The following is a 115,343-nucleotide window of genomic DNA, read 5'->3' as shown; positions in this document are numbered from 1 at the left end:
TGGCAGGTCGCCGCACTATCTTATTCGTGGATGAGGTGCATCGCTTTAACAAATCGCAGCAAGATGCGTTTTTACCGCATATTGAAGACGGTACGGTTACGTTTATCGGTGCGACCACAGAGAACCCTTCGTTTGAGTTAAACAACGCATTACTCTCGCGTGCTCGCGTTTATAAGTTGACTTCTCTTGGCCAGAGCGAAATATCGCTGGCGCTTGATCAAGCGATTAACGACAAAGATCGCGGCTTGGGGAATATACCAGCACATTTCGCCGATAACGTACTAGATCGCCTAGCAGAGCTAGTTAACGGTGATGCTCGCATGTCTCTCAACTACCTTGAGCTGCTATACGATATGGCAGAAGACAATGCGCAGGGTGAAAAAGAAATCACGCTTAAGTTGCTTGCGGAAGTGGCGGGAGAAAAGGTCTCTCGCTTTGATAACAAAGGTGATATCTGGTACGACTTAATCTCTGCGGTTCACAAATCCATTCGTGGTTCAAATCCAGACGCCGCTTTGTATTGGGCTGCACGTATGATCGCTGCAGGTTGTGATCCGCTCTACATCGCTCGCCGATTACTTGCGATAGCATCGGAAGATGTCGGCAATGCGGACCCTAGAGCCATGCAAGTTGCACTCTCCGCGTGGGACTGTTTTACACGCGTTGGTCCAGCAGAAGGTGAACGCGCGATTGCGCAGGCGATCGTTTACTTAGCGTGCGCGCCAAAAAGTAATGCGGTGTACGTGGCATGGAAACAAGCGCTCACAGATGCTCATAACTTACCTGAATATGAAGTGCCTCATCACCTTCGAAATGCACCTACCAGTTTGATGAAAGACATGGGTTATGGAGCAGAGTATCGTTATGCTCACGATGAGCCGGGTGCCTATGCAGCCGGTGAGCAATATTTGCCACCAGAAATGGCGGATCGTAAGTATTATCAGCCAACAAATCGCGGTCTAGAAACCAAAATCGGCGAAAAGTTAGATTACTTGGCTAAATTAGACGCAAATAGCCAACAAAAGCGCTATGAAAAGTAGGCGTTTTTGGATACATTTGTTCAGTAAATTTTTTTAACGCGTACGCTTGGAAAGTGCGCGTGATTTCACAACAAAAAGCATAGGATTAACAATGCTGGATTCTAAATTACTTCGTACAGAGCTGGATGAAACAGCTGCTAAACTGGCGCGTCGTGGCTTTAAGCTAGACGTAGAGACTATTCGTAAACTTGAAGAACAACGTAAGTCCATTCAAGTAGAAGTAGAAAATTTACAATCCACGCGTAACTCCATCTCCAAGCAAATCGGCCAAAAAATGGCAGCAGGCGACAAAGAAGGCGCAGAAGAGATCAAGAAACAAATCGGTACTCTAGGTAGCGATCTTGATGCGAAGAAAGTTGAACTTGAGCAAGTAATGGCTCAACTAGACGAATTCACGCTTTCTGTACCAAACATCCCTGCTGATGAAGTGCCAGATGGTAAAGATGAAAACGACAACGTCGAAATCTCTCGTTGGGGTGAGCCTAAGACTTACGACTTCGAACTAAAAGACCATGTTGACCTAGGTGAAATGGGTGGCGGTCTAGACTTCGCAAGTGCAGTTAAGATCACTGGCGCACGTTTCATCGTGATGAAAGGCCAATTTGCTCGTCTACACCGTGCAATCGCTCAGTTCATGCTAGATCTTCACACAGAAGAACATGGCTACACTGAAATGTACGTACCTTACCTAGTAAACTCTGACAGCCTATTCGGTACTGGCCAGCTTCCTAAGTTCGGTAAAGACCTTTTCCACACAGAGCCTCTAGCGGAAAAAGTAAACGACGAAGAGCCACGTAAACTGTCGCTAATTCCTACGGCAGAAGTACCAGTAACGAACCTAGTTCGTGACACGATTTCTGACGAAGCGGATCTACCAATTAAGATGACAGCTCACACGCCGTGTTTCCGTTCAGAAGCGGGTTCATACGGTCGTGATACTCGTGGTCTGATTCGTATGCACCAGTTCGACAAAGTTGAGCTAGTACAAATCACTAAGCCAGAAGATTCAATGAATGCGCTAGAAGAGCTAACAGGTCACGCTGAGAAAGTTCTACAACTTCTAGAACTTCCTTACCGTAAAGTGGTTCTTTGTACAGGTGACATGGGCTTCGGCGCTCGTAAAACTTACGACCTAGAAGTTTGGGTTCCTGCTCAAGAAACTTACCGTGAAATCTCTTCATGTTCTAACATGTGGGACTTCCAAGCTCGTCGTATGCAAGCGCGTTTCCGTCGTAAAGGCGAGAAGAAACCTGAGCTTGTACACACGCTAAACGGTTCTGGTCTAGCAGTTGGTCGTACCATGGTTGCTATCCTAGAAAACAACCAAGAAGCAGACGGTCGCATTGCAATCCCTGCAGTACTTCAGAAGTACATGGGCGGCGCAACGCACATCGGTTAATGCATTAGCCACTAGAACACCAAAACCCAGCCATAGTGCTGGGTTTTTTGTTATTTGCGTCGAGTGAAAATACGTTGTTATGTAATTAGCACACGCAATAGTGAAGAGCTCGCCCAGAATCTAGCAGTACGAGACAAATGATATTTTTCTAAACGGTTTTTCACGTGACAAGCTAATGGCATCATTTGCCCTTGTTGTTAAACGTTATGCCAGTAAATCATCTTTCATTGCTTGTTATTTTTGCGCTTACTTTGCTCGTTAGTAAGAGTGTTATCGCAAGTGAACTTATTCAGCCTCAATACTTAGATAGTGAGCGAACCGATCGCTTTTTCGCGCGCGAAATAGCGCAACCTTCCAAAGAAAATATGCAACTTCGTAACTCACTCGATTGGGGCTATGAACTTGAATTGAAACGTGCATCTGATGAAGAAAAACTAGTATCTAATTGCCAAGACTTAGCTACGGCATACTCTACGGGCTTTACTGCGGCAAAAGCCTATGAATACGGCGCGTTTAAAGCATATTTAACTCAGTGCCAAACATGGAGTGAGATGGCAAAGTTAGCTGCCTCTAAGCGCTCATTTATATCAGACTTTAAGTTAGACGATACCTTTCCTAATTTCGCTCCAAGTGCACTTGCTTTTGTTATTTCTGACGAAAGTGCAGAGAAAGCAAAGACACTATCAACGTGGGATGAAGCAGACCATATCCAAAGAACTCAGGTCATCAGTGAAGTCAGAGCAGAGTATTACGATTCGACTGATGGCTTTCAGGTTATTACCGTTACCGCAAAAGGTGATTACAACGCTGACGGCATCGAGGATATCGTTATTGAGAAAGAGAATAGTGTACTCAGTGGCTCGTATTCATCTTCACACGGATATGTATTAACCCGTATGTCTGAACAAGCGCTATTTACAGTGTTGGCTGAATGGTAATGAAACGATTGGCGGTCACTTTGGGTTTAAGTGTTGCGATGATGAGCACGTTTGCTGTTGCTAACACCTCGCCCAGAAAAGTCTTTGAATGCTCAGTGAACCAAACTATGAACTTTAGTATTTTTATAGAGCAAGGCAAAGGTGGGATTATCTTTGATGAGTCCATTGAGAATCAAAGCTCTGTTTTACAGCGGATAAAACCTCAAGATTATCGTGTTGAACATTATCATCGAGCGTTGGTAGATGAGAAGTCACTGGAATTTAGTATTGGTGAGCGCGTCATATTAGTCAGTGAGTACTTTAGCGAGGAGTTAGGTGAGGTAGAGAAGATACTCAGTGTTACTTTGAGAGAGCCTGAGCAAACGCAGTACTTTGAATGTGAGGAAGGGAGTATGAGTAACCTTGCATTGCTTTTCCATGAGAGTGCCGAATAATCGATTGCAGAGTAATTATTACCAAAGCGTAATAGTGTTTTCGAATTTACCCTAATTATCTTGTTATTTGTAATCGATATAATTATCCACCTTATCACGGTAAGTAGATTTTCTCATTCAAGTAACGAGGAGGGCTTATGGCCGTAGGGTGGGCAAACGACGATAGCGTCAGCCAACAAATTCAAAACACAATAGACGACGAAATTTCCCGTGTTCGTGGCAGTATCACAAAGGGTTAGAGCGCCCATTACTGCGATGAATGTGGTGATGAGATTCCGGAAGCTCGTCGTCTTGCAATGAAAGGCGTTCGTTTGTGTATCGCATGTCAGTCAACTATCGAATTGGTCTCTCAACGCCAAGTATTATTTAATCGACGAGCGAGTAAAGACAGTCAACTTCGATAGCTTTACTGCTCTAATAAATAACGAGACGGTTTGAGTCTCATACTCAACCGTTTTCATTTTGAATTGAACTATGAAGCGAAGCAGTCTTTGCGTTGTAACGCAGCATCAATCGCATTCACTAACTTTTCAATATCTTCCGGCTTGCTGATGAACGGCGGCATCATATAAATCAGTTTGCCAAATGGGCGAATCCAAACTCCGTGTTCAACAAACAAGGCTTGGATGGTTTCCATATTTACAGGGCGATGCGTCTCCACTACGCCAATAGCACCCAACCAACGGGTGTTTTTCACCAAGTCGTATTCTTCAAGTTTTGGTAGTAACTCAGAAAACAGCGTTTCAATTTGTTGGGTTTGTTGCTTCCAATCACCTTGCTCGATCAATTCCAAACTTGCAGTAGCTACAGCACAAGCGAGTGGATTCCCCATAAAGGTTGGACCGTGCATAAAACAACCAGCATCACCACCACAAACAGTGTCTGCTACGTGTTTGCTCGCGAGGGTCGCAGAGAGGGTCATGTAGCCGCCAGTGAGTGCTTTCCCGACACACAGAATGTCTGGTTGAATATCTGCATGTTCGCAGGCAAACAATTTGCCTGTGCGTCCAAAACCGGTAGCGATCTCATCTGCAATCAATAACAAACCGTATTTGTCGCAAAGTCTACGCACGCCTTTGAGAAATTCGGGATGGTAGATACGCATGCCACCTGCGCCTTGAACGATAGGCTCAAGGATCACCGCAGCAAGTTCTTGATGGTGCGTTTCAATCTTGTGCTCGAAGTCGGTAAGGTCTTCTGGCTTCCATTTATCCCAATAACCACAAGTTGGTGACTCCGCAAAGATATGCTCAGGCAAAAAGCCTTTGTAGAGAGAGTGCATTGAGTTGTCAGGATCGGTAACCGACATCGCCGCAAACGTATCGCCGTGATAACCGTGTCGCAAAGTAAGAAACTTCGGTCGGCGTTCGCCTTTTGCATGCCAATATTGCAGTGCCATTTTTAAGCTGACTTCTACGGCAACGGAACCTGAATCGGCAAGGAATACATGTTCAAGATTACTTGGGGCTAGGGGTAGCAACTTCTTACACAAACTGATTGCTGGCTGGTGGGTAATCCCGCCAAACATCACGTGAGAGACCTGATCGATTTGCTGGTGAGCCGCTTGATTTAAGTGCGGATGGTTATAGCCGTGGATCGTCGACCACCAAGAAGACATGCCGTCGACCAGTTCAGTACCGTCTTCCAATTTAATGTGAACACCATTTGCCGATGCCACTGGGTAGCAGGTCAGAGGTGTCAATGTCGAAGTGTAAGGATGCCAGATATGCTGGCGGTCGAAGGCGAGATCCATGTGCGATTCCAATAACAATTAAGATTAAAAAATAAACAGGTGTAAACTTTGTTATTTTGTGTTGTGTTGACAGTTTATCGAGACTCAGTAGACTGTCAACACAACAACAAAAGTGACTAAAGGAATACACGTGGAAGTTCGTCATAACTGGACGCATGCTGAAGTGCGCGATCTCATGGAAAAACCATTCATGGATCTCCTATTCGAAGCGCAGCTTGTACATCGTCAATATCAACAAACCAACCATGTTCAAGTAAGCACGCTTCTGTCGATTAAGACAGGTGCTTGTCCAGAAGATTGTAAGTACTGTCCTCAGAGTGCTCGTTACACCACAGACATCGAGAAAGAGCGTTTGATGGAAGTAGAACGCGTACTCGATGCTGCGCAAAAAGCCAAAAATGCTGGTTCTACTCGATTCTGTATGGGTGCAGCATGGAAAAACCCGAAAGAGCGTGACATGCCGCATTTGACCGACATGATCAAAGGCGTGAAGGGCATGGGTTTAGAAACGTGTATGACATTAGGCATGCTGACGCCAGATCAAGCAAAGCAATTGGCAACTGCTGGTCTGGATTACTACAACCACAACCTAGATACCTCACCTGAGTTTTACGGCAACATCATTACCACACGTACTTACCAAGACCGTTTAGACACTTTGTCTCACGTTCGTGATGCTGGCATGAAGATCTGTTCCGGTGGCATCATCGGCATGGGTGAAAGTGCTAACGACCGAGCAGGTTTGTTGGTTGAACTGGCTAATTTGCCAGTACATCCTGAAAGTGTGCCAATCAACATGCTGGTTAAGGTGAAGGGTACACCATTGGAAGAAGTGGACGACGTTGAGCCGTTCGACTTTATTCGTCTGATTGCAATAGCACGAATTATGATGCCCCAATCCGCAGTCCGTTTATCGGCTGGTCGTGAAAACATGAACGAACAAATGCAAGCGCTGTGTTTTATGGCGGGTGCAAACTCCGTCTTCTATGGTTGCAAACTTCTGACCACGCCAAACCCTTCTGAAGACAAAGACATGATGCTGTTCGACAAGCTCGGCATTAACAGCCAAGAGGTGTCTCAAAAACCTGATGAAATCGAAGAAAACGAGTTGCTGGATCGCGTCGTAGAGCGCGTTGCTGCTCGTCCGACAAAAGACGACCTTTTCTACGATGCCAGCGTTTAAATCTCGTATCGAGTCCGCCCTTGCTGAGCGTAAGACGCAAGGGTTGAATCGTTCTATGAATGTGGTGTTTGCCGGTAACCAGTCCGTTTTGGAACACGAAGGCAGACGCTACATCAACTTCTCAAGTAATGATTATTTAGGCTTGGCTAATGACCAAGCGCTTGTTCGTGCTTGGCAGCAAGGTTTAAGCGTATATGGTAGTGGCAGTGGAGCATCACCGATGGTGACTGGTTTTAGTGACGCGCACAGCAATTTAGAAGCCGCACTGACCGAATGGCTGGGTTACGACAGAGCAATTCTGTTTGGTTCTGGATTCAGTGCTAATCAAGCCTTGTTGTTCACCTTGTTAGAAAAATCAGACGTACTCATCCAAGACCGTTTGAACCATGCCTCGTTGATCGAAGCGGGGGCGCTGTCACCAGCTAAGATGAAGCGCTTCAAGCACAATGACATCGAACACCTGAAGTCGCTGATTAATAGCGAAGACAACCATCTAGTTGTGACTGAAGGGGTATTCAGCATGGACGGTGATTGTGCCCCACTTGCTGATATAGCTGAAGTCGTTAGCAGTCATGATGCTTGGTTCGCCGTCGATGATGCACACGGTATCGGCGTTCTTGGCCAATCTGGTGGTGGTTCTTGCGAGTTGGCAGCGGTTAAACCCGAGATACTGATCGTGACTTTCGGCAAAGCGTTTGGTATGTCTGGCGCGGCTATTTTATGTGACCACACAACGGGGGACTTTTTAACTCAGTTTGCTCGTCACCATGTGTATTCCACGGCGATGCCTCCGGCACAAGCCTATGCGCTCACGCATGCTGTCTCGATGGTTCAAGAGCAGTCTTGGCGACGTGAAAAGCTCACAGAGTTAAGTGAAGTGTATCGAGATAGCCTCAACGACGTTGAGGGCTTTGTTGAGACTCAAACTTCGATTAAGCCGTTTGTGATTGGTGAATCTGATTTGGCTTTGCGAGTAGCAGGTGCTTGTCGCCAAAACGGTATTTGGGTTACTGCTATTCGTCCTCCAACAGTTCCGAAAGGGACGTCTCGTCTGCGAATCACACTCACTGCTAATCACACTAACGAACAAGTTAAAACGCTTTCAATGGCATTGAAGCAAGCATTAGGAACGCAGTAATGGATAATGCAGAGCAAATGAAGTTGGATTGCTTACTGCCTAATAAACAAGCGATCGCCGCTTCCTTTAGTAAAGCAGCTAACACGTACGACAAACATGCTGCTTTCCAGCGTGATGTCGGCCATCGCTTACTAGACAAACTTCCGAATGACTTAACTCATAAACGTGTTTTGGATTTAGGATGTGGTACTGGCTATTTTTCTCAACTTCTTCAAGAGCGTGGCGCTGAGGTGTTTTGTGTGGACATCTCTCAAGAGATGTTAAGCAAAGCTATGGTGCGCTGTGGCCATGAACGAATGAATTATGTGCTAGCCGACGCAGAAAACTTGCCTTTCGACGATACAAGCTTCGACTACGTATTCTCTAGCTTGGCTTTGCAATGGTGTGCCGATTTAAGTTATCCCCTGAGAGAAGTTCGTCGTGTACTAAAAGCTAATGGGAAGGCGGCTTTTTCTACCCTAGCTGAAGGGTCACTGTGCGAGTTGCGAGCATCATGGAAAAAAATTGATGCATATCAACACGTCAATAACTTTCTATCGCTCAATCAGGTAAAAATTGCGTTAGCGCAATCTCGATGTGACAACCATCAACTAGACTTGACCACCATCACAGTTTGGTACGACTCAGCATTTTCAGTTATGCGTGACCTCAAAGGTATAGGTGCAAATCACGTAAGCGGGCGCTCACATGGTTTAACCAGTCGAGAGACTTTGTTGCAAGTTGAGCATGAGTACCAAGCGTTTAAAAATGATCAAGGTCTTCTACCTGCAAGTTATCAGGTTTGTTTTGGAGTAATACATCTATGATTGATGCTTTTTTTATTGCTGGTACGGATACTGATGTAGGAAAAACGGTAGCGTCTAAAGCCATTTTGCAAGCGTTGGCAGCAAAAGGACTAAACACTATTGGTTATAAACCAGTGGCAGCAGGGAGTGATAAGACTGAAGCTGGATGGCGTAACTCTGACGCGTTACATTTACAAGCGGCCGCGACACTCGATGTCGCTTATGATGATGTGAATCCATACGCTTTAGAATTGCCTGCTTCTCCTCACATCGCGGCAAAACATGAACATGTCGAAATAAAATACGAACTCCTCAGTGAAAAGCTGGCTCAACACAAGCAGCAAGCTGATGTCGTTCTCGTTGAGGGCGCTGGTGGTTGGCGTGTGCCTGTGTCAGATACCGACTGTTTATCTACTTGGGTACAAGCAGAGCAGTTACCCGTGGTCTTGGTGGTTGGTATTAAATTAGGTTGTTTGAGCCATGCTTTACTCACGGCAGAAAGTATTAAAGCAGATGGCCTGAATCTTGTTGGTTGGGTGGCAAACCGAGTGAACCCTGGCACCGAGCACTATGCTGATATTATCGAGATGCTTGAAGCGCGTATTGGTGCGCCTAAGCTTGGCGAAATCCCATACATTCCAAGTGCTAAGCGCAAAGAGCTAGGCAAGTACATTAATGTCGAGCCTTTGCTAAATACTGACTGATTGTGTTTAAAATACTAAAAACCAAAGGGCTGCGTAATGCAGCCCTTTTTTTATTGGTGTAATCTATAACATCAGATTACTTATCTTGGCTAAGCCCCATCAATGCTTGCTGAGTTTCTGCAACACGCTGAGACATATGATGATCGGTTGAAATACCAAGTTGTTGCTTCGCCTCATCCTCTGAGATGCCTAGATGACAACGTAGTAAATCAATAGCCATTTGATAGTCGTTAGTTTCTACCATGGTTTTTCCCTCAATACATGGAAGTTTTGAGCTTACCTAATGTACCTTTTTAATGTACTTAGAGTGGCTCTGTTTTGTTCATCTCATTTGAATCTAGCATGTCCATGTCGCCGCACAATAAGACCAAAGTCTATAGCGGGGCTAACATACTGTTTTTGGTCTAGTAAAATATTTCTAGCTAAGTTGCCTAGAGGTGATAGATTTAACATCAAGGTCATCCATTGATAGATGAGGTGCAATTCAAAGTACTTTTCATTACGGAAAGGAATGAATATGAATGGAGTAATGGCTTTTATCAGAACGTGCCTAGAAATCGCTTGAACATAATCTTTCAGTCTCGAAAACAAATGTTGCAATTTATTGCTTAACCTTGTTTTTATCGCGGATAGACTATATCTATAACGCACGGAGCATGAAACTTAGCGGAATTGGCTTTTACAGCGATTACCACCTGTTCCTTATAACAATCCGTTTTAAAAAAACGATAAGCTTCCTCGGAGAAAAGTAATGAAGCGAATTATGTTATTCCTAGCAACTAACCTAGCTGTCGTGCTAGTGCTTAGTGTTGTTCTGAATATTGTTTACGCTACCACTGGAATGCAACCTGGCAGTCTTTCTGGTTTGCTAGTTATGGCCGCCATATTTGGTTTTGGTGGTGCACTTATTTCGTTGATGATGTCAAAGGGCATGGCACTGCGCTCGGTTGGCGGTATGGTCATTGAAAGTCCGCGTAACGAAACTGAGCATTGGTTAGTCGAAACTGTGGGTCGTCAAGCTCAGCAAGCGGGTATTGGTATGCCAACGGTGGCTGTTTATGACTCACCAGATATCAATGCATTCGCGACGGGGGCAAAGCGAGATGACTCTCTTGTCGCGGTTTCCACTGGCCTTTTACACAATATGACTCGTGATGAAGCAGAAGCGGTACTGGCCCACGAAGTGAGCCATATTGCAAATGGTGACATGGTCACGATGACATTGATGCAAGGCGTTGTGAACACGTTTGTTATCTTCCTATCCCGTTTTATCGCCAATATTGTGGCATCGAACGATGATGAAGAAGGTCAAGGTACAAACATGATGGTTTACTTCGGTGTATCTATGGTGCTTGAGCTAGTGTTTGGTTTCTTGGCAAGCTTTATTACCATGTGGTACAGCCGTCATCGCGAATTCCATGCCGACGCAGGTGCTGCTCACTTAGTTGGTAAAGAGAAAATGATCGCGGCATTGGAACGTTTGAAGATGAGTCACGAATCTCAACTTGATGGAACAATGATGGCATTCGGTATCAATGGCAAGCAGTCATTGACTGAGCTACTGATGAGCCATCCTCCGCTAGATAAACGTATTGCAGCGTTACGTAGTCAGCAATACTAGTTGTAAAAACTGACAGCGCACACGAAAGTAATCGTTAATTTCCTGAAAAGGCTTGGTTTTGACCAAGCCTTTTTTTTGATCGATTGATCGCTTGCGAGATCCATCACGTATCTACCTACAGAAACAAAGTTATACAAAATAATTTTTGTACAACTTTTAAGGAATGAACTATCTTGTACATATAATAATTTTGTACAACTTGATGGGCATGTAGGAGTAAACACATGGACATACAGTCTGTTGGCAATATCTATCAAAAGCTGAATAAAGCGAACTTACATCTGCTTAAAGACGTATATCACCAAGATGTCGTATTTGAAGATGCTGCTCATCGTTTAGAGGGGTGGCCTGCACTTTCAGATTACTTCACATCATTATATGCCAACGTCATAAGCTGTGACTTTGTTATCCACGAACATCAACAAGTCGGAGATACTGGCTTCCTAACGTGGACCATGGATCTTCAGCATCCCAAACTTCAAAAAGGTGCACCTATTCTCGTTAATGGTGTGTCGCATCTTAAATTCAGCGAAGGCCAAGTTATTTATCACCGAGATTACTTTGATCTCGGAGAAATGCTTTACGAAAACTTACCTTTACTTGGCTCCGTCGTAAAAACCATCAAGCAGAGGTTAGGACAATGAACAATACTATCTTAATCACTGGCGCTACCTCCGGAATAGGGAAGCAACTGGCTTTAGATTACGCGAACTCTGATTGGAGCGTTATTGCTTGTGGGCGAAACAAAGACGTTCTTGCTGAATTGGGGGCTGCTTCTTCTAATATCCATACATTGCAGTTTGACGTGACAAACCATGAACAAACTCAGCAGGCGCTGTCCAGTATGCCTTTCACGCCGAGTACCTGGGTTTTTAATGCAGGGGATTGTGAGTATATGGACAACGGTGTGGTTGACGCGAAACTCATGGCGCGTGTGATGAATGTAAACGTCGTTGGTGTTGCCAACTGCGTAGAAGGTTGCCAACCACACTTAGATAAAGGGCATCGCATCGTTATCGTGGGTTCTATTGCTTCAGAAGTCGCGTTACCAAGGGCTGAAGCCTACGGCGCTTCTAAGGCCGCTGTGAGCTACTTTGCTCGCACATTAGCTGTTGATTTGAAGAAGAAGGGCATTCAAGTGGTGACCGTGTTCCCAGGCTTTGTGGAAACCCCGTTAACTGACAAAAATGACTTCGAAATGCCGATGATTATTTCTACGCGGCAAGCCTCGAACTCTATCAGAAAACAGTTGGCTGCCAACAAGACTCACATCTATTTCCCCGCGAGGTTTACCAGTATCTTACGTTTTATCTCGTTACTTCCATACAGTTGGCAAGCTCGCCTAACTGCTAAACTCGTGTCATAAGAAGGAATAAAAATGAAAACAGCAGGAAGAAAGAAGATAGCGATTGTGGGGACCGGAATTTCTGGCCTTACGTGTGGTTACTATCTACATAAAGAGCACGATGTCACCGTATTTGAAGCTAACGATTACATTGGCGGGCACACCGCGACGGTGGATGTAAAACTCGATGGTAAAGAATATGCGATTGATACGGGATTTATCGTTTACAACGATCGCACTTATCCTAATTTCATCAAAATGATGAACGAGATTGGTGTCGAAGGATTGCCAACCCAGATGAGCTTCAGCGTAAGAAACGACGGCAATGGCTTGGAATATAATGGTCACACCGTGTCGACATTATTTGCTCAAAAGCGCAATTGGGTAAATCCTAAGTACTATCGTTTTATCTTTGAGATCCTTCGTTTCAACAAACTTGCCAAAAGCGTCGCTAGCAAACAATCGAGTCATTCTCAGACGCTAGGTGAGTTTCTTGATGAGCACAACTTCAGTACTTTCTTTTCAGATAACTACATTTTGCCGATGGGCGCTGCAATTTGGTCTTCGACTTTAGCGGATATGCGCGCATTTCCGCTGATGTTTTTCCTTCGCTTTTTCTTAAATCACGGATTGCTTGATGTCACTAACAGGCCGCAATGGTATGTAATTAAAGGTGGCTCTCGTGAGTACATTCCACCTTTGACTCAAGGTTTTATCGATAAAATTCGACTCAATAGTCCGGTAGAAAAAGTTCTCCGTAGTGAGAATGGTGTGGGTTTAAAAGTTAACGGTGAAATGCACTGGTTTGATGATGCCATCTTTGCTTGTCACAGTGATCAAGCGATGAACATGTTAGGTGACATTAGCCCAGTCGAGCAAGAGGTGCTGGGTAATATGGCTTATCAAGCGAATGAAGTGGTGCTTCACACTGATACGAGTTTACTTCCAAAGCGTAAAGCAGCGTGGGCTTCGTGGAACTACCTACTGGAGGGCAGTGAAGACGAACAGCAACGTCTCCCTTCGCTTACTTACAACATGAATATTCTCCAACATGTTCAATCTGAGCACACATTCTGTGTCACGCTAAATAGCACTGAGCAGATCGAACCGAGCAAAGTATTACGGACGTTTACCTATCACCATCCAGTGTTCTCCACCGACTCTATCGCTGCACAGCAACGTAAAGAAGAGGTGCAAGGGCTGAACAATACTTGGTTCTGCGGCGCTTATTGGTACAACGGTTTCCACGAGGATGGCGTTCGCAGCGCATTGGACGTAGTGAAAGGGCTTGAAGAGAAATATCGCGTTCAAACTGCTGTCAACTTAGAAAAAGGTGCAGCGTGATATGGATAGCCAAATGAACAGCCAGTTGTTTGTTGGCAACGTTCGACATCGCAGGTTCACGCCGATAAAACATGAATTGAACTACTCATTGTTTATGCCAGCTATTGACGTCGATGAGCTAAAAAAACTAGAGGAAAAAGTTTGGGGTTTTGGCTCTCGTTGGTGGCATTGGGCACGCTTTAAACGCAGTGACTATGTTGGTGAGGGCTGCTTAAAGGTGGCCGTGCACGACAAAATTGAAGAGTTAACAGGTGTTCGTTGTACCGGCAAAGTCATCGCTGTTTGTCATTTGCGCTATTTAGGACTTTATTTTAGTCCGGTGAATTTCTACTACGTTTATAACAAAGAAGGGGAATGGAAATACCTCTTAGCTGAAGTCAGCAATACACCTTGGAACGAGCGTCATTACTACGCAGTCGCTGCTGAGCAAAACGATGAAAACTTTGGATGGGAACAAGAGAAAGCCTTTCATGTTTCTCCGTTTAATCCAATTGACCAACAGTATCACTGGAAGATTAAACCACTGACGGACAAGTTAAGGATTCATCTTGAATGCCACAAAAGCGAAAAGCACTTTGATGCGACGATGACAATGAAAGCTCAAGTGTTTTCGAGCAAAAGCTTATCGAAGTGTTTGATCGTTACGCCAATACAGACGGTAAAAGTAATGGTTGGTATTTATTGGCACGCATTAAAACTTTGGGTGAAAGGCGCGCCTTTTTATTCTCATCCTAAATATTCAACACACGACGAAATAGAAGCCGACACTAAAAAAACAGACAAAAAAAATAAAAAGCACAAGGAGAATTCTGCATGTTAAATACCAGTTCTATGACATTGCCGCGCAAATTGACGACAACACAAAAGGCGGCTCGCGGAGTTATTTTTCAATGTCTGCAAAAAATGGAAATCGGCTGCTTAACTGTTATTGAAAGCTTTAAGACGGAAACGAAAGAAAGAAGCGAGCGCTTTAATGCGCCCAACGGTGAATACAGCGGTCAGCCTGTTGTGGCGACGATTGAGGTAAAGCATCCTGGCTTTTACTCGCGAATCTTGCAAGGTGGCAGCATTGCGGCGGGTGAGGCTTATATGGATGGTTGGTGGGACAGCCCGGATCTAACCTCGTTAATGAAACTTATGGCTCTCAATATGCGAGCGCTAGATAAACTTGAAGAGAAAGGAAGTTGGCTGACTAAAATACTGTACAAGTTCAGTCATTGGACCAATCGCAATTCTCAAGAGAACTCTCGTAAAAACATTCATGCGCATTACGACTTGGGCAACAATTTGTACGAGTCATTTTTAGACGACAACATGCTGTACTCATCGGCCTTATATGTGCAAGACAACGATACTTTGGAACAAGCGCAAATCAACAAAATGGATCGTTTGTGCCAGCAACTTGAGCTTCAACCATCCGATCGAGTGATTGAGATCGGTACAGGGTGGGGGGCTATGGCCATTTACATGGCAGAGCAATATGGTTGTCATGTAACGACAACGACGATTTCTGAAGAGCAGCATGCTTACGCTGAACAAAAAATTAGAGAGCGAAATTTGGGCGACAAGATCACTCTATTAAAACAAGACTATCGAGACCTTTCGGGTCACTACGATAAGTTAGTCTCGATAGAAATGATCGAAGCGGTTGGAAAACAATTTTTGCCTTCCTACATCAAGCAATGCCAATCATTACTCAAGCCGGGTGGTTTAATGGCAATTCAAGCCATCACTATCGCTGACCAGCGTTATGATTACTACAGTAACAACGTTGACTTTATCCAGAAATACATCTTTCCAGGTGGGTTCTTACCTTCGGTTACATCTTTAACTCAAGCTGCGACCAAATACAGTGACTTGGTGGTGAGAGACTTATTTGATATTGGTCTGGACTATGCGAAAACCTTGAGCGAGTGGCACTCTAGATTTAATCAAGCTGAAGATCACGTACGCTCTCTCGGTTATGACGACCGCTTTGTCCGCATGTGGCGCTACTACCTTAGTTATTGTGAAGGTGGGTTTTTAGCTCGAAGTATCAGTGCCGTTCACATGACATTCCAGCGACCTTAAACCGTTATGAAGTTGCTGATTGCCTCTACATGGTTCCAGCTCTGTTGGTTCTCTGCAGTGCTTGGGACCTATCAATGGCAGTGGCTAACACTGATCTTAACATTTCTTACTCTTGTCTATTGTTGGAGGACGGACGCTTCTGCCTTGAAGCACATCGCGAGTATCGTTTTGGCGGGTGTAGTGCTCGATACGCTCAATCAACAGTTTTCTGTTTTTGTCTTTCCAACACAATGGTTACCCATTTGGTTGTTGTGCCTTTGGGTTTTGTTCTCTTGGTATGCCTATCAGCTCAAGCCTGTTTTGTACCGTTTCCCAAAAATCTACGTATCAATTGTAGGTGGCGTTGGAGGAACCGTCAGTTACTACGCCGGTTACAAGCTCCAAGTCGTTGAATATGGATTTAATACCAGCGTCACGTTGGTCATTCTATTTGCTGAATGGTTTGCCATGACACTTTTGATACTCAAGGTATACGGATATGAAAAGCTTGAAGAGAGATTTAACCCAGAGGCTGATTAAGGTAGTTGCTTCTCTAGTAGTTATGGGCTCCTTTGCTCTACAAGCTCAGCCAGTTGGAAACAGTGAAAACGCAGATAAGATGTCGAATTGGAAGGGGTGGAAAACCGTCGGTGAGGCACAACTCACATGGTTCATCTTCGATATATATCAGTCTCGACTAAGCGCACCTGATGGAAAGTTCATTGTAAATGGCGATGTATCACCACACCCTCTGGCATTGGAGATTAACTATCAAAGAGACATCAGCAAGCAGCAGTTGCTTGATGTAACTGATGAGCAATGGGCAAAGCTTGGTTTTACTGAATCATATCGAAAACGTTGGATCAGTGAACTAAACCGTATGTTCCCTGATATAAAAAAAGGGGATGAGCTTACTTACTTAACCGATGGTAAAACTGGTCAGCTTCTTTACCGACAAGCTGGCATTGCACAAATTAAGACAGTCGGCTTCGTTCAAGATGAGCGAATGAACGATGCGTTTTTGTCTATATGGTTGTCACCTAATACAGAGTTCCCAAAACTTCGAAAACAATTAATAGGGCAGGTTAGATAGTGCTTAAACGAATTTTAAAATCAGTCGCCTTGGCTGCTGCGGCCTTACTTTCAGCATGCTCAGCAGATATCGATAATTATCAATCATCTACACCGACTTTTGATTTATTCGGCTATTTTGAAGGCGAAACAAAGGCGTGGGGGATGGTCCAAGATTACACTGAACAACAAACTCGTCGTTTTGAAGTCGACATCGTGGGTACTGTGGAAGGTAACACGTTGACGCTGGTGGAAGACTTTGTGTTTGATGATGGAGAGGTTGACCAGCGAATTTGGGTTATTACCAAATTAGAAGATGGACGCTATGAAGGTAAAGCAGAGGATATTATTGGTGTAGCCACAGGGGCTGAGCAAGGCAATGCGTTGCAGTGGCGGTATGACTTTGAGTTGCAAATGGATGACTCAACAGTAACGGTCGCTTTTGATGATTGGCTTTATCGTCAGGACGAGAAGCATGTTTTCAACCTCACCAAAATTAAAAAGTTTGGTATAGAGGTCGGGACAATAACCTTATTCTTCCAAAAACAGCCATAATAGTTGAGGGGTTTATCCTCTTGCATTACTACCAAATAACCGAAATTATTTCTTCCTAACTAAAAAGGTTGACGCTTTCACGTCAACCTTTTCAATTGCAGATCATCAAGGTGTGATTACAGCTTATCTGTCAGCTCAACCGCTTGACCAATGTAGTTCGCTGGCGTCATCTCTTTCAGACGTGCTTTCTCGTGCTCAGGGAGCTCAAGACCGTCGATGAAGTTGCGCATTGCTTCGCCGTCTACACGCTTACCACGAGTTAGCTCTTTTAGCTTCTCATATGGCTTCTCGATGCCGTAACGACGCATAACTGTTTGTACTGGCTCTGCTAGTACTTCCCAGTTTTTATCTAGTTCAGCAAGAAGCGCTTCACGGTTTACTTCTAGCTTGCTGATGCCTTTAAGCGTAGAAGTGTAAGCGATAATAGCGTAGCCAACACCAACACCAAGGTTACGTAGAACCGTTGAGTCAGTTAGGTCACGTTGCCAACGAGAGATAGGCAGCTTTTGTGCTAGGTGGCCGAATACTGCGTTCGCAAGACCTAGGTTACCTTCAGAGTTTTCAAAGTCGATTGGGTTAACTTTGTGCGGCATTGTTGAAGAACCGATCTCACCAGCAATGGTTTTTTGCTTAAAGTGGCCTAATGCAATGTAACCCCAAACGTCACGATCGAAGTCAATCAGGATAGTGTTGAAACGAGCGATAGCGTCGAACAGCTCAGCGATGTAATCATGCGGCTCGATTTGTGTTGTGTAAGGGTTCCAAGTTACGCCTAGAGACTCTGTAATGAATTCTTCAGAGAACTTGTGCCAATCTAGCTCAGGGTAAGCAGAAAGGTGTGCGTTGTAGTTACCTACTGCACCGTTGATTTTCGCTAGGATCTCAACGTTTTCGATTTGCTTGAATTGACGCTCCATACGGTACGCCACGTTTGCCATTTCTTTACCCATTGTAGATGGAGAAGCAGGCTGGCCGTGTGTACGAGATAGAAGAGGAATGTCGCGGTATTCAACTGCGAGTGCTTTGATAGCGTCAATTAGGTTACGGATTTCTGGAAGAATCACTTGCTCACGTGCTTCTTTTAGCATTAACGCATGAGAGGTGTTATTGATGTCTTCAGAAGTACATGCGAAGTGGAAGAACTCGTTTACTGCGTGCAGTTCAGGAACGTCTGCTACTTTCTCTTTTAGGAAGTACTCAACCGCTTTTACGTCGTGGTTAGTTGTACGCTCGATCTCTTTGATACGGCGTGCATCTTCTTCAGAGAAGTTTGCAGCAAGGTCGTCTAGGAATTGGTTTGCTTCTGCGCTAAACGCTGGCACTTCTGCAATTTCAGCAGTAGCAGCAAGCTTTTGTAGCCAGCGGATTTCAACGATAGTACGGTACTTTAGTAGACCGTATTCACTGAAAATTTCGCGTAACGCAATTGTCTTGCTTCCGTAACGGCCGTCTACTGGTGAAACAGCAGTCAATGCTGACAGTTCCATGATGTTCTCCTGAATTGGGTTTCTAAATTTCGTGAGCGTTATACCAATAACTGTGGCAATTGTCACGAATATTGCGCAAACGTTTGCGCGGGATTTGTTTTATTCGAAAAAAAGTAGCTCGCGATAAACGCGAGCTAGCAGAGTATTCTACATTCTGGCTAACAGGATTTGAGCCTGTTCGACCATTTTCTTTCGGCCAAAAATTAGATGACGACGTTTACCGCCTACTTGGCGCCACAGAACAGCACTACGAATGCCAGATAGCAGTAGAGCACGGACTTTGTGTTGGCTGGCCGTTTGTTGCAGTACAGAAGGCGTGCCTGTTACTTGAATGCGTGGTCCTATAGGGCTAACAACATCCAAGTAGATGCTTGCTAAATTGCTGATCATTTGATCATCTAGCAGTTCAAAATGCTCTGACTGGCGCTTGGCCATCTGGATACGGTCACCAAGCTGGGACATGGCATCGTTGCGAGCGCTTAACTTACGCTCTAGCGCCATTAAGCTAATGATGTAACGAGTGATCTCACTGCCTGATGGGGTGCTATCAATCCCTTTAACCAGACACTCCAGACCGAGCTTTAGATCGGCTTCGCGACCGAATACGCCAACGGTGTTAGCAGGGTTTGTGTTCAAAATAGCGTTGATTGATGTTTCAAAAGCATCTTGATCACAATGCCCGTTTCTCGCAACTTGTTGAACCAAAGCGACAGCTTGGCAAATACCAGCGAAAGCGATAGTACGGTCATAAAGTGTATTCGCCACGTAACGACTCCTAAGCTTGAGAATATTTAATGCGTTGCTCGATGATGCCGCCACCTAGACATACGTCATCTTTATAAAACACTGCTGATTGACCAGGCGTCACTGCAATTTGTGGTTCATCAAAGATCACTTTAATGTTTTCATCATCGATCGGGATGATTGTACAAGGAATATCTTCCTGACGGTAACGAGTTTTCACTGTGCACTTCATAACATCGCGAATTGGCTCACGATCTACCCAGTGAAGTTGTGACGCAAGTAGACCTTCTGATTTTAGCATCGGGTGGTCTTTACCTTGGACTGCGATTAGCACGTTACGCTCTAGGTCTTTTTCACCGACAAACCACGGCTCTTCGTTACCACCGCCGCCTTTACGGCCACCGATGTGTAGACCTTTACGCTGACCTAGTGTGTGGTACATCAAACCTTGGTGTTGACCGATCACTTCGCCTTCTGGCGTTTCGATATTACCAGGCTGAGCAGGAAGGTAACGACCTAGAAAGTCGGTAAATTTACGCTCACCGATGAAACAAATACCTGTCGAGTCTTTCTTCTTCGCTGTTACTAAACCTTGCTCTTCCGCAATACGGCGTACTTCAGGTTTCTCTAAATCACCAACAGGGAAGAGGCTACGGCCAATTTGTTCGTGGCTTAGTGTATATAGAAAGTAGCTCTGGTCTTTGTTGCCATCTAGGCCACGCAACATCGCTGGTTTCTCACCGTTATCTGGGAAAGAGCGACGTACGTAGTGACCCATTGCAATGTAGTCAGCATCAAGCACTTCATCAGCGAATTCTAGGAATGCTTTGAACTTGATTTCTTTGTTACAAAGAATGTCAGGGTTCGGTGTACGACCCGCTTTGTATTCAGCAAGGAAGTACTCAAATACGTTATCCCAGTATTCGGCAGCAAAGTTGATGGTGTGTAGATGAATGCCTAGCTTGTCACATACTGCCTGAGCATCAGCAAGATCTTCTGCTGCTGTACAATATTCTTCGTTGTCATCTTCTTCCCAGTTCTTCATGAACAGGCCTTCTACTTGGTAGCCTTGTTGCTTGAGAAGATACGCAGAAACAGATGAATCAACGCCGCCGGACATACCGACGATGACTTTCTTTTGGCTGTTATCAGACATTACTAAACACCACTTAAATAAACGGGATGCAGATTCTATCAGAATCCACAGACCGGTGACAGATCCGAGATCGAAATCACAATTCGTTTCGCTGCATTTTTCTTCAACAGAAATTCGAACGGGCAATTTCGCAAGTATAGAAGAGGTATATATGGCATAGTTGGCAAAAATCCAAGAGGAAAGTCCAAATGACCGAAGAAAACCAGTTTATGCAAGAAGCCGAGTTGATTGAAATTGTTGAAAACCAACTTGAGGACGGCAATCCATTAAAAGTTAAAGAGACGCTAATGCGCTTAATGATGACAGGGACACCTAGAGAAGAAGCGGTTGCAATGATGGCATGTGCCATGTCGATTGAAATTTTCGATGTGATGAAAAATGAAGGTGAGTTCAACCTAAAGCGTTACTGCGAGCACCTTGAGCAACTGCCAGATCTAAGTTTTATGGAAGGTGAATAAGGAGTCTAGAAGAAAAAAGTGGCTAGCAAACGTTTGCTATAATTGCTTTTATTGCCGCTTTATTATTAGCGGTATAGAATCCGTTCTCCTTTTCATCCCCTTACTCAGACTGACAATATGAAATTTCCTGGACAACGCAAATCGAAGCACTATTTTCCTGTTCATGCTCGTGACCCGCTGGTGAGCCAAGCACAAGAAAGCAAGAAGATGACGCGCACTCACATCATTGGTATTGACCAAACTTTGGTTGATATTGAAGCTAAAGTTACAACGGATGTGATTGAAAAGTACGGTCTGAGTAAAGGTCACTCTTTGGTTATTGATGACGAAAGAGCAGAAGAGTTGTACCAGCAACTTAAAGAAGAGAACTTAATTACCAATGAGTATGCGGGTGGCACAATTGGTAACACGCTACACAACTACTCTGTGCTAGCAGATGATCGCTCTACGCTGCTTGGAGTGATGAGTCAGGATATCAAAATTGGTAGCTATGGCTACCGTTACCTTTGTAATACATCAAGCCGCATGGACTTGAACTATCTACAAGGTGTTGATGGCGCTATCGGTCGTTGTTTCGCTCTTATTACAGAAGATGGTGAACGTACTTTTGCGATCAGTGAAGGGCAAATGAACCAACTGCATCCTGATAGCATTCCAGAAAAAATCTTTAAAAATGCATCGGCGCTTGTACTAACGTCATATTTAGTACGTTGTAAAGAAGGCGACCCAATGCCTGAAGCAACAATGAAAGCGATTGAGTACGCGAAAAAGAATGATGTACCTGTTGTTCTGACTCTTGGGACGAAGTTCGTTATTCAAGATGACCCGAAATATTGGCAAGAATTCATTCGAGATAACGTTTCAGTCGTTGCGATGAATGAAGATGAAGCAGAAGCTCTGACGGGTGAGTCAGACCCACTTGCTGCATCTGATAAAACACTGGAGTGGGCAGATCTAGTATTGTGCACCGCGGGGCCTGTAGGCCTATTTATGGCGGGTTATACGGAAGATAGCGCGAAGCGCGAAACTTCTTTGCCATTACTTCCGGGGTCAATCGCTGAATTTAATCGCTATGAATTTAGTCGTCCGGCGAAAAAAGATACATGTGAAACACCAATAAAAGTGTACTCACATATCTCGCCATATATGGGTGGTCCAGAAAAAATCAAGAATACCAATGGTGCAGGTGATGCTGCGTTATCTGCTGTTCTTCATGATATGGCGGCAAACAAATACCATAAAGAAAATGTGCCTAATTCAAGCAAGCACAGTAACGAATATTTAACTTACTCTTCTTTTTCTCAAGTATGTAAATACGCAAACCGTGCGAGCTACGAAGTTCTCGTGCAACATTCTCCACGTTTGTCACGTGGGCTTCCTGAGCGAGAAGATAGCCTAGAAGAAGCATACTGGGAACGTTAATACACAGTAGTTTAATTAACCATTCTATAACTAAAGTAAAAGGCGCATTAAAAAATGCGCCTTTTTTATTTGGATCATTACAAATAAAAAAGGCTCCCAATAGGAGCCTTTTAAAAAATAGCGCGAATTTAGATCAGGAAATCATCCAGAGATTTACCTGCATCAAGTTGCTCTTGAATTGCAGAAGGTGTACGACCTTGGCCTGTCCAAGTCTTCTCATTACCGTTTGAGTCTGTGTATTTGTATTTAGCTGGACGAGGTGCACGCTTCGCTTTGCCTTTAGTCTTAGTTTCGCCAGATAGCGCAGTAATAAGCGCTTCTACGTCAATACCATCTTGAGCAATTTTCTCTGCGATCTCTGCTAGCTTAGCTTCTTGCTCAGCTTGTGCTGCACGTTCTGCTTCTTCTGCTTCACGACGCTCTTCTACGACAGTAGTTAGTTTATCTAGAGCTTCTTCCAATTGTTCTAGAGTCAGCTCACGAGAAAATGCACGAAGGCTACGGATATTTAGAAGGGTTTTAGTCAGCTCTGACATAACGATTCCTATTAAAAGGTTAATGTGTTGGGCACTTTTTATCGTTACGATTAAATAATGCCAATCTATAAATAAACAAAGAGTCCTTATATTTAACTTTATCTTTTCCTTATGTGCAAATACTAAATCAAGATTTTGTTTAAATTTAGCTATTTTTTTAAAGCAATAAATATTATTACACTCGAAATAAATCTTATTAGATGAGAATTGAAATCAACACTCGTTATTGTATAGAGATAGAGCCAGCTTGGTTTTTATAAAAAAAGTTGAGTTATTACTTAAAAATATGAAGCGTCCATCTTTGATGGAGTGTCATATATCCTTAATTTATTGATACAAGATAAACCATGATATTTTTAAGGTAGTAATAATGTTTCATAAATAACAAAATTGATGTGATTTCAGTTGCACAAAACTAACTTGAAGTAGACAAGGTTTATAAATTATCTCAGTCATTATTTATTTGTTTAATTTAGTTTGATGTGTTGCATTGACTCTCATCATAAGTACAATGGCTGCTACCTGATGCAATATTGCAGACAATTTGTTGTTAATTTGTACAGTTAGTGGTTAATTGTTTGTTGTTGCCGTAGAGGCGCGGTCTCGAAGAGTAGCTATTATTGGGGTGATGCCAATGAATAATAGTGGAAGGCGAAGATTGCCGAAGTAAGTAACTCATCAAAGTTACTTGCTGGGGTTGTATCTGAAAGGAACAACACTGCCATAGTATATATTCACATTAAACTATGGAGCGCTACTGTAGGGTTGGGTGGAGTGTTCGCTTCCCTGTCGCTAAGTTCAACATGAGCACGTATCGTATGCTACGTGACTTGTCTGCAGTAGATCTCTAGCCAAACTTTGGTTTTTGAAGATCATGAATTTAATAGATTTTTCTAGTTCTCCTGTTTCATTATTGCCACCTATTGTCGCTTTGACTTTGGCGATTCTGACTCGACGTGTATTAGTTTCCTTAGGTGTAGGTATCGTGCTGGGTGCGGTTCTACTTAATAGCTGGTCTATCGGTGATACCGTTAGTTACGTGAGTTCTCAAGTTTCTTCTGTCTTTATTGAAGATGGCGGAATTAACACTTGGAACATGAGCATTGTTGGTTTCCTAATCTTATTAGGTATGACAACTGCATTATTAACGCTATCTGGTGGTACTCGTGCATTTGCCGAATGGGCACAATCTCGAGTGAAGAGTAAACGCGGCTCCAAACTTCTTGCTGCCTTTTTAGGCGTATTCATTTTTGTCGACGATTACTTTAACAGTCTTGCTGTTGGTGCCATTTCTCGTCCAGTAACCGACCGTTTTTATGTGTCTCGCGCGAAGCTTGCGTACATTCTAGACTCAACTGCTGCACCAATGTGTGTGATCATGCCTGCTTCTAGCTGGGGTGCTTACATTATTACGATTATCGGCGGTATCTTAGTCTCACATGGGATCACTGAGTATTCGGCTCTTGGCGCGTACGTTCGTCTTATTCCAATGAACTTCTACGCAGTTTTTGCACTGCTTATGGTGTTTGCTGTGGCGTGGTTTGGCCTCGATATCGGTAAGATGCGTGAGCATGAAATCTCTGCATCTCAAGGCCGCGGCTTTGATAAAGACAAAGAAAACGACTCGCAAGAAGCGCATGATCTAAACGAAGAGCTAGATATCCGTGAAAGCGAAAAGGGTAAAGTGTCAGACTTGGTACTTCCTATCGTGACGCTGATTATTGCGACTATCGCTTCTATGCTTTACACGGGTGGCCAAGCATTGGCTGCTGACGGCAAAGAGTTTGCGCTTCTAGGTGCGTTTGAAAATACAGATGTAGGCACATCACTAATCTACGGTAGCTTGCTTGGCTTAGCTGTCGCATTATTTACTGTTGTGAAGCAAGGTCTTCCAATGGGTGAAATTGCACGCACACTATGGATTGGTGCTAAGTCTATGTTTGGCGCGATTCTAATCCTAGTATTTGCCTGGACTATCGGTTCGGTTATCGGTGATATGAAGACGGGTTCTTACCTTTCTACAATGGCTCAGGGCAATATCAATCCACATTGGCTACCGGTTATCCTATTCTTGTTGTCTGGTCTAATGGCATTTTCAACAGGTACTTCTTGGGGTACGTTCGGCATTATGCTTCCAATCGCGGGTGATATGGCTGGTGCAACCGATCTTGCGCTAATGCTCCCAATGCTAAGTGCAGTTTTAGCCGGTGCCGTTTTTGGTGACCATTGTTCACCTATCTCCGATACCACTATTCTGTCGTCGACTGGTGCACGTTGTAATCATATTGATCATGTATCGACCCAGTTGCCTTATGCATTGTCCGTGGCGCTAGTTTCCTGTGTTGGCTTCATTACTTTGGGGATGACTGCGTCAATTGCATTCTCATTCATCGCTGCATCAATCACATTTATTATTGTATGTGGAGCACTTTCTTGGTTGTCGAAGTCTAAAATGGCATCGTGCCAAAATGTCTAGTACAGCTCAGTGTTTTTAATAAAGAGGAAGCTCCGCTAAATTTAGCGGAGCTTTTTTTTAACGCGATTTAGGTGAGGGGGGCAATCGCGTTTTTGGGGATAATCGTTTCGTGTTAAAAGCGAGCTATTTGTGTTCTGAGCACTCCTTTCTGTGCTGTGATAGAAAATCTATCAACCGACTTCTTCTTAGCTCTAAGCAAAGACTATGCCTGGTTTAACTTGTTGATTTTAAAGACGGTAATGTCAAGAGGTTTATGATGAGGGGCTAAGTAAATGATATATGATGATTTGTCTGTTACACAGTGTCACGTTACACCTGTACAGCAACTAAACATTTAAGTTGTATTTCTTTATTAGACGATAAAGCGTTGTTCTTGAAATACCAAGATGACGTGCAGCCGCACTCATGTTGTGCTTATTTTCTTCGATAGCTTGCAGTAGGTAGTCGAGATCAATTTGGTCCACTGAAGGGAGTAATTGCCTTTCATTATTATCAAGGCCCAAGTCGGCGACGAGAAGCGTGTGATCTTCACACATGACAATCGCTCGTTGGATTACATTTCGCAGTTCTCTTACGTTACCTGGCCAACGATGTTTGAGGAGCTTGGCTTTGACTTTATCCGACATTTTTTGTACCTGACCATGAGACAAATCTGTTAAGAAGTGTTCTGATAACATAAGGATATCTTTCCCACGCTTTCTCAGTGGAGGAATGGTTAATGGCAAGATATTAAGCCGATAGAATAAATCTTCACGGAATCCACCTTGTACAACCTCATTTTTCAAATCCACGTGGCTCGCAGCAATGACTCTACAGTCCACGTCAATGAATTTATCAGCGCCGACTTTATGGATTTGCTTACTCTCTAAAAAGTGCAGAAGGTGGATTTGTAGATCCGGCGGCATATCACCAATCTCATCTAGGAATAGGGTACCTTTATGCGCTTTTTGAATAAAACCGATACGATCTGAAATCGCTCCTGTAAATGCTCCTTTTTCGTGACCGAAAAGTTCGGACGCAATAAGACCACTTGGAATTGCGCCGCAGTTAACTTCAACAAAAGGTGCCGAGTGTCTGTTCGACAACTGATGAATAAGACGAGCACAGAGACCTTTGCCCACCCCTGTTTCACCCTGAATGAGTACTTCAGCATCACATTGAGCGTACTTTTGGATTGCCGTGCGAAGTTCTTGGATACATGCACTATGGCCGATTAATGGGTATAGTGTTGTATCGCTGAAATCCACAGCTTGTTTGTTACTACCGTTACGCAGTTTCATGGTTAATCACTATTTTTTGCCCCACTAAAATAATAGTTTTGAATGAGTCGTCTCAAACGTGAGTGGATGTCTCTTTATTGAGAATGATGTCAATTACTAAGGGCGGTGAGATCTAAATAGTTGTTTTGATGAAAATTCATACTATTCTTCTTTTTCTTTAAGAATAGGGTTGAATAGAAACCTAATTTCTACCCATATACTCAACTGAAATTAAATTTAAACCCTTTAAAATCAAGTAATTATAAAAAATAGTTAGAAAATGCTAAATTCAGTATTGAAAAATATAGAATCCTTGGTTAGTGTGGTTACTAACGAAGCAACTCAATAGAGCCTTAAATAAGTATGCGTAATTTTGTAATGAACATTCATCACCATCATCACCCAATCTAGTCTTTCGGGCGATGTACGCATACCCGGGAGGCAGGAAACTCCCGGAGGTGAAATCAAAGTAAAAGCAGATTTTAAACCCTCGGGAGACTCCAATCTCTCGAGGGTTTTTTAGTTTTATTAATTCAAAAATTACTTAGATATCAAAATCTTGCACAGGGAAAAAGCAATGCAAACACAACGCTTAAGAATCGCAATTCAGAAAAAAGGTCGCCTTAGCAAAGAGAGCCAAGCTCTGCTAAAACAGTGCGGCGTAAAATTTAATGTAATGGGTGAGCGTTTAGTGGTTCACTCGGAGAACATGCCAATTGATTTGCTTTTGGTTCGTGACGATGACATCCCTGGCTTGATCATGGATGGCGTGGTTGACCTTGGTTTCATCGGAGAAAACGAACTAGAAGAAGTTCGTCTTGATCGCAAAGCTTTGGGTGAGCCATGTGAGTTTGTTCAACTTCGTCGACTGGATTTTGGCGGTTGTCGCTTGTCTATCGCTATCGACAAGGATGAAGAGTACAACGGTCCACAAGACTTAGCTGGTAAGCGTATTGCCACAACTTACCCTCAACTCCTAAAAGCTTACATGGATGAAGCAGGCGTTCCATTCTCCACATGTATGCTAACTGGCTCTGTAGAAGTTGCACCTCGCGCAGGTCTAGCTGACGCTATTGCTGATTTGGTATCGACTGGCGCAACGTTAGAAGCGAATGGCTTAAAAGAAGCGGAAGTGATCTTTAAATCTAAAGCGACGCTGATTCAACGTATCGGTGAGTTTGATGCAGACAAAACAGCACTGATTGAAAAACTACTGACTCGCATGCAAGGCGTACAACAAGCGAAAGAGTCTAAGTACATCATGCTTCACGCACCAGCTGAAAAGCTCGATCAAATCAAAGCACTACTTCCTGGTGCTGAGGATCCTACGGTTCTTCCTCTTTCTGCAGATAAGCAGAAAATGGCTGTTCACTTAGTGAGTTCTGAAAACCTGTTCTGGGAAACCATGGAACAGCTAAAAGAGTTAGGCGCTAGCTCAATCCTAGTGCTACCAATTGAAAAAATGATGGAGTAAACATCATGAGAACAGTCGTTTGGCAATCTTTAAGTGAAGAGCAGCAAGATTCGATCTTAGAACGTCCTGCTATTGCAGAAGGTGCAAATATCACTGCAGCAGTGTCTGAGGTTATCGCTAAAGTTCGAAATGAAGGCGACTCTGCTCTCAACGAGCTGACAGAAAAGTTTGATCGCGTTAAACCTGAGTCCATTCGTGTTTCTTCTCAGGAAATTAAAGCCGCTTCAGAGCGCTTGTCTGAATCAATGAAAAACGCATTAGAGCAAGCTTATGCCAATATTTCTAAATTCCACAAAGCGCAAAAGCCACAGCCAATTAAAGTCGAAACTCAACCGGGTGTGCTTTGTGAACAGGTAACACGTCCAATTCAAAAAGTGGGTTTGTACATTCCTGGTGGTAGCGCGCCATTGCCATCGACGGTTTTGATGCTTGGCGTGCCTGCGAAAATTGCTGGCTGTCGTAAAGTTGTGCTTTGCTCTCCGCCTCCAATCGCTGACGAGATCCTTTACGTAGCAAAATTGTGTGGCATTGATGAAGTGTACAACGTCGGTGGTGGTCAAGCTGTTGCTGCAATGGCATATGGTACAGAGACCGTATCAAAAGTTGATAAGATTTTTGGCCCGGGTAACGCTTACGTGACGGAAGCAAAGCGTCAGGTGAGCAATGATTTCCGTGGCGCAGCGATTGATATGCCAGCGGGTCCTTCGGAAGTTCTTGTGATTGCGGATGAAACAGCGGACCCAGATTTTATTGCGGCGGACCTTCTAAGTCAGGCAGAGCATGGACCTGACTCTCAAGTTGTACTTGTGACTCCATCAGCCATTATTGCAGATCAGGTGACAGATGCCGTTCGTCGTCAATTGAAAGAGTTGTCTCGTTCAGAGATTGCAGAAAAAGCGCTCGCATCGAGTTTAATCATTATTGCTGAATCGATCACCCAAGCGATCTCTATTTCTAATTATTATGGTCCTGAGCACTTAATTGTTCAGACTAAGAACCCACGCGAGCTTCTGCCTCTATTAGACAACGCAGGTTCGATCTTCCTTGGGGATTGGTCGCCTGAATCTGCAGGTGATTACGCATCGGGCACTAACCACGTTCTTCCTACTTACGGTTACACACGGACATATTCAAGCTTAGGTTTGGCTGATTTTTCTAAACGAATGACGGTTCAAGAGCTTTCAGCTGACGGTCTTAAAAATCTTGCGCCAACGGTTGTCACCATGGCTGAAGCAGAAGGTCTGGACGCCCACAAACGTGCTGTTACTATCCGTGTAGAAAAATTAGCAAGTAAGTAAGAATAAGAGAGTAAAGAGATGGAAAAGCTAGCGCGTAAACAAGTCCAACAACTAACACCTTATCTTTCGGCTCGCCGAATTGGTGGAACAGGTGACGTATGGCTGAACGCCAACGAATCGCCATTCAACAATGAATACAAAACAGACTTTGCTCGTCTTAATCGTTACAGCGAATGCCAGCCGAAAGAACTGATTTCTGCTTACGCCGCGTATGCTGGAGTGAAGCCAGAACAAACGCTGACTTCTCGCGGTGCAGATGAAGGTATTGAGTTATTGATTCGTGCTTTCTGTGAACCGGGTGAAGACGCGATTTTATACTGCCCACCGACTTACGGTATGTACGCCATCAGTGCAGAAACCATCGGTGTAGAGCGCAAAACGGTGCCGCTAACGTCAGATTGGCAACTAGACCTCGCAGGTATCGAAGCGAATCTAGATAACGTGAAACTGGTTTTCGTATGCTCGCCAAACAACCCAACGGGTAACTTAGTTAAGCGTGACGATATTGTCTCTCTGCTTGAGATGACAAAAGACCGCGCAATCGTGGTCATGGACGAAGCGTACATCGATTTTTGTCCAGAAGCGTCAACAGTAGATTTATTGGCAGAATATCCAAATCTAGCGATTCTGCGTACTCTGTCGAAAGCTTTCGCGCTTGCTGGTCTTCGTTGTGGATTTACGCTAGCAAACGAAGAACTGATTAACGTCCTTCTTAAAGTGATCGCACCATATCCAGTACCGGTTCCAGTTGCTGAAATTGCTACTCAAGCGCTCTCTGAAGCAGGCCTAGCGCGAGCGAAGTTCCAAGTTCTCGATTTGAACGCGAACCGAGCTTACTTACAAGTTGGTTTGTCGATGATTCCGGGTCTGGAGGTTTTTGAAGGGTGGGGTAACTACTTATTGGTGAAATTCCCAGATGGCGATGCTCTTTTCAAAGCCGCTTGGGATACGGGCATTATCCTGCGTAACTCGCCAATTGAGAACTGCGTGCGTATCAGTGTTGGTAACCGCGACGAGTGTGAAAAGACACTGGGTTTCATTAGAAACTACTATTCATAAATAGAATTCTCAACGTTCTCGGTTTATGCCGAGAACGAAACAAGATTAGTAATAAGGAAGTTCGAGTGAGCAAGCAACAAAAAATCCTATTTATCGACCGAGATGGCACGCTGATTGTTGAGCCACCGATTGATTTCCAAGTTGACCGCTTGGATAAGTTAAAACTAGAGCCATTTGTTATCCCAAGCCTGTTGTCGTTGCAGGATGCTGGATACCGTCTAGTGATGGTCACTAACCAAGATGGTTTGGGTACTGACAGCTACCCACAAGCTGATTTTGATGCACCGCACAACATGATGATGGAGATCTTCGAGTCTCAAGGTGTGAAGTTCGATGACGTGTTGATTTGTCCTCACTTTGAAGAAGATAACTGCTCTTGCCGTAAGCCTAAGCTAGGCATGGTGAAAGAGTACCTTCAAGGTGGCAAAGTTGATTTCCAAAACTCTGTCGTGATTGGCGATCGTCAAACCGATCTTCAACTTGCAGAAAACATGGCAATTCGTGGTATTCAATACAACCCAGAAACCATGGGTTGGAAACAGATCCTGAAAGATCTGACGGTGAAAGCTCGTGTTGCTGAAGTTATTCGTACCACGAAAGAAACGGACATCAAAGTTGCGGTTAATCTTGATGAGCAAGGCGGTAACGATATCTCAACGGGTCTTGGCTTCTTTGACCACATGCTGGATCAAATTGCGACGCACGGTGGATTCCAAATGGTGTGCAAAGTGGAAGGTGACCTGCACATTGATGATCACCACACAGTAGAAGATACCGCTCTTGCGTTAGGTCAAGCGTTGAAAGAAGCACTGGGTGACAAACGTGGTATTGGTCGCTTTGGTTTCAGCCTGCCAATGGATGAGTGCTTGGCACAATGTGCACTGGACCTATCTGGTCGTCCTTACCTTAAGTTCGATGCGCAGTTTAGCCGTGAGCAAGTGGGTGATCTTTCAACAGAGATGGTGGTTCACTTCTTCCGCTCTTTGACTGACACATTAGCATGTACGTTGCACCTTTCTTCTGCGGGCAACAATGATCACCACATTATTGAGAGCCTATTTAAAGCGTTTGGTCGCACTCTGCGCCAAGCAATCAAAGTAGAAGGCACTGAGCTACCAAGTAGTAAAGGCGTACTTTAAGGCTAACCTTAGCAAGGAGAAAAACAGTGACAGAACAGAAAGTTGTCATTATCGATACTGGCTGTGCCAACGTCTCTTCGGTGAAGTTTGCTATTGAACGCCTAGGTTATGACGTAACGATTTCAAAAGAACCACAAGTTGTATTGGCGGCTGACAAGCTATTTCTACCGGGCGTGGGAACCGCCAGTGAAGCGATGAAGAACCTAGAAGAGCGTGACCTTATCAGCTTGGTAAAACAGGTAGAAAAGCCACTGCTAGGTATCTGTTTAGGCATGCAATTGCTTGGCAAAGTGTCTCAAGAAAAAGGCCAGAAAGCAGACGAGTTAGTTGAGTGTCTTGGACTTTGTGATGGCGAAGTGAAGCTGCTTCAAACCGGCGATTTGCCACTGCCGCACATGGGGTGGAATACCGTTTCTGCAAAAGCAGGCAATCCGTTATTCAAAGGTATTGAAGAGGGCGAGTACTTCTATTTTGTGCACAGCTTTGCGATGCCAGTTGGAGACTACACCATTGCCGAATGTGATTACGGAAATCCATTCACTGCTGCGGTTCAAAGCGGTAACTATTATGGTGTGCAATTCCACCCAGAGCGTTCTTCAAAAGCGGGCGCGAAGCTTATTCAAAACTTCTTAGAATTATAAAAGGGATTTAGTGTGATTATTCCAGCTCTTGATTTAATTGAAGGACAGGTGGTTCGCCTTTATCAAGGTGATTACGGCCAAGTAACCGAGTACAAAGTCGACCCAGCAGAGCAGTTCAATTTGTACCACCAAGCAGGTGCTAACTGGCTACACTTAGTGGATTTAACTGGCGCGAAAGACACGACAGCACGTCAACTTGATTTGATTGCAAAGCTACTCGCAAGCACGCCAGCGAACATCCAAATCGGTGGTGGTGTGCGTACAGAGCAAGACGTGATTGATCTGTTAGAAGCCGGTGCTCAGCGTGTTGTCGTTGGCTCTACAGCAGTAAAACAGCCAGAGCTTGTGAAAGGTTGGATGGAAAAGTATGGCGCGGAGAAAATCGTTCTCGCTCTAGATATCAACATCGACCAAGACGGCACGCGTAAAGTGGCAATATCTGGTTGGCAAGAAGACTCAGGTGTGACTATCGAAGCTTTGATCAACGATTATCTGACGGTAGGTCTACAGCATGTGCTTTGCACGGACATTTCTCGTGATGGTACGCTAGAAGGCTCAAACGTTGAGCTTTACGTCGACTTATGTAAACAGTACCCACAAGTGCAGTTTCAATCTTCAGGCGGCATTGGCTCATTAGCGGATATCGAAGCACTAAAAGGCAGCGGTGTTGCTGGTGTGATTGTTGGTCGCGCATTGTTAGATGGTAAGTTCACAGCAGAGGAGGCGTTTGCATGCTGGCAAAGCGAATAATTCCATGTCTTGATGTTCGTGATGGACAAGTGGTGAAGGGCGTCCAGTTCCGCAACCACGAAATCATTGGTGACATCGTTCCTCTGGCGCAGCGTTATGCGGAAGAAGGCGCTGACGAGCTTGTGTTCTACGATATTACCGCTTCAAGTGATGGGCGTGTCGTTGATAAAAGTTGGGTCGCTCGCGTTGCAGAAGTGATTGATATTCCGTTCTGTGTGGCTGGTGGCATTAAATCAGCAGAGGACGCGGCGCGCATTCTTGAGTTTGGTGCAGATAAGGTATCTATTAACTCTCCTGCCTTGGCGAACCCTCAGCTGATTACTGACCTTGCTGATAAGTTTGGTGTGCAATGTATCGTCGTTGGTATCGATTCATACTACGACAAAGAGACGGGCAAGTATCAGGTTTACCAGTTTACTGGTGATGAAGAACGCACCAAAGCGACCCAATGGGAAACGCGTGATTGGGTGCAAGAAGTACAAAAACGCGGCGCTGGTGAAATCGTACTGAACATGATGAACCAAGACGGTGTGCGTAACGGCTATGATATTGAACAACTCAATATGGTGCGTGAAGTGTGTAACGTACCATTGATTGCATCGGGTGGTGCAGGTGCTATGGAGCACTTTGCGGAAGCATACCAAAAAGCCAATGTGGATGGCGCGCTTGCCGCGTCGGTATTCCACAAACAAGTCATCAACATTGGTGAATTAAAGCAGTATTTGAAACAACAAGGCATTGAGGTACGACTATGAGTGTGAAAGCCGCCGAAGTAAGTTCGCTAGCTGAGCGAATCAACTGGGAAAAGGTGGATGGTCTGGTACCTGCCATCGTACAAGATTTCCAATCAAGCCAAGTGCTGATGATGGGTTACATGAACCAAGATGCGTTGGCAAAAACGGGCGAAACAGGTCAAGTGACGTTTTTCTCTCGTACCAAGCAGCGTCTTTGGACCAAAGGTGAGACCTCTGGCAACGTATTGCAATTGGTGAACATGCAGCTCGATTGCGACAACGATACGCTACTGGTGAAAGTGAATCCCATTGGTCCTACGTGTCACTTGGGTAACACAACTTGCTGGGATGTGGACCCTCAAGAGGAGTCACAAATGGTGTGGCTTCATCAACTTGAGCAGCTATTGGCTGCCCGCAAGAGTGCCGACCCAGATTCCTCTTATACTGCCAGTCTTTATGCCCGTGGCACCAAGCGTATTTCGCAAAAAGTTGGCGAAGAAGGCGTTGAAGTCGCGCTTGCGGCGACGTCGGGCGATAAGGCGGAGTTAGTGTGTGAATCAGCAGACTTGATTTACCACTTAATGGTATTGCTTCAAGACCAAGGCTTATCGATGAATGACGTAGTGAACAAGTTGAAAGAACGTCATAAATAAGCCTGTCATAGATAAATGAAAGCCTCTATTCCCGTGAGTCTAGGGGCTTTTTTTTAATGTAATATTGTTGATTCGGTGGGGAAATCTGAAAGCAGAGCCTACGGTGATTATATTCTGAATCACGCTTGTTCTTCGCTGTTCAGAATGACGATATATTTTCTAACGGTATTTGAAGTCGCGTTATCTATTTCAAACGAAAGTACATATTCACGTTATTCCGACGAGCTTAGGTGAGGTCAGGAATCTCATTAAAGCGAACTCAATAAGCTAGGCGTGGATGCCTTTACCCACAACACTTCTTAAACTTCTTACCGCTTCCGCAGATACACGGGTCGTTACGGCCGACCTTGAGACTGCTTACTGTTTGGTTCAAACGTGGATCCTGTTCTGGTTCTTCTTCTGGCTCTTCTTCAGGAAATGTGCCGTCAATGTAGTACCAAAGCCCATTTTCTTTTACGAAGCGAGAACGTTCTGTCATACAGTAGCGTTTGCCGTCTTCATCAAAATAAGCGCTAAACTCGACAAAGCCTTCATTGTCATTACTGCCAGCTTCTGTTTTTAATACTTCAAGTTTGCACCAATCGCTGTCGATAGATTGGGCAATGCCTTCTCGTTGTTCTTCTGCATTACAGCTTGGGTGGTACGTGTTCACCACGTAATCTACTAGACCTAGCACATGCGCACTGTAACGAGAGCGCATTAACTGCTCCGGAGTGGTAACGTCAGCATGGTTATTGTGGGCAATTTCACAACACTGTTGGTAGGTGCGGTTAGAGCCGCAAGGACAAGAAGAAGCCATAAAATGAAATCTCGATTAATTAAGCGGTAAAAACAAACAACCTCACATAAGTTAGGCATGGGGCATTATAGCGATTTAGGGCGTTTGAGACAGCAGTTCTTGAGCCCACTCAGTAGATTGATTAAAAGCGTCTGCTAATTGAGGCTCGGTTAAATTAAGAACGGTGCAATACCGCTCAGCTAATTCCCAGTCTGCTTGTTCGTAGGCGATCGTCATTGAAAGTAAGTGGCCAAGTACGCCTTTTCGACTGGTTAATGCGAGTTTTATATCTTCGTCAACGGGGATATCTTCAATGACATCCGAGAGCGGTTGATCGAGCAAAGATCCGAGTAGAGAAAACATTCCTGTCAAAAAAGCCTGCCCGGGGTCATACCTAGTGTTCATTTGACTAAGTAACAGTTCACACATTCTTGCACGCTGAATCGCTAAAGAGTAAAGAGAGTCAGGTTTATCCTCTTGAACGGATGCAATTGCAACTAAGGAAATAAAGCGTCGTAGTCGCTCTTCACCCAGATAAATAAGTGCCTGTCTGAACGATTTGATCTTAGTCGTTAATGTATATCCTGAATTTACGTAAGTAAGCAACTTGTATGACAGCGTCACATCAATCGAAAACAGACGTTCAACCTCATTGAAGTCGATGGGCTTATCTGCAATCTCTTTACACAGCTGTATGACGGTAAGAAACGCGGGGTTCAACCGTTTTTTCTGGATCATCTCAGGCTTGCTGAAAAAATATCCTTGAAAATAGTTAAAGCCGGCTTCTAAAGCTTGCTCAAATTCTTCATAGGTCTCAACTTTTTCAGCAAGAAAGTCGATTTTAAATGGGCTTAATGCCTGAATAAAAATAGCGGCTTTCTTGATCGGTACGAGTCGAATGTCAAACTTGATCATGGAAACGTATGGAAGAAAACGTTTCCAAGCCTTCGTCGGCACAAAATCATCTAAAGCAATTTTGTATCCGCACTCATGAAGGTGCTTGATGGCTTCTAGCAGCTCTTCTGTCGGTTCACAATCTTCAAGGACTTCAATGACGAGAGACTCTTTGGGAAACAGAGTTGGGACTAGATTCACCAAGCTTTGATGCGGAAAGTTAACAAAGCCAAGTTTGTTCCCTAATGTGTTGTAATGCGTCGACAAAAAATGATCGGATAGCAGTCGACTAGTAGCCAGCTCTGGTTCTACTTCAGGGAAGGTATTTTTAGGACCGTCTCGAAAGAGAAGTTCGTAACCTATGGTTCGTTTTTCTCTATCCAGAATCGGTTGGCGAGCTACGTAAGAATACTTCAATTAGGTACTTCGTTCTGTTTAACTTAGTATTATGATAATAGCGATTTTTTACAAAATATCTACGACTTGAGCGTGAATCTTCTACACGCTCTACATGCTTAACGCAAATTCTGTATGAATGGTCTCGTTTGTAGGTCAAAGCCATCAGAATTTACTTGTAAAACTGAGCCTTGCGTATACCAATCCCCTAAAACTATCCGGGTCTTTTTAACGCCATCGACGTCAAAAAAATGTGTATTCGGGCGATGAGTGTGACCATGAATCATTAAGTTGACGCAATTCTGAGACATCACTTTCTCGACTTCATTTTGATTGACGTCCATGATGTCTAAAGGCTTGCTCATTTTATCATCACGAATATCGGATTGAACTTTTGAGACAATTTTCTTCTTAATAAACCAAGGAATGTGATTAAACAGCCATTGCAACCAAGGTTGATGAACAGTCTTACGGAATTTTTGATAATCAATGTCGTCAGTACACAGGGTGTCACCGTGGAGAATAACTGCTTTAGTACCATAAAGGTCTATGAGGCTAACTTCATCTAATAATGTAATGCCTGTCTCTTTACAGAAGCGTTTTCCCAATAGGAAGTCGCGATTGCCCTGAATGAAATAAACAGGAACGCCAGTCTTTGTTAGTTGCTGGAACTCTGTACGGATTTGATTGGCAAAAGGAGTTTTGTCATCGTCTCCAACCCAAAACTCGAACAGATCGCCTAATACATAAAGTGCATCGGCTTTCGTTGCTTCTGTTCGCATGAACGTCACAAAACATTCCGTAATATCCGGACGCGATGGGGTGAGGTGAAGATCGGAAATAAATAATGTTGTCATAGAAATAAGGGGAAGCGATGCCTCCCCATTAACTTATCTCTTAGAAATAATTCTTACGAATTATTCTTCAATTGTTGTACCAGTGATTACTACGTCCTCTAGAGGTACGTCTTGGTGCATGCCGTAAGAACCAGTGCTAACGCCTTTGATCTTATTTACGATGTCCATGCCTTCTACAACTTCACCGAATACACAGTAACCCCAACCATCTAGGCTTTCGCTACGGAAATCTAGGAATGTGTTGTTGTTTACGTTGATAAAGAACTGAGAGCTTGCTGAATGCGGTTCCATAGTACGTGCCATAGCAAGTGTACCCACTTTGTTGCTTAGGCCGTTGTTTGCTTCGTTCTTGATAGGTGCACGTGATGCTTTTTCACGTAGACCAGGTTCCATGCCACCACCTTGGATCATGAAACCGTCAATAACACGGTGGAAAAGAGTGTTGTCGTAAAAGCCATCGCGGCAGTACTGAAGGAAGTTTGCGCTAGTCTCTGGCGCTTTCTCTTCGTTTAGTTGAATCTTGATGTCACCAAAATTAGTGTGAAGGGTGATCATGCTACTTTCCTTTACTGTGTTGTGTTGAGCCCGAGATTCTAGCCTAAGTTCTAGTGCATTAAAAACTCAGGAAGAGGAAATTCTTCGTTTTGTGCTTGAAGTTTAGTCGATTATCGTTTTATCGGTTAATTGCTATTACCTAACCAGGTCGGAGTTGATATACTCGACCTTCTTTTATTCATTCACAATCATAGATAGAGATCATGTTAAAGATATATAACACACTCACAAGACAGAAAGAGGAATTCAAACCAATTACAGCTGGCAAAGTCGGCATGTATGTCTGTGGAGTTACCATCTACGATCTCTGTCACATCGGTCACGGTCGCACTTTTGTCTCCTTTGACGTGGTATCACGTTACCTTCGTTACCTAGGTTACGATCTAACGTTTGTACGCAACATCACAGACATCGATGATAAGATCATTAAACGTGCGGCTGAAAATGGCGAGTCTTGTGACTCATTGACCGAGCGCTTGATCGGTGAAATGCACGCAGACTTCGACGCATTAAACATGAAGCGCCCAGATATTGAGCCTCGTGCAACCCAGTTTATTCCAGAAATCATCGAACTTGTTCAAAAACTGATTGAACGTGGCTTTGCTTACGTTGCGGATAATGGCGATGTAATGTTTGAGGTTCGCAAGTTTGACGAATACGGCAAACTGTCTAAACAAGATTTGGATCAGCTGCAAGCGGGCGCGCGCGTTGATGTCGAAACAGCCAAACGCAGCCCACTAGACTTCGTTCTTTGGAAGATGTCTAAACCAGGTGAACCTACGTGGGAATCACCATGGGGCCCTGGTCGTCCAGGCTGGCACATTGAATGTTCTGCTATGAACTCTTCAATCCTAGGTGATCACTTTGACATTCACGGTGGCGGCTCTGATCTTCAGTTCCCACACCACGAAAACGAAATCGCGCAATCATGCTGTGCACACGACACTAAGTACGTAAATACTTGGATGCACAGTGGCATGGTGATGGTAGATCGCGAGAAGATGTCTAAGTCTCTAGGCAACTTCTTTACTATCCGTGACGTACTTGGTCACTACGATGCAGAAACGGTTCGTTACTTCCTTATGTCTGGTCACTACCGTAGCCAGTTAAACTACAGCGAAGAGAACCTAAACCAAGCACGCGCTTCGCTTGAGCGTCTATACACTTCTCTACGTGGTTTGGATCTAAATGCTGCTCCTGCTGGTGGTGAAGAGTACGTATCTCGCTTTACAGCAGCGATGAACGATGACTTCAATACGCCAGAAGCGTACTCAGTTCTGTTCGACATGGCGCGCGAAGTTAACCGTCTGAAAACAGAAAACCTAGAGAAAGCGAGCGAGCTAGGTGCGCTAATGCGTGAACTAGCAGATGTGATCGGTATTCTTCACCAAGATCCAGAAGCCTTCCTAAAAGGTGATGCAGGTAACGATGATGAAGTGGCTGAAATCGAAGCTCTTATCAAGCTGCGTAACGACTCTCGCGCTGCGAAAGATTGGGCGAATGCAGATATGGCTCGTGACAAACTGACCGAAATGGGCATTGTTCTGGAAGATGGTCCAGAAGGCACAACGTGGCGTCGTAAGTAATTGAATTTTCAATTTTAAAGGGCTGATAATTCAGCCCTTTTATTTTCCATTTCCATAAATTAAAACTTTAACTTTAGGTAATGCTCTGTGGCTCAGATGTATTTCTATTACTCAGCAATGAATGCGGGTAAATCAACAACGCTTCTTCAATCCTCTTTCAACTATCAAGAACGCGGCATGACGCCAGTTATTTTTACGGCTGCACTAGATGATCGCTTTGGTGTTGGTAAAGTGAGCTCTCGTATTGGTCTTCAATCTGATGCACATTTGTTTCGTCAGGATACCAATTTATATCAAGAGATCGCAGCTCTGAATGAGGTTGAGAAACGTCACTGTATTCTTGTTGATGAGTGTCAGTTCTTGTCGAAAGAGCAGGTTTACCAACTTACTGAAGTTGTTGATAAACTGCATATTCCAGTATTGTGTTACGGCCTTCGCACCGATTTTCTAGGCGAACTTTTTGAAGGCAGTAAGTACCTGTTATCTTGGGCAGACAAGTTGGTTGAGCTCAAAACGATCTGCCACTGCGGTCGCAAAGCGAATATGGTTATTCGTACCGATGAACATGGCGTGGCAATTAAAGAGGGCGATCAAGTTGCGATCGGCGGTAACGATAAGTATGTCTCCGTATGCCGCCAACATTACAAAGAAGCACTCGGTAAATAATCCGTGTTCATACAGAAAAGCCACCGTAATCGGTGGCTTTTTGTTGTCTGCTAGAAAGGGCTTAGACTAAGTCAAAACCAAATCTCTCTAGTAAAACCTGATAAGATGATTCTACCTGCGGAGGGATGCTTTGCTCGGTTTGAAATCCTTTCTCTGGATAGCTTTTTACGCGAGAGAAATCTTCCATTAGTGCCTCTAGTACCATCATTAATGGCATGTCTTCATTAATATATTCAAAAAACGGATGAGCCGTAGAGCTTACCTGGAGCTGGGAGTAGGGTGACTGCCACTGTTTTTCAAATGTCGCTATGGCTCTGCGTTCCATAAATGGTTTTTGCACCAGAATAAACGATGAGCAATTTTTTCCTTCTTCTTTCAATCGTTGCTCAGTAAAGCGAACGTTTTCTCCACTATTGGTGGATTCAGCTTCGAGCAAAATTGCTTCACTGGGCACGCCTGACATCTTGGCAATTTCGGCAAAAGTTTCCGCTTCGCTTTTTTCAAACAGTCCATCGGTAAAACGACCTTCTCCCCCTGAAAATACAATCAAAGGCGCTAACTTTTGGTGGTACAGATTTGCTGCATGCTCTGCTACACGCACATCGTTACTGCACATCACAAACAAACAGTCTGCGGGTTTCAGCTCATGTTTGAGTTGCATGTAATCCCAAAGTGTTTCTATGTGTCGATAGAGTTTCATAGCGCGTCCAAAGTTGAGTTGAAATGAAATTGATAGCCAAGTGAGAGTAGTTTGTCTGCGAGAATGCGCTTATCTGTTTGTTCTGTGACTGGTGGAAGAGGTATCTCACTTTCGCTCTTATTTATAGCGGCTTGGTAGAACTCCGCCTTGCTGACGGTATGCGGTGTGGTCACGTTAATGACTTGGTTACTTAAATTATCTAAAGCAAATTTGACCGCCGATACCGCATCGTCTTGATGAAGCATATTAGCAGGCGCTTTACGACTGACTTGTTTTAGTCTCATTGCAAAGCGAGAAGGGTGCCTGTCTGGCCCCATTAGCCCGCTACAACGCATAATGACGAAGCTAATATTAGAGTCGATAACATGCTGCTCGGCTTGCAGCATAATACGTGCATTGTCAGAGAAATAAGGGCTGTCGGCTGCTAAAGAGAGTGACGCATCTGCTTCTTCCATATCAGAAGCTAGGTTGGGATACACCGTTGTAGAGCTAATCATAACGAGCTTTTCAACGTTGTTTTGCTTTGCTGCGTTTGCGAGCATTTGCCATTGTTGGGCGTATTCTTGTCCGCGTCCTTTACGAAAACCAGGGGGAAAAGCACCGACAACGTGAGTAATTTGATGTTGCTTAAGCAACTCATCTAGCCGTTTCGCCGCGTTAAGTTGATTAAAATCGAATAATGCGGAGTGAGTTAATGAAGCGGGTAACTCGTTTAACCGAGCTTGGTTACGACGAGTAACGACAACGTGGTGTCCGTCTTTCATCAAAGTTTCTGCTAGCGGAGTTCCGAGCCAGCCTGCACCTACGATCAATGTATTTGCCATTTGGGTCTTCCTACTTACTTATTTATGTCTGCTCGAATAGATTGAGCAGCTCTGCTTTGGCTTGTTGATGGAGGGGATCTGAATGCCATTTCTGATGTTGAATAAGGTCAACATTGACTTGCCAAGCCAGCTTTGTGAAATCATCCCCAACTCTTTTCAGTGTGTTCGGTGAATACGCGACTAAATGCTCCGGAAGAAAGCACCAACCAAACCCTTTATTCGCTAATTCCAACAAAATATAGTAGTTATCAGCGTACCAGATATCCGGGCTGAATGCTTGATTGAGACCACATGGCTCTGCGTTTTTGGAGCGTATGACCAGTTGACGATGTTGTTTGAGTTGATCAATGTGAGTGACGCGTTGCTGTGCTAGAGCGTGTGTTGAAGAGACATAGACATCGAACGCAATGTTACCAAGATTAGTGAAATCGATATGTCTCGGCATTTGTAAGTCACTCAAAATAATCCCAGTAGTGGCGCGCTCCGATTTGACCAATTCAATGATATCCGGACTTGAAGCTGTTAAGCATTCAACTTGCAAATGTGGAAAGCGTTGCTCTAAATTTTTTAGCACGTCGGGCAAGCGAGTCAGAGGAATCCCTTCATCAATGGCTAAAACCAATTTATTCGTTGGTGTTGAAAAAAGCTGTGATGCTCTGTTGTTCAATCGGTCTAGTTGGCTGATTGCCGCTTGTGCATAAGGTATGAGCGCGAGGCCACTCTCGGTTAATTTCGGATATCGACCAGAGCGATCAAATAGATCAACACCACAGTCGACCTCCATATTTATGATGTGTTGGCTGACTACGGATTGAGCTCGCCCCAGTTTTCTTGCCGCGCTTGAAAACGATCCGGTTTCTGATGTAGCAATGAAAGCTTGCAGTTGTTCGATGGTAAACATATCGCTTTTACCGATGGTATCTAACTTTTTGTTATCTGAATAATAGATAAAATTCTAAGCATTGAGTAGAACTATTTGGACAGAGAAATATGACTCGTAACGAACGAATTTTTCATGCAGTACTTTTTGAGTTAATCGCACTCGCGATCATTGTGCCAGCGGCTTCATTGATCACCGGAAAGGGATCGAGTGATCTCGCGTTGGTTGGGATTGGGTTGAGCATGTATACCGTTGTGTGGAATTACATCTACAACTTGTACTTTGATAAGTGGTTTGGCAGCAATCGAACTGAACGAAGTTTAGCGATGCGTTTTGGGCATACAATTGGATTCGAGGGAGGATTGATCTTTATCTCTATACCCGTCATTGCTTGGTTCTTAGAAATTACGCTTCTCCAAGCTCTGGTGTTGGAAGCTGGCTTCCTAGTGTTCTTCCTATTTTATGCCACATGCTTTAATTGGTTGTACGACAAGGTTCAGCCATTTAGCAAAATGAAAAAACGATTAGCACCGCAGGTTTCGGCAGGAACAAAATGCAGGGACCAATAAAAAACGCCACCGAATTCGGTGGCGTTTTTGTTCAAATTACACAGAAAGGACTCTTAAAATCTTATCCGCATGCTCTGCGACTTCAATACCTTCATCTGTTAAATAACCACCATCAGGCTGTGTACAAAGTTGCTTCTCGTATAGACGAGCAACGGCTGCCTGCATTTCTTCTGACGCGTCTGTATGAACTTTAATACCAGTTGCAGCACTACTTAGGTCGAACTGAAGAAGTAGGTTCAATTCGGCGATATGTTCAGCTGAATATTTCATAAATGATTCCTTTACGCTTTTTTTACCAAGCTAGTCTGAAAAGAAGAGTTGAGCAACATTAAACGATAAGAAGTGTTAAGTATGGCGCTATCAGGCTGATATAACGCAGGATCTTTGTTCGAAAGGCAGAATACTTGTTAAGTATCAATGATAGTTACGATTGCGAATGATAGTTGACCTTTATCGGTTGATCTCTCGATAACAACATTTTTAGTAAACATGTCAAATAGCGCTTGAAAAAGTAGGGAAATGGAGCGATTATCCGCGCCTCTTTAATTGTTTCTAAATGTTACACCACAATGAACTTCAATCAGTTTGACTCACTATTACCGCCTCAGGCTGCGGAACGCGCGGCTGAAGTGGGGGTAGGTAAAGCAACTAAAGCACCGATCAAATCTTTTTTATTGGCAATTTCTGCCGGACTTCATATTGGTATTGCGTTCATCTTTTACACCACGGTGACAACAGGTGCAGGCGACCTTCCATGGGGTATTACCAGGCTAATCGGTGGCCTAGCCTTCAGCCTTGGATTGATTCTTGTTGTCGTTACAGGTGGTGAGCTTTTCACTAGCTCAGTATTAACATTGGTAGCGCGAGCGAGTGGAAAGATCTCGTGGCAAGCGCTAATCAAAAACTGGTTTGTGGTTTATTTCGGCAACATGGTTGGTGCTCTTTTGTTGGTAGCATGCATGTTGGTCACCAAGCAGTATATGTTTGATCACGGCCAAGTTGGCCTCAACGCGATGGCGATCTCTCAACACAAATTGCACCATGGTTTCTTTGCTGCTGTTGCGCTTGGCATCATGTGTAACGTGCTGGTGTGTATTGCTGTTTGGATGACGTTTAGTGGACGTACATTAACTGACAAAATAGCGGTCATGATTCTGCCAGTAGCTATGTTCGTGTCGGCAGGTTTCGAGCACTGTATTGCGAACATGTTCCAAGTACCCATGGCGATTGGAATCAAATATTTTGCACCGGAAGCATTTTGGCAAATGACAGGGGCGGATATTGCAAACTATGCGGACTTAAACATGATGGGGTTCATCGTAAATAACCTTATCCCTGTAACGATAGGGAACATCATTGGTGGCGGTGTATTCGTTGGTATGTGGTATTGGATGATTTATCTACGTGATGAAGACAAGCATTTACGATAAATCTAAAAGAATAAAAGAAAGGCGAGCCAAATGGTTCGCCTTTCTTTTATTCGTGTCGATAAGTTTCACACAAATCGAGTGAGTTAAATCAGCTCTTCATTGATGCCAAAATCGGTTGGGAGCCAATGAGAAGTCACTTCCTTTGGTTCTTGAACGAGCCAGTCCAGAGGTGCATCGGATAGGAGTTCATCGTAATTTTCTTTGATCATTAAGACATCCATGTACGTCTCTCCAAGTTTGTGGTCACTATCTTTACTCTAAAATTAGAATATGTCAGGCAAGTGATCAAAGCATGACGATTAGATTGATCACTTATGTTGCTATGTTTCTGGTTGCGTATGGGTTTAGGGTGTTTATCCACATTTTCTGTGGATAACCTGTCTCAAAGGCCGTGCGTATCTAAACTTGCAAAGAAAATTTCATAAAATTAGAGGCTTATACTCGAGATAATTCTGTCTGACTTTTCTCCAGAAAGCGTCTTGATGAATGTTTAAAGAATGGATGAGTTATTCAGTTAAAAGTGCGTTTGACTTGATAATACAAGCCCTTCCACTGGCTTTGTTCACACGCTTAAACTATCTATGAGTTTTGGTAGGTTCTGGTTGTTGGATTTTTATTTTGATCCGGCCTTCTTTCGTTTGTACCCAGCTCAGTGTCATCTCCAGCGTAATAGCGACGGAGGTACTCAACATGACGAAAATAGCCAGCATAATCACCAACTGATATTTAATTGCAACCATCGGGCTTGCGCCACCTAGAATTTGACCAGTCATCATGCCTGGCAAGGTAACCAGCCCTGTAGTGGCCATAGAGGCTAAAGTTGGAGCAAGTGACTTTCTAAGGGCCTCTTGAATGAAGGGGAATGATGCATAACGAGGAGAGGCACCAAGTGAGATAGCAGCCTCGTATTCTGATTGTCTCTGTTCAAAAGCCGTAAATAAATTCTGCAGTGCGATGATGTTACTACTTAAGCTGTTACCCAATAGCATGCCCGCAAGTGGGATCATGTACTGGGCGTTGTAAATAGGGGATGGCTGTACTAGGCCTGCGGTAATCGCTATAAGAAGTGGAATTAGGCCACAGGTTAAGCCTGTAAGAAGAGGAAGCATAAGTGGCTTTTTAGGCAGGCGAGCTTTTCCTGCAATTGAGCTTGCACCAATCAGTAACATGATGGCAAGCCAAAGTATATTGACAAGTAAGCTGTTTAATTGAAAAAGATATTCTAAATACACGCCAATCAATATGAGCTGAAGTGTCATACGAATAACACTGATTATCGTGTCTTTCGCAATGCCTAATTTGTAGCGGGCATTAATAAAGAAGGGAACCAACAAAATCAGACCAAACAATGCCAGTTTGGCCCAACTTATATCCACCACGCTATCCATAATCGCTCCTCGAAAATCCGCGAATAATTGTAACTAAGCCCCTCCTTTATATGAACATCAATGTGCATTTTTTGATGTTCTCAACGTAAACCTTTAGCGCTATTCTCGTCATTATTTTGCATCATTTTATTTACAATTGATTATCTTTTGACGGGTTTTTAAGCCAATTTATGACCCGTTAATTACTATCCAAATGTAACTTATGTTTGTTAAATGTTGTTGTTTTAACAATTGGTTAAAAGACTTATTTTGTCACATCTGTTCATGTTTTTTAATAAATAACATCAATCAATCACATCTCTGGATGAGCTCAAAAAAGTGTTGAATTACAAGGCCAGAGAGCTCTTATTTGATTGAACCTTACTATTAGTATGGTCTAACATTTTCCATTAGAGATTGTAAAAAACTTAAGCTTGGTTACGCGGGCTTTTCAATAACACTAGATACAAAATAGGCAAATGTATGAGTGATGTTAATAAAATTGAGAGTGGTGAAAAACGCTCCCTGGAGTGGAAGTCGTTCCTCTTCATTGCAGTTGTTCTCTTCCCAATTCTGAGTGTGGCTTTTGTCGGCGGTTACGGGTTCATCGTTTGGATGTTGCAAGTGTTCTTCTTTGGACCTCCAGGCGCGCACGGCATGTAAGCCTGTGAGCTCATAACCACACTTTTGAAAAGATTTTAAGAGAGCAAATAATGAAATCATTAATCATTAAACTGTGGCGTACCATGACGCGCCCAGCTGTACATATCAGCCTAGGTGTGCTGACTATGGGCGGCTTCATTGCTGGTGTTATCTTTTGGGGTGGCTTTAACACCGCTCTAGAAGCAACCAACACAGAAGAATTCTGTATTAGTTGTCACACAATGCGTGACAACGTGTACGTTGAGCTGCAAGAAACGGTTCACTGGAAAAACCATTCAGGTGTTCGTGCTACTTGCCCTGACTGTCACGTTCCTCATAACTGGACAGACAAAATTGCTCGTAAAATGCAGGCATCTAAAGAGGTATTTGCGCAGGTATTTGGCAACTACGATGAACCGGGTGTGTTCGAAGAGCGTCGTATCGAACTTGCGAAACACGAATGGGATCGTTTCTCGGCAAACAAATCTTTAGAGTGTAAGAACTGTCACAACTATGAATCGATGGATTTCGAGCAAATGTCTCCAACCGCTCGTATCCAAATGAAGCAAGCAGCAGAGAAAGATCAAAGCTGTGTTGACTGTCATAAAGGTATCGCGCATAACCTGCCAGCAGGTATGGACAGCATCGGCGGTATCGTGGGTGACCTAGAAGGTATGACTTCAAATACAGATTACTCTGTAGGTCAGCAACTAGTGAGTGTTCGTCACCTACCTATTTACTTTGATGCACAAGGCACTAAAGAAGCCGGTCTTCTTAACCCAGCATCGACCGTTAAAGTTCTTGAAGACAAAGGCGAGTTTGTTGAAATCGAAATCGATGGCTGGCGTAAAGCGAAAGGCTTTGGTCGTGTAATTCAAGAAGACTTCGGTAAGAACATTGCGACTGCGTCTCTGATGAAAGAAGCAGCGACAGACAGCAACATTGTGACGACTGGTGAGAAAAAAGTGGATGAGCTAACGGGTCTTCCATGGGAAAAAGTGGCGGCGAAAGTATGGCTTAAGAAAGAGTCTATGCTGAACGACATCAATCCTGTTTGGGAAAAATCTCGTGAAGCGTACAAGACCAACTGTTCTGTATGTCACACACAACCTGCGGAAGCGCACTTCGACGCGAACACCTGGCCAGGTATGTTCGACGGTATGTTGGCGTTCGTTAACCTAGATACAGACAGTGAAGCCCTGATCTTGAAGTATCTACAGAAACACTCTTCAGATTATGCTGAAGGTCACCACTAATAAGCGTCGGATTGGAGTAATTTAAATGGCTATTACACGAAGAAGTTTTCTTAAAGGTGTAGCAACCACAAGTGCAGCGTCAGTTATTGGTCCTAGCTTATTGGCATCAGCCTCTGCCAATGCTGTTGAGACGACAGGTACTTGGAAAGTAACAGGTTCTCACTGGGGCGCGTTCCGCGCCCACATCTACGCGGGTAAAGTTCAAGAGATCAAACCGCTAGAGCTAGACAAAAACCCAACTGAAATGCTAAACGGCATCAAGGGCATTATTTACAGCCCTTCACGTGTGCGTTACCCAATGGTTCGTCTAGATTGGTTGAAGAAACACAAATACAGCGCCGATACTCGCGGTAACAACCGTTTCATCCGCGTGACTTGGGATGAAGCGCTAGATTTGTTCTACCGCGAACTAGAACGTATTCAAAAAGACTACGGTCCATGGGCGCTACACGCAGGTCAAACAGGTTGGAACCAAACAGGTTCATTCAACAACTGTACCGCGCACATGCAACGTGCAGTGGGTATGCACGGCAACTTCATCACGAAAGTAGGTGACTACTCGACGGGTGCAGGTCAAACCATCATGCCTTACGTACTTGGTTCAACCGAAGTTTACGCACAAGGTACGTCTTGGTCTGAAATCCTAGAGAACTCTGACAACATCGTTCTTTGGGCTAACGACCCAGTGAAAAACCTTCAAGTAGGTTGGAACTGTGAAACGCATGAGTCGTTCAAGTACCTAGCACAACTAAAAGAAAAAGTAGCGAAAGGTGAGATCAACGTTCTATCTGTAGATCCAGTGAAGAACAAGACTCAGCGCTACTTAGAGAACGATCACTTGTACATTAACCCGCTGACAGACGTAGCGTTCATGCTTGCTGTGGCGCACGTGCTGTACAACGAAGACTTGTACGATAAGAAGTTCATTGATACTTACTGTCTAGGCTTTGAAGAGTTTATTCAATACGTTCAAGGTAAGACAAAAGACAAAGTAGAGAAAACACCAGAGTGGGCTGCGGTTATCTGTGGCGTGAAAGCGGACAAGATTCGCGAGTTCGCACGTATGCTAGTCAGTGGCCGTACACAGATCCTGATGGGTTGGTGTATTCAGCGTCAAGAGCACGGTGAGCAACCATACTGGGCGGCGGCTGTGGTTGCTGCAATGGTTGGTCAAATCGGTCTACCTGGCGGTGGCATCTCTTACGGTCACCACTACTCAAGTATCGGTGTGCCTTCTACTGGTTTCGCGGGCCCTGGTGGTTTCCCTCGTAACCTTGACCAAGGTATGAAGCCGAAGTGGGACAACAACGACTTTAACGGTTACAGCCGTACTATCCCAGTTGCACGTTGGATCGACTGTCTGCTTGAGCCAGGCAAAGAGATCAACTACAACGGCGGTAAAGTGAAACTGCCAGACTTCAAGATGATGGTGATCTCGGGTTGTAATCCATGGCACCACCATCAAGATCGTAACCGCATGAAGAAAGCGTTCCGCAAACTTCAAACGGTTGTAACGATCGAGTTTGCTTGGACTGCAACATGTCGTTTCTCGGATATCGTTCTACCTGCGTGTACGCAATGGGAACGTAACGACATCGACGTATACGGTTCATACTCGAACAAAGGTCTGATTGCAATGCATCGTCTCGTCGATCCATTGTTCCAATCTAAGCCTGACTTCCAAATCATGAGTGAACTAACTCAACGTTTTGGTCGCCGCGAAGAATACACTCGTGGTATGAGCGAGATGGAATGGATCGAAAGCCTTTACAACGATTGTAAGAAAGCGAACGAAGGTAAGTTTGAAATGCCAGAATTCAACGAGTTCTGGGAGAAGAGCGTACTAGACTTCGGTGAAGGTAAACCTTGGGTTCGTCATGCGGATTTCCGTAAAGACCCTGAGCTTAACCCACTAGGTACGCCATCTGGTTTCATCGAGATCACGTCTCGTAAGATCGGCCGTTACGGCTACGAACACTGTCAAGAACACCCAATGTGGTTCGAAAAATCAGAGCGTTCACACGGTGGCCCTGGTTCAGATAAATACCCATTCTGGTTGCAGTCTTGTCACCCAGACAAGCGTCTGCACTCTCAAATGTGTGAATCTGAAGAGTTCCGTGCAACTTACGCGGTGCAAGGTCGTGAGCCTGTTTACATCAACCCAGCGGATGCGAAAGCGAAAGGCATCAAAGACGGTGACTTAGTGCGCGTATTCAACGGTCGTGGTCAGCTATTAGCTGGTGCTGTTCTTACTGACAGCTACCCACGTGGCGTTATTCGTATCGAAGAAGGTGCATGGTACGGTCCTCTAAACGAGAAAGAGGGCGCAATCTGTACTTACGGTGACCCTAACACGCTAACGCAAGACATTGGCTCTTCTGAACTTGCGCAGGCGACTTCTGCGAACACATGTATCGTAGACTTCGAGAAGTTCACCGGCAAAGTACCGCCAGTGACTTCATTCGGTGGTCCAATCGAAGTTGCTTAATTAATGCAATTCACATCAATCGAAATACCAGCCTTCGGGCTGGTATTTTTTTAACCAAAATTTCAGTGAGCGTTATCTCAATAATAAATTTGTGATGCTAAACGACAGTAGGATTCGTGACGTCGATAACGAATTGGGTGGGACAAGCAGGGGATAATGAACCAAGCTAAACAATAATAATTAAGTGAGTAGACTCTTTATGGCTCAGAGCATTCAATTGGCAAATCACATTGAGATCACTGTGAATAACAACGACCTCCAAGTTGAAGTTGAGGGTAATCAATTACATTTTTCTTTTGCTGGGCTTCACAATAAAACGTTTACCGACCGTGAAGTGTTGTTCGAGATGCCGTTTTTATACGAGCACGAGGCCAACGTGATTGGTGATGGCTTCCAAATGCTAGCGCAAACAGCGGGAACGGTTAGCCATCCCTTTGATATTGGTCGCTGTCCAGACAACAACCCTTCTTATCGAATCTATCCCAAAGATGCCCCTAAGCGTTACTACAACTATTTAGTGGTGGAAGGCTCGGCTGGCTATACCTTGTTTGGCTTTACTTCATGTCACCGTTTTGCGGGCTATTTTGATGTTGTACTGCGTGATGGACATTGGGTTTTATCTGCCGCGATTGATGGTGAGTTTACTCAAGTGGCGGATTGGGAAAGTAATCAACTTGAGTCCGTGGCGGTACTCTGTGGCCAATCTCTGTCTGAGCTATATCAAATCTATGGCGAGATGATTGCAGAGCATCATCCTGTTCGCCAAGGTGTGACACAAGATGCGCCTGTCGGTTGGTGTTCGTGGTATGCCTACTACGCAGACGTGACAGAGCAAAACATCATGCAGAACGTTGATTGCATGCAAGATAAGCTTGAAGACCTAGAGTGGGTACTTCTGGATGATGGCTATCAAGCCTTTATGGGCGATTGGTTAACCCCATCGGATAAGTTTTCTGGTGGTGTGAAAGAGCTCATTCATAGTATCCGTGCAAAAGGCAAAAAGCCGGCGATTTGGATGGCACCCTTTATTGCTCAACCTGAGTCGGAGATCTTCAAACAACACCCAGAGTGGTTTGTTCGTCACAAAGATGGAAGCTTACTTAAAGCAGAAGATGTCACATACGGTGGTTGGCGCTGCACGCCTTGGTACATACTCGATACCTCAAACCCAGAAGTGCAAGACCATCTGACGAATGTAGTCTCTGTCATGAGACAAGAGTGGGGCGTTGAATTGTTCAAGCTAGACGCGAACTATTGGGGCACCTTGAAAGGTGTGCGTAAACAATCTGGTATTACAGGCGTTGAGGCGTATCGCTTAGGAATGGAAGCGATTGCTAAAGGCGCTGGTGATGCGTGGCTTTTAGGTTGCAACGCGCCAATGTGGCCATCTCTAGGGCTTGTGGATGCAATGCGTGTTTCTGATGACGTAGAACGCCATAGTCGTCGTTTCGAGCAGATAGCCAAAGAAACCTTTTATCGTAGTTGGCAGCATCGAAAACTGTGGCAAATTGATCCGGATTGCGCGACATTCACGTCATTAGCTAATCAAGCCGCATCCAGAGAAGAGTATGAATTTCATCGCACGGTGTTATTGGCGTGTGGTGGTTTGCTGCTGTCTGGCGATCCGCTCCCTGAGATTACGCCATTTGCAAAGAAGACATTGGCTAAGCTCATGCTACGTCAACAACGTAACCAAGAGTCAGCAAAGTTCACGGCTTTGAGTTTAAATCATGCGTTTTTAAAACTAACGACGAAGAATGACCTTCACTGCTTGTTTAACTATGCCAGCTACGGGGCGATGGAATTTACGCTGACGTCTGATCAACCGATGGATTGGTATGATTACTGGACAGGAGAAAAGCTAAACCAAGAACCTTGTCAGTTATTAATGGTGAGCGTGGATAAAGGGTTAAATGCGAAAGCGATCGTCACGGCATAACGTGAAGCAAATCGTTCGATTATAAAAACAAGAAAGGAGCCTACTGTGGCTCCTTTCTTGTTTTGACGTCCTGAGCGTTAGAACTCGAATAAAAAGTAATACCCGTATCCAACGATAAAAGCAGGAATGGACGAATAAATAGTCGCGACCAAAGCGGCTTTCGGTGCCATAGCAATGGCGGGGAATAGGGCGTCACCATCATTGGAAATCGCATTTGCCAGCTGCGCCGAAAGTGGCGCTGCACCAGAGATGTACAAGCTGGTGACTAAAATTTGCGGACCACAACCAGGTAGCATACCAATGGCTAAGCCAGCTAATGGCATCCATATCCCCCAATGAGAAAAGGTTTCTACGAGGTCGAGCCCAGAAAAATAGGTCGTCAGTTCAAACGCTAGAAACGCCACGATCACCCAAGCACTGACGAAATTCGTATCTTGGGCTGCTTTTTGAATCGGGTGTGAGTCCACGATTTTCTCATCTTCAGAGACCGTTGACTGATAATCGCCAAGTTCTTTTGTCATCGCCCATAATGACATTGTGATCACTGCGAAGATAGCGCCCAGCCATTCAATGGTATTGGCCTGCAAAGACAACAGCTGATTAATATCGATTTGGAAAGACATCAACACAGCAACGACACTAGCAGGCACAATAAGCCATTTCCAAAATGCGCCTTGTAGATTGATTGCACGTTGTTCAAGAGGCGTGTGTCGGTCTGTCTGGTGTTGGCAACAAGCATGTGTCTGAAGTGCTTCTTTTGGCTCTGGGCGCAGAAAGTTATCAGCATGAAAAGCATTAACGACCAGCCCTGAAAGAGTACCCACGATTATGCCTAATCCAACCACGCCTAATCCAACACTTGGTTTGGCGGCAAGAAGTAAAAAGGCAGCGTCACCCATTGTTGAAGTAAGTACCGCGACAATCGCACCAAATCCCACTCGGCCACTAATAAATTGCGTTGTCACAACAATAGCGCCACCACAGCCAGGCAAAGCACCCAATAAAGAAGCAAAGAAAACCTGATGATTACGCGAGCGATGGTATAGCTCAGTAATTCGATTGGTTTTCGACATAAAGTTTGAAAGATAATGATAAATAGCCAATGTGGCAGCAACATAGCATGACACCGCCCAGAATGAGTCGGATAACGTCTGTACGGCAACGTCACGTGTATTTTCATTGCCTAGCAAAATGAGCATGACGATAGGGATCAGCAATCGCTTATAAGCTAAACGAAACTGAGTAGGCTGAAACAACTGTTGTGCAGAGTGTAAAAATTGGGTCGCGTTCATCGTTTACTCAAATGCAAATAGGAATAATTATCATTATATGTAAATGAGATTTATTCGCAATAGCATTGTGAACTTTTCTTCGTGTCAAACTCTCTTAAATCAGGTAAAGTATCGGCCTTTGTGAGCAAACACGCCCTAATTAACTGTATTAGGCGGCGTATAAAATTGACTTGAATAGGAAGAAACATGATTCTAGTTGTAGGTCATAAGAACCCAGACAGTGACAGTATTTGTAGTGCACTCGTTGCAACTGAACTTCTAAAAGCGCGTGGCGTTGAAGCTATGCCAATTCGCCAAGGCGAAATCAACCGTGAAACTCAGCACATCCTAGAAGTTGCTGGCGCTGAAGTTCCTGAGCTTCGCACATCAGTTGCGGGTGAGACCGTTTGGCTAGTAGATTACTCAGATCTAGCACAAGCACCAGACGATATCGCAGAAGCTGAAATTGCGGGTATTGTTGACCACCACCGCCTAGGTGACGTGATGACAGTAAACCCAATGGAAGCATGGATCTGGCCTGTTGGTTGTACCAACACTGTTCTATTCAACATGTTCAAGATTGAAGGTCACGCGATTACTCCACAAATCGCTAAGCTAATGATGTCAGCAATTCTATCTGACACAGTAGGCTTCGCTTCTCCAACTTGTACACAAAAAGACAAAGATGCCGTTGCTGAGCTAGCGGTAATCGCAGACGTACAAGATGTTGACGCATTCACTAAAGATCTTCTAATTGCTAAGACAAACATCGAAGGTCTATCTGCTGCTGAGCTTGTTGAGAAAGACCTTAAAGGTTACCCATTCAACGGTCGTGATGTAGTAGTAGGTCAGGTTGAGCTTGCAACACTAGAGCAAGTTGACGGTATGATCGAAGCACTAGAAGCGGATCTAGAAGCGCGTTGCGAAAAAGACAATCTTGCATTTGCTGCTGTAATGCTAACAGACATCACGACTGCTCAAACTCGTCTTCTATACAAAGGTGAGTGGGCTGAGAAGCTTGTTAAGCACGAAAAAGACGGCATGCTAATGATGGAAAACACGCTAAGCCGTAAGAAGCAAGGTTGGCCTTGGCTTCAAACTGAGCTAGCTTAATTTTCTAGCATATACTTTAAATGCCCGCCTAGCTGCGGGCATTTTTCTATGGGAAATAGGAGACGAATATGTCTGAGCAACTGACCCAAGAGCAGATGGATACCATCAATCGTTACAACGAAGAGCAACGTTTAAAGTACTGCGTAAAAGAGGTTGTGGCGAATCGTAAAGTTTGGATTCTGAAAGATGAACATGGCTGTGTCATGTTAAATACAGAAGATGATGATTGTGTACCAGTATGGCCAAACGAAGAGTTTGCTTTGCAATGGGCTAATGGTGATTGGGAAGATTGCGAGCCAGAAGCGATCTCTCTAAATAAGTGGCACAGTCGTTGGACATCTGGTCTAGAAGATGACGAATTATCTGTTGTTGTATTCCCAAATCAAAATGAAGAAGGGGTGGTTTTGTTTCCTGATGAGTTTGATTTCGAACTGCGCAAACAAGCGAGCCGCCGCTAATTTTTCGATTCGTATCCATTTAATAAAGAAGCCTGCTTTAACGCAGGCTTCTTTACATTTGAACGATGACATCTTTAATAGGCTATTTTGTTTGGTGGCTTGGCGCCTTATAGAAGTGGCTTTCGACTAGGCGTTGAGTAATGGGATGCTCGGGATGAGTCAATACCTGGTTGGTTTCGCCAAACTCGACCACTTCACCTTCATGCATCACCATCACTTTGTCAGTAATGTGCTTAACAATGCCAATGTGTTGAGATACATACACAAATGACAATCCCATCTCTTCTTGCAACTCGAGGAATAAGTTAATGATCTGTGAGCGCATTGCCATATCCAAACCGTTTAACGCCTCGTCAGCGACAATGATGGAAGGTTGAAGAATAAGCGCACGAGCTAAACACACACGCTGTTTTTGACCTGCCGCTAGCATTTGTGGGTAAAAATAGGCGTGTTCAGGCAACAATCCGACTCGGAGTAGGGTGTTTTTCACACGCTGCATGCGTGCATCTGGCGGCATGTTGGTGTTTCGCTTTAATGGACCTTCCAAAATACGGCCAATCTGGATACGCGGGTTGAGCGATGTGTTTGGATCTTGGAAAATCATGCGAATGAGCTTACAGCGTGTCGCGTAATCTTTGTGCTCCAATCGTTCGCCATTTACACGGATTTCTCCAGAGCTTGGCTCTACAACGCCTGCAAGCATGCGGGCAAGAGTGGATTTTCCTGAACCGTTTTGGCCAATAAAACCGATAGTCTGCCCCGGCTCTAACGTAAAGCTCACCGGTTTGACAGCCTCATTAACCTGACGTTTGAATAGTCGGGAGCGCGTAACAAACTGCTTCGATAAATTATCGACTTCAAGTAACGCACTCATGACTTTTTCTCCGTGTTCAATGGAAAGTGGCAGTTAAATTTATGATTCTTAATTCGTCTGGTGTGTGGAATTTCAACACATTGTTTCTGCGCATACGGACAACGTGGACCGAGTCGACAACCGATTGGCAGATGCTGCAATGGCGGAATCGAGCCCGGTAGGGATTGGAGTTTTTGCTTGTGTGGTACCCAATCATTAAAGTCTGGCATCGCTTTAAGCAAGGCATCTGTATACGGGTGCTTGGGTGCCGCAATGATTTTACTGGTATCGGCAGACTCTACCGACTGACCACAATACATTACCGTAATGCGGCCCGCCCATTGTGTGATGGTCGCTAAGTCGTGACCGATAAGCAGAATGGTCGTGTTATTGAGCTGGTTCATACGGCTCAATAAACGCAATATTTGCGACTGGGTAATCGGGTCCAAGTCGTTCGTTGGTTCATCTGCGATTAGCAACTTTGGTTTGGTCGCTATCGCCATGGCAATCATGACTTTTTGGCACTCACCATCAGTCAGTTCATAAGGGTAGCTACCCATTAAACGCTTGTGATCTTTAATGCCTACTTTATGCAGAAGCGCGATGGCTTGTTTTTTACGCCATTTAAATCGCTCCCACCATTTCCCTTCAAACGCGCGAGATGGGATGGACTCGATCAATTGACGTCCCACTTCTTCTGAAGGATCAAGACAGGTTGATGGCTCTTGGAAGATCATCGCAATATCACGGGCAATGACACGTCGACGCTCTTTTGGCGTAAGCTGAAGCAAGTCAATATTGCCAAGGCGCATACGGTCTGCGGTAATGCGCCAGTTATCTTTACTTACCCCAACAATCGCTTTTGCAACCAAGCTTTTCCCTGAACCAGACTCACCTACAAGACCACGAATTTCGCCTTCATTCAAAGTTAGGCTCATTCGGTCCACGGCTTTGACCAACCCTTGAGGGGTTTCAATCTCAATAGTCAAATGTCGAATATCTAACAACGGCATTATTCGATCCCCGCATTAAGCGCTTGACGTACACCTTCACCTACTAAGTTTAGGGTAATAACGGTAAACATGATGGTTAGGCCGGGTAGGGTTACGGTCCAAGGTGCAATATAAATCAACTCGACAGAGTCACCTAATATCGCTCCCCACTCAGTACTTGGGGCTTGTGCGCCTAAGCCAAGAAAACCCAGCGCAGTAATATCTAAAATCGCAGCAGAGAGCGCGAGCGTGATTTCAGCAGCAATAACCGTCAATATGTTGGGAAGAATTGAACTCCACAGTAAGTAGAAATCATTAGCGCCATCAAGGCGTGCCGCCATGATGTAGTCTTTTTCAACTTCGGTGTGGACTGCGATATAAACGGAGCGAATAAAACGCGGAATCAAAGCCAAGCAGATCGCGAGTAAAATATTGAACCCACCAAAGCCTAGAAATGCCACAAAAATGATTGCTAATAAGAGCGACGGTATCGACATGACGGTATCGAGCAAGTGATTGAGGGTACTCGACAGTAAGCCTTTCGTCATACCTGCTAATACGCCAATCAAACAACCTACGACCGCGGCAATCGCAGTGATGGCAACGGCTGCACCAAATGTAAGTTGAGAGCCCATGATCAAGCGTGACAGAATGTCTCGGCCTAAGTCATCGGTCCCCAAAAAGTAATCAACCGTTCCAGCTGGGGCCCATGATGGCGGCACAAGCAATTCGCCTGACTGTGCTTGGGCATCAAACGGCGCAAGCAGTGGCGCAAAAATGGTAATTAGGACGATAAATACCAAGCACCATAGGCCAAACATGGCTAGCCCGTTGGCGCGGTAACTTCGCCAAAATCGCTCAAACTGAGTTGGAATGCGCTCTTCCTGATAAACGTTATTTGTTAGCATACCATTCCTTTCGAACTAGAGGGTTAATCATCGCGCCGATCAAATCAGAGAGAATATTAGCGGTGAGAACCAAAGTCGCAAGTACCATCACGCCAGCTTGGATTGATGCATAATCTTGGTTTGCCAATGCATCTAACAACCAACGACCAATACCTGGCCAGTTAAAAATAGACTCCGTGATGATAGCTAAGGTAATCATACTCGAAAGTTGAACACCAACTTTGGGAATGATAGGCGGTATCGCATTCCGCAATACATGTTGAGTTACGATTTCGCGGTTAGAAAGACCTTTGATTCTCGCTGCACGGATGTAGTTTTGGCTCATCACTTCCGCCACCGAAGAACGCATTAGTCCGACAACCTGCGTGGTTGGAGCCAAAGCGAGCACCAAACATGGCAGCACCATATGCTCAATGACGCTTTGCAGTGCGTGAGCGCGGTATTCACCTTTCGCCATGAAAGCGTCGATAATGGCAAATCCGGTTACATGATCAATTTCGTAAAGCAGGTCATACCGTCCTGCCACGGGAAAGAGTTGGTATTCCAATGAAAAAACCATGATAAGTAGCAGAGCCACCCAAAAAATTGGAGCGGAATAACCAGACATCGACATGAATGAAATGCTGGTGTCGAGCCATTTACCTTGCTTCATCCCAGCCACGGTTCCAAGCGGAATGCCGATCAGAAGGGACACCAAAAAGGCAAAAAAGCACAGTTCCAAAGTGGCAGGGAATACGACGGCGAGCTCGTCATAAATCGCGTTGCCGTTTTTACTTATGCCAAAATCAAGCTGAGAAAGGTTGATTAAGTAAGTTTGCCAACCAGACCAAAAATCAACGTTTGCCCAGTGCGAGAGAGGGTCAAGGCGCAGCAGAGAAAAGCCCACTAATGTGAGGATCATCAAAGTGATGAAAAATAGGTTAAAGCGTCGAACGGTATACCAAAACATCAGTGAATTCTCTCAACTCTATCAAACGGTTGGGCATTGAAAGGGCTTGATTTGAAGCCTGTCAGTGATTTGTCGTGAACACGGAATTGCACACCATGTGCCAGAGGAATTACCGGGAATTCTTGATTTAAAATGTTCTGCGCTTGGCGATATAGGTTCAGACGGTAACGCGGTTCTTGAGTTTCCAATGCCAAATCGAGTAAGAAATCGAAATCATCGTTACACCACATCGATACGTTGAGGCCAACGCGATCAGACTCACAAGATAATAACGGACGGAAAAAGTTGTCAGGGTCCCCGGTATCGCCAATCCAGCCAGTTAAAAGTAAATCGATGTCGTTGATGTTCTCTAAATCCACACGTTCGAATCTATCATCGGTTAGCAACGTTAACTCAACCCCAATATCGGCAAAATTCGCTTGGATTAGCTCCGCGGTCTTGCGAGGACTTGGGTTAAAGGCGCGTGGTTCAAGTGGTACCCACATGGTCAGCTCTAGACCGTCTTCATAGCCAGCATCACGGAGTAGTGCTAATGCATAGTTACGGTCATAACGAATTTTTACGCTGTCCTTTTGATAGGCCCATGAATTAGGCGGTAGCAATGTATAAGCTTGCGAGCCAGTTCCGTAGTAAACCGAATCTAAAATATTCTGACGGTTAATCGCTAAGTTAAGTGCTTGGCGGACGCGAGCATCACTAAGTGCCGTCGTTTCAGTGTTGATCGCAATAAAGGATACGTTGTTGGCTGGCGTAGCAGTTAGCTCAAGATTGTCATTTTCTTGAATAACGGGTATTTGGCTTGAAATAGGCGAAGAGAGCACATCACACTCGTTTCTTAAAAGTTTCGCCAAGGTACCAGTGCCTCGATGAGAGATATCGAACACCACTTGTTCCATTTTCGCGGGTGACTTCCAGTAGTTAGAGTGACGTTCCAAACGAATCAAGTCGTTCACTTGGTACTCTTTTAGTTGATATGGGCCGGTACCGATAGGAAGCTGGTCGATTTCTTCTTTATGATCTTTTGCCGCCAGTTGCTGTCCGTACTCCGCAGACAATATGACAGCATGGCTGGTGGCAATATTTGCCAAGAAGGAAAAATTTGGCTGAGATAAGGTAAACCTTACCGTATGCTCGTTAATCGCAGTCACATCTTGCAGAAGGTTTTGAAAATCTAACCCTGCAAACCATGGATAAAAACCACCACCTACTTGGTGAAAAGGATGGTCTACATCAATGATTCGCTTGAAGCTAAATACCACATCTTTTGCATTTAATGGTCGAGTGGGAGTGAACCAGGACGTGGTTTGGAATTGAACATTACGTTTAAGCTTAAACGTGTATTCCGTTCCTGACTCATTCACAGACCAACTCTCAGCGATATTTGCAACTGGCTGATGTGATTTAGGATCGAGCGTGAGCAGCGTATCGTACAACTGCGGGCTCAGTGCCTCTGCGGTAATACCGCTATCAATAAGCTGAGGGTTAAACGTGGTTGGCTTACCTTGTCCGCAAAACACAAAGCCAGCTTTGCGAATGTCATTGTGGTCAATTTCATCACCACAAGCGGTCAGTAGGCTAATCCCAATAAGGCTCAGCGATAATCTTATAAAAGCATTCATAATATGAAATGTTCATTGGATCTTGCTTGTTTCATTTGATCTTACTCTTTCAGAGCTAACAAGCGAAAATGATCTCGCTAATTTATCACCTTTGTGAACTCGCTCCAAACATAAAATCCATACACTGTAAGGTGTTATGCTTGAAAGACATACAAATTAGAGCGCTGTCACTCGCTCGCTAACCGATCAAGCACCTTCGACCAAGCTAGCTTTGCCCGACTAAACCATATTTTCTAACCATCCCTCGTAATTGGTGGTAGCTCAAACCAAGTAGCTCGGCTGCTTGTCGTTGATTAAACTTGGCCTCTTCCAATGCGCGATTGAGTAAGTGGATGTCTTGCTCTTCTTGCCACTGTTTATAGTCTAGAGGGAATTGAACTGCGCTGCTTGGTGCTTCCTCTTCTTTCTGCTGCTCGGCATTATGACCAAGCGTGTTATTCCAAACTGTTTCAAAAGGATTGAAAATCAGTTCATCAATTGGATCGGCACTGAGACCATGTTGGTAAATAGCACGTTCAATCACGTTTTTTAGTTCACGGACATTACCTGGCCATTCATATTCAAGAAGCGAATGCTGTGCTTTTGAGGTAAAACCGACAAAATATTCGAGCTGAAGTTCACGGCACATCTTCATCGCGTAGTGCTCTGCTAAAGACAGGATGTCTTCTTTTCGTTCACGAAGAGGAGGCAGCATGATGACGTCAAACGCTAAACGATCGAGTAAGTCGGCACGGAAATCGCCTTGTTCCGCCAATTTTGGTAAGTCCGCATTGGTTGCACAAACAAGTCGAACATCCGCATTGAGAGCGGTATGACCGCCAACTCGTTCATATTCACCATATTCGATGACACGCAACAGCTTTTCTTGAACTAAAAGTGGTGCGGTGGCCAATTCGTCAAGAAACAAAGTGCCGCCTTCGGCGCGTTCGAAACGTCCTTTATGCTTGCCCTTAGAACCTGTAAAAGAACCGGATTCATGACCAAATAGCTCTGAATCTATTAGTCCTTCGCTTAAGGTCGCACAGTTGAGTGATAGTAGTGGCTTATCCCAACGTCTTGATAAATAATGCAAACGCTGAGCGATGAGTTCTTTACCCGTTCCTCGTTCACCGATAATGAGGACTGGACGCTCAATAGGCGCAAGTTGTGATACTTTATCTAGTACGGCGAGAAAAGCAGGTGATTCACCAATCAGGTTTTGCTTCATAAAGTCCTTCTTATTTAACAGCCGAGCCATGATTTACATATGGAGTTGGTGAATTTCACCAACAGTTGGTGAAAAACATCATAGCATAATAATGCATAACGACAACAAAATGCATAAATTGCTGATTTTAAATGTAATTTTAAGTTGGCATGCTACTTGTAATGTATTCAGGGAGACGCAAGGTCAATCACCACCTTGTCGAGTTTTAATAGGAAAAAAGAGGAGTTCCGTTATGGGTATTTTTTCTCGATTTGCAGATATCGTTAACTCAAACATCAGTGCATTGCTGGACAAGGCGGAAGATCCTGAAAAAATGATCCGTCTTATCATTCAAGAAATGGAAGACACACTTGTTGAAGTGCGTACTAACTCGGCTAAAGCGATTGCAGACAAAAAAGAGTTGGCTCGTAAAGTTGAAACGTTAGAAGAGCAAATTGGCGAATGGAGCCAAAAAGCGAGCCTAGCGTTGGTAAAACAGCGTGAAGATTTGGCTCGTGCAGCATTAATTGAAAAGCAAAAGCTTGAGCAAGTGATTAAAGGCCTTCACACTGAGCAGACGTTAGTAGAAGAAACGATCGACAAGCTTACAGGCGAGATCGGTAAGTTAGAAAGCAAAATTGCAGAAACGCGTGCAAAACAGCAAGCACTAGCAATTCGTAACCAAACCGCCTCTAACCGTCGTGATGTGCAAAAACACCTGCACACTAGCCGTACTAATGAAGCGATGGCGAAGTTTGAGCAGTACTCGCGTAAAGTGGATGAAATGGAAGCAGAAGCAGATTTGTACGCACAAACTGGTAATGCAAAATCGCTAGAGCAAGAGTTTGCAGAGCTTCAAGCTCAAGACGAAATCGAAAAAGAGTTGGCAAAACTGAAAGAACAGATGTCATCGAAAGATAAATAACAAAGGAGCCATTTATGTCGGCATTTTTTATAGCAGGACCAGTGATTGTCTTTTTAATCTTTGTCGCTCCACTATGGCTCTTCTTACACTATCGCAGCAAACGCAAAACAGATAGTGCACTGTCGAGCCAAGATTTAGAGCGCCTTCAGGTACTATCTGAAAAAGCGGAAGCGATGCAGTCCCGAGTTGATACATTGGAGCGCATCTTGGATGCTGAGTCACCAACATGGAGACGCAAGTATGACTAATCGAGAGCTGTATCGTGACCCAGTAAATGGCAAAATCTCCGGTGTTTGCGCCGGAATCGCCAACTACTTTGGTGCAGAGGTTTGGTTGATTCGTATTGTAGTGATTTCTGCAGCGCTGTTGGGCGGTACGTTTTTGGTGTTGTTAGCATACGTCGCGATGGCGTTTATGTTAGAAAAGCAACCAGTGACGTATTCTGAAAATATCCGAGCGCAACAAGAGCACACACTTAAAAGTAAGCCTTGGCAGAAAGGACAAAGTCCGGACCAATTGCTCAGTGTGTTGGAACGCGATTTTGACCGTCTTGATGGCAAAATCCGTAACATGGAAGCGTATGTTACGTCTGATACATATAGGGTGAATCGGGAGTTCAGTAAGCTCTAAACACTCCGCATCCAAAGAAGATTTAAACGAAGCAGGTGCAAAGCCTGCTTTTTTGTCACAAATTACTAATTTTAAAGCACTATTAATCTTTTCAACTCTGGAAGTTCGCCCAGAATTCATCTACTTTAAAAATAATCCCTTAATTTTTTATGGATGAATGTAATGAGAAGATTGCTCATTCCTGTCGCCATCTCGGCTGTGTTGTCGGGGTGTGGTAAAGAACTTCCCCCTGTTCCAGAACCTGAATCCCGCCCCGCAAAGCTATTTACAGTATCTGTTGGCAATGCCCAATTTGAACGACACTTTCCTGCCACGACGGAAGCTGGTGATAAAGCGGTACTGACGTTTCGAGTTCCTGGACTTCTTCAAACGATTGAGGTGAATGAGGGTCAAGTCGTCAGCAAAGGCGATGTATTGGCTTCATTAAACCCTGATGAATATTCTCTGCTTGAACAGCAAGCTCGGGCAAATTTCGCGCTCGCAGACGTGCAGTACAAGCGATACCAAAAGCTACGTAAAGACCAAGTGGTGTCCGAACAAGATTTTGATGAGGCAAAAGCGAATCACAACTCAGCCAAAGCTCAGTGGAATCAAGCAAAGGCAAATTTAAGGTATACCAAACTTGTCGCGCCATATGATGGTACGATTTCGTATATTCCAGCAGAAAACCATGAGTATGTTGCCGCAAAAGAAGGCGTGATGAATATCCAATCCAACCAACTGCTTAAGGTGATATTCCAAGTCCCTGACTATCTGCTAAACCGTTACACCCAGGGTAGCGATGTCTCTGCCAGAATGGTCTTTGACGCTTTCCCCGAGCAGTCATTTGACTTGACCTTTCAAGAAATCGATACAGAAGCCGATCCTAAAACCGGTAGTTACAAAGTCACTATGGTTATGGAGCGACCAGCAGAAATAGGCCTTTTACCGGGCATGTCTGGCAATGCTTACCTCCTATCTAAAAATGCTGGTGCAACAAAAATTCCTAATTCCGCGCTGCTAGAAGAGAACGGCAAAACATACGTTTGGCGTGTTGATGAGCAAGGCATTGTGTCCAAAGCCGCTATTGAGATGAATGACAAAAACCAAGTGTTAGCTGGGCTTAACGATGGCGATCAAATCATTATCTCTGGTGTTAGTGTAATTGAACCCGGAATTCAGGTAAGAGCCTGGATTAAGGAAAGAGGGTTGTAATATGAAAGGAATCATCTCTCTAGCGGCATTATTTTCAACGTTTCTTCTTGTTGGTTGTGGCGATAAGGCACCAGAAAAAGCTCTTGAGACACCGCGTGTAAGAGTTACCTCATTAGCGGGAAATCGGGTGGATGACAACTTATATTTCCCTGCGGTTGCGAATGCAGCGGATCGCTCTCATTTGAGTTTCAGAGTGGCAGGAGAAGTCAGCCGCATCATGGTAAAAGAGGGCGATAAAGTCACGAAGGGTGATGTTATCGCAACGTTGGACCCTACGGACTATGAGTTGGATGTAGATAATGCGAGTGCGCGTTTTTCTGTTGTTGACAGTCAGTATCGCCGTTCACGTCCTTTGGTTGATAAAGGCCTATTAGCTAAGTCTCAGTTTGATGAAATTGCAGCACAACGACAAATCGCTCTGGCTGAGCTTAAGTTAGCGAAACTCCGTTTATCATTTACTACCTTAAAAGCGCCTGTGGATGGGATCATTTCGCGAGTTAATATCGAGCAATTCGAAAATGTCCAAGTCGGACAGCATATCGTCAATATTCATAGTTTGGAGCGAGTAGAGGTGCTGATTCAACTTCCAGACCGGCTCTATGTGAACCAACCGCCAACGGAAGAAAGACTTACCGCGATAAAAGCATTGGTGCGCGTGCCTAGTGGTAACGAGTACAACGCGACCGTGAAAGAATTTACGACTGAGCCAGACCCAACCACAGGCACGTTTACCGTCACATTATCGCTTCCTATGCCGGAAGAAGAATACATCCTAGATGGGATGGCAGTTGAGGTGACCTCCAAAGATAAGAACGTTGGCTTGGATCTCAATTTAGGAATTAATGTTCCTATTGAAGCCATTTTCAATGCGGACGGTGACGAGCTGGGGCGGGAAAACAAATTTGTTTGGGTACTGAATGATGACAATACGGTATCGCGCAGACAGGTTCGAGCAGGTAAAGCATCTAAAACGTCCATTCAAATCCTTGATGGTCTCATGCTCAAGGACAAAGTTGTGATTGCCGGTGTTTCTCGGTTAAGGGATGGCATGAAAGTGGAAGTGATACAGGAAATGGCTACGCAGGAGGCCGGTCTATGAGCGATCTTAATAAATCAGTGCCTCAAAGTGATGATGATGTGACCGGTATTGCTGCGTACTTCATCCGAAATCGTGTCATCAGTTGGATGGTCGCACTGATCTTTTTGATTGGTGGTATCGCTGCATTCTTTGGGTTAGGGCGTCTTGAAGACCCTGCTTTTACCATCAAAGATGCCATGGTGGTGACCTCTTACCCTGGTGCGACGCCGCAACAAGTCGAAGAAGAAGTGACTTATCCGATCGAAAAAGCGATTCAGCAGCTTACTTATGTTGATGAAGTGAATTCGATTTCTAGCCGAGGATTATCGCAAATCACGGTCACGATGAAGAACAATTATGGCCCTGATGATCTGCCACAAATCTGGGATGAGTTACGCCGTAAAGTGAATGACCTTAAAGGGACGTTGCCTCCGGGTGTGAATGAACCTCAAGTGATCGATGATTTTGGTGATGTTTACGGGATTTTGTTAGCGGTGACTGGCGACGGTTATAGCTACAAAGAGCTACTGGATTACGTTGATTACTTACGCCGAGAGCTCGAACTGGTTGATGGCGTGAGTAAAGTTTCGGTATCCGGGCAACAGCAAGAGCAAGTTTTCATCGAAGTATCGATGAAAAAGCTGAGCAGTATAGGACTTTCCCCCGATACGGTCTTTAATCTTCTCTCGACGCAAAACGTGGTTTCTGACGCAGGGGCGATCAGAATTGGTGACGAGTACATCAGAATTCAGCCGACTGGCGAATTCCAGAGTGTGGATGAGCTAGGCGATTTGTTGATTACTGAGTCGGGAGCTCAGGGGCTCATCTTCTTGAAAGATGTAGCGGAAATAAAACGTGGTTATGTAGAAGTCCCGAATAATATTATTAATTTTAACGGCAGCCTCGCACTAAACGTGGGTGTTTCTTTTGCTGAAGGCGTCAATGTCGTTGAAGTCGGAAAAGCGTTTGATCATCGCCTTGCAGAGCTAAAGTACCAACAACCTGTCGGTATCGAAATTTCCGAAATTTACAGTCAGCCTAAAGAGGTGGATAAATCGGTTAGCGGTTTTGTTGTCAGCTTGGCTCAAGCTGTCGGTATCGTCATTATCGTACTTCTGTTCTTTATGGGGCTACGTTCAGGTCTGCTTATCGGTTTAATTTTACTGCTGACGGTGTTGGGTACGTTCATTTTCATGAAGTATCTCGCGATAGATTTGCAGCGGATTTCATTAGGTGCTTTGGTTATCGCGTTAGGTATGCTGGTGGACAATGCAATCGTCGTGGTGGAGGGGATTTTGATTGGTACCCAAAAAGGGCGAACTCGACTCCAAGCGGCGACTGATATCGTTACCCAAACCAAGTGGCCATTACTTGGGGCAACTGTGATTGCGGTAACTGCATTTGCGCCCATTGGACTGTCTGAAGACTCGACGGGTGAATACTGTGGCACTTTGTTTACGGTTCTGCTGATCTCATTGATGTTGAGTTGGTTTACCGCTATCTCGTTGACACCATTCTTTGCTGACATCTTCTTTAAAGGCCAGAAGATTAAACAAGGTGAAGGGGAAGAAAATGATCCATATAACGGGGTTATTTTCGTTATTTATAAAAAGTTTCTTCAGTTTTGTATGCGTCGAGCTTGGTTTACCGTTGTGGTGCTGATTGCGGGATTAGCGGCAAGTGTTTACGGGTTCACCTTTGTGAAGCAAGCGTTTTTCCCATCTTCGACAACGCCGATTTTTCAGTTAGATGTATGGATGCCGGAAGGAACTGATATTCGCGCCACCAACACAACGCTTAAAGAGCTAGAAAGTTGGTTAGCTAAGCAAGAGCATGTCGACCATATCACGACGACTGCAGGTAAAGGCTTACAGCGCTTTATGCTAACGTACGCGCCAGAGAAAAGTTATGCGGCTTATGGTGAGATAACCACTCGTATGGAAAATTACGAAGCGTTAAAACCATTGATGGCGAAGTTTCGAGAGTATTTAAAAGCCAACTACCCAGAAATCAATTACAAGCTCAAACAGATTGAGTTAGGCCCTGGTGGTGGTGCAAAAATTGAAGCGCGCATTATTGGCTCTGATCCAACAATCCTTCGTACGATAGCCGCTCAGGTCAAGGACATCATGTACGCCGATCCTCAGGCAACAAATATCAGGCATGATTGGCGTGAACGAACCCAAGTTCTTGAGCCTCAGTTTAATGAGAGTCAGGCACGTCGCTATGGCATTACCAAATCAGATGTCGATGACTTCTTGTCCATGTCATTCTCTGGAATGACGATAGGCCTTTACCGAGACGGCACGACGCTCATGCCTATCGTGGCTCGTTTACCTGAAGATGAACGCATTGATATTCGTAACATTGAAGGCATGAAAATATGGAGTCCAGCACAGAGTGAGTTTATCCCACTTCAACAAGTCACAATGGGTTACGACATGCGTTGGGAGGATCCTATCATCGTACGTAAGAACCGTAAGCGTATGCTCACTGTGATGGCAGACCCTGATATTCTAGGTGAAGAAACCGCATCGACGTTGCAAAAACGTTTACAGCCCCAAATTGAAGCGATTCAAATGCCTCCTGGCTATTCACTAGAGTGGGGTGGTGAATACGAATCTTCAGGTGATGCTCAAGAGTCGCTGTTTACTACCATGCCAATGGGGTACTTGTTCATGTTCTTGATCACTGTATTCCTATTTAACTCTATCAAAGAGCCACTCATTGTTTGGCTTACCGTGCCGCTGGCGTTAATTGGTGTCACCACCGGTTTGTTGGCACTCAACACGCCGTTTGGTTTTATGGCATTGCTCGGCTTCTTAAGCTTATCGGGAATGGTGCTCAAAAATGGCATCGTATTACTGGACCAAATTGAAATAGAAATGAAATCGGGTAAAGAGGCTTATGATGCGGTCGTTGATGCTGCGGTAAGCCGTGTTCGTCCTGTGTGTATGGCTGCAATCACGACGATCCTTGGTATGATCCCACTATTACCAGATATTTTCTTCAAACCAATGGCGGTTACGATTATGTTTGGTTTGGGCTTTGCGACAGTACTGACACTGATTGTCGTGCCAGTGTTGTATCGTTTATTCCATAAAGTGGCAGTACCGAAACAGGCTTAGTGCTACTGATATAACGATGAAAAGTATCGCGCCTCTAGCTCATCAGTTAGAGGCGCTTTTTAAGGAAGAATAATGACAGAACAAAAAACGTGTGCGTGGGCGATGAATCACCCATTAGAGCGCGAATATCATGATTCCGAATGGGGCGTGCCAGTATATGACGACCAAACCCTGTTTGAATTTATTACGTTGGAAGGTGCGCAAGCTGGGCTTAGTTGGATCACCATTCTTAAAAAGCGCGAAGGGTATAGAGAAGCGTTCGAGAATTACGACCTAGATGCGTTGGAACAAAGAAATGAAGAACGCACTGAATACATCGTGGAAAACTTCGATGTTGTGAGACATCGCGGAAAGGTTAACTCGGTTTTCAGTAATGCCAAAGCGGCAAAAGCGTTAATTGCTGAATACGGAAGTTTATCAGACGCGTTGTGGCAGTTCGTGGATGGCGAACCAATCGTCAATCAATGGCAGCATATGAGTGACGTACCAGCTTCGACAGAGCAATCCAAAGCCATGAGTAAGTTCCTAAAAAAGAAAGGCTTCAAGTTTGTCGGTGAAACCATCTGTTATGCTTTCATGCAAGCCGTCGGCATGGTGGATGACCATATCGTTGGATGTCCTAAAAAGCAGAATAAGTAACGTTTGGCTTGTTCAGTTTATATCGTTAATTCTGGCTATCATGGATACGTTCCAAAGCTTCGATTCGACGCCATTGAGCTGCATCGAAGCTTTGTTTTCTTAAAGCAATGATTTCTGCCTGTTTTTCATCTTGCCCTAGAAAATCCCTATTCAGAATATCTTGACGCTGTTTTAAGTAAGTGGCGAGTTGAGTCTCAAATGATGCTCTTTGCTCATCAAGCTTTTGCAGCCTTTGCGCTCCAGCGTCTCCCACCAGTGCAACACGGGCGATGTACTTGTCTTGTGAATCAAGCTGAGAAGCTCGCTCGAGTTGCTCCGTTAATGCGTTATTGCGTTCACTCTCTCGGATGTAATCCGGTTGTTCTGATAACGCTTGATTGAGAAGGTGTGTTTGACTCTCGATATCCGATGCCTGTTTTTTAATCGTCAGCTTTTCCAATGCTAGTTGGCGAAGTCGGTTTTCTTCGTCAAACAATTGAGCTATCTGGACCTCGCTAAAGTATTGAAGTTGTAAATTCAGTATCGCTTCATTCAGCATGGTTAACTGTTCAAGCGCTAGGTGTTTATGCTCAAAAGGCTCCAATGCAGAGAGCGCTTGCTTGTAGGAAAGGTAGGTCTGAAAAAGTTTGGCATCAATATTCAGTGTTTGTTTTGCTAAAGTGTCATCATTGACTTCCGCTTTGATCGTATCGAGATCTTCTTCGCCCAGCCGGCTAAGAGAATATTCGAAGAAGTCTTTTGGGGAAGAAACATCGGCGGCTATGTCTTGCTGAGATTGCGAATGGCTAGAGGTTATCTCTTGTTGTTTGTCGCTTTGCAACAGAGAAAGCGCTCCCACGCCAAACATCGAGAGCAGGATAAAAGTGGTGAGAGCGACTTTCTTCATTGTCATGACCTCTTATAAACCTTGAAGTTTGAGACGATTTGCATGTTGGCGATAAAGCGTGACTGGATCGGTTTCAAAAAGATGATGGATACCGAGTAGACCGTTAATTTCATCCAAATGGTTCATTTGATAATCATCACGTATGACTTTGCCTAAATGTGTGCTGCACGCACCAACTAAGCCATCATTCGGCCCATCAAAGGCTAAGCCAAGTACCATCATGGCAGCGTCAGTCGGATCGAAAACGTTTGTAAACGTGGATGATCCGGTCCATGAGTAGTAATAAACGCCATTTGAAGCTAGCAAGTCGCCATTACCACATTCGCTAGTAGGCACTCCCTCTGGGTAGTGCTGGTTAAACGCCAATGATCCTTCCGTGGTTAATGCTGCTAGTGAGGCTAAAGGGTCTTGGTCGAGATCAGAACCGCCTGATAGAAGATTAATAAGAGTGGTTAAGCCTTGCGCCAGTTTTACCGCGAGCTGCTCACTACCAGAACCCTCAGATACGGTGCCACGAACTAAATCTGCCACTTTAGACCCTTTATTAACGCCACCGATACTCGTAACTGATGCGACTAGGTCAGGACGGACAGAGGCGACGTAGCGCGTTGTTGGACCACCATGACTGTGACCGATGAGATTGACTTTCTCTGCGCCTGTTGCAGCAAGTAAGGTTTCTACTTGAGCAAGCAGTTGTTCCCCTCTAACTTCGCTGCTGTTGGTCGCGGATACCTGTGCTACATAAACTTTAGCGCCGTCTTTCGTTAAGGAATGTGGTATTCCGAAAAAGTAATCTACGCCTGCCAGGGTATCAAAACCAAATAATCCATGAACCAGAACAATCGGATACTTGGTTTGGGTATAACCCGTTGCGGCGTGTACGGTGGTTATTGGGACGGTAATTAAGGTAAAAAGCATTAGCGCTATGAATTTGAGTTTCAAAACTATCTCCTTGTGGTATGACCTCTTATGAATGATAAAAAGTAGGAGAGAAACTCTAAATTTGGAAAGTCTATTTGTGGCACATTATTTCATTCTGTGACTGCTCAATTGAAAAACAACACAAATGATTAACATTAACGAATAGCTGGTGGGAATGTTAGATAATTCTAATTAAGTCAGCGAGTTATAAAAACGCCCCGCGAAGCAGGGCGATTCAATTACTATTTTAGAGAGACTTCTTTTTCTAAAATTAACGCGTTATAGCGTGCAAAACCAGCCTCTAGATCGGCGATCAAGTCATCCACGTCTTCTAAGCCAATATGAATTCGAACTAAAGTGCCCTCAAAGTATGGGTGCGCTACGGTTCTCAAGTTGTTAAAGCTCTTTGGTTCGTTAGCTAGAATGAGGCTTTCATACCCGCCCCAAGAATAACCCATACTGAAGTGTTTCATACCGTCAAGCAGAGCCGTCGTCGCTTTTGGATAAGACGTTTTGAGAACAAATGAAAACAAGCCGTTTCCACCAGTGAAGTCACGTTTGAAAAACTCATGGCCAGGGCACGATTCCAATGCTGGGTGGCGGACATGATCAACTTCCGGACGAGAAGTCAGCCACTTGGCGACTTTCAAGCTACTTTCTGCGTGTTGTCTTAGGCGAACATCCAGCGTGCGAATACCACGAAGGCCTAGGTATGCGTCGTCAGGAGAAACGCACTGACCCATCAAGTAGCTTTGTTCACGCAGTTGGGGCCAGTATTTTTCGGAAGCTACGGCTGTACCTAACATTACATCAGAGTGACCAACTATGTATTTGGTGGCGGCTTGAATGGAAATATCGACACCATGTTCAAATGGTGAGAAGTTCACGCCAGCTCCCCATGTGTTATCAAGCATCACAATAATATCGTGCTTATGAGCAATGCGCGCCAATGTTGGTACGTCCTGCACCTCCATTGTGACTGACCCCGGAGATTCTAGGAAAAGGACTTTGGTATTTGGTTGAATCAAATCACGAATACCTTCTCCAATCATCGGATCATAATAGGTAGTTTCGATGCCCATTTTCTTCATGATGATATTACAAAAATCACGAGTTGGTTCGTAACAAGTGTCCACCATCAGAATGTGATCGCCAGTTTCGACGAAAGAGAGAATCGCATTTGAAATTGCTGCCGTCCCACAAGGGTAGAGAGCACAACCTGCTCCACCTTCAATCTCAACCATTGCATCTTGAAAAGCGAAGTGCGTGTTAGTGCCACGGCGACCATAAAATAATGTTTTATTGGTACGGTTCATGGTGGCTTGGTTCTTCTCTGCAACCGTGTTGAATACCACGGTTGAAGCGCGTTGAACGGGTGGGTTTACAACACCGTTTGTCCACTTTTTATCGCGGCCAGCGGTAATGAGCTTGGTTTTTTTGCCCTCTGACATAAAAGTTCCCTGTCTTAAATATTACGATTTTGATTATTTAAAACATGGACGACATAACGTTTGCAAGGGAAAAGTCAACTATCACCCAATAATAGCCGAGATTATCGAGTGAAGGCGTCAAAGCTGAAAGGTTGAGTTGTAGGCTTAGAGTGTATCGCTAAGGTGGAAAACGTAAGTAGAACAAACCTCCAGCAAGATATTTGAAGCGCTGGAGGTTTTTTTTAGTCGGTGTATTTGAGGTATTAAAGGAGTGGATTGAAGAGATAGAACACTCGCTCTAAGAATCGAGAAAATAGGCTTCTTTTCTCCCATTCTTCCAATACAACAGTGTGAGATTGCTTAATATAGCTATCTTGTAACCAAGACATTTGCTTTGTGAACTCTTCGTCGTCAACGGCGAGGGTAACTTCGAAGTTCAGCCACAAGCTGCGCATATCCATGTTTACGGTGCCAACTAAACAGAATTGGTCGTCAATTACGACGGATTTCGTATGCAGCAAACCACCATAAAACTCATAGATTTTGACTCCTGCACACAAAAGCTCACTATAAAACGCGCGTGACGCCCATTGCACCATCATCGAGTCATTTTTATGTGGAATAATGAGTTCAACATCAATGCCTCGTTGTGCTGTCATCTTTAACGTTTCAAGTAAGTCTGCATTGGGCACGAAATATGGCGTTGTAATTCGTACCGAGCGATTGGCTTGGTTGATTGCCAATGTTAATACTTGATAGATCAGATATTCCGGCATACCAGGGCCAGAAGGCACAACCTGAATAGGGTGTTGGAATTCACTCTCATCGATCTTGCATTCAGGTAGTCTCGGTAAATGACGTTCGCCAGTTTCGACTTCCCAATCCCAACAGTGGATAGCACTCAATACGTTTACCGTTGGTCCCGTAATGCGAACCATGATGTCCACCCAATGCCCGACGCCACTGTTTTGTTTGAAGTAAGCCGGGTCAACCAAGTTCATTGAACCTGTATAAGCAATTTCATCATCAATTACGATGATCTTGCGATGTTGGCGAAGATCAAGACGACGTAAGAAAATACGCCACATCTTCACTTCTAGCGCTTGAATAACTTCAATTCCAGCATCCTGCATCATTCGATACCAAGGACTTCTGAAAAAACGTGGACTACCTGCTGAATCGAGTAATAGTTTGACATCTACGCCGCGTTTAGCCGCTTGGATAAGTGCAGAAGCGACAGAGTCAGCCAAACCACCTGGATGCCAAATGTAGAATACCATTCGAATACTGCTCTGCGCGTTTTCGATGTCTTCAATAATGGAATGCAAAATCTCATTAGGTGACTGTTGCAGCGACAATGTATTACCGCTCAATGCGGGAAGACCAAGGCGGTTGTTGCAAAGCTCATCAATTCGGTAGATGTGCCTTCCCATCGTTTCTGGGTTGTGCGCGTTACAGTCGTTCAACTGACTGAACCACTTCTCGAATGGTGCAAACATCTCTTTTGCGCGTTCGGCCCGTTTTCTGCCTAAGTTCAGTTCACCGAAGAGGAAATAACACGCGACACCCAGAACGGGAAGGATATAAATGATCATTAGCCAAGCTAAAGACACGCTTACTGCACGGCGCTTTAAAACGACACGAATGGTCACACCTGCGACCAGTAACCAATATAGCCCGATGCCAGCTAAAGTAAGAAAGTGATAAAACTTGTCCATATACGCTCAGAGTAATATGCCCTTCTAGGATATTAAGCATAAAAGTGGGTTGGGGGAATAGATTTCCCATTTAGACGTGGGATTGACCTTATATGAGGAACAAATTTCATAACAGCTGATTCTGTTATTTTAATGTGAAAAATAAGGTCATTCTTTAACTTTTGAACAAAAAAGCAGCATTTAACCTGCGTAACTCGACACTTGTGCGATAAATGTACTTTTTTGGGGTTCCAATTTTAAAGGGGAGCTGCTTTACTTTCTAGACATAGTGCGTCGAACGCTTATTTTATAAGTGTACAATAATTTTTACATAAACTTTTTAGACGCCTATCTCTATGCATACACAACAAACTAATTTTGGAGAAAAAGCGTGGCTACAACTAATACAGCAGCACCACGTGATACGTGGGGGTCTAAACTAGGCTTCGTAATGGCAGCAGCGGGTTCCGCTGTCGGTTTAGGCAATATATGGAAATTCCCTTACACAGCGGGTGAGAGTGGCGGCGGTGCATTCGTTGCTATCTACCTTATCTTTGTTATTTTTATCGGCTTTAGCGTGATGCTGACAGAGTTCGCTATTGGTCGTAAGACAGGTCTTTCTGCCGTAGGTGCATTCAAAACAACTGACCGACGCTGGACGTTCACTGGCGTTATGGGAGTCTTCAGTGGTCTTTTGATCATGGGCTTCTACCCAGTGGTTGGTGGTTGGGCATTGGCCTACATCTTTAAAGTGGGCGGTGGTCTACTCAGCGCGCCAGAAGCAATTGGCGACAGCTTTGGCGGTTTCATCTCAGATCCGATTCAACCTTTAATGTGGATGGGTGTTTACCTGTTCCTTAACGTCATGATTGTGATGAAAGGGATTTCGGGTGGTATTGAGAAAGCCGGTAAGGTTCTGATGCCGCTTTTGTTCTTAATCCTAATCGTTGTTTCTGTTAAAGGCTTGATGCTGCCAGGTGCAATGGCTGGCCTTGAGTTCTTATTCATGCCGGACTTTTCTAAAGTCGATAGCAATGTGGTTCTTGCTGCACTAGGGCAGGCGTTCTTCTCACTTAGCTTAGGTATGGGCTGTATGATGACGTACGGTTCTTACCTGAAGAAGAAAGAGAACCTAGTTCAAACAACCGGTATGGTTACTGCGATGGATACAGGTGTAGCGATTCTTGCTGGTGTTGCTATGTTCCCAGCTATGTTTGCCTTTGGCATGGAGCCTGCGGCAGGCCCTGGTCTTGTATTCGTTGTCGTTCCTCAACTATTTGCTGAAATGGGCGGTGTGATTGGGTTGCTATTCGCGTTGCTATTTTTCATCGGTTTGACGGTGGCGGCATTAACTTCTTCAGTATCACTATTGGAAGTTGTCGTGTCTTACCTAATTGACGAGAAAGGCATGAAGCGCTCTAACGCAGTTCTGTCTGCAAGTGCAGTTATGGCGGCATTATGTATTTTTGCGTCACTATCGTTAGGTGGAATGGGGCCAACGCTGTTCGGTACCGGTGCCTTTGATATCTTCGACTTGCTAACGGACAAAATCTTCTTAGCGGTTGGTGGTATGTTGGTTTGTATCTTTGCTGGATGGCGCCTAAGGCGTGCTGAGCTAGAAAAAGAGATCACTAATGACGGCGAAGTATCTTTCCCGCTATTTGGATTGTGGTACAACTTAGTTAAATACCTGATTCCTGTTGCGATTGCTATTGTTGCCTTCATGGGGATTAAGTCTGGCTTTGACAGTGGCAAAGGTGAAATCATGCTGCTGGGTATCGCAATCATTGGTCTTGCTGGTATTTTCTCTAGAAAGCTCTAGCTCAGGCCTTGGGGCAAGCCTCGATAGCTTTGTCCGATAACTTATGTATACTGCTGGCTCCAAACGTGGAGCCAGTTTTTTTATGTTCGATATTCTACATACCCATCCCGATTTTCTGATCATCAATAAGCATCCCAACGTCTCTGTTCATAAAGACGATGGCGACACAATGCTGCTGCAAGAAGTGGCTAAGCAGAGTGGTGATGAGCAGCTCTATCTTATCCATCGCTTGGATAAAATGACATCGGGTATTCTGCTCCTCGGACGCAACGCCAAAGCGGCCAGTGCGTTATCGCAAGCCTTTGCTGACCGCCAAGTGGAAAAGTTCTATCTGGCGATTGGCTCTAAAAAGCCGAAAAAGAAACAAGGTTTGGTCGTTGGTGATATGGAGCGTTCGCGCCGTTCATCATGGAAGCTGGTCAACAGCAAAAATAACCCAGCCGTTACCCAGTTTTTCTCTCTTGCGGCAGAGCCCGGAGAACGCCTATTTTTATGTAAGCCGCACACTGGTAAAACGCATCAAATCCGCGTGGCATTAAAATCGGTTGGCTCAGGTATTGTTGGTGACCCGATTTACAATGCAGGCAATGAGGCTGATCGCGGTTATCTGCATGCATTTTCACTTTGCTTCCAATACCGAGATGAGCAATATCGCTTTGTTTGCGACCCACGAGAACACAAAATGCTTGGTAAAAAATGGCACAGTGAGACCGTCTCTCAGGGTTTGGATACTTGGCTTTCCCCTTGGGAACTGAACTGGCCTACGATCAAATAACCGTCACAAAGAAAACTAATAAGAGAACTCGATGCAAGCATCACAACTTCCGCTGTTTTTTCAGCATCTAGAAACCGAGCTCGCGCAAGCTCCGAATGAAATTCGTCGACTGTTTCATGGTCGTGGCCGCCGTTTTGAGGGCCTAGAGCAAATCACCTGTGATTGGTTACAAGGTCAGTTGATTATCAATTTGTTTAAAGAAGTCGACGACGCGTTTCTCGCTGAGCTGAAAAGCGGCCTCAATGCGTTGGCACAATCACAACTGTGGGCAGATAAGCAAGGTCGCACTATGGTTCTTCAGCACCGTTATGCCGATGGTGCGCCTTCAGAAGTGCTTGTCGGTGAATTAGACGCTCGCCCTGTCGTTGAAGAAAGCGGTTTGAAATACCAATTGGATATTGGCCGCAACCAAAACTTCGGTCTGTTTTTGGACATGCGCTACGGTCGTGATTGGGTACGGGAAAATGCGAAGCATAAAAACGTGCTTAACTTGTTTGCTTACACGTGTGGCTTTTCTGTCGCTGCCATTGCGGGGGGCGCAGATAAAGTGGTTAACGTCGACATGGCAAAAGCGTCGCTGTCTAAAGGTCGTGAGAACCACAAGCTAAATGGTCATAACATCAACCAGGTAAGCTTTATGGGGCACGATATCTTTAAATCGTGGGGTAAGATTAAAAAATCTGGTCAGTATGACTTGATTATCATCGATCCGCCTTCATTCCAGAAAGGCAGCTTTGCGCTGACTAAAGATTACAAAAAGATTCTACGTCGATTGCCGGATTTGTTGGCAGACGGCGGTCAAGTGATGGCATGTGTGAACTCGCCATCTGTGACAAGCGACTTCTTGATTGAAAGCATGAAAGAAGAAGCGCCAGAGTTGACATACCGTGAGCGTCTGGATAACCCACCAGAGTTTATGGACGTAGACAGCGAAGCTGCATTGAAAGTGTTGTTGTTTAGCGAGAAGCAATGACGACGAAACGAAAGTTGTACCTATCTATAATACCAGCCGTTTGAGTACGGCTGGCATTTCCGCGATACCCCGTCAATCTGAATAGCGAGACACGAGTGTGATTCAGAGTCTATTCTCAGAGTGAGTTATTCCCAACACACTGATATTAGATTCCTGATCTCGCCTAGGCTCGTCGGAATTACGGGAAACAATAAAAGATCGATACCAGCAGCATTAACCGATCTGCACTTCAAGATCCGCTTCGATGGTTGATGAGCAGGCGAGCACATAGCCCTGTTCAATTTCTTCTGGCGTTAATGTTTCTAGGCTGGTGGAAGAGACGTTGCCTTGACGAACCTTGCATTTGCACGAGCCACAAATGCCGCTACGACAAGCGACGATTAATGGTAAACCTGCGCCTTCAAGCACATCGGCCAGTACCTGACCTTTTTGCGCATCGATGGTTTGAGCAAAGTCAGGAACAGATACACAAACAGCTTCATCGGATACCGATGTTTCTGCGCCAGTCGCTGGCGTAAAACTCTCTTGGTAGAAGTTCGTCATGTCAAAACCAAGGTCATTCAAATAGCCGTGAACATCTTGCATAAACTGGCTTGGACCACACAGGTAAACGGTGCGCTGTTTGAAATCATGAACAAGCTCTTTAAGCCAGTCGGCATTCAAACGACCTTGTGGGTGTGACGTTCCTTCGCGGTTTTTAAGCAACAGCTTTAAATGGAAGTTGGGATACACAGCGTCGAACGTTTCTAGCTGATCGTAGTAAATCGTCTCTTCTGGGCTGCGTGCGATATGAAGAAATGCGATGTCCACATCGTTGTCGTTTTCATCTTGATTACTCAGCCAGTGCTTTGCCATCGAAAATACGGGCGTGACGCCGCAACCTGCACTGATAAGCAAGGCTTTTGTTTCGCCATTACGTAAAACGGGTGGGTGGTCAATGCAGTTAAACTCGCCCGCTGGTGGTAATGCTTGAACGGTATCACCAAGCAGCAGCGAGTCAACGATGTAGTTCGATACTTTACCGCCAGATACTCGTTTGATGGTGAGTTGAAGGTGATCGTCTTCATTGATCGAGCTGATTGAATAGGCACGAAACTCCATTTTTCCATCAATTTCGACGCCCAAGTTAATAAACTGGCCAGGCTTAAACTGAAACAGAAGTGATTCGGTTAGTTCGGCCAATTTGATGCTGACGGTGTCGTGTGTTTCGAAGTATTTGTCGATGCAACGGAGTGTGACGGGTTGGTTACCTTGCCATTCAAAAAACATAACAATCTCTTTGGTTGTGGCTATTTTTAGTTCGAAATAGATAGCGCCTCCACGTAAGGAGGCGCGTAACAAGCAGGTTTATTAGGCTACTAGGATGGCTTTTAGATCATCCTGAACATTGCCAATACTGCGCATATCGAACTTCTCTTGGATGATGGCGATTAGGTTTGGCGTTAGGAATGCCGGTGCAGTAGGGCCTGTGTAAATGCCTTTCACACCCAATGCAAATAGTGTTAGCAAGATAACGATCGCTTTTTGCTCGAACCAAGAAAGCACAAGCGTGAGTGGTAGTTCATTGATGTCACAGTCAAACTCTTTCGCCAGTGCAAGTGCAAGCTGGATTGCAGAGTACGCATCGTTACATTGGCCCACATCCAATAGGCGAGGGATACCGTTGATATCGCCGAACGTATTCTTGTTGAAGCGAAACTTACCACACGCCAACGTCAGGATTAGCGTGTCTTCTGGTGCTTCAGCCGTAAAATCGGTGTAGTAGCTGCGTTCCGCTTTATCACCATCACAACCGCCGACTAGGAAGAAGTGTTTGATGTTGCCTTGCTTCACTTGGTCGATAACCGCAGGGGCGGCGTTCATCAGTGCATTGCGACCAAAACCAACCGTGATGTGGTGTTCGATTTCATCGTGTTGGAAACCGTCTTGCGCTAGAGCACATTCAATCACTTGGCTAAAATCATCACCTTCGATGTGAGCCACTCCAGGCCAGCCAACAATACTGCGGGTGAATAGACGGTCTGCGTATTGACCCACATTTGGATTCAACAAGCAGTTTGACGTCATTACGATTGCACCAGGGAAGTTTGCGAATTCTTTCTGTTGGTTTTGCCATGCGCTGCCGTAGTTACCGACGAGATGAGGGTATTTCTTCAGCTCTGGGTAGCCGTGTGCAGGCAGCATTTCACCGTTGGTGTAAACGTTAATGCCTTTGCCTTCAGTCTGTTGCAGGATTTTTTCTAGGTCATGCAAATCATGACCAGAAACAAGAATACACTTGCCTTTTACTGGCTTGACGTTCACTGTGGTTGGTTCTGGATGACCGAAGGTCGTTGTTTCACCTTGGTCGAGCATTTCCATCACTTTGTAGTTCATCAGGCCAATGCGCATTGAGCAATCAAGTAGTTCGCCGAGATCTTCAGGATCTGTGCCCAACCACGCCATGATTTCATGGTATTCGGCATAGATATCGTTGTTGGTTTGCTCAAGAACACGTGCGTGCTCCATGTACGCGGCTGCACCTTTAAGTCCGTATAGGCAAAGTAGGCGTAGGCCAATAACATCTTCATGTACTTGGTCTTTACCACGGTTAACCGCGACTTGAGGAGCAAAAGCTAAGATCGCTTCTGCGCTGTTTGGTAGCTCAAAGTGGGCAACCGCAGGAATGTCAGCGACTTCGGTATCGGCAAGCGTTGCTGCAGACATCACTTGCTCTTTTAGCAATGCTTTGTACGTTGCAGCTTGAGAAGTTAACTCTAAGATGCGTTCAGGGTCGAAGTTTACGTTCGTCAATGTAGAGAAAAATGCTTTTGGTGCCCATTGGTTGATTTCATCGTTAATGATGTTGAATTCAAGTACTTTTGATGCCCAAAAAGAAACCCCTTGCAGTGTGTAAACCAACACGTCTTGTAGGTCTGATACTTCAGAAGTTTTGCCACACATGCCTTGTGCAAAAGAACAACCTTTAACAGCAGGGGTTTGAATTGTCTGTTCACATTGAATACAGAACATATTGGGTTCTCCAGTGATTGTTTTAATAGTCGTGATGTTGACCACTAGAGAGCAGAATGCGTGCCAATTGTTATCTTATTGATTTATATTTAATTTTATCGTTTTTAGATGAGTGGTTGATGTAATTAAGACAACGCAGTTGATGTCTTAATTACATCGGCTTCTTGTGGTTGGTTATTTATTGATCCCGAGCTTTTTACCCATCCGATATAAGTTCCCGCGATCCATTTGTAAAAACTCCGCTGCTTTTGCCCAAACGCCACCAGTTTGGCTCAAAGCATGTTCAATTAAATCACGCTGATAGCTTTCTATCAGCTCCCGCATTGGCTGGCTTTCTTTAGGCAGATAATGCGATGTGTTTTTTACATCATTGAGAGCCAGTGAGGTGTCGAAATGGTTAAGCATGATCGTGCTCGCACCTTGTTGAATGGCGTGTAAAGCCGCGCGAGTTAACGTATGTTCGAGCTCGCGCACGTTTCCGTACCAAGGTAAAGATTCCAATTGAGTCAACACTTTAGGATGAACGTGCAGATTGGGTGCATTGAATTGTTGGCGTACTTTTTCCAACAAATATCCTGCTAAAACGGGAATATCCCCGTCACGGGCACGCAGTGGGGGGACTTGGATTGGGAACACGTTCAAACGGTGGAAAAGGTCTGCTCGAAACGTGCCAGCTTCGACCTCTTTTTCTAATTGTCGATTGGTCGCGGCGATGATGCGCACATTGACCATCAAATGCTGATCGCTACCTACACGTTGCAGCTCGCCTTGCTGAATTACGCGCAGCAATTTTGCTTGCAAAATCAAAGGCAGTTCGCCCACTTCATCAAGGAAAATCGTTCCACCGTCTGCCAGTTCAAACTTACCGGCACGGTGGCTATTAGCACCTGTAAATGCGCCTTTGACATGGCCAAACAGTTCACTCTCAGCCAGACCTTCAGGCAGGGCCGCACAGTTTACGTAAATCATCGGCTTATCGCTACGATGAGATTGCGCGTGCACCGAGTGCGCGACCAGTTCTTTACCAGTACCGGTCTCTCCTGTGATAAGTACCGCGTAATCTGATTGAGCAACGGTCGCAATGTTGTTTCGTAACTGGTTGATCTGCGGACTTAAACCCACCATTTCGCCATGTTGGGAACGGGCTTGCTGGATAAGGGTTTGAGTGACGCTTTTTTGCTTCTGGTTTTGCGCTTTGAGTGCTTTTAATTGCGCAATGTTACGCAATGTCGCAGCGGTCAAAGCCGCAAAGGTTTCGATAGCGACAGGGTCAATGTCATCAAACGCACCCACTGTTAGAGCATCCATAGTTAGTGCGCCAACAAGTTGTCCTTCCACATACAAGCTAAAGCCCATGCAATCGTGAACATCAATGCACTGGTCTTCGGTTAATAGTGTGCCGTCGAAAGGATCAGGCAGTGAACAATCGGCATCGAAACGCACCGGTTCACGGCTATGAATAATGGCATCTAAGCGTGGATGTGCTTTGGGGAAATAGCGACGACCTAAGACCGAGCTGGATAAGCCTTTTACCGCGACAGGAGTCAAAAAACCATCCTCATCAAAGATAAACAGGCAGCTCGCATCACATGGGAATACTTGCGCGACCCCATCAATGAGGTTTTGATATTGCTGCTCGTGAGAGCGATTAGAGCTGAGGTTTAGCGCGATATTAAGGAGTACGTGGTCAACAGTCGGAGTCATAACAAGCCCAAAGTTATCTGGAATGGGCTCATGCTAGCAACTTGATGTCATTTGAACATCGAAAGGTGTGGGAGATTGATGTTCCATTGACGACGATCAAACTTGATACAAATAGAATCGCGCAAGCCGATGAGTAAGCAACGTACGCTTGCGCGGATTAAACTCTTTGAACTAAAACAGCAGACCAATGGAAAGGAGTTACCGCGTTCAAATTAGCGAGGAACAACCCTTGCGTCATTGCCAGACATGTTGATTTGAACGGCTTGGCCTGGCTGAAAAATCATGTTGGGGTTTGCTTCTTGAACGACAGAGATTATTTTTCCATCCTCTAAGCGAATGGTCAGATTCACACCATTTCGTTTCGCGGTTGCTTCAGCGGCTTTACTGCCGGCATAACCACCCAGCAGACCACCACCAATAGCTGCGATATCCGAGCCAGAGCCGCCCCCGACTTTTGAGCCTAATATACCACCCACGGCGGCACCAGCGATTGTACCTATGGCGTTGGATTGGGTAGAGGCATCAATGGTTACTGGTTCAACTTTTTCAATCGTTCCGTAGTAAACCTGCTGAACTTTGCGTGTGTCTGAAGAGCCGTATGCATCTCCGTACGGGTTAGGTGAGGTACAGCCGCTAAGCATAACAATACAAGACATGATGAGCAGCATACCTAGCTTGACGTATTTTTTCATATAGCCTCCGAATGATTTCTCTCCATCCAAAGAGTATATACCCCAATTTAATATGTGCTTTAGTTTTATATAAAACAGGTACTTAGCGGCTGTTCTCTCAAGAAAACGTGAACTTCTAAGTGGTTTAATGGCCTTTAAGCGTATGAAACCCAGAGTAAATACGTGTGAATGTGGTAAACCAACATGCTGCACCAAAGATATAAGCAATGACGGCAAAGTGTTGCGGTAACAAACAAAATAGCACCAAACAACCAATGGTTTCAGTACCTTCGGTTAAACCGCTCATGTAGTAGAGAGATTTGTGTTTATACACTGGATTATCGATGCCTTGTTTGCCTGCCATGATGGCAAAAGCCAAAAAGCTGCTTCCCGTTCCGACAAAGGAAAAAATCAAAAATGCCCCTGCAATGGCATTTTGTTCTGGATTGGCCAACACAAAACCAAAAGGAATCAAGGAATAGAACAGAAAATCTAAGCTGATATCGAGAAAGCCTCCGGCATCGGTAATGCCTTGAATCCTCGCTAGTGCACCGTCTAATCCATCACAGATTCTGTTCAGCAAAATAAACAGCAACGCCAACAAGTACTGTTCGGCGATCAAAGCCGGTAGGGCAAAACAGCCAAGCACAAAACCAAATACTGTCGTCTGATTTGCGGTGATGCCACATTTATCGAGGTACGTCGCACTGAGTGCCAGCGGTTTGCGGATGAGCTTTATACTCAGGCTATCAAGCATGGTTTGTCTCCCACGGCCAATTTAGGCAGCGGCTGCCATCAGGAATATCATCCTCATCGTGCGTTACCATCAAAGTAGGGATGTTCGCTTGCTGTAATTGATCGACCACCCAGTTGCGAAATTGTACACGCAGGTCTTTATCCAACTTGCTATAGGGTTCATCAAGTAGCGCAACTTTCGGCTTTGCCAGCAGCATACGAGTCAATGAGATACGGGCGCGTTGCCCTCCGGAGATTTGATCTGGAAAGGATTCGGCAAGTTTGGTCAATGCAATGTTCTTCAGTGCTTGCATGGCGTGTGCTTTACGCTCCTCACCTTTGATTGAGTTTGGTAGCGCGAATGCAAGATTCTCCCACACCGTTAAGTGAGGGAAGAGCAAATCTTCTTGGAACAGAATACCAACCTGACGCTTATGTGCAGGGAGGGCATCCAACTGTTCGTTATCAAGCGTAATGGAGCCCGAGTAGTTGAACTCGGCGGAGAGATGTCCAGCTATGGCATCCAACAAAGTGGATTTACCACAGCCGCTTGGTCCCATCAGAGTAACAATTTCACCTTTCTCTACGGTCATGTTGAACGCTGAAAAAAGCGTGTCGCCATTGGCTTTACGGATGGCGAGGTTTTCGAGACAAAGACTCATTCAGTAGTAAACCTTTTATAGACAAGCGGCGATACTTCACGTGTAAGCGGCTTAGTAGTATCGCAAAAGAGAAGAACAAGAACGGCAAGAGTGCTTGCCAAATGGCGTAAATCGCGGTGACACGTCGGTCAAAACCACTGGATAGCGCAACGGCTTCGGTGGTGATGGTGCTAATGCGCCCAGCCCCTAGCACCAATGTCGGCAGGTATTGCGCCAGACTTACGCTAATCCCGACCGCCCATGCGAATGCAATCGCAGGTAGTAAAATTGGCAGTTTCACTTTTAACCAAGCTTGCATCAGTGATTTACCCAAGCTGAGTGCGACGCGAGTTAAGCCGTTATCGAAGCTGCGCCATGGACCGTCTAGAGAGAGGTAAATAAATGGGAACGCGAAGAACACGTGCGCCCAGCATACCCAAAAGAAATACGCGTTGCTGTTTAAGTACAGCGTCACTACTTGCATACCGAATAGCACGGATAGCTGAGGAATCAGCATTGGGATGGCGATGATGTAACCGGGCACCTGCCAGCGATAACGAAGGCGATACTCATGTGCGATCAAGGCAAGAGCTAGAGCGACGGTCGCGCTGATAACGGCAATCAGCATGCTCTGTTCCAGCGTACCAAGAATGCTGTGCCATTCGTATTCCCAAAAACGCAGGCTATAACGGCTCGGTAGTAAATCTGGAAAGCGCCAGCGTTGAGCAAAGCTCCATACCACCATGAGTGGAATCATTAGAAGTGCGAGTAGCGCGATCAGTGAAAATAGGGTTTTACCGGGTAAACGAAACCCGTTTCGACCAGAGTACTGCCAGCGTTTGAAGCCTTTGGTAATACACCATTCCATCAAGCGTGCAAATCCAATCAAAAGGCTAGCGATCGCAAACAACATGACCGCGCCTGCGGCAGCTCTTGGTAGAAGTGATAAATCAGGATCGTTAAACCACTGCCATACCAAAACTGCAAACGTCGGTGGGTTGGTAGGGCCAATAATCAATGCAACATCAACAACCGACAAGCTGTAAGCCAATACCGCCAGCATTGGAAAGCGCAGTTTTGTTATCCATTGTGGGAATACGCATTTCCACCACGCTTGCGCCGAACTGTAGCCCATTGAGTGACTGACTTTTTCAATCTTATCGACTTTCAATTGCTGAAGAATTGGAATACTCATCAACAATAAAAACGGCACTTCTTTAATCGCAAGCATGATGATCAAACCGAGTGCATGCGGATCTTTAATCAGCAATGCTAAGTCATTCACCGTTTGTGCATTGGGATCGTAACCAAACAGTTGGTTGAGAACACGAACGCCCATACCTGTTGGTGCAAACAAGAAGGCAAAGCCAATTGCAAACGCGACATGCGGCATAGCGAGAAGTGGCGAGAGGCTAACTTCAATTTTTCGCCAAAACTTGCTGCCCCACGATGCTTGCAAAATCGCAAATGTGATCAAGCAAGCCAAGTAGCTACTAAAAATGGCAGAGTAGAAAGTCAGCCCGATGGATGTCCAAACACCCTCCCAATCAAAAACAGCGTTAAAGCCATCTAAAGAAAAGTGGTGCAAGCCGATAGGAGGTACATAACCGAGCGCAGAAACCACCACTCCGAGTAGTCCCGGAATGGTAGGTAAAATACAAACAGCGATAATGACTAAATATAGCGCTCTTAACATGGGCTCTTATTAATTCCCGTAGCGTTTCAACCATTCTTTTTCTAAGGCAGATTGCCAGCTTGGATGCGGCTCAGCGATAGATTTGAATTGTTGAGTATGTTTAGCCGAACCTGTTAGGTATTGGCTGCTTAGCACTGAAGGATCGCCCCAGATGTTAAGGTTACCTTTGCGAGATTGTGCTTCAGGGCTCAATAAAAAGTTTATCGCAACTTGCGCACCGGCACTGGCATTTGCGTTCCAAGGAATCGCTAAGAAGTGAATGTTTGAGAGTGCACCTGCGTCCATCGCATACGCTTTGGTGCTCTCTGCAAGATTGCCGCTCGACTGCGCAGAGAAAACCGCGTTCGGGTTAAAGGTAATCGCAAGATCAATCTGACCATCATCCAGTAATTGAAGCGTTTCAGCCGTCCCTCCTGGGAGTTGCTTACCGCCACGCCAAGCAACTTTATGGAACTCATCTAGGTAAGCCCACAGCGGTTGAGTGATTTGCTCAAATGTTTCGCCAGTGACTGGTTTTTGCAAAGCGGGATCGTTGTTGGTCAACTCAATCAACAGTGCTTTAATAAAGCTTGTCCCATGAAACTCTGGTGGGCGAGGGTAAGTTAGGCGATTTGGAAACGCTTTTGCGTAACTCAGCATTTCAGCAAAAGATCGAGGAGGGTTATGCAGGGTTTGCTCATCGTGAATAAACACTAATTGCCCCACACCCCAAGGTGCTTCCAGACCTTCAGTCGGCTCTGAAAAATCCACATCAATTGGCAATGATTTATCAACGTACTGCCAGCTTGGCAAACCTTCAACAAAAGGACCAAACAGTAATTGGTTATCCTTCATTGATTTGAAGTTCTCGCCATTAATCCAAACCATATCAACACTGCCACCGCTGTTTTTGCCTGCGGCTTTTTCTGCGATAAGTCGAGTGGTGGTCTCAGAAATATCGGTGACTTTAACGTGGTTTAGCGTCACGTTATAACGCGATTTTAGCTCTCTACTCGCCCACTGGATGTAGCGATTAATTTCTTGGCTTCCGCCCCAAGCATGAAAGTAGACGGATTGTCCGTCGGCTTGTTGTTCGATTTTTTGCCATTCACTAGCAACCGATGAGTTGGCAAAAGAAGATGTCGCGAAAGTGGTGGCTAAAATGCCAACGGTACTGAGTAGCTTTTTCATATGTATTCCGTGTTATGTCTTTTTATTCTCGTTTCCGGCGTTATTGACGTCTAAACAAGTCGCTCCGCTTTGTTACAAGGATAGTAATCCATCTCTCTCTATTATCAATGCCAATCCCAAACGGAATCACTCATTGATTCAAAGAATTATTCTCAATGTGAAGCAAAACGAAGAAAGGACAATTCTGGTGTCGTTTTAGGTATACAAGAGCGGACCGCTTGTTTGACGATATTCTTTCAAGTAATTGAAAATTATTGTCCTCAAGCAACTTCGATATGTTGATTTGGAAGACTGAACCCGCGTCGTAGACATGGCGTTGAGGGCGTAAAGAGGGAAAGAGTTTGTCGTTTTAAACGATTTTGCTAATCGAAGCGTGCGAAACAGACATCCAGCCTGCTTTGATATTGATTAGGAGGCATAAAAAAAGCAGCCATCTTATGGCTGCTCTTAGAATATGAAATGGGACTTAGTTTACCCAATCACGCAACTGAAACGTTAGTTCGTGATCGTCATTTTTAAGCATTAGCCCTTCTTTGGTTAGCGTTATATCACTCCATTCAGTAAGAGTTTCAGACATCGCTTGCTCAATTTTCATTTGGTCATCCATACACATCTTCATGGTCATTCCCATTTTTTCGATGCGTAGTTGATTGTTTTTTAGTTCAGCTTGACCAAAGAAGTTGTTACACCCCGCGTTACCATTTGCAGTCAGATTTTCTCCGATTTCTAAGCGAGGCGCTTGCTGACGTTCTTTTAATTCGATGTTTTTACCATCAATCTGAACCAGCTCCCAATTATGGTGCTGTAAATCTTGAGCCGTAATTTCTTTCACATTGTCACCGTTGCTAGCACATGCAGTCATAAGAACAGGAAGAGAGATTGCTGTAACTAACGTTTTTAGGCTAAGCTTCATTTTATAGACTCCGTTTTTAGAAAACGTGGTAAGTATAGGTAATAAAACACTGTTTTTGTCAGCATAAGGTAATAGTTTCGTATTACTGTGACAGAGTCCAGTTTATATACTCAAACGGCTTCGAAGTGCAAGATGTATAGCACGGTTGGGAGCGTATATTGAAGTCGTTATAATATCATTACAGCACAGCGAGCAAAAAACGGTTAGAGCATGGAGCAACTAGAGTTTTTTACCGTCCCAAACCCTTGCGTTGGTATTTGTAGTGTTGACGAGAAAGGGTATTGCAAAGGATGTATGCGTAAAAGAGAAGAGCGATTTAACTGGCTCACTTATACCCCTGCTCAACAGTTGCATGTGATTAAACTATGCCGTCAGCGCTATAGAAGAAAGGTATTGGCAGGGAAGGGAAAGGCAGAAGAGCCTCAAGAAGAATTATCACCACAGCAAGATCTCTTTTAAATTTCGAATTATCCCGGCTCGGCAATAATCAATGATGAGCCGGGACTGTATTAGCTCTTACTATGCGGTGCGTGTAAGGCAAATTCGTTAAATTCGCGCTACTTCATTGACCAACGGTCACTGACCCATCCCCCAGCATGTTCGTCAAAGTGGCTTCCTGAAAATCGATGATTGAATTCAACATCTAATTTACTAGTAGGGCGTTCATCCATCAGTTGATGAATGTATCTCGCCATAGGGTCCGTGCAAGCTTCGCGCTCTCTACGGGTAACCACTTCTTTGATCATTTGAAGTCTGTAGCTATTGCTGGCTCGTTTCATTTTTGACCTCCTGAACTCGATGGCAGCAGTTTGAACATATTGACGTCCAGATCGCTGCTCATTGGTGAACGCTTGGCGGCGAATCACCTTCGTTTTAGGTCAAAAAGACAAATTGTTTGAGAGCAGTGTTTGTAACGCCATTCACATCTTTCCTAGAATCATCCACTAAGCTACGAAACTTCATAGCGAAAAGTTAGTTGATGAATCTGTATTTTCGAAAGACCTTATCAAACATAGAAGCCCAGCACATGGGCGTCAACAACACAAATGAATAATTTTTGAACACTTTATGAAGGGCGATAATTTTCAGCACTTTAACGAAAATAAAAAAACCGAAGCGTCACGCTTCGGTTTTTAGGGAGGCTCTGACGGAACAACTTCTAAAAGCTCTTCACGTCAGAGTGTAAGGTGTTTTTAGCTATTAGTTGCCGGGCAACCTTTCACAGCTTGACCGTTACTGAAGTACTTGATGTTTTCTAAGTTCTTGTTGTAGCTATCCGCAGAGATCTGTGGGTTATTTACGAAGAACTCACGTAAAACGTATGCATCGGTTAGCTGGGTAGATTGAACATCGATGATTGGATAGTTATCGCCACCAGCAGCACTGAAGCTGATTACAGAGAATGTGTACGTTGCGTCTAGATCGAAGCCTTTATCGTTAATGTCGGTAATGGTTACTGAGCCAGCATCACAATCTACATCTAAAGTGATGTTATCCAGTTGAGCGTAAGCACCAGAGCCTGCAGATTTCGTTGCTACTACATCAAGGTACTCTTTTACTTCTTGACCTGTCATTGTCGCTTTAGTCACGAAGTTACCGAACGGCTGGACTGTAAGTACATCACGGTAAGTGATGTCACCATCTTGGATTGAATCACGCACACCGCCAGAGTTCATCACACCAAAGTCAGCACCTACCGTTTTGTAAGTACGGTATGCCTCGCCCAGTAGATGACCTAGGTTAGTTTGTTGAGAGCGAACTACGTTACGATCACCTTCTAACTTACCCGTTGTATTAGAAATCTTCTCATCTAATAACTCTTGACCTTGCTGTTGGTATGGCAGTAGTAACGCTTTTACCGTCGCATCTTGTTGAATGCGTTCACCGATCACTTCATCGTTGTCGTCCAGAAGGTTTACAGGAATCAGTGCGTAATTCGCTAAGTGAAGCTTGCCGTCGTAATATTCGAAGTCCGCACGACCCACATATTTACCCCACTCATGCGCTTGCATAATCCAAGTGCCTTTTTGTTGGTCTGGCGCGCAATCATCACCAGGTTTGAAATCAGCATACTCATTGGTACCTGGCTCCATACACACTGGGTTTTGTGAGTGACCACCGATGATAGCGTCTAGTTGTCCCTCTTCAAGAGAGCGAGCGAGCTTCACGTCCCCTGGTGCTTCACTACCATTATTACCATCTTGGTAGTGACCCATGTGCGTCGTTGCAAATACTAGGTCTACTTTTTCGTTTTCTTCGATTTCCTTAAGTACTTTTTTGATTTCAACTTGAGGGTCTTCGAAGTGGATGTTTGATACGTTGTCTGGATTAACTAGCTTCGCTGTGTCCTGGGTGGTTAGACCAATAACAGCGATCTTAAGGCCGTTGATAGTAAATACTTTGTAAGGGTCGAAGTAACGCTCATTGGTATCTTTCTTATAGATATTCGCAGCCAGCATAGGGAAGTCAGCTAGCTCAGCTTGCATATCGAGAATATCTAGTGAGTTATCAAACTCGTGGTTACCGACAGCCATTGCATCGTAACCAAGTAGGTTCATCCCTACGAAGTCTGGAACCGCATCTTGCATGTCTGATTCTGGTACGCCGGTATTAATATCACCGCCAGACAGCAGAATGGTTTCACCGCCTTTTGCTTCGACTTCTGCGCGAATAGATTCGATTAAAGTGTGACGCGCAGCCATGCCATATTCGCCGTCGCTGTTATGCCAAAAGCGACCGTGGTTATCGTTAGTGTGGAGAACGGTGAACTTAGTACAAGAATCTGCAGTCTCGCAGGTTACTGGAGAATTATCGCTGTCTGAGCCGCATCCTGCTAGCGCAGCGCCCACTGCCATTACCAAAAGAGATTTGGAAAACTTCATAAGGGATCCTTTCTTTGTGATTTTGTTATTGTTACGGCGTGAAATATACGGAATTAATGTGAAACTTTAGTGATCTATCTCTTATTTATACTTCTATCGGAGACATGAATTAATAAGCCTGCAAACTACGTCTCCAATTAAACAGAAATAGTTTTTAGTATATTGAAATTAGAGGGAGGGGGTTATTTTGTGAAGTGGCCAATTGAATGAATGTGGTTTGTGTGAATCAATGCGCATTTTTGCGAAGTATAGCGCTGATTTTGGTGATTATTTTGCCAAGTTCATGTTTTTCTTAGCAGCTATGACACAAATCGTTATAAATTTTCGCTCTGATGATGAGGGAAATGTTTTGTATATAAAATGATCATTGTAAAACCCAAACTCGTTTGAGCTTGGCTTACTCTGTTTAATACAACCAGAAATGGTATTTCTCTCTTTACTATAATTGCGACCGTTTAGAAATCTTATGCCTTAGATATCGTTTATTTATTCTTATTCGATACCTTACCGTGTTTATCCCGCTTTCGATACCCGGATGTTAAAACAAATAGATTCAATCTAATGAGCGAAAGTGAAACGTAAATAACGTGGAGTTTTCTTCGAATATTACGATGTGCACTATCATTGAATTAATGAAAATGAAATGGAGTAATGTAAAGCGTGCATCTGTGGCTGCTCGCTTTGAGCTTCGATTCAAAGAGTAGGGTTGAAAGAATTTGTAAGTGGTGAATTTTAAGAAAGGATAGTAATGAGATACACAGTAAGGAACGCAGTCAGAGAGGAAGCAACTCAAATCGCCAAGATACATGTTGATTCGTGGCAGGTAGCATACACAGGGTTAATGCCACAGAGCTACATCGATCAGTTTACGATTGAGCGCCGAGAAAGGATGTGGACGCGAGTCATGACTGAGCAACTGGCCCAATTGATCGTCGTTGAGAGACAAGGGGAAATCGTCGGCTTTTTAAGTTACGAACTACCTAACCACAGCTGTGAAGATAAAACGGCGTGGGTAACATGTTGCTATGTCTCTCCTTTGCATTATGGGCAAGGGGCAGGGAGTGCATTGTTAGATGAACTAGAAACGCGTCTACTCTCTACGCCCGTTATGCAGATAAGCCTGAAAGCACTGGATACCAATAAACAGGGGCTTAACTTTTACAAGAAGTGTGGTTTTGTGCGTACTGGAGAGGAAGAGGCGGAAATCATTGACCGTATGACGCTGACGGATCTCACTTTAGTGAAGTACATTGCCCGTTCGTAAATCAATTGTTATATGCCACATATAGTAAAACCCCGGAGGTGGTAAGACTCCGGGGTTTTGAAATTTTTTAGATGTCTCGGTTGGTAAGTCCGATTATCTTTAATGCAAAAGGTTTGGATTTAATCCGATTAATTCCTTGGTAGGGAATTAGATACGGATGAAGTCCATGTGTTCAACTTTTGGCTTGAACGCGTGACGTTGAACGTCTTGTGGCTTAACTTTAACTTCTTTGCCATCGATAACTAGAACTAGGCCTTCGTAGAATTCAGGCTTGTCCATTTGGTTTACGATGTCGTCGTGGTTAAGAACGATAGCTACTGCTGCTTCTTCACCGCCGTATACAACTGCAGGGAATTTGCCAGCGTGACGTAGGCGGCGGCTCGCACCTTTACCTAGTTCAGTACGTACTACTGCTTCGAATTTCATAGTATTTACTCTCAAATTAGTAAAAATCAAATGTTCACAATCAACAATGCGACCTTGTTGTTCGTGGTAAAGCTTGAAACAGGAACTGTTCAAGCGAGCGCGGATACTATCATTCCACTTATAAATGGGCAACCCAAATCGTATCCAAATCAACAAAAAGGTATGATTTGGCTAGGTGTAAGGCTATCCCTTTTAACGCTTTGCTTGGATTTTGTTCACATCGGCTTCATTTTCATCGGTTTACTAATCATGGTCCGAAGAACAAAGTTTATGCGTTATATGCTTTATGTTCGGCTGAGATGTAAGACTAAAGATGCTTTTAAGCCACCTAAAGCGCTCGCTTCCAGTGTTAATTGACCTCGGTAACTGTGTGCCATTTCACTGACTATATTTAGACCAAGACCTGAACCAGGGGTTGCTTCATCCAATCTAACGCCTCTCTTGATTACTTGACTCAGTTTCTCTTTAGGGATGCCTGGTCCGTCATCTTCAATGATGATGTGTATGTTGTCTTTATCCTGAGAGGAGTGCACACGAATCATGTTGTTGGCCCACTTATAGGCATTTTCAAGCAAGTTGCCCAGCATTTCGTCGAGATCGGTCTGCTCTACCGCTACATTCAGCTCTGAATCAAGTTCATTAATTAAGGAGATATCTCGGCTCGCATACACTTTATCAAACGCCATTGAGATAGCATCCACACGCTCTGCTGGGTTCGATTTCACTGATAAAATATTCATAGACCCCGCCATGCGGGCACGGCCCAGATGGTAATCGATATGATCTTGTATTTGATTGATCGGAGTACGCAGACGGGATTGCGTATCAGGTTCTAACGTCTGTACTTCATTTTTTAGGACAGAAAGTGGGGTTTTTAGCGCATGTGAGAGATTGCCTGCATGATTCCTAGCTCGTTCTAACAACTCCTGATAATGGAAAAGCAGAGCGTTGAGGTCGAAGATAAGAGGAGAAATCTCTTTCGGATAGGTTTCTTCTAGACTCTTTTTGTTACCAGACTTCAGCTCGGCCAACTCTTTTTGTAACTTCGTAAGCGGACTCAATGACCATGCAATTTGCAGCAAAATGACGGCAAGAACCCCTGCGAATAATAAGCCTAAAATAAGCCAGAGTTGCCCGATTAGCGTTTGCAGGGTGCTTTTGATAGGCTCTTCGTCAATACCAATAATGATATGGATAGGCCCATCGTAATCTGGTAAGTACAGAGCTTTTTCTATGGTAATCAGCCTTTCGCCTCTCGCGCCGTAAGCATCGTTATCCAGACCTTTGTATTCGATTTTTTTGTCCCACAAAGAACGAGAACGCTCGAGACTCGTCTCAGTAGAGGCACTCCAATATAAACCACTGTAAGGTCGGTTAAATCGAGGGTCTGAGAGCAGGGCAGCGAGTGAGAGGTGCCCAGTCTCATCGACTTCTAACTGAGCGGCGATTTCATCCATAAAAATGCTCAGCTGTGAGCGAGTGTCGTCAACCATATAGTTGTACACTTGGGTCGGTATCGTCACACCAGCTGCGAGGATCATTGCCGTCAACCAAACGATCGCCGCTAAAACGAGGCGACTTTTGATACTCAGTCGTTTTATTGCGTTCAACGGTAGCCTGTTCTTATTCGGCATTTAATTGGTATCCCAACCCTCGGACAGTTTTGATGATCTTTGGCGCGATTTTTTTGCGAATTCGGCCGATAAAAACTTCGATTGTGTTGGAGTCACGATCAAAGTCTTGTTTGTAAATGTGCTCGACGAGTTCGGTGCGAGAAATTACTTTTTCTGGGTTATGCATAAAGTAAGCGACCACTTTATACTCCAGTGCCGTTAAGCTTACTGCTTGCCCTTGCCACATTACTTTAGAAGTGCGCGTATCCAAGCTCAAGTCGCCAATTTGCATCACAGGAGAGGCGTTACCTGATGCCCTTCGTAGTTGTGCGCGAATACGAGCGATAAGCTCAACCATTTCAAACGGCTTAGTTAGGTAATCGTCTGCCCCTGCGTTTAGACCTTCAACTCTCTGCGTTAGGGTATCGCGAGCACTCAGGATAACGACAGGGGTATTGATGTTTTCATCACGAATGCCTTTTAGCACGGTGAGGCCATCCAATTTCGGCAGTCCTAGATCAAGAACAATAGCGTCCCATTCTTCCGATGTCGCGCGATACAGAGCGTCTATGCCATCTTGAGATAATTCTGGTACCCAGCCGGTACTTTCTAATGTTTCGATGATTTGCTCGCCTAAACGAGGGTCATCTTCAACGACAAGTATTTTCATATTGGTGATTCTTATTATGTTTGGAGTGTTATCGAAGTAAGTTACGCATTGCGTCGGGATTACGCATTAGACCAGTTTAGTTGTTTTGTGGCTTTAACGCTTTGTTAAAGCTGCGACCTTTGATCTCAAGCATTTCCAGCGTGGCGGCGTCATACTCAACTTTCAGGACGCTATTGTTGTACAGGATTTTCAATTCATACACCCAAGCATCATCATCTTCTTCAAGCTCGACCTTGATGATGCGGCCGTATAGGTCGTTTTCTACTGCGGCGTAAAGGTCCGAAAATGGTCGTATATATCCTTGTTGAACCGCGCGATAGACCTCATCTTGATCTTCATCGAATTCAATACGTGTTCCAGGCTTTTCGACATCTTGCACGATGGCGTGACCATTTTGTGATGCATAGTAGTCGTCATGCTTGGCGAAACTTGGTGCACACATCAATGTCGTGATAAGGCCGAAAAGTAACGCAGAATGTTGAGAAGTCGTTGCTTTATACATAGTCAAACCTTTTCTAGAACGTTAGCCGCAGTATATCGGATATAGATGAACAGAGAGTGAATCATCGAGTTCAGTTTTACTAAATGTTGCAGAGGTTATTTCAACTCGTCTTCAAAAATTTTGTCTCGCAATTTCCAAAAGCGACCGGATTTCCTTGCAATAACAAACTGAGGCAAACGGAAACGATGTTGATTGGCAACAACACGTGTCGGTGAAGCCTCTTCAAAAGGGCGATGCTTGTCTGCCAAGTGAGGGCGCACAAATTGGTCTTTAAACGTTTGTTTTTGTTTTTTGGTACTCAATGACCAAAACTCATGAACTAACGCATTGCCTTCGCCTTGGTATGGTTCGCCAGAATACGTCACCTTGAGTTGAGATTTACCGTCACTGGACTTGAATACTGACAGGTCCATTTCTGTGCATTCAAATATCAATGCATCTTTCAGATTAAGGGCTTCTTTTAATTTTTTATCTGGATCAACAAGCGTTGCGTCACACTCATGACAAATGCGCGCAGCGATATCGTTGTCGGCACCACATTCACCACAGTATTTGGCACGAAAACGGTATCCACAGTGTTCACGCTCGCCTGTGTCTTCATCTTCAAAGTAACCTTGGCAACGTCTGCCAAAGTGTTCAACCAAGAAACCGTTACTATCCAATTTACCCCAGAAGTTGTTATTGAATCCGCAAGCCGGGCAGGGAATCGTGATAATTTCACTGTCAGAGTCTGGCTTGGGATCACCGACTTCAGGTTGGTATAAATCGTAGCTGTTGCCTGCGTAATCAAGCACTAAACATTCTGATTTTCCGCCTGATAAGCGTAATCCTCGCCCTACAATCTGCTGGTATAGACTGACTGACTCTGTTGGTCGCAAAATCGCGATTAAATCGACATGCGGCGCATCAAACCCGGTAGTCAGTACCGAAACATTGACCAAATATTTTATTTGACGATTCTTGAACGCTTGGATGATCGCATCGCGCTCCGGCGTAGGTGTATCACCAATAACGATTTCAGTTTCGCCCTCTGGCAGTAAACTGTGGATCTCTTGTGCGTGTCGGACAGTCGCGGCGAAGATCATGACACCTTGACGTTCTCTCGCATATTGCATGATTTGCTCAACAATTTGCGGAGTGGCGCGTTTGGCTTTATCGATCACCATGTCCATTTCTGCTTCTTTGTAGCGTCCGGTGTTTGCGGGTTTCAGTTGCGAGAAGTCGTAAGACAAAACGGGCGCGTCCATCATGCGGGCTGGAGTGAGGAAGTTTTCGTCGAGCAAGTAACGGATCGGCAGTTCGAAAATACAATCGCGGAAGAATCGAGGCTCTTCGGTGCGTACTTGACCTCGGGTGTGATACTGATAAATCCAGCCCATTCCTAAACGATAGGGCGTTGCAGTTAGTCCCAGAACCTTAATGCCTGGGTTCAGTTCTCGTAAGTGAGTAATAACTTTTTGGTAGCTGCTGTTTTTGTCATCCGGCACACGATGGCACTCATCAATAACGAGCAGAGAAAACTGGTTTTTGAACGAATCTAAGTTACGTACGACCGATTGAACCGAAGCAAACACGACTTGCTGGTCAGTTTCTTTTCGCCCCAATCCTGCTGAGAAGATGGAACCTTTTAAACCATAACCTTCATACTTCGCGTGGTTTTGCTCGACCAGCTCTTTTACGTGGGCAAGGACTAACACTCGTCCTTTCGCAAGGCGAGCAAGCTCTGCGATCACCAAGCTTTTTCCGGCACCAGTAGGCAGTACGATCACTGCTGGTGTCGAGTGTTTACGAAAGTAGTGAATGACTGCTTTAACCGAGTCGGCTTGATAAGGGCGAAGTGTGTACATGAAAATATGTGAAATTGCTCAACTATTCGAACGAGGAACGCTATAATACCTGACTTTTATACCCAAGTGACCTTTAAACCGAGATTTGGAGGTTACTTGGGTATAATTCAATGAGGTATTCATGCGTTTAGATAAATATTTGTGTGACGCTCTGGGTGCAACGCGCAAACAGGCAACAAAGATCATCAAAAGTGGTGACATCACCGTTGACGGTGAGGTTCAAAAAAGTGGTGCATTTAAAGTACCTGAAGGTGCAGAAGTAATGTGGGAAGACCGCGTTATTGGTGCTCCTGGTCCTCGTTACATTATGTTGTATAAGCCTGCTGACTTTGTTTGTTCACATGAAGATGGCTACAACCAAACTGCATTCGCATTGCTTGATGAGCCTAAAATTGAAAACCTTCACTTTGCGGGCCGATTAGATGTCGACACAACTGGCTTGGTGTTGATTACGGATGATGGTAAGTGGTCTCACCGTATTACCTCACCTAAGCATAAGTGTGAGAAAACGTACCGTGTTTGGCTTGTCGATGCGATTCAGCCTGATTACGCGGAAAAGCTCGAACAAGGCATCATTTTGCGCAATGAATCAGAAGCAACATTACCTGCTCGTTTGGAAATCGTGAACGAGGCAGAGAATGAAGTATTGTTAACTATTGTGGAAGGTAAGTATCACCAAGTGAAACGCATGTTTGCGGCGTTAGGAAATAAAGTTGAGTACTTACATCGTGAGCGTATTGGTTCGATTGAACTCGATGAGGCACTAGAACCTGGTGATTATCGCTACCTCACGCAGGAAGAAATTGATTCTATTTGGAATTAATTATCGGCATGGGAAATTCTTTAGTTCCCAATTGGAACTAGTTTTTTGGTAGGAATTGGCTCAAAATTAATTTTCCTACCAAAATGAGTGCCTAGACAATTCCGGTGTGCTTACTCATCTGAGTGATATGCCTTTGCATTTAGCTGAGCCATGCATACTCTTATTGCAAAGCCTTCGGCTACGGTGAATGGAATGATGGTGTCAACGCTATCATTTTTACTGCATTGTGTTTATTTCCCATAAACACACTTCGCTTTCACACGCTTTTCTATGTCGAGTTCGTCAAGGTCACACCTTGGTACATATTTGCCCTTATGATTCTCGAACGTTGATAGAACAGGCCTTTGGCTTCTAGATATCAGCGATATGAGAACCGTCCGTTATTTTCACTTTGTTCTGCAAGTATTGACGAAAGGGCTCCAACAAGAGGTAAAAGAATGACAGAAAAAGCTCAAAGCGCTCCGCAATCCCAAATCAGTTTTCTATTGTTTCTTGTATTAGGAGCGATTGGTGCTTTGACGCCTTTGGCGATCGACATGTATCTGCCTGCAATGCCGACAATTGCGAAAGATTTGGGGGTCGCGCCTGGTGCGGTTCAGATTACGTTGACGGCTTATACGGCAGGTTTTGCGATTGGGCAGTTAATTCACGGGCCGCTTGCCGATAGTTTTGGCCGTAGACCTGTACTGATTTTGGGTGTGCTTTTCTTTGGATTAGCGGCGGTAGTGAGTGCGACCACAAACGGCATTGATGCATTGACTTATGTGCGAACAGCGCAAGGTTTTGCTGGCGCGGCAGCGGCGGTCATTATCCAAGCCGTCGTGCGTGATATGTTTGACCGTGAAGACTTTGCCCGTGCAATGTCTTTCGTCACCTTGGTGATCACAATGGCACCCTTGGTCGCGCCTATGATAGGTGGTCACCTAGCGATCTGGTTTGGTTGGCGTTCGATCTTTTGGGTGTTAGCCATTTTCGCTGTGGTGGTAATTCTACTGGTACTTTGGAAAATTCCAGAGACGCTGAAACCAGAAAATCGTCAGCCGCTTCGTTTTCGCACTACGATGAGAAACTACGCCAGATTATGCTCCAACCCTGAAGCGATAGGTTTGATGCTTTCTGGAGCGTTTTCATTTTCCGGAATGTTTGCATTTCTGACCGCGGGTTCGTTTGTTTATATTGATTTATATGGTGTTCGACCAGACCACTTTGGTTATTTATTTGGTTTGAACATTGTTGCGATGATCATCATGACCAGTATTAATGGTCGCTTGGTGAAGAAAGTTGGCTCTCATGCCATGCTTCGTTTTGGGTTGTTCGTGCAACTTTTGGCGGGGATTGGTTTATTCGTAAGTTGGTTAATGGACTTCGGATTATGGGGTATCGTACCTTTTGTTGTGCTGTTTATCGGTACATTGTCGACGATAGGTAGTAACGCGATGGCGCTGCTTTTAAGTGGCTACCCATCAATGGCGGGTACAGCTTCGTCTCTGGCGGGGACGTTAAGATTCGGTATCGGCTCATTGGTTGGCGCGCTGGTGGCATCACTACCAGGTAATGTGGCGTGGCCGATGATCATTGTGATGTTTGCTTGTTCTGTGCTTTCAGCACTGTTTTATTGGACTTTAGGAAGAAAGGCGTAATGTCGAATTACACCAAAGAAATTCAAAACTTAGTTAACTCAGCACTTGAAGAGTTAGATCAAGAGCATCGCTCAGGTAAGTTAGCCAATGCCCCTGTTGCGAATAACCATTATTTAGTGCGCTGGGTTACCAAAGCACTTAAATCTCAGCGTTTCAGTCGAGTCGTAGGCGATGACTTAACACGTTGGCAAAAAGCGGGTCGTTCAAAGGGTAATGACGCTGGTTTGTTGTTTATCTTCAAGCGTATTTCCGCTTTTTACGCTCAGTTTTTTCCTGAAGATGAAGATTCAAAAGTGATCAAAGACTCTGACGTCGAAGCATTTTTAGATGTGATGGAGCAAGCAGGTTGGGAAGTTTCTACCTCTGAACAATTGGTTGGTTGTGGCAAAATCCAAATCTTCACGGAAGGTCAAAACTCTTTGGCGCTATGTGCAGATCAATGCGAAAGCTGCTTCGACGGCGAGCTGCTCGTCAAACCAATGAGCTGGTTTGTACGTGGCAACCATGCTGAGTTTGTTGAGAAAGCAGCGCAATCGGGCTTTATGGTGCATAAAGTGACGGACTACAAATCGATGGTGAAATACCACGGCGAGTACCTTATCTTTCCTGCAAACGAAGGTAACCAATTGGCTGAGATTCCGTTGAGCTTCCAAGCGTAATCAACTTCTCACAGCAGTAGAGTTGAAATACGAAAGCATCAGGCGTTTGAAACGTCTGATGCTTTTTTTGTTACGTCACTCTGTGTTTAAAAGCGATATTTCCAATAGACGCCGCCATATAAACCTTCATAGCTTTGCAAAACGTCGCCCATCATTTCGGTTTCGTTATTAAACAAGTAATCCTCTTCTGAGTAGTCTTCATAACGGAGGTTAATCTGCACGTTTTGATTTTCAGATACTTCATAGTCAGCGATGACTTCAAAACGGTACGAGTTCGCCTCGTTATCAGGATATTGGTAGCCACCAGATGTGGTTGAAGATTTTCCATCAGCTTGGCTGTAGCTGTAATCAAACGAGATAGAAAGTTTGTCGTCTAGTAGCTGCTCTTTACTCACACCAAAGCCAATGGTTGTTATGTCATCTTTGAGTTTGGTGGTGTAGCGATTCCAACCGACAACGTCAGAGTTTGCTTGTTGTTGCTCGGAGCGGATGACCTGTTGATTGTAAAAAACATGCCCGTTTAGTCCGTCGAGTAAATTGAAGTTAAGGCTGATATCGTAGCCGTAATCTTCTCCTTCGCTTAAACCTATATCGGGTTTAACATAGTCGTCGTTTCCGTACCAAAGCTCAGCAAGTAACTGGACATCGTTTGTTACGTCATAGCCGCCGTCGCCACGGAGCTCAATCCTCTCTTTATCGGCTAAATAGTATTGGCGCAAATTAGGCGAGTCGCTGCTGTCGTCCTGCCAATCAGAGCCATCGCGAAAAGAGTAGGAGACTTTACCGCCTAATTGCCACGGTCTATTTGGTCTGTACTGGGCCCCAACAAAAACGCGTTGTTCATCGGTACGTTTCCGATCAGCATAACTTCGCTCATCTTGTCTAAAATGGTAACCCGTATTCACTTTTACATCAGAAGTAACACGATACTTGAGTGTTGCTTCCAGTTTGGTTTTGGTGTGGTCGTATTTTTCTCTCGTCGATCCGATGATGGTGTTTCTATTGGAGTTATCGTCTTTATCTGAATAGTCCGCAGAAATGGCGAAAGCAGTGTCTCGCGAAAGTTTGTTGTGGTAATCCGCGCTCATTTGCCAAGTGTTGGTTTCGCCATGGAATGTATTGGAGTTAACAGGGGACTGTGGAAACGGATTTAACCCGCCTTCAGAAGACGTCTGTGACCAAAGTAAGCGGCCACTGAACGTTTGTTGATTCAACCGATAATTCCCCGTGACAGCAAACTGGTGAAAGTCGTTGTCAGGCTCATACGCGAGGTGGTTAGCGTAAGGATTGGTAGTGCTGCCGTAATAAAGTGCGGACTTGTCATTTCTAAAAAACGAGCCGCGATACGCAATATCCACCAGCCACAAATCTTCCATGTAGCTTACTCCTACTTGAGTATTTAAGGTTTCATGTTCGACGGCTTTGGGTATGAATCCCGGCGCGTTGGCGTAACCCGGAATAGTCGTTGAATAAAGCGAAGTTGTGCCTTCTTTACGTTCGTGCTTCATGGATGCATATGGCTTCCATGGCGTATGTGGTGTGTACTTGAGTTCTAGCTTAAATGTCTCTCGCGTCACTGAGTTTTCATATTTCGATAGGTCACCACTAACGAGTGCATCTTCTCTTGGATGATACGCACTGAGTGAGGACTGATTCCAGAAATAAGGAGTTTCACTGTAACTGCCGAGGACACGTAATCCGTCGTACTGGCCCATTTCCCACTGCAGTAAGAAGCGTTGCAAACCAAGATCTTCGACGACGATTCGATTGTAGAATCCGTCGTCTTCATATTGTTCGATATCGGCGTTTAGGCTCGCGTTAAAGTGCTTATTGTCAGAGTTTGTACCGTAAACGGGCGGATTCCAATTATAGAATCGAGAGGAACCGTCGTTGCTAAGGTAACCGACGCCCGCGCTGACTTCTCCACTCCATGTGCCGTCGCTGCTGCATTCACTGCACTGCCAGCGGCTAGTGTCGGCTGGCTGAGAACGGTGTAACGAATAATCGTTGGCGTGCGCTTGCGCAGCAAAAGCAAGGGAAATAGCGATGCACAGTTGAGATAGTTTCATGCCTCCCTCCTAATAACTTAATGTTTGACCACGTGGGTGGTTAGAGCCATGCACTTGATTGTGGCAGTTTAAACAACTTCCGCCGCGCACTCTCAAGTCGTTTTCAGGAATGGCTACGTTTGCATGTGGCACACGGTGACATTCCTGACATAGCATTGGCAGCCGTTTATTGAGCAGGGCTTTGTTCACTGAACCATGAGGTGTGTGGCAGGATGTGCAATCTTCAGTTACTGGCTCATGCTCCCATAAAAATGGGCCGCGTTTTTCCGCATGACACTCGTAACAAGCGTTATTGACGGTTGACCAGTTCAAGCTCGCTTCATTTAATGTCTGATGTGGATTGTGGCAGCTAGAACAAGTCATGACGCCGTCGATAATAGGATGACGACTGCGTTTGTGGATATCCGATTTGGTGCGGGAGTGACAATCGGTGCATTTGTCTGCTTGCATTTCGGCAACCATCATCGGATCGTCTTTTTGATGCAGTTGGTGACAGCTTGCACAAGACAGCCCTTCAAAAGCGTGCTCGCTACTATGCCAAGTCGAGCGTTTTGCATCTTGGTGGCAAGATAAACACACGCTGTTTTGCTTTTCGGCCGGAACAGGGGAGTTTGGCCCAAAAGTGATCATCGGTTCACGAACTTGTCCTTTTCGTGGATTGCGTTCGTGATTGTTCGCTGGGCCATGGCATGCTTCACACTGTTTATCATTCATTGGCCCATGCAGGTTTGCGGACTTGCCATGAATGTTGTCGAAAATACCCGTTGCAGGTTTATCTGATGTATCGTCATGGCAACGAAGGCAGCCATCTGGTCCGCGGCGTGAATATTTTCCCTCGGAAAACTTGGTGTCTAATATGGTTTCAATTTCTTCTTGAGTTAACGTCGCCGCTTCGGGCTCTGGCTTGGCGACATCTTCCGAACTGACGGTGAAGATGACGCCTAACCCAAGTATCCCAGCTACCAACCACCGCAGAAACATTGCTTTCATAGCTCTTCCTTTTCTTGTCCTTAATTGTCAAAGCATTGTGTTCAATGACGAATTCAACGGTAGTCGTATACCTTGTGAACCTTATCTACCCCTTGTGACTGACCAATGGCATGGCAAGTTGCACATTGCTCGGAGCCCATGGCTTGTGCTGCTGTGTCTGCTCCAAATACCGCGCCGTGATTCAGCATATGGTTCAGAGGCGCATCTCCTGCCACGGTATCCGGGTCAGCATTAGCTAAAGATGACTCTAGGTGACACGCGCCACAGGCGACTAATGCAGGACTAAAGTACTTACCACTTGCCAGAGAAGGGCGCGTATTTTGTTGGCTAGGTAAGTTGTATTGAGCATTGGTATGGCAGGCCTCACAGTTGTTGACTGCGCCAGGGAAAGGCGCTTCACCGCTATGAGCGGAGCCAAAGGCGTGGAATGAGTGCACGTGGTACTTTAGATCAGCTGCCATCCCAGGATAAAACGCAGAACGTTCAGAGTTATGGCAATTTTTACATTGTTGGAAGTCGGTGGCGGCATGTGGATGCTCACCAAGCTTATGGATAGTCAGCTCTTTGTGACAATCGTTACACGATGAAATGTCCGCGCCCACTGGCAGTTTGTGTTGCTTGTTGATACCAGACACATCAAACGAGCCGGATGCGTTATTGGCGGCAATGACGAAAGGCGATTTGATAAGATCGATGCCTTCAAACGTGACGCATTCGGCGAGATCGCCATCTCTACGGTTGGCGCAAAGTGGCATGTCGGCGATGTTAACCGTCAACGTAGAGTTGGAGATTGGCTTAATCGCAGCGTCAGTGAAGTCTTTATGACACAAGAATAGGCCTTCTCCTTGAGCCTCACAGCCGTCACCAAGTGCGCCATCATCGGCGACGTTGAGACTGTTGTTTGCGACCATCGGGCCTTGGCCGTTATCCCAGTTCAGCAACAAATTGAGGTGGCCATGTTCATTGATGAAAGGTGTCAGTTCGTCGATGGATCCAATACCTGTGCCCGCTTTCGACACTCTTAGTTCAACCTCAAACTGGTCATCAATAAATCGCGCGCTTTCAACGTTGATTTCAAGCGAATCACGCGCTTTTGCAAGATTCTCTAAACGCATTACGTGAACCGTTTTAGCACTTCGGCTTGCGTCTTGGCCGATGATTGGATCGCCATTGTCATCTCGGTCATAAGGTCGGTGACAGCCCGAGCAGGAGTTTTGTGGCTCGCCGTTTCTTATCCAAGCCGTACCGATTTGGTTATCATGCGCGCCTCTGTCTCGGTACAAGTGACAGGTCTCACAGGCTACTTGGCTTGGGTGTTCAAACCAATTGTTGGCGTCTGATGCTTTCGCGACATCGGTTGAATGGCAGGTTGTACAGTTGCGGGCATCTTGCGGGAAAGGGTTGCCTTCAATGACTAAACCATTGATGTCGGTAACGAGCACGTTATTCTCGTCGACAGGCTGTTTGTAAGTCTCGGTGTTATTTCTGTCGCTACCTAATTTGAAAACATTACCGTGGTATTGATGAACAATGGCAGCGAGAGGGCGTCTGGCTGGCGCAGCGCCAGGGTTACTGTCATTGTGGCAAGCGGTACAAACGGCAATGTTGTTATCAATTGAGCGATAGCCCGGTCCATGATGAAGCGGTTCGCCCATATGGCAGTTTTCGCAGGTGCCTTTTTCTATTACATTGCGAGAGACAACCGCATCTGAACTTTCTTGCGGCACCCATTCAAACACGTAGGTAAAACCGTTGCCTTGCTCGCCATACGCCATGACGATTCGGTGGAGTTTATCCGCATCCCAAGCGATAAAACCATTGTTGCTAGAAGAGTCGGCAGTATAAGGATCTGACACTTTCAAAACGTCAGGAATGGCAAACGTGTAGCGATACCCCTCGTCTGTTTTTACTAGTGTTCCATCCCAAACACTCTCCATGCTGGCACGGTTATTTGCGGTATTACTTGAGTGATGGAAACTCTTCCAATAAGTGTTGCCATGGCGCCCATTGAAGGCAAAGGCTGGATCGCTCGAGTTTTGTGTATCGACACGAGAAGGCATTGCTTTAAGAAGTGCGATGCGAAAATCTTTCGTTTCGTCTAGCTCATGAGGTCTGCCACTGCCGTCTTTGACGGTAAAATTGACCACCAGTTTGGTTTCTCCGGTTTCTTGAGTGACCAATGATGGCTTGGAAACACTTATCTCGAAATCACCAACTGCAGGTGGCGGTGTATTCTGATCGTTTTTGCTGTCTGGACCACATCCGGTGAGCAGTAAAATAAAAAATATTAATGTAGCGATCGACTTTAAACCGTTCATAGTCCCTCTCGATTCGTCCTAAAGTAAGTGGGAATGCATAGGAATGGTTGAATATTTCAATAAACGATTGATTGAAATATTAATTTTATATTCAAGCCAAAAGAAAAAAATCCATATTTACATCACTTGAATAAATCGAAATACATGGCTTGTAAGAGTATAGACGCAATATGAAATATTATTAAAATAAACCGCTATTTTTGTGTGTGAATTTTTGGGTTTAAATTATTGTCCCTTCAAATCAATTGTTTGGGTTGGTTTTTTCTGTGATTGAAGAGGTCGGTGCAGAAAAATTAAGGGTGTTGAACTACGCTACTTTAAATAGTTGACGGCTTAATATTTTTATCTTGGATATCGTTGGTTTTAAGTCGCGTTTATAAATTGATTTTCCTATCGTTTATTCGCTGTCTGGTTTTGATTAACAAAGATAATTACTACGGAGTCAGTCTAATATGCATCAACTAATTAAATTATCTCTAAAATTTTCCTCAGTGTTAGCCATCAGTTCTGCTTTGGTTTCCCACAGTTTAGCATCACCAAGTGAGCTAATTTCACAATACGAATGTGAAGCATGTCATGGGCCAGACGGTGTTAGTTCCGACACGAATATTCCTACCATCGCTGGGATTCCCGAATTCAATTTTTTTGACCAGATGCTACGTTACCTAGAAGGTAGGCCTGCAAATTCTGTTAGTCACGCTTACGGAGACACGAGCAAAAAAGGCGACATGGTGTCGATAGTTAAATCTTTATCTGAGGCGCAGATTGAAGAGTTAGCAAAACATTATGCTGGGCTCGAGTTTGTGCCAGCTAAGCAGTCTTTTGATCAAGCGTTAGCGATGAAAGGTAAGGCTATCCACGCGAAAAGTTGCGAGAACTGTCATTCGGATGGTGGCAGTAACGCTCTGGATGAAGCTTCGATTTTAGCTGGTCAGCAGAAGGGCTATCTCGCCACTACGTTGCAACAGTTTAAGCAAGGCAAACGCTCCGTTGATAAAAAAATGGATGAGGCGTTCAAAGGGCTTAGTGCCGATGATTTAAACGCGCTCGTAGAATACTATGCGAGTTATCGCTAGCGCTGCTTTGGGATGAACACCAATGAGTTTATGGCGTAAACCAAACAGAAAATGGATGCTCGGCATACCAATTGGTGGCTTATTGGCGTTTATCCTTGGTGGGGCGGCCCTCAGTGTTTTTCACTTTGGTATGGATTACACCAATCGCAACGAGTTTTGTTACAGTTGCCATATTGGGATGGATACGATAGTTGAGGAGTACCAAGCATCTCCACACTTCAAAAATGCTCAGGGTGTGGTTGCCGCTACGTGCAGTGATTGCCATGTCCCTAGGGAGTTTTTTGCTAAAATCGCATTGAAAATCGGCGCTACAGCCGACATCTATCACAAACTGACTGGAGAAATTACGTTAGAGAACTTCGAGGGGGAGCATCGTCCGAGGTTGGCTGCTGAAGTCACACAGCAGTTTATCGAGAATAAATCAAAGCAGTGTCGATATTGCCATTCCGTTGACAAGATGGATTTCGAAGCGCAAGGACGAACCGTTGCGCGTCGACATCAAATGATGGAAAGTCGAGAGCAATCGTGCATTGATTGCCATGCGGGGATTGCTCATCACCTGGCTATTTCTCTAGATTCTCCAGAGACTGTCCCACCTGAGGAGTAATACTGATACTTTCGGCTTCTTTCGCGATGGCTTTGACCATGCCTTTGAATATGAATAGATGGGCTGGCATCATGGCAAACCAGTAAAGCAGCCCGAGAAACCCCTGTGGGTGCCACCAAGCGGTGATCTCCAGTTCTCGTTCATCACCATGGTCTTTGATGGTAATTTCTAAACGTCCAAGCCCCGGGCCTTTCATCCCAAAAAACAGTGAGAGGAACTGATCTTCCTCGCAGCGAATCACTTTCCAAGAGTCAATATAATCGCCGACTTTGAGCTCCGGCCCCGGAGGAGAAACGCGAATCGGTTTCCCACCACCAAAAAAGATGTCGAGCCATTCACGTGTGCGCCACAAAATGTTGGCAAAGTAATAGCCTTTTTCACGACTCCCGATTTTTTGAGCCACTTTCCATAATGCCGCAGCGGAGGCTTGAGTTTTTATGCTCGCACCGGCTTGTTTAGGGTAGTAGCCATACCCCGGTTGCCATCGACGAAGTGCCGCTGGCTCAAAGCCCCAAACATTACTGCGCACAAACGTGCCTTCATCTTGGATGGTATCGGATACCGCTTGCTCGTAGCTGATCAGCGTTTGCGGAAATCGTGCTTCAATCGCTTTGGAATCGGCAATGTAGTCATGCTCTAACCCCGCGAGTAATGCTTTGCCGATGTTTGCTGGTACAGAGGTGACCAAGCCGAGCCAGTACGATGCCATTTTGGGGGTAAGCAACGGTGTCGACCACAGCCGATAAGGCTTGTTGGTGATTCGGCAAATGACTTTAAACTGCTCGCGGTAGCTGAGTGTATCTGGCCCACCAACTTCATAAATTTGGCTTTCTTCTGGGGGTGATGCTTCGGCCAACTGCAATAAATAGTGATTGAGGTTGGGTAGGGCAATAGGGTTGGCTTTTGAGTCGACCCATTTAGGCGCGATCAAAATAGGTAAGTTGTAGACAAAATCTCGCATGATCTCGAAAGCCGCGGAGCCGGGGCCAATGATGACGCCAGCACGCAATTCAGTTACTGGAACGCCAGACTGTCGGATAATTTTGCCCGTTGCTTTGCGAGCCGCTAAATGGCGCGAGTTTCCGGTTTGCGGTTGGATGGCACTTAAATAAATGACATGTTTGACACGGCTTTGCTCCAATGCGTATTTAAAGTTCAAAGCAAGGTTTAGTTCGTATTCAACAAAGTCATCGCCTTGTGCCATTCCGTGTACTAGGAAAAATACCAAGTCAAAATCGTTCACCACAGCGAGCGTGGCTTCTGCGTCGGCTAGGTCTAGATACCGCAACGTTAAATTAGGATGGGGCCGAGTCCTTGACTCCAAATAATCGATATGTCGCGCCGCAGCCGTGACGGCGTAACCTTTGTCTAAAAGTAACGGAAGAAGTTGAGAACCAATGTAACCCGAGGCGCCTAGCACCAACACCTTTTTCATTATCTGTCCTTTTAATCGTTGGTGGAATAAACACCACAGAGTATAATCATGAGACACTTTTCCCATTCTATCAATAAGTTGTCGTTGGAGCGCTTGTGACTTTTCTCTCTCAACTCTCAATACATGCAGATAAAGCATTCTTACGTCGCTTATTCGCGATCGCGCTACCAATTACACTGCAAAGCATGATGTTTTCTAGCCGAAGCCTCGTTGATGTGCTTATGCTCGGCCAACTTGGTGAAGCTGAAATAGCCGCTGTTGGGGTAGCGGCGCGCGCGACGTTTGTTACTACCATCATGTTAGTTGGGGTGACGACGGGTGGTGCATTACTGACCGCACAATATTGGGGGGCAGGCGATAAAGTCGGGGTACGTCGCAGTACCGCTTTAACATGGATGATAGCCATGGTGTTTGCCGCCATTGCCGTTGCTTTGTTTGTTATTTTCCCACAGCCAGTTATGAAACTGACTACAGACTCACAAGAAGTGATTGAGTTAGGAGCCAGCTATCTAATTATTTCATCCGTTAGCATGTTTGCTGTTGCGTGTGTCGCTAGTATGTCGGTGGGCTTGAGAGCGATGCACCAACCGGGGCTGAGCACATTTTTTAGTGGCATAGGCATTCTGTCTAATGTTTTCCTCAACTGGGTGTTAATTTTTGGTCACTTAGGTTTTCCTGCTTTAGGGATTACAGGGGCAGCCATTGCAACGGTTATCAGTGGCGCTATCGAAGTCGGTTGTCTATTTGGCTATTTATGGCTGAAGAAACACATAATTGCATTTGGTTGGGATGATATACGCGCAGGTTTGGTTTTAGACAAAATAACGCGTTTCTTGAGCCTTTCCTTACCGACCACATTTAACTTTTTGGCATGGGCTGGTGGATTGTTCGCTTACCATGCCATCATGGGGCAAGCGGGTGTGCAAGGTTTGGCAGCGTTGTCGGTGATGACGCCCGTTGAGTCAATCGCTCTCGCTATGATGATTGGCCTATCGAATGCAGCTGCGGTTTTAGTGGGTAACCAACTCGGCGCGAAAAACTTTGAACCTGTGTATTACCAAGCTTGGGCTACGGTCATTTTGAATGTGTTTATCGCATTTGTGGTCGCTGTTGTATTGATAGTGTCCAATCAATGGATCCTTAATGCGTTTAGTGCACTGACAGCGGATACTCGCCAGTTAGCTGAACAGTTTATGGTGATTCTTGCTTTAGGTGTCGTACTACGCTCGGTGCCGATGATGGTCATTGTTGGGGTATTACGTGCAGGTGGTGACGTTAAGTTTTGTTTGTATCAAGACATTCTTGCGCAGTGGGTGATCGGGATTCCACTCGCGGCATTTGCAGCGATTCAGCTCGGTTGGGACCCACAATGGGTTTACTTACTCTTTTTGACCGAGGAAGTTGTGAAGTGGACGATTTGTCTGCCAAGAATGGTGAGCCGAAAATGGATGAAAAACCTTATCGGTCAATAGAGGTAAACAGAGCTTTCTGCAGCTGCAAAAATCTGCTCAATACGTCAACAAAATTAGGAACAGAAAGTGAATCGAGTTGCATTTGTACTCTCATAGTGTGATCAAGCATTCAAAATACTTTCTACTAACAGGATTTTAGTGTAGATTCTGATCCCAATTTTTAAATACCATCCGAGCGGCATAATCAATGTTAAAACTGTCAGACCTATGTAAAGGCTATGTAGATGGGGGAGAATTTCACCCTGTATTACAAGGGGCAGAATTAACATTACAGCAAGGTGACCAAGTCGCTCTGATGGGAGAAAGTGGTTCGGGTAAAAGTACTTTGCTGAACTTAATTGCCGGACTGGATACTGCAGACTCTGGTGAAGTTCAGTTTCCAAATTTTGCCATGCATGATGCGCCAGAGCATTTGAGAACCCTTTATCGCCGCAACAATATTGGTAATATCTTCCAACAGTTCAACCTGCTTCCTACGCTCAATATTGCCGACAATATTCGTTTTTGTCGTCAGTTAAAAGGTTTGCCAGAAGATAAAGAGTTGTGGCGTCAAATTCTTTCTGCTCTGGATTTAATGCCTCTGCTAGGCCGTTACCCGGAAGAAGCATCTGGTGGTCAGCAACAACGTGCTGCTATTGCTCGCGCACTCTATATGGAACCTAAAATCCTACTCGCTGATGAGCCAACTGGTAGCCTAGACGAGCGAAACGCAGAAGCGGTAATGCGCTTATTGACGAGTCTCGCTCGCCAGCTGGAGTGTACTTTGCTGTTAGTGACGCACAGTGAAAAAGTGGCGGCCCATATGGAAGGTAAGATTCGACTTCAAGGAGGGCAACTGCATGTTATGGCCCGTAGTTAAGGCACTACTCGGTCATTACCGTCGTTACCCACTACAAATTATTCTTGTCTGGCTAGGGTTAACCTTAGGCGTGTCCCTTCTTGTTGGTGTTACTTCTATCAATCAGCATGCAAAACAAAGTTATGCGACAGGAGAAAAGCTTTTCTCCAATCCTTTGCCATACCGAATCCGAACTAAACACTCTGCCAATAAAATCCCTCAAGGTTTCTATATCCAGTTGCGTCGAGCTGGGTTTAACCAATGTGCGCCGTTTGACGTGCTGCATCTAGATGCTAAAACCGATATGAGCTTGATGCTGGTGGGGATTGACCCTGTCGCGATGATTCCATTGCAGCAAGGCAAATCTTTGGGTGAGATGCCCGTTCTATCATTAATGAAACCTCCTTATCCCATTCTAGTCAGTCAAGATTTGGCCGCTTACATGAGTTGGCAGGATGGGGACTTTATTGAGATGAATGACGGAAGTCGTCTCGGACCGATTCAAGTCGATAAAAACAAAATGCTCTCTGGGACTCGGCTGGTTACCGACATCTCATTACTGCGTATGCTCAAGCGGAGCTCAGGTTTATCTGCGATTTCTTGTGGTGAAATGCCAGAGGAAAAGCTAATAGCGCTGAAAAATATGCTTCCCAATGGCATGACGCTCGTTAGGAATACGCGTACGGAGCTTGAGTCGTTAACTAATGCATTCCACATGAATCTCACTGCGATGGGGATGCTGTCATTTTTGGTCGGGTTGTTTATTTTTTATCAAGCGATGTCTTTGTCATTTATTCAGCGACAACGTTTGGTGGGTATTTTGAGACAGACGGGGGTCAACGGAACGCAGTTGGCTCAAGCATTGTTGTTAGAGTTGTCGTTGCTCGTCTTTATTGCGTGGGCGTGTGGTAACTTTTTTGGTTTGATCTTGGCAAATGAGCTGATCCCTGCAGTCTCATCGAGCCTGAGCGATTTGTACGATGCCAACGTAGGCTTAACAATAGGATGGTCTTGGCAGTCCAGCTTATATAGTCTGATCATGGCAGCGATGGGCGCATTAATATCGTGTTTGTGGCCATTGATTCGTTTGTTGAAGTCACAGCCAATTCGTCTATCTTCTCGACTGTCATTAATGCGATTTGCAGGGCGTGAGTTCTCTTGGCAGGCTCTTGCTGCGTGTGCGTTTTGTGTCGCGGCAATCGCAGTGTATCAAGCACCGAAAACACAAGAAACTGGCTTTGCCATTATTGCGCTGATGTTGGTTAGTGTGGCCTTGTTCATGCCATTTATTATGTGGCATATGTTCCAGAGCTTTTCTTACACCATGCGTTGGGTACGTGTACGTTGGTTTTTTGCCGATGCGGCTGCGAGCATGAGTTATCGCGGTGTGGCAACAATGGCGTTTATGTTGGCACTGGCGGCAAATATCGGCGTAGAAACGATGGTAGGCAGTTTTAGGGATACAACCGATAAATGGCTCAGCCAGCGATTAGCAGCGGATATTTATATCTATCCGACAAATAACTCAGCAGCTCGGATGAGTGCGTGGCTGCAAAACCAACCAGAAGTCAACTCGGTTTGGTGGCGTTGGGAAAAAGATATGCCAACCGAACATGGTGCTTTGCAAGTGGTGAGTACAGGCTCTTCTGAAGGTGAGCTAGATGCACTGACGGTAAAACTAGGTGTCCCGAATTACTGGTATCAACTGCACGCGACCAAGAGCTTGATGGTGAGTGAATCGATGGCCTTGAAGTTGGATATTCGCCCAGGAGACTTCATTAACTTGCAGGAACCACTAGGTGGAGACTGGCAAGTCGTTGGTGTTTATTACGATTATGGAAACCCGTATAACCAGGTGATGATGTCGCACCGGAATTGGCTGTATGCATTTGCAGGGACGGGCAATGTTGGCCTTGGTGTGGTGTTAAAAGATAGCGTTAATGGGGAGGGGCTGAAAAATCGCTTAGAAAATGTATTCCGCCTCCCGCAAGACCGTGTGTTTGATAATGGTAATATTTATAGTCAGGCAATGAGGGTATTTGATCATACCTTCGCTATTGCAGGAACCTTGGGCAACATCACACTGATTATTGCTGTGTTTGGTTTATTCTTCGCGACATTGGCGGGCGAGTTGTCGCGGCAGCGGCACTTCTCTTTGCTGAGATGTATGGGTGTATCAGGAAAGGAACTTGTCGCATTGGGTGGTTTGCAGTTGTTTGTCTTCGGGGCCATTTCCGCGATTATTGCGGTGCCACTTGGTCTGGCACTTGCACACTTGATCGTTGATATTATCATTAAGCAATCATTCGGCTGGTCTCTGGAACTTCAAACGATCCCTTGGGAATACGCTCAAACTATTGCTTGGGCGATGCTTGCCATCATGATTGCTGGCGCATTGCCAGTTATTAGAATGATTAAGAGTACGCCAATGAAGTCATTAAGGGACGCGTTGTAATGAAAAAAGTGGGCTCTAAAAAACGCTTGTTAGTTTCAACGATCATTGTTATTACGTTTGCCTTTTTGACCGGGGCTGCTTTTTACTCAACTTTTTGGTTGGAAGCGACAGCAACACAAGAAAGCGAGCTTAATTCTATTCTAACGCGTGAAAATCAAACGATTTTCGAACCTGTATTACCTGACGAGCATGTCTCTTTACCGTCAGACTTTCGCTTTCATCCCGAGTACCAACATGAATGGTGGCACTACTTTGCGAAACTGAAAGATGAACAAGGGAAAATATACAATGTTCAATGGAGTTACTTCAGGGTCGCGACGGACGAGCGAGAAACCAGCGGATGGCAAAACCCTCAACTGTACATTTCACATGTTGTCGTTAGCCATGGTTCGCACGTCTGGAAAGAGCAACGTGTAGCGAGAGGCGGGATAGGCCAAGCTGGCATGACTAATCGTCCTTTCAGGTTATGGATTGATAATTGGACGTGGCGTTCACTTGGTGCAACGCCTTTCCCTGGTAACTTGAATGTGACTACCGATACGTTTGGTTTAGATCTCAATACTATGACAAATGGCCCCTTTGTCGTGAATGGAGACAAAGGTTTTCAGGTGAAACACGCGTTGCAATCTGTTGCCTCTTTCAGTTTTAGTGCGCCATTTTTAAAGGTGAAAGGGAGTTTGAACATTAATGGCAAACGCTTCTCTGTTGCTGGCTCTGCTTGGGCTCAGAAAGAGTGGGGCAGTGGCTTAATTGGTGAAGGGCAACAGGGTTGGGATTGGTTTGTATTCAATTTAGATGATGGTCGAGCACTGACAGTTAGCCGCTATCGCCACCATGGACAAACACCGCATGTATTTGGCACCTTGTCCACACGCTCAGGTAAAGTCATTAATCTCTCAGATGATGATATCAGTATTAAACCAATGCAAGTGACCAGTTTATCAAATGGAAGAAGGCTGCCTTTGCAGTGGATTATTAATATTCCAAAGCATCAAATTAACTTGACCACTCGTATTATCAAATCAGATATGTGGCTTCCGTTTGTTATACCGTATTGGGAAGGTCCTACCTTAGCTTCTGGCTCCAACGAGGCTTGGGGCTTTATGCAGCTCACTGGTTATTAAATTCTGATAAAAACCACCCTAATGGGTGGTTTTTTAGTGGATGAAACTTCCTGAATTTTTCTCAAAAGTATGGGGTTATCATGACAGTACATGCCATGTTATGCTGATTTTCTCATAATCTTGATAAACATTTGGCGCGATAACAACAAGTACGCGCTGTGATCAAAATTGA

Annotated in this window: 107 protein-coding genes, 1 pseudogene, 1 riboswitch and 1 other annotated feature (1 of these 110 cut by a window edge); of the genes and pseudogenes, 60 read left to right on the top strand and 48 right to left on the bottom strand. The window is 44.8% G+C overall.

Going from position 1 to position 115,343, the window contains the following annotated elements; translation table 11 throughout:
* From MSG33_RS11415 to MSG33_RS11395, 5 genes and pseudogenes are all read left to right on the top strand, one after another.
* Positions 1-1,040 carry the 3' portion of a replication-associated recombination protein A gene (locus MSG33_RS11415; RefSeq protein ID WP_031780168.1) on the top strand. 316 nt of this gene lie to the left of the window's left edge, so 1,040 of the gene's 1,356 nt are visible here — the last part of the coding sequence; its start codon lies beyond the left edge, outside the window; it ends in the stop codon at positions 1,038-1,040.
* A 91-nt stretch (positions 1,041-1,131) separates the two neighbouring features.
* The gene (serS, locus tag MSG33_RS11410; protein WP_053807197.1) at positions 1,132-2,439 is read left to right on the top strand and encodes a serine--tRNA ligase; all 1,308 of its coding nucleotides are present in this window, start codon (positions 1,132-1,134) and stop codon (positions 2,437-2,439) included.
* Positions 2,440-2,645: 206 nt separating this feature from the next.
* A complete protein-coding gene (locus MSG33_RS11405; protein WP_182018983.1) occupies positions 2,646-3,377 on the top strand; it encodes an ATPase in 732 nt (243 codons plus the stop codon).
* Positions 3,371-3,811 (top strand): hypothetical protein, encoded by a 441-nt coding sequence (locus MSG33_RS11400; RefSeq protein ID WP_182018982.1) that lies wholly within the window; start codon positions 3,371-3,373, stop codon positions 3,809-3,811. Before MSG33_RS11405 ends, MSG33_RS11400 begins: the two co-directional genes overlap by 7 nt.
* 137 nt (positions 3,812-3,948) lie before the next feature.
* Positions 3,949-4,215, top strand: a pseudogene (locus MSG33_RS11395) (DksA/TraR family C4-type zinc finger protein).
* A gap of 68 nt (positions 4,216-4,283) precedes the next feature.
* On the opposite strand, the gene bioA reads toward MSG33_RS11395, so the two are convergent.
* On the bottom strand, positions 4,284-5,564 hold the full coding sequence (bioA, locus tag MSG33_RS11390) for an adenosylmethionine--8-amino-7-oxononanoate transaminase (RefSeq protein ID WP_048626213.1): 1,281 nt from the start codon (positions 5,562-5,564) through the stop codon (positions 4,284-4,286).
* A 130-nt stretch (positions 5,565-5,694) separates the two neighbouring features.
* On the opposite strand from bioA, the gene bioB reads away from it, so the two are divergent.
* From bioB to bioD, 4 genes are read left to right on the top strand one after another with little or no spacing between them, the layout of a single operon-like run.
* Positions 5,695-6,747: a biotin synthase BioB gene (bioB, locus tag MSG33_RS11385; protein WP_012841957.1), complete on the top strand. Its 1,053-nt coding sequence runs from the start codon at positions 5,695-5,697 to the stop codon at positions 6,745-6,747.
* Entirely contained in the window at positions 6,734-7,885 is a 1,152-nt protein-coding gene (gene bioF, locus MSG33_RS11380) for an 8-amino-7-oxononanoate synthase (protein ID WP_248381102.1), read from the top strand. Before bioB ends, bioF begins: the two co-directional genes overlap by 14 nt.
* Positions 7,885-8,691, top strand: coding sequence for a malonyl-ACP O-methyltransferase BioC (gene bioC / locus MSG33_RS11375; RefSeq protein ID WP_046874764.1), 807 nt, complete (start codon positions 7,885-7,887; stop codon positions 8,689-8,691). Before bioF ends, bioC begins: the two co-directional genes overlap by 1 nt.
* Positions 8,688-9,374, top strand: a complete 687-nt coding sequence (gene bioD / locus MSG33_RS11370) for a dethiobiotin synthase (RefSeq protein ID WP_005390831.1) — start codon at positions 8,688-8,690, stop codon at positions 9,372-9,374. Before bioC ends, bioD begins: the two co-directional genes overlap by 4 nt.
* Before the next feature lie 76 nt (positions 9,375-9,450).
* Here bioD and MSG33_RS11365 read toward each other — a convergent pair whose 3' ends face one another.
* On the bottom strand, positions 9,451-9,618 hold the full coding sequence (locus MSG33_RS11365; protein ID WP_005378215.1) for a hypothetical protein: 168 nt from the start codon (positions 9,616-9,618) through the stop codon (positions 9,451-9,453).
* A gap of 507 nt (positions 9,619-10,125) precedes the next feature.
* Here MSG33_RS11365 and htpX point away from each other — a divergent pair.
* The 9 genes from htpX to MSG33_RS11320 all read left to right on the top strand — a co-directional run bounded on the left by htpX (position 10,126) and on the right by MSG33_RS11320 (position 17,359).
* Positions 10,126-10,995, top strand: a complete 870-nt coding sequence (htpX, locus tag MSG33_RS11360) for a protease HtpX (protein ID WP_248381099.1) — start codon at positions 10,126-10,128, stop codon at positions 10,993-10,995.
* A 224-nt stretch (positions 10,996-11,219) separates the two neighbouring features.
* On the top strand, positions 11,220-11,639 hold the full coding sequence (locus MSG33_RS11355; protein WP_005390833.1) for a nuclear transport factor 2 family protein: 420 nt from the start codon (positions 11,220-11,222) through the stop codon (positions 11,637-11,639).
* Complete coding sequence (locus tag MSG33_RS11350; RefSeq protein ID WP_176320347.1) at positions 11,636-12,361, top strand: SDR family oxidoreductase; 726 nt, start codon at positions 11,636-11,638, stop codon at positions 12,359-12,361. The genes MSG33_RS11355 and MSG33_RS11350 overlap by 4 nt, the downstream gene beginning before the upstream one ends.
* A gap of 12 nt (positions 12,362-12,373) precedes the next feature.
* Positions 12,374-13,684: an NAD(P)/FAD-dependent oxidoreductase gene (locus MSG33_RS11345; protein WP_248381096.1), complete on the top strand. Its 1,311-nt coding sequence runs from the start codon at positions 12,374-12,376 to the stop codon at positions 13,682-13,684.
* A gap of 1 nt (position 13,685) precedes the next feature.
* On the top strand, positions 13,686-14,504 hold the full coding sequence (locus MSG33_RS11340) for a DUF1365 family protein (RefSeq protein WP_065645363.1): 819 nt from the start codon (positions 13,686-13,688) through the stop codon (positions 14,502-14,504).
* The gene (locus tag MSG33_RS11335) at positions 14,498-15,754 is read left to right on the top strand and encodes a cyclopropane-fatty-acyl-phospholipid synthase family protein (protein ID WP_054867767.1); all 1,257 of its coding nucleotides are present in this window, start codon (positions 14,498-14,500) and stop codon (positions 15,752-15,754) included. The genes MSG33_RS11340 and MSG33_RS11335 overlap by 7 nt, the downstream gene beginning before the upstream one ends.
* A 6-nt stretch (positions 15,755-15,760) precedes the next feature.
* Complete coding sequence (locus MSG33_RS11330) at positions 15,761-16,273, top strand: DUF2878 domain-containing protein (RefSeq protein ID WP_041852975.1); 513 nt, start codon at positions 15,761-15,763, stop codon at positions 16,271-16,273.
* Entirely contained in the window at positions 16,233-16,826 is a 594-nt protein-coding gene (locus MSG33_RS11325; RefSeq protein ID WP_248381093.1) for a chalcone isomerase family protein, read from the top strand. The genes MSG33_RS11330 and MSG33_RS11325 overlap by 41 nt, the downstream gene beginning before the upstream one ends.
* 11 nt (positions 16,827-16,837) lie before the next feature.
* Positions 16,838-17,359, top strand: coding sequence for a DUF3833 domain-containing protein (locus MSG33_RS11320; protein WP_041853046.1), 522 nt, complete (start codon positions 16,838-16,840; stop codon positions 17,357-17,359).
* Between the two features lie 116 nt (positions 17,360-17,475).
* Here MSG33_RS11320 and purB read toward each other — a convergent pair whose 3' ends face one another.
* The 3 genes from purB to mnmA all read right to left on the bottom strand — a co-directional run bounded on the left by purB (position 17,476) and on the right by mnmA (position 20,746).
* On the bottom strand, positions 17,476-18,846 hold the full coding sequence (gene purB, locus MSG33_RS11315; RefSeq protein WP_005390853.1) for an adenylosuccinate lyase: 1,371 nt from the start codon (positions 18,844-18,846) through the stop codon (positions 17,476-17,478).
* Positions 18,847-18,993: 147 nt separating this feature from the next.
* Positions 18,994-19,611: a high frequency lysogenization protein HflD gene (gene hflD, locus MSG33_RS11310; RefSeq protein WP_046874772.1), complete on the bottom strand. Its 618-nt coding sequence runs from the start codon at positions 19,609-19,611 to the stop codon at positions 18,994-18,996.
* 10 nt (positions 19,612-19,621) lie between these two features.
* Positions 19,622-20,746 (bottom strand): tRNA 2-thiouridine(34) synthase MnmA, encoded by a 1,125-nt coding sequence (gene mnmA, locus MSG33_RS11305; RefSeq protein ID WP_005390857.1) that lies wholly within the window; start codon positions 20,744-20,746, stop codon positions 19,622-19,624.
* 188 nt (positions 20,747-20,934) lie between these two features.
* Between mnmA and MSG33_RS11300 the strand changes: the two genes are divergently transcribed.
* Entirely contained in the window at positions 20,935-21,204 is a 270-nt protein-coding gene (locus MSG33_RS11300) for a hypothetical protein (protein ID WP_005390859.1), read from the top strand.
* 117 nt (positions 21,205-21,321) lie between these two features.
* Positions 21,322-22,626 carry an inosine/guanosine kinase gene (locus MSG33_RS11295; protein WP_005390861.1) on the top strand — a complete coding sequence of 435 codons (1,305 nt, stop codon included), beginning with the start codon at positions 21,322-21,324 and terminating at the stop codon, positions 22,624-22,626.
* A gap of 128 nt (positions 22,627-22,754) precedes the next feature.
* Here MSG33_RS11295 and MSG33_RS11290 read toward each other — a convergent pair whose 3' ends face one another.
* Positions 22,755-23,162, bottom strand: coding sequence for an H-NS family nucleoid-associated regulatory protein (locus MSG33_RS11290; RefSeq protein WP_005390863.1), 408 nt, complete (start codon positions 23,160-23,162; stop codon positions 22,755-22,757).
* A 582-nt stretch (positions 23,163-23,744) separates the two neighbouring features.
* A riboswitch (Lysine riboswitch) is annotated at positions 23,745-23,927 on the top strand.
* A gap of 109 nt (positions 23,928-24,036) precedes the next feature.
* Between MSG33_RS11290 and tet(35) the strand changes: the two genes are divergently transcribed.
* On the top strand, positions 24,037-25,638 hold the full coding sequence (gene tet(35) / locus MSG33_RS11285) for a tetracycline efflux Na+/H+ antiporter family transporter Tet(35) (protein WP_005390865.1): 1,602 nt from the start codon (positions 24,037-24,039) through the stop codon (positions 25,636-25,638).
* Positions 25,639-25,964: 326 nt separating this feature from the next.
* Here the strand turns inward: tet(35) and MSG33_RS11280 are convergent, their stop codons facing one another.
* Entirely contained in the window at positions 25,965-26,918 is a 954-nt protein-coding gene (locus MSG33_RS11280) for a sigma-54 dependent transcriptional regulator (protein ID WP_248381090.1), read from the bottom strand.
* Positions 26,919-27,283: 365 nt separating this feature from the next.
* Positions 27,284-27,421 (top strand) — a sequence feature (His leader region).
* A gap of 53 nt (positions 27,422-27,474) precedes the next feature.
* On the opposite strand from MSG33_RS11280, the gene hisG reads away from it, so the two are divergent.
* The 8 genes from hisG to hisIE all read left to right on the top strand — a co-directional run bounded on the left by hisG (position 27,475) and on the right by hisIE (position 34,645).
* A complete protein-coding gene (hisG, locus tag MSG33_RS11275) occupies positions 27,475-28,371 on the top strand; it encodes an ATP phosphoribosyltransferase (RefSeq protein ID WP_005390869.1) in 897 nt (298 codons plus the stop codon).
* Between the two features lie 5 nt (positions 28,372-28,376).
* The gene (gene hisD, locus MSG33_RS11270; protein WP_005390871.1) at positions 28,377-29,669 is read left to right on the top strand and encodes a histidinol dehydrogenase; all 1,293 of its coding nucleotides are present in this window, start codon (positions 28,377-28,379) and stop codon (positions 29,667-29,669) included.
* Positions 29,670-29,687: 18 nt separating this feature from the next.
* A complete protein-coding gene (hisC, locus tag MSG33_RS11265) occupies positions 29,688-30,728 on the top strand; it encodes a histidinol-phosphate transaminase (protein WP_053807212.1) in 1,041 nt (346 codons plus the stop codon).
* A gap of 65 nt (positions 30,729-30,793) precedes the next feature.
* Positions 30,794-31,867, top strand: coding sequence for a bifunctional histidinol-phosphatase/imidazoleglycerol-phosphate dehydratase HisB (gene hisB / locus MSG33_RS11260; protein ID WP_005390875.1), 1,074 nt, complete (start codon positions 30,794-30,796; stop codon positions 31,865-31,867).
* A gap of 26 nt (positions 31,868-31,893) precedes the next feature.
* Positions 31,894-32,508, top strand: coding sequence for an imidazole glycerol phosphate synthase subunit HisH (gene hisH / locus MSG33_RS11255; RefSeq protein ID WP_248381082.1), 615 nt, complete (start codon positions 31,894-31,896; stop codon positions 32,506-32,508).
* Between the two features lie 12 nt (positions 32,509-32,520).
* Positions 32,521-33,258, top strand: coding sequence for a 1-(5-phosphoribosyl)-5-[(5-phosphoribosylamino)methylideneamino]imidazole-4-carboxamide isomerase (gene hisA / locus MSG33_RS11250; RefSeq protein WP_005390889.1), 738 nt, complete (start codon positions 32,521-32,523; stop codon positions 33,256-33,258).
* Positions 33,240-34,013 carry an imidazole glycerol phosphate synthase subunit HisF gene (gene hisF, locus MSG33_RS11245; protein ID WP_004749837.1) on the top strand — a complete coding sequence of 258 codons (774 nt, stop codon included), beginning with the start codon at positions 33,240-33,242 and terminating at the stop codon, positions 34,011-34,013. The genes hisA and hisF overlap by 19 nt, the downstream gene beginning before the upstream one ends.
* A complete protein-coding gene (gene hisIE / locus MSG33_RS11240; RefSeq protein ID WP_005533681.1) occupies positions 34,010-34,645 on the top strand; it encodes a bifunctional phosphoribosyl-AMP cyclohydrolase/phosphoribosyl-ATP diphosphatase HisIE in 636 nt (211 codons plus the stop codon). Before hisF ends, hisIE begins: the two co-directional genes overlap by 4 nt.
* A gap of 283 nt (positions 34,646-34,928) precedes the next feature.
* On the opposite strand, the gene MSG33_RS11235 is transcribed toward hisIE, so the two are convergent.
* The 4 genes from MSG33_RS11235 to MSG33_RS11220 form a co-directional block, all read right to left on the bottom strand.
* Positions 34,929-35,444, bottom strand: a complete 516-nt coding sequence (locus tag MSG33_RS11235; RefSeq protein ID WP_237283772.1) for a YchJ family protein — start codon at positions 35,442-35,444, stop codon at positions 34,929-34,931.
* A gap of 75 nt (positions 35,445-35,519) precedes the next feature.
* Complete coding sequence (locus MSG33_RS11230; RefSeq protein ID WP_248381079.1) at positions 35,520-36,734, bottom strand: EAL domain-containing protein; 1,215 nt, start codon at positions 36,732-36,734, stop codon at positions 35,520-35,522.
* A 98-nt stretch (positions 36,735-36,832) separates the two neighbouring features.
* Positions 36,833-37,570, bottom strand: coding sequence for a UDP-2,3-diacylglucosamine diphosphatase (gene lpxH / locus MSG33_RS11225; protein ID WP_006743038.1), 738 nt, complete (start codon positions 37,568-37,570; stop codon positions 36,833-36,835).
* A gap of 60 nt (positions 37,571-37,630) precedes the next feature.
* Complete coding sequence (locus MSG33_RS11220) at positions 37,631-38,125, bottom strand: peptidylprolyl isomerase (protein ID WP_005390900.1); 495 nt, start codon at positions 38,123-38,125, stop codon at positions 37,631-37,633.
* 203 nt (positions 38,126-38,328) lie between these two features.
* Here MSG33_RS11220 and cysS point away from each other — a divergent pair, with 203 nt between their 5' ends.
* Positions 38,329-39,711 carry a cysteine--tRNA ligase gene (gene cysS / locus MSG33_RS11215; RefSeq protein ID WP_005390902.1) on the top strand — a complete coding sequence of 461 codons (1,383 nt, stop codon included), beginning with the start codon at positions 38,329-38,331 and terminating at the stop codon, positions 39,709-39,711.
* Positions 39,712-39,798: 87 nt separating this feature from the next.
* The gene (locus tag MSG33_RS11210) at positions 39,799-40,377 is read left to right on the top strand and encodes a thymidine kinase (RefSeq protein ID WP_005378154.1); all 579 of its coding nucleotides are present in this window, start codon (positions 39,799-39,801) and stop codon (positions 40,375-40,377) included.
* A 61-nt stretch (positions 40,378-40,438) separates the two neighbouring features.
* Here the strand turns inward: MSG33_RS11210 and MSG33_RS11205 are convergent, their stop codons facing one another.
* The 3 genes from MSG33_RS11205 to MSG33_RS11195 are packed head-to-tail and all read right to left on the bottom strand — an operon-like array spanning position 40,439 to position 42,802.
* The gene (locus MSG33_RS11205; RefSeq protein ID WP_248381076.1) at positions 40,439-41,077 is read right to left on the bottom strand and encodes a YdcF family protein; all 639 of its coding nucleotides are present in this window, start codon (positions 41,075-41,077) and stop codon (positions 40,439-40,441) included.
* Positions 41,074-41,901 (bottom strand): NAD-dependent epimerase/dehydratase family protein, encoded by an 828-nt coding sequence (locus MSG33_RS11200; protein WP_109168487.1) that lies wholly within the window; start codon positions 41,899-41,901, stop codon positions 41,074-41,076. The genes MSG33_RS11205 and MSG33_RS11200 overlap by 4 nt, the downstream gene beginning before the upstream one ends.
* A gap of 22 nt (positions 41,902-41,923) precedes the next feature.
* Complete coding sequence (locus MSG33_RS11195; protein ID WP_248381073.1) at positions 41,924-42,802, bottom strand: LysR family transcriptional regulator; 879 nt, start codon at positions 42,800-42,802, stop codon at positions 41,924-41,926.
* Between the two features lie 89 nt (positions 42,803-42,891).
* Between MSG33_RS11195 and MSG33_RS11190 the strand changes: the two genes are divergently transcribed.
* Positions 42,892-43,350, top strand: a complete 459-nt coding sequence (locus MSG33_RS11190) for a PACE efflux transporter (RefSeq protein ID WP_170891306.1) — start codon at positions 42,892-42,894, stop codon at positions 43,348-43,350.
* Positions 43,351-43,386: 36 nt separating this feature from the next.
* Here the strand turns inward: MSG33_RS11190 and MSG33_RS11185 are convergent, their stop codons facing one another.
* Positions 43,387-43,620 (bottom strand): TIGR02647 family protein, encoded by a 234-nt coding sequence (locus MSG33_RS11185; RefSeq protein ID WP_005378148.1) that lies wholly within the window; start codon positions 43,618-43,620, stop codon positions 43,387-43,389.
* Between the two features lie 299 nt (positions 43,621-43,919).
* On the opposite strand from MSG33_RS11185, the gene focA reads away from it, so the two are divergent.
* Positions 43,920-44,780 carry a formate transporter FocA gene (gene focA, locus MSG33_RS11180; protein ID WP_005393324.1) on the top strand — a complete coding sequence of 287 codons (861 nt, stop codon included), beginning with the start codon at positions 43,920-43,922 and terminating at the stop codon, positions 44,778-44,780.
* Positions 44,781-44,863: 83 nt separating this feature from the next.
* On the opposite strand, the gene MSG33_RS11175 is transcribed toward focA, so the two are convergent.
* Positions 44,864-45,001: a hypothetical protein gene (locus tag MSG33_RS11175; protein ID WP_005378145.1), complete on the bottom strand. Its 138-nt coding sequence runs from the start codon at positions 44,999-45,001 to the stop codon at positions 44,864-44,866.
* Positions 45,002-45,355: 354 nt separating this feature from the next.
* Positions 45,356-46,168, bottom strand: a complete 813-nt coding sequence (locus MSG33_RS11170) for an ABC transporter permease (protein ID WP_048626226.1) — start codon at positions 46,166-46,168, stop codon at positions 45,356-45,358.
* Positions 46,169-46,630: 462 nt separating this feature from the next.
* Between MSG33_RS11170 and torE the strand changes: the two genes are divergently transcribed.
* From torE to MSG33_RS11150, 4 genes are all read left to right on the top strand, one after another.
* On the top strand, positions 46,631-46,810 hold the full coding sequence (torE, locus tag MSG33_RS11165) for a trimethylamine N-oxide reductase system protein TorE (RefSeq protein ID WP_005378141.1): 180 nt from the start codon (positions 46,631-46,633) through the stop codon (positions 46,808-46,810).
* Between the two features lie 50 nt (positions 46,811-46,860).
* Positions 46,861-48,045, top strand: a complete 1,185-nt coding sequence (gene torC / locus MSG33_RS11160; protein WP_031780338.1) for a pentaheme c-type cytochrome TorC — start codon at positions 46,861-46,863, stop codon at positions 48,043-48,045.
* A 25-nt stretch (positions 48,046-48,070) separates the two neighbouring features.
* Positions 48,071-50,533 carry a trimethylamine-N-oxide reductase TorA gene (gene torA / locus MSG33_RS11155; RefSeq protein ID WP_248381070.1) on the top strand — a complete coding sequence of 821 codons (2,463 nt, stop codon included), beginning with the start codon at positions 48,071-48,073 and terminating at the stop codon, positions 50,531-50,533.
* Between the two features lie 199 nt (positions 50,534-50,732).
* Positions 50,733-52,472, top strand: a complete 1,740-nt coding sequence (locus MSG33_RS11150) for an alpha-galactosidase (protein WP_248381067.1) — start codon at positions 50,733-50,735, stop codon at positions 52,470-52,472.
* A gap of 77 nt (positions 52,473-52,549) precedes the next feature.
* Here MSG33_RS11150 and MSG33_RS11145 read toward each other — a convergent pair whose 3' ends face one another.
* Positions 52,550-53,764: a putative manganese transporter gene (locus tag MSG33_RS11145; protein WP_085343077.1), complete on the bottom strand. Its 1,215-nt coding sequence runs from the start codon at positions 53,762-53,764 to the stop codon at positions 52,550-52,552.
* A 186-nt stretch (positions 53,765-53,950) separates the two neighbouring features.
* On the opposite strand from MSG33_RS11145, the gene MSG33_RS11140 reads away from it, so the two are divergent.
* Positions 53,951-54,856, top strand: a complete 906-nt coding sequence (locus MSG33_RS11140; protein WP_005393312.1) for a manganese-dependent inorganic pyrophosphatase — start codon at positions 53,951-53,953, stop codon at positions 54,854-54,856.
* 68 nt (positions 54,857-54,924) lie between these two features.
* Positions 54,925-55,314, top strand: coding sequence for a DUF2750 domain-containing protein (locus tag MSG33_RS11135; RefSeq protein ID WP_047008603.1), 390 nt, complete (start codon positions 54,925-54,927; stop codon positions 55,312-55,314).
* Positions 55,315-55,396: 82 nt separating this feature from the next.
* Here MSG33_RS11135 and MSG33_RS11130 read toward each other — a convergent pair whose 3' ends face one another.
* From MSG33_RS11130 to pspF, 6 genes are all read right to left on the bottom strand, one after another.
* Positions 55,397-56,188: an ATP-binding cassette domain-containing protein gene (locus tag MSG33_RS11130; RefSeq protein WP_005393308.1), complete on the bottom strand. Its 792-nt coding sequence runs from the start codon at positions 56,186-56,188 to the stop codon at positions 55,397-55,399.
* Entirely contained in the window at positions 56,185-57,180 is a 996-nt protein-coding gene (locus MSG33_RS11125; RefSeq protein WP_005378126.1) for an oligopeptide/dipeptide ABC transporter ATP-binding protein, read from the bottom strand. Before MSG33_RS11125 ends, MSG33_RS11130 begins: the two co-directional genes overlap by 4 nt.
* Complete coding sequence (locus tag MSG33_RS11120; protein WP_005378123.1) at positions 57,180-58,067, bottom strand: ABC transporter permease subunit; 888 nt, start codon at positions 58,065-58,067, stop codon at positions 57,180-57,182. Before MSG33_RS11120 ends, MSG33_RS11125 begins: the two co-directional genes overlap by 1 nt.
* The gene (locus MSG33_RS11115) at positions 58,054-59,016 is read right to left on the bottom strand and encodes an ABC transporter permease subunit (RefSeq protein WP_046874787.1); all 963 of its coding nucleotides are present in this window, start codon (positions 59,014-59,016) and stop codon (positions 58,054-58,056) included. Before MSG33_RS11115 ends, MSG33_RS11120 begins: the two co-directional genes overlap by 14 nt.
* On the bottom strand, positions 59,016-60,635 hold the full coding sequence (gene sapA, locus MSG33_RS11110) for an ABC transporter substrate-binding protein SapA (RefSeq protein WP_046874788.1): 1,620 nt from the start codon (positions 60,633-60,635) through the stop codon (positions 59,016-59,018). Before sapA ends, MSG33_RS11115 begins: the two co-directional genes overlap by 1 nt.
* A 205-nt stretch (positions 60,636-60,840) precedes the next feature.
* The gene (gene pspF / locus MSG33_RS11105) at positions 60,841-61,842 is read right to left on the bottom strand and encodes a phage shock protein operon transcriptional activator (protein ID WP_248381064.1); all 1,002 of its coding nucleotides are present in this window, start codon (positions 61,840-61,842) and stop codon (positions 60,841-60,843) included.
* 232 nt (positions 61,843-62,074) lie between these two features.
* Between pspF and pspA the strand changes: the two genes are divergently transcribed.
* The 7 genes from pspA to MSG33_RS11070 all read left to right on the top strand — a co-directional run bounded on the left by pspA (position 62,075) and on the right by MSG33_RS11070 (position 69,415).
* Positions 62,075-62,746: a phage shock protein PspA gene (gene pspA / locus MSG33_RS11100; RefSeq protein ID WP_005393294.1), complete on the top strand. Its 672-nt coding sequence runs from the start codon at positions 62,075-62,077 to the stop codon at positions 62,744-62,746.
* Between the two features lie 14 nt (positions 62,747-62,760).
* Positions 62,761-62,994 (top strand): envelope stress response membrane protein PspB, encoded by a 234-nt coding sequence (gene pspB, locus MSG33_RS11095; protein ID WP_005393293.1) that lies wholly within the window; start codon positions 62,761-62,763, stop codon positions 62,992-62,994.
* Positions 62,987-63,376, top strand: a complete 390-nt coding sequence (pspC, locus tag MSG33_RS11090) for an envelope stress response membrane protein PspC (protein ID WP_012841944.1) — start codon at positions 62,987-62,989, stop codon at positions 63,374-63,376. The genes pspB and pspC overlap by 8 nt, the downstream gene beginning before the upstream one ends.
* Before the next feature lie 162 nt (positions 63,377-63,538).
* Positions 63,539-64,570 (top strand): efflux RND transporter periplasmic adaptor subunit, encoded by a 1,032-nt coding sequence (locus MSG33_RS11085; protein ID WP_203346459.1) that lies wholly within the window; start codon positions 63,539-63,541, stop codon positions 64,568-64,570.
* 1 nt (position 64,571) lies between these two features.
* Complete coding sequence (locus MSG33_RS11080) at positions 64,572-65,669, top strand: efflux RND transporter periplasmic adaptor subunit (protein ID WP_074191125.1); 1,098 nt, start codon at positions 64,572-64,574, stop codon at positions 65,667-65,669.
* Positions 65,666-68,776: an efflux RND transporter permease subunit gene (gene vmeI, locus MSG33_RS11075; RefSeq protein ID WP_248381061.1), complete on the top strand. Its 3,111-nt coding sequence runs from the start codon at positions 65,666-65,668 to the stop codon at positions 68,774-68,776. The genes MSG33_RS11080 and vmeI overlap by 4 nt, the downstream gene beginning before the upstream one ends.
* 72 nt (positions 68,777-68,848) lie before the next feature.
* The gene (locus MSG33_RS11070) at positions 68,849-69,415 is read left to right on the top strand and encodes a DNA-3-methyladenine glycosylase I (protein WP_048626232.1); all 567 of its coding nucleotides are present in this window, start codon (positions 68,849-68,851) and stop codon (positions 69,413-69,415) included.
* Positions 69,416-69,440: 25 nt separating this feature from the next.
* Here MSG33_RS11070 and MSG33_RS11065 read toward each other — a convergent pair whose 3' ends face one another.
* From MSG33_RS11065 to cls, 4 genes are all read right to left on the bottom strand, one after another.
* Positions 69,441-70,301, bottom strand: coding sequence for a lipase secretion chaperone (locus tag MSG33_RS11065; protein ID WP_248381058.1), 861 nt, complete (start codon positions 70,299-70,301; stop codon positions 69,441-69,443).
* Positions 70,302-70,313: 12 nt separating this feature from the next.
* Positions 70,314-71,219, bottom strand: a complete 906-nt coding sequence (locus tag MSG33_RS11060; protein ID WP_031780337.1) for a triacylglycerol lipase — start codon at positions 71,217-71,219, stop codon at positions 70,314-70,316.
* 245 nt (positions 71,220-71,464) lie between these two features.
* Entirely contained in the window at positions 71,465-72,673 is a 1,209-nt protein-coding gene (locus MSG33_RS11055; protein WP_006742839.1) for a cystathionine beta-lyase, read from the bottom strand.
* A gap of 242 nt (positions 72,674-72,915) precedes the next feature.
* The gene (gene cls / locus MSG33_RS11050; protein WP_248381055.1) at positions 72,916-74,370 is read right to left on the bottom strand and encodes a cardiolipin synthase; all 1,455 of its coding nucleotides are present in this window, start codon (positions 74,368-74,370) and stop codon (positions 72,916-72,918) included.
* A gap of 430 nt (positions 74,371-74,800) precedes the next feature.
* On the opposite strand from cls, the gene MSG33_RS11045 reads away from it, so the two are divergent.
* The 3 genes from MSG33_RS11045 to MSG33_RS11035 all read left to right on the top strand — a co-directional run bounded on the left by MSG33_RS11045 (position 74,801) and on the right by MSG33_RS11035 (position 77,919).
* Positions 74,801-76,171, top strand: coding sequence for a sodium-dependent transporter (locus MSG33_RS11045; RefSeq protein ID WP_248381203.1), 1,371 nt, complete (start codon positions 74,801-74,803; stop codon positions 76,169-76,171).
* Positions 76,172-76,253: 82 nt separating this feature from the next.
* A complete protein-coding gene (locus MSG33_RS11040) occupies positions 76,254-76,946 on the top strand; it encodes a TIGR01621 family pseudouridine synthase (RefSeq protein ID WP_104974250.1) in 693 nt (230 codons plus the stop codon).
* A 31-nt stretch (positions 76,947-76,977) separates the two neighbouring features.
* Positions 76,978-77,919 carry a class I SAM-dependent methyltransferase gene (locus MSG33_RS11035; RefSeq protein WP_248381052.1) on the top strand — a complete coding sequence of 314 codons (942 nt, stop codon included), beginning with the start codon at positions 76,978-76,980 and terminating at the stop codon, positions 77,917-77,919.
* Between the two features lie 213 nt (positions 77,920-78,132).
* Here MSG33_RS11035 and MSG33_RS11030 read toward each other — a convergent pair whose 3' ends face one another.
* The 9 genes from MSG33_RS11030 to MSG33_RS10990 all read right to left on the bottom strand — a co-directional run bounded on the left by MSG33_RS11030 (position 78,133) and on the right by MSG33_RS10990 (position 88,461).
* Entirely contained in the window at positions 78,133-79,188 is a 1,056-nt protein-coding gene (locus MSG33_RS11030; protein WP_248381049.1) for a hybrid-cluster NAD(P)-dependent oxidoreductase, read from the bottom strand.
* Positions 79,189-79,269: 81 nt separating this feature from the next.
* Complete coding sequence (gene hcp, locus MSG33_RS11025; protein WP_248381047.1) at positions 79,270-80,931, bottom strand: hydroxylamine reductase; 1,662 nt, start codon at positions 80,929-80,931, stop codon at positions 79,270-79,272.
* Positions 80,932-81,105: 174 nt separating this feature from the next.
* Complete coding sequence (norR, locus tag MSG33_RS11020; protein WP_248381045.1) at positions 81,106-82,635, bottom strand: nitric oxide reductase transcriptional regulator NorR; 1,530 nt, start codon at positions 82,633-82,635, stop codon at positions 81,106-81,108.
* Between the two features lie 212 nt (positions 82,636-82,847).
* Complete coding sequence (locus tag MSG33_RS11015) at positions 82,848-83,327, bottom strand: glycine zipper 2TM domain-containing protein (RefSeq protein WP_012841939.1); 480 nt, start codon at positions 83,325-83,327, stop codon at positions 82,848-82,850.
* A 124-nt stretch (positions 83,328-83,451) separates the two neighbouring features.
* Complete coding sequence (locus MSG33_RS11010; RefSeq protein WP_145474230.1) at positions 83,452-84,063, bottom strand: CDP-alcohol phosphatidyltransferase family protein; 612 nt, start codon at positions 84,061-84,063, stop codon at positions 83,452-83,454.
* Complete coding sequence (locus MSG33_RS11005) at positions 84,056-84,703, bottom strand: ATP-binding cassette domain-containing protein (protein WP_248381043.1); 648 nt, start codon at positions 84,701-84,703, stop codon at positions 84,056-84,058. The genes MSG33_RS11010 and MSG33_RS11005 overlap by 8 nt, the downstream gene beginning before the upstream one ends.
* On the bottom strand, positions 84,669-86,378 hold the full coding sequence (locus tag MSG33_RS11000; protein WP_248381040.1) for an ABC transporter permease: 1,710 nt from the start codon (positions 86,376-86,378) through the stop codon (positions 84,669-84,671). Before MSG33_RS11000 ends, MSG33_RS11005 begins: the two co-directional genes overlap by 35 nt.
* A 9-nt stretch (positions 86,379-86,387) precedes the next feature.
* On the bottom strand, positions 86,388-87,548 hold the full coding sequence (locus MSG33_RS10995; RefSeq protein WP_248381038.1) for an ABC transporter substrate-binding protein: 1,161 nt from the start codon (positions 87,546-87,548) through the stop codon (positions 86,388-86,390).
* Between the two features lie 466 nt (positions 87,549-88,014).
* Positions 88,015-88,461, bottom strand: a complete 447-nt coding sequence (locus MSG33_RS10990; protein WP_005393252.1) for an META domain-containing protein — start codon at positions 88,459-88,461, stop codon at positions 88,015-88,017.
* A gap of 210 nt (positions 88,462-88,671) precedes the next feature.
* Here MSG33_RS10990 and MSG33_RS10985 point away from each other — a divergent pair, with 210 nt between their 5' ends.
* On the top strand, positions 88,672-88,920 hold the full coding sequence (locus MSG33_RS10985) for a DUF1289 domain-containing protein (protein WP_182036719.1): 249 nt from the start codon (positions 88,672-88,674) through the stop codon (positions 88,918-88,920).
* 98 nt (positions 88,921-89,018) lie between these two features.
* Here the strand turns inward: MSG33_RS10985 and MSG33_RS10980 are convergent, their stop codons facing one another.
* Positions 89,019-89,240 carry a hypothetical protein gene (locus MSG33_RS10980; protein ID WP_005393249.1) on the bottom strand — a complete coding sequence of 74 codons (222 nt, stop codon included), beginning with the start codon at positions 89,238-89,240 and terminating at the stop codon, positions 89,019-89,021.
* Positions 89,241-89,654: 414 nt separating this feature from the next.
* Positions 89,655-91,343 (bottom strand): bifunctional UDP-sugar hydrolase/5'-nucleotidase UshA, encoded by a 1,689-nt coding sequence (gene ushA, locus MSG33_RS10975; protein WP_104974244.1) that lies wholly within the window; start codon positions 91,341-91,343, stop codon positions 89,655-89,657.
* 748 nt (positions 91,344-92,091) lie between these two features.
* On the opposite strand from ushA, the gene MSG33_RS10970 reads away from it, so the two are divergent.
* Positions 92,092-92,607, top strand: coding sequence for a GNAT family N-acetyltransferase (locus MSG33_RS10970; protein ID WP_248381035.1), 516 nt, complete (start codon positions 92,092-92,094; stop codon positions 92,605-92,607).
* A 147-nt stretch (positions 92,608-92,754) separates the two neighbouring features.
* Here MSG33_RS10970 and rplY read toward each other — a convergent pair whose 3' ends face one another.
* The 5 genes from rplY to MSG33_RS10945 all read right to left on the bottom strand — a co-directional run bounded on the left by rplY (position 92,755) and on the right by MSG33_RS10945 (position 97,665).
* Positions 92,755-93,033, bottom strand: a complete 279-nt coding sequence (gene rplY, locus MSG33_RS10965; protein WP_005393245.1) for a 50S ribosomal protein L25 — start codon at positions 93,031-93,033, stop codon at positions 92,755-92,757.
* Between the two features lie 284 nt (positions 93,034-93,317).
* Positions 93,318-94,667 carry an ATP-binding protein gene (locus MSG33_RS10960; RefSeq protein ID WP_031780334.1) on the bottom strand — a complete coding sequence of 450 codons (1,350 nt, stop codon included), beginning with the start codon at positions 94,665-94,667 and terminating at the stop codon, positions 93,318-93,320.
* Positions 94,657-95,316 (bottom strand): response regulator transcription factor, encoded by a 660-nt coding sequence (locus MSG33_RS10955; RefSeq protein WP_005378073.1) that lies wholly within the window; start codon positions 95,314-95,316, stop codon positions 94,657-94,659. The genes MSG33_RS10960 and MSG33_RS10955 overlap by 11 nt, the downstream gene beginning before the upstream one ends.
* A gap of 76 nt (positions 95,317-95,392) precedes the next feature.
* Positions 95,393-95,818: a PepSY domain-containing protein gene (locus MSG33_RS10950; protein ID WP_012841930.1), complete on the bottom strand. Its 426-nt coding sequence runs from the start codon at positions 95,816-95,818 to the stop codon at positions 95,393-95,395.
* A 95-nt stretch (positions 95,819-95,913) separates the two neighbouring features.
* Positions 95,914-97,665, bottom strand: coding sequence for a DEAD/DEAH box helicase (locus MSG33_RS10945; protein WP_046874808.1), 1,752 nt, complete (start codon positions 97,663-97,665; stop codon positions 95,914-95,916).
* 121 nt (positions 97,666-97,786) lie between these two features.
* Between MSG33_RS10945 and rsuA the strand changes: the two genes are divergently transcribed.
* The 3 genes from rsuA (at position 97,787) to MSG33_RS10930 (ending at position 100,787) form a co-directional block, all read left to right on the top strand.
* Entirely contained in the window at positions 97,787-98,488 is a 702-nt protein-coding gene (gene rsuA, locus MSG33_RS10940; protein ID WP_033905117.1) for a 16S rRNA pseudouridine(516) synthase RsuA, read from the top strand.
* A 437-nt stretch (positions 98,489-98,925) separates the two neighbouring features.
* Positions 98,926-100,128, top strand: coding sequence for a Bcr/CflA family multidrug efflux MFS transporter (locus MSG33_RS10935; protein ID WP_005393240.1), 1,203 nt, complete (start codon positions 98,926-98,928; stop codon positions 100,126-100,128).
* Positions 100,128-100,787 (top strand): DUF2913 family protein, encoded by a 660-nt coding sequence (locus MSG33_RS10930; protein WP_248381033.1) that lies wholly within the window; start codon positions 100,128-100,130, stop codon positions 100,785-100,787. Before MSG33_RS10935 ends, MSG33_RS10930 begins: the two co-directional genes overlap by 1 nt.
* Positions 100,788-100,873: 86 nt before the next feature.
* Here MSG33_RS10930 and MSG33_RS10925 read toward each other — a convergent pair whose 3' ends face one another.
* From MSG33_RS10925 to MSG33_RS10915, 3 genes are read right to left on the bottom strand one after another with little or no spacing between them, the layout of a single operon-like run.
* On the bottom strand, positions 100,874-102,856 hold the full coding sequence (locus tag MSG33_RS10925) for an MtrB/PioB family decaheme-associated outer membrane protein (RefSeq protein WP_248381031.1): 1,983 nt from the start codon (positions 102,854-102,856) through the stop codon (positions 100,874-100,876).
* A 9-nt stretch (positions 102,857-102,865) separates the two neighbouring features.
* Entirely contained in the window at positions 102,866-103,846 is a 981-nt protein-coding gene (locus MSG33_RS10920; RefSeq protein WP_015296565.1) for a DmsE family decaheme c-type cytochrome, read from the bottom strand.
* A 53-nt stretch (positions 103,847-103,899) separates the two neighbouring features.
* A complete protein-coding gene (locus tag MSG33_RS10915; RefSeq protein WP_248381028.1) occupies positions 103,900-106,164 on the bottom strand; it encodes an OmcA/MtrC family decaheme c-type cytochrome in 2,265 nt (754 codons plus the stop codon).
* 452 nt (positions 106,165-106,616) lie between these two features.
* Between MSG33_RS10915 and MSG33_RS10910 the strand changes: the two genes are divergently transcribed.
* Together MSG33_RS10910 and MSG33_RS10905 are read left to right on the top strand one after the other, a co-directional pair.
* On the top strand, positions 106,617-107,240 hold the full coding sequence (locus tag MSG33_RS10910) for a c-type cytochrome (RefSeq protein ID WP_248381025.1): 624 nt from the start codon (positions 106,617-106,619) through the stop codon (positions 107,238-107,240).
* Positions 107,241-107,262: 22 nt separating this feature from the next.
* A complete protein-coding gene (locus MSG33_RS10905) occupies positions 107,263-107,847 on the top strand; it encodes a NapC/NirT family cytochrome c (RefSeq protein ID WP_248381022.1) in 585 nt (194 codons plus the stop codon).
* Here MSG33_RS10905 and MSG33_RS10900 read toward each other — a convergent pair.
* The gene (locus MSG33_RS10900; protein ID WP_248381020.1) at positions 107,804-109,282 is read right to left on the bottom strand and encodes a DUF2867 domain-containing protein; all 1,479 of its coding nucleotides are present in this window, start codon (positions 109,280-109,282) and stop codon (positions 107,804-107,806) included. The genes MSG33_RS10905 and MSG33_RS10900 overlap by 44 nt on opposite strands.
* Positions 109,283-109,377: 95 nt before the next feature.
* On the opposite strand from MSG33_RS10900, the gene MSG33_RS10895 reads away from it, so the two are divergent.
* The 4 genes from MSG33_RS10895 to MSG33_RS10880 all read left to right on the top strand — a co-directional run bounded on the left by MSG33_RS10895 (position 109,378) and on the right by MSG33_RS10880 (position 115,171).
* Entirely contained in the window at positions 109,378-110,754 is a 1,377-nt protein-coding gene (locus MSG33_RS10895) for an MATE family efflux transporter (RefSeq protein WP_005393232.1), read from the top strand.
* A 187-nt stretch (positions 110,755-110,941) separates the two neighbouring features.
* Positions 110,942-111,613, top strand: coding sequence for an ABC transporter ATP-binding protein (locus MSG33_RS10890; RefSeq protein WP_005393230.1), 672 nt, complete (start codon positions 110,942-110,944; stop codon positions 111,611-111,613).
* The gene (locus MSG33_RS10885; protein WP_005393229.1) at positions 111,594-114,047 is read left to right on the top strand and encodes an ABC transporter permease; all 2,454 of its coding nucleotides are present in this window, start codon (positions 111,594-111,596) and stop codon (positions 114,045-114,047) included. Before MSG33_RS10890 ends, MSG33_RS10885 begins: the two co-directional genes overlap by 20 nt.
* Positions 114,047-115,171 carry a lipocalin-like domain-containing protein gene (locus tag MSG33_RS10880; RefSeq protein WP_046874817.1) on the top strand — a complete coding sequence of 375 codons (1,125 nt, stop codon included), beginning with the start codon at positions 114,047-114,049 and terminating at the stop codon, positions 115,169-115,171. The genes MSG33_RS10885 and MSG33_RS10880 overlap by 1 nt, the downstream gene beginning before the upstream one ends.
* Positions 115,172-115,343 lie beyond the last annotated feature (172 nt).

It is taken from the genome of Vibrio sp. 1CM7H (assembly GCF_023161645.1).
Classification (GTDB): Bacteria; Pseudomonadota; Gammaproteobacteria; order Enterobacterales; family Vibrionaceae; genus Vibrio; species Vibrio diabolicus.
This window is presented reverse-complemented; position numbering and strand designations above follow the sequence as displayed.

Bases quoted from the DNA above. Each gene is read 5' to 3' on its own strand.
- hcp (WP_248381047.1), bottom strand. From the start codon at position 80,931: ATGTTCTGTATTCAATGTGAACAGACAATTCAAACCCCTGCTGTTAAA.
- MSG33_RS11085 (WP_203346459.1), top strand. From the start codon at position 63,539: ATGAGAAGATTGCTCATTCCTGTCGCCATCTCGGCTGTGTTGTCGGGG.
- MSG33_RS11125 (WP_005378126.1), bottom strand. From the start codon at position 57,180: ATGCCGTTGTTAGATATTCGACATTTGACTATTGAGATTGAAACCCCT.
- MSG33_RS10985 (WP_182036719.1), top strand. From the start codon at position 88,672: ATGGAGCAACTAGAGTTTTTTACCGTCCCAAACCCTTGCGTTGGTATT.
- torC (WP_031780338.1), top strand. From the start codon at position 46,861: ATGAAATCATTAATCATTAAACTGTGGCGTACCATGACGCGCCCAGCT.
- MSG33_RS11235 (WP_237283772.1), bottom strand. From the start codon at position 35,444: ATGGCTTCTTCTTGTCCTTGCGGCTCTAACCGCACCTACCAACAGTGT.
- bioA (WP_048626213.1), bottom strand. From the start codon at position 5,564: ATGGATCTCGCCTTCGACCGCCAGCATATCTGGCATCCTTACACTTCG.
- MSG33_RS11190 (WP_170891306.1), top strand. From the start codon at position 42,892: ATGACTCGTAACGAACGAATTTTTCATGCAGTACTTTTTGAGTTAATC.
- MSG33_RS11060 (WP_031780337.1), bottom strand. From the start codon at position 71,219: ATGCTTTTTACCTTAATTACCGTCCCAATAACCACCGTACACGCCGCA.
- MSG33_RS11365 (WP_005378215.1), bottom strand. From the start codon at position 9,618: ATGGTAGAAACTAACGACTATCAAATGGCTATTGATTTACTACGTTGT.
- serS (WP_053807197.1), top strand. From the start codon at position 1,132: ATGCTGGATTCTAAATTACTTCGTACAGAGCTGGATGAAACAGCTGCT.
- hisIE (WP_005533681.1), top strand. From the start codon at position 34,010: ATGAGTGTGAAAGCCGCCGAAGTAAGTTCGCTAGCTGAGCGAATCAAC.
- MSG33_RS11035 (WP_248381052.1), top strand. From the start codon at position 76,978: ATGCAAGCATCACAACTTCCGCTGTTTTTTCAGCATCTAGAAACCGAG.
- MSG33_RS11345 (WP_248381096.1), top strand. From the start codon at position 12,374: ATGAAAACAGCAGGAAGAAAGAAGATAGCGATTGTGGGGACCGGAATT.
- MSG33_RS10950 (WP_012841930.1), bottom strand. From the start codon at position 95,818: ATGTATAAAGCAACGACTTCTCAACATTCTGCGTTACTTTTCGGCCTT.
- MSG33_RS11150 (WP_248381067.1), top strand. From the start codon at position 50,733: ATGGCTCAGAGCATTCAATTGGCAAATCACATTGAGATCACTGTGAAT.
- MSG33_RS10905 (WP_248381022.1), top strand. From the start codon at position 107,263: ATGAGTTTATGGCGTAAACCAAACAGAAAATGGATGCTCGGCATACCA.
- MSG33_RS11120 (WP_005378123.1), bottom strand. From the start codon at position 58,067: ATGCTAACAAATAACGTTTATCAGGAAGAGCGCATTCCAACTCAGTTT.
- rplY (WP_005393245.1), bottom strand. From the start codon at position 93,033: ATGAAATTCGAAGCAGTAGTACGTACTGAACTAGGTAAAGGTGCGAGC.
- cysS (WP_005390902.1), top strand. From the start codon at position 38,329: ATGTTAAAGATATATAACACACTCACAAGACAGAAAGAGGAATTCAAA.
- MSG33_RS11280 (WP_248381090.1), bottom strand. From the start codon at position 26,918: ATGAAACTGCGTAACGGTAGTAACAAACAAGCTGTGGATTTCAGCGAT.
- MSG33_RS11200 (WP_109168487.1), bottom strand. From the start codon at position 41,901: ATGGCAAATACATTGATCGTAGGTGCAGGCTGGCTCGGAACTCCGCTA.
- MSG33_RS11135 (WP_047008603.1), top strand. From the start codon at position 54,925: ATGTCTGAGCAACTGACCCAAGAGCAGATGGATACCATCAATCGTTAC.
- mnmA (WP_005390857.1), bottom strand. From the start codon at position 20,746: ATGTCTGATAACAGCCAAAAGAAAGTCATCGTCGGTATGTCCGGCGGC.
- rsuA (WP_033905117.1), top strand. From the start codon at position 97,787: ATGCGTTTAGATAAATATTTGTGTGACGCTCTGGGTGCAACGCGCAAA.
- MSG33_RS11220 (WP_005390900.1), bottom strand. From the start codon at position 38,125: ATGATCACCCTTCACACTAATTTTGGTGACATCAAGATTCAACTAAAC.
- torA (WP_248381070.1), top strand. From the start codon at position 48,071: ATGGCTATTACACGAAGAAGTTTTCTTAAAGGTGTAGCAACCACAAGT.
- htpX (WP_248381099.1), top strand. From the start codon at position 10,126: ATGAAGCGAATTATGTTATTCCTAGCAACTAACCTAGCTGTCGTGCTA.
- MSG33_RS11005 (WP_248381043.1), bottom strand. From the start codon at position 84,703: ATGAGTCTTTGTCTCGAAAACCTCGCCATCCGTAAAGCCAATGGCGAC.
- MSG33_RS11055 (WP_006742839.1), bottom strand. From the start codon at position 72,673: ATGTCAGAGGGCAAAAAAACCAAGCTCATTACCGCTGGCCGCGATAAA.
- MSG33_RS10945 (WP_046874808.1), bottom strand. From the start codon at position 97,665: ATGTACACACTTCGCCCTTATCAAGCCGACTCGGTTAAAGCAGTCATT.
- torE (WP_005378141.1), top strand. From the start codon at position 46,631: ATGAGTGATGTTAATAAAATTGAGAGTGGTGAAAAACGCTCCCTGGAG.
- hisF (WP_004749837.1), top strand. From the start codon at position 33,240: ATGCTGGCAAAGCGAATAATTCCATGTCTTGATGTTCGTGATGGACAA.
- MSG33_RS11080 (WP_074191125.1), top strand. From the start codon at position 64,572: ATGAAAGGAATCATCTCTCTAGCGGCATTATTTTCAACGTTTCTTCTT.
- MSG33_RS10910 (WP_248381025.1), top strand. From the start codon at position 106,617: ATGCATCAACTAATTAAATTATCTCTAAAATTTTCCTCAGTGTTAGCC.
- MSG33_RS10885 (WP_005393229.1), top strand. From the start codon at position 111,594: ATGTTATGGCCCGTAGTTAAGGCACTACTCGGTCATTACCGTCGTTAC.
- MSG33_RS11045 (WP_248381203.1), top strand. From the start codon at position 74,801: ATGGCAGCAGCGGGTTCCGCTGTCGGTTTAGGCAATATATGGAAATTC.
- MSG33_RS10930 (WP_248381033.1), top strand. From the start codon at position 100,128: ATGTCGAATTACACCAAAGAAATTCAAAACTTAGTTAACTCAGCACTT.
- MSG33_RS11295 (WP_005390861.1), top strand. From the start codon at position 21,322: ATGAAATTTCCTGGACAACGCAAATCGAAGCACTATTTTCCTGTTCAT.
- MSG33_RS11000 (WP_248381040.1), bottom strand. From the start codon at position 86,378: ATGTTAAGAGCGCTATATTTAGTCATTATCGCTGTTTGTATTTTACCT.
- MSG33_RS10970 (WP_248381035.1), top strand. From the start codon at position 92,092: ATGAGATACACAGTAAGGAACGCAGTCAGAGAGGAAGCAACTCAAATC.
- hisD (WP_005390871.1), top strand. From the start codon at position 28,377: ATGAGAACAGTCGTTTGGCAATCTTTAAGTGAAGAGCAGCAAGATTCG.
- MSG33_RS11040 (WP_104974250.1), top strand. From the start codon at position 76,254: ATGTTCGATATTCTACATACCCATCCCGATTTTCTGATCATCAATAAG.
- MSG33_RS10890 (WP_005393230.1), top strand. From the start codon at position 110,942: ATGTTAAAACTGTCAGACCTATGTAAAGGCTATGTAGATGGGGGAGAA.
- focA (WP_005393324.1), top strand. From the start codon at position 43,920: ATGAACTTCAATCAGTTTGACTCACTATTACCGCCTCAGGCTGCGGAA.
- ushA (WP_104974244.1), bottom strand. From the start codon at position 91,343: ATGAAGTTTTCCAAATCTCTTTTGGTAATGGCAGTGGGCGCTGCGCTA.
- MSG33_RS10900 (WP_248381020.1), bottom strand. From the start codon at position 109,282: ATGAAAAAGGTGTTGGTGCTAGGCGCCTCGGGTTACATTGGTTCTCAA.
- MSG33_RS10960 (WP_031780334.1), bottom strand. From the start codon at position 94,667: ATGCCGAATAAGAACAGGCTACCGTTGAACGCAATAAAACGACTGAGT.
- MSG33_RS11010 (WP_145474230.1), bottom strand. From the start codon at position 84,063: ATGCTTGATAGCCTGAGTATAAAGCTCATCCGCAAACCGCTGGCACTC.
- MSG33_RS11405 (WP_182018983.1), top strand. From the start codon at position 2,646: ATGCCAGTAAATCATCTTTCATTGCTTGTTATTTTTGCGCTTACTTTG.
- MSG33_RS10920 (WP_015296565.1), bottom strand. From the start codon at position 103,846: ATGAAAGCAATGTTTCTGCGGTGGTTGGTAGCTGGGATACTTGGGTTA.
- purB (WP_005390853.1), bottom strand. From the start codon at position 18,846: ATGGAACTGTCAGCATTGACTGCTGTTTCACCAGTAGACGGCCGTTAC.
- MSG33_RS11290 (WP_005390863.1), bottom strand. From the start codon at position 23,162: ATGTCAGAGCTGACTAAAACCCTTCTAAATATCCGTAGCCTTCGTGCA.
- MSG33_RS11175 (WP_005378145.1), bottom strand. From the start codon at position 45,001: ATGGATGTCTTAATGATCAAAGAAAATTACGATGAACTCCTATCCGAT.
- MSG33_RS11130 (WP_005393308.1), bottom strand. From the start codon at position 56,188: ATGAGTGCGTTACTTGAAGTCGATAATTTATCGAAGCAGTTTGTTACG.
- hisG (WP_005390869.1), top strand. From the start codon at position 27,475: ATGCAAACACAACGCTTAAGAATCGCAATTCAGAAAAAAGGTCGCCTT.
- MSG33_RS10995 (WP_248381038.1), bottom strand. From the start codon at position 87,548: ATGAAAAAGCTACTCAGTACCGTTGGCATTTTAGCCACCACTTTCGCG.
- pspA (WP_005393294.1), top strand. From the start codon at position 62,075: ATGGGTATTTTTTCTCGATTTGCAGATATCGTTAACTCAAACATCAGT.
- MSG33_RS11140 (WP_005393312.1), top strand. From the start codon at position 53,951: ATGATTCTAGTTGTAGGTCATAAGAACCCAGACAGTGACAGTATTTGT.
- MSG33_RS10880 (WP_046874817.1), top strand. From the start codon at position 114,047: ATGAAAAAAGTGGGCTCTAAAAAACGCTTGTTAGTTTCAACGATCATT.
- MSG33_RS11325 (WP_248381093.1), top strand. From the start codon at position 16,233: ATGAAAAGCTTGAAGAGAGATTTAACCCAGAGGCTGATTAAGGTAGTT.
- MSG33_RS11065 (WP_248381058.1), bottom strand. From the start codon at position 70,301: ATGAAGAAAGTCGCTCTCACCACTTTTATCCTGCTCTCGATGTTTGGC.
- MSG33_RS11355 (WP_005390833.1), top strand. From the start codon at position 11,220: ATGGACATACAGTCTGTTGGCAATATCTATCAAAAGCTGAATAAAGCG.
- MSG33_RS10925 (WP_248381031.1), bottom strand. From the start codon at position 102,856: ATGAAACTATCTCAACTGTGCATCGCTATTTCCCTTGCTTTTGCTGCG.
- MSG33_RS11340 (WP_065645363.1), top strand. From the start codon at position 13,686: ATGGATAGCCAAATGAACAGCCAGTTGTTTGTTGGCAACGTTCGACAT.
- vmeI (WP_248381061.1), top strand. From the start codon at position 65,666: ATGAGCGATCTTAATAAATCAGTGCCTCAAAGTGATGATGATGTGACC.
- MSG33_RS11350 (WP_176320347.1), top strand. From the start codon at position 11,636: ATGAACAATACTATCTTAATCACTGGCGCTACCTCCGGAATAGGGAAG.
- MSG33_RS11300 (WP_005390859.1), top strand. From the start codon at position 20,935: ATGACCGAAGAAAACCAGTTTATGCAAGAAGCCGAGTTGATTGAAATT.
- MSG33_RS11015 (WP_012841939.1), bottom strand. From the start codon at position 83,327: ATGAAAAAATACGTCAAGCTAGGTATGCTGCTCATCATGTCTTGTATT.
- MSG33_RS11335 (WP_054867767.1), top strand. From the start codon at position 14,498: ATGTTAAATACCAGTTCTATGACATTGCCGCGCAAATTGACGACAACA.
- MSG33_RS11030 (WP_248381049.1), bottom strand. From the start codon at position 79,188: ATGTTTTTTGAATGGCAAGGTAACCAACCCGTCACACTCCGTTGCATC.
- MSG33_RS11195 (WP_248381073.1), bottom strand. From the start codon at position 42,802: ATGTTTACCATCGAACAACTGCAAGCTTTCATTGCTACATCAGAAACC.
- MSG33_RS10935 (WP_005393240.1), top strand. From the start codon at position 98,926: ATGACAGAAAAAGCTCAAAGCGCTCCGCAATCCCAAATCAGTTTTCTA.
- bioF (WP_248381102.1), top strand. From the start codon at position 6,734: ATGCCAGCGTTTAAATCTCGTATCGAGTCCGCCCTTGCTGAGCGTAAG.
- norR (WP_248381045.1), bottom strand. From the start codon at position 82,635: ATGACTCCGACTGTTGACCACGTACTCCTTAATATCGCGCTAAACCTC.
- MSG33_RS10980 (WP_005393249.1), bottom strand. From the start codon at position 89,240: ATGAAACGAGCCAGCAATAGCTACAGACTTCAAATGATCAAAGAAGTG.
- bioC (WP_046874764.1), top strand. From the start codon at position 7,885: ATGGATAATGCAGAGCAAATGAAGTTGGATTGCTTACTGCCTAATAAA.
- MSG33_RS11330 (WP_041852975.1), top strand. From the start codon at position 15,761: ATGAAGTTGCTGATTGCCTCTACATGGTTCCAGCTCTGTTGGTTCTCT.
- bioD (WP_005390831.1), top strand. From the start codon at position 8,688: ATGATTGATGCTTTTTTTATTGCTGGTACGGATACTGATGTAGGAAAA.
- MSG33_RS10955 (WP_005378073.1), bottom strand. From the start codon at position 95,316: ATGAAAATACTTGTCGTTGAAGATGACCCTCGTTTAGGCGAGCAAATC.
- MSG33_RS11170 (WP_048626226.1), bottom strand. From the start codon at position 46,168: ATGGATAGCGTGGTGGATATAAGTTGGGCCAAACTGGCATTGTTTGGT.
- pspB (WP_005393293.1), top strand. From the start codon at position 62,761: ATGTCGGCATTTTTTATAGCAGGACCAGTGATTGTCTTTTTAATCTTT.
- MSG33_RS11070 (WP_048626232.1), top strand. From the start codon at position 68,849: ATGACAGAACAAAAAACGTGTGCGTGGGCGATGAATCACCCATTAGAG.
- pspF (WP_248381064.1), bottom strand. From the start codon at position 61,842: ATGAAGCAAAACCTGATTGGTGAATCACCTGCTTTTCTCGCCGTACTA.
- hisC (WP_053807212.1), top strand. From the start codon at position 29,688: ATGGAAAAGCTAGCGCGTAAACAAGTCCAACAACTAACACCTTATCTT.
- MSG33_RS11205 (WP_248381076.1), bottom strand. From the start codon at position 41,077: ATGAAACTCTATCGACACATAGAAACACTTTGGGATTACATGCAACTC.
- MSG33_RS11185 (WP_005378148.1), bottom strand. From the start codon at position 43,620: ATGAAATATTCAGCTGAACATATCGCCGAATTGAACCTACTTCTTCAG.
- cls (WP_248381055.1), bottom strand. From the start codon at position 74,370: ATGGACAAGTTTTATCACTTTCTTACTTTAGCTGGCATCGGGCTATAT.
- MSG33_RS11145 (WP_085343077.1), bottom strand. From the start codon at position 53,764: ATGAACGCGACCCAATTTTTACACTCTGCACAACAGTTGTTTCAGCCT.
- lpxH (WP_006743038.1), bottom strand. From the start codon at position 37,570: ATGACAACATTATTTATTTCCGATCTTCACCTCACCCCATCGCGTCCG.
- MSG33_RS11115 (WP_046874787.1), bottom strand. From the start codon at position 59,016: ATGTTTTGGTATACCGTTCGACGCTTTAACCTATTTTTCATCACTTTG.
- MSG33_RS11400 (WP_182018982.1), top strand. From the start codon at position 3,371: ATGGTAATGAAACGATTGGCGGTCACTTTGGGTTTAAGTGTTGCGATG.
- MSG33_RS10915 (WP_248381028.1), bottom strand. From the start codon at position 106,164: ATGAACGGTTTAAAGTCGATCGCTACATTAATATTTTTTATTTTACTG.
- MSG33_RS10990 (WP_005393252.1), bottom strand. From the start codon at position 88,461: ATGAAGCTTAGCCTAAAAACGTTAGTTACAGCAATCTCTCTTCCTGTT.
- pspC (WP_012841944.1), top strand. From the start codon at position 62,987: ATGACTAATCGAGAGCTGTATCGTGACCCAGTAAATGGCAAAATCTCC.
- sapA (WP_046874788.1), bottom strand. From the start codon at position 60,635: ATGAATGCTTTTATAAGATTATCGCTGAGCCTTATTGGGATTAGCCTA.